The sequence below is a fragment of the Psychrobacter sp. Pi2-52 genome (assembly GCF_904846705.1).
Taxonomy (GTDB): Bacteria; Pseudomonadota; Gammaproteobacteria; order Pseudomonadales; family Moraxellaceae; genus Psychrobacter.
Window position 1 is genome coordinate 115,343 of the sequence record NZ_CAJHBS010000003.1, and the last position, 115,343, is coordinate 230,685.

Here is a 115,343-nt window from a genome sequence, read left to right on the forward strand (position 1 = left end):
CAATGCGAATAATGACGCGCGCCTAGCCATGATTGCGCTACAGCGTCTACTACGTACCGACTACCGTATTAAACCGACCACGCCATTGTTTGTCTCTAGTCGCCCTCTACCAGATGTGAGCTATTTTCAGGACTTGGCACTAAACAACCATCCCGGACTGCAAAAAGTTGCAGCCAAGCGGGCACAGGCTCAGCAGTTACATGCGCTATCAGATACGGGCTACAAACCTACGGTATTACTATACGGTTATGGTCAGGTAGAGAAAGATCCAAGCTGGGTCGCTGGTATATCTGCCAGTTGGAAACTATGGGGCGGACTCGATAAAGCCGCATCGCTAGCATCCAGTAGTGCCAAAATACGTCAGGCCGATCTCTCTGAGATTGAAGTTAGTGACAATTTATTGCTACTGGTAGAAAAAAACTGGCACGATGTCAATAATGCTCAATCACGCTATCAAGCATTACAAAGTAATGTTGATTTGGCAGCAGAAGTATTACGACTACGTCGCTTAGGATTACAAGAAGGTGTAAATACTACCGTTGACGTGGTGCAAGCACAAACGCAATCACTTAAGGCACGCACCGAGCAAGCACAGGCTGCTAATGACTATGTACAGTCACTGGCTGCCCTTATGCAAAGCTGTGGTACGCCACTTGCTTTTAATGCTTATCTCAATGCCGCTGACATTCAATTGCCTACTTTATATACTGAGCAATGATGTGATGTGAGAAGCCTTAAGTCGTGCTGTTAAACGCTTTGTATTACCATAAAGTCGACATCAAAAATACTATTACCAACCCTATTACGAACAGCTGCTTTTATGAAAGAATTGACCTCTAAATCGATAAAAAACTGGCTACAGACGTTACTAGAAACGTGGCGTATTGCCAATAATTCTAACGTTTGGGCGCATTGCGCAAGCGTAGGTTTCTTTGGATTCTTATCAATTTTTCCAGTGATGGCTGTGTTTGTACTGCTTTATGGTCTTGCGTTTTCTCCTGCCGAGATGCAAGAGCAAATCGCGCTTTTGAGTCAATTTATACCTGATACAGTATATGAAGTACTCAACTCCCGTCTGAGCGAGTTGGTTTCTACGACTACGTCTGCCCTGACTTTCAGCTTGCTTATATCGTCCTTGCTCGCACTTTATGCGGGCTCCAAAGGTATCAAATCTTTAATTATTCTTATTAATCTTGCGTTTCATATAACTCAGGAGCGTAGTTTTGTACAAAGCACGATTCGCGCAGTTGGTTTGACCTTTGCAGCAGTAGTCGTATTGATTATCGCGGTCTCCTCTATTGCCATTATTCCTTTGGGGGCGGCCTACTTCCCTTTCCCTCGAATAGCTAAGACGATTGCGCTTTGGAGCAGGTGGCCCATATTGACAGGTATCATATTCTTAAGCTTTTTGGGTCTTTATCGTCTAGCCCCAAATCGTGATGCCGTCGCCCTCAAAAAATTAGTGCCGGGCGCTGCGCTGGCAACGGTTTTATGGATTATATTGTCCATCTTATTTTCGATTTATGTGCAAAATTTTAATAACTATAGTGTTGAGTTTGGCGCGCTTTCAGCTGCTGTGGTTATTATGCTATGGCTCTATTATTCAGCATTTATCGTCGCTCTTGGTGCTATTTTTAATTCTGAAACCATAGACAACGCCAAGCCTTATGCGTTTCGAGTGTACTAGTAATAAACCCCTTAATTTCAACTTTGTTGCTTTAGGAATCTCATTGTCATGACAGAATTACCACGCGAATCAGACGACTCAAATAAATCAGCTGATGCAACCGAGTCAGTGACCTCTCAAGATACACAAAATTCAGTCGATCCTGTAGAAGACGTGTCTGATATTGAACCAGAGCAACCGACACCTGCTTATAATCGTAACGCCTCTAAAACTGACAAATCTGCGCGTATAAAAAAAGGATTACTTGCCCTATTCATACTGATTGTCCTTGGTACGATTGCGTATGGCCTATACAAAAGTAATGCGCATAGCGAGCCAGAAGTTATTACGCTACAAGGGCAAATGCAAATGCAGCAAACGTCTATCGCTGCAAAAGTGCCAGGGCGTATTGCCCAAATTATGGTAACAGAGGGTGATACGGTAACGGCAGGTCAGCAACTGGTTGAGATGGATTCGCCTGAGATTAATGCCAAGATTAATCAAGCACGTGCTGGTAAGCAAATCGCACAAAGTCAATTAGATAAAGCAGAAAACGGTGCGCGCCCGCAAGAAATCGCCCAAGCAAAAGCCGCTTGGCAAGCCAATAAAGCGGCGTCTGACTTAGCAGAAAACACCTATCAGCGTGTCAATCGCCTTTACGAAGAAGGTTTGATGGCGCGACAAAAGCGCGATGAGGCGTATGCGCAATATCTTGCTACTCAAGACCAAACCGAAGCAGCCCGCTTACAATATGATTTGGCACTAGAAGGCGCGCGTACTGAAGATAAGTCAGCGGCCACTGCACAAGTCGCACAGGTCGATGCAAAACTTGATGAGGCGTTAGTAGCAAAGGAGGAAGCGAACCTAAGAAGTCCTATCGCTGGTATCGTTGATAATGTCATCGTGAGTGCTGGAGAAGTCATCGGTCAAGGGGTTCCGCTCCTGACGTTGGTGGATACCAATGACCAATGGGTGGTACTTAACGTCACTGAGTCTTACTTAAATCAATTTGCTATTGGTCAGACATTTACGGGTACTATCCCAGCACTGTCATCAGCGGATAAGCCTTATACAAAACAGTTTAGCGTCTATGCGACATCGACCTTATCAGACTTTGCCACTTGGCGTCCGACCAACAACGATGATGGTTTTGATGTGCGTACTTTTGAGGTGAAAGCACGACCATCTAAGCCCGATGCCCGTATCCGCTCAGGTATGAGTGTGGTCGTACGTATCAATCCTACTCCTGTCAATCAGAACCAAGAGTAAGCCATGCACTTGACTAAGTTAAGTGAGGCTTTTTTACGCAGTGCAGCCTACGAGCGCCGTTTTTTGGCAAAAAATCATTGGGACTTTAGCATGGTGGTATGGATACCACTGGCAACGGTGCTGCTAATATGGTGGATATTTTCACAGACTCAAATTACCGATTTGCCTATCGGAGTCATCGATCAAGACAACAGCGCTGTTGCCAATACTGCCGTCCGTTACTTAGAGGCCAGTCCTACTTTGACAGTCAGACAGCTTTATTACTCTCAAGCGGATGCAGAGGCTGCGATTTTACAGCGCGATATTTACGCTGTCGTCATTATCCCAGAGGACTTTTCTCGTAATATATTATCGAGCCAGCCTGCTCCGTTGACTCTACAAGTTAATGCACAGTACGGTACGCACTCTGGTATTATTCAGGCAGGTGTCCAAGCGGTCGCTAGTACATTATCCGCAGGTGTAGAGATCAAACGTTTGGTCAAACAAGGCGTAGCGCCATCACAAGCGATGACGGCTTACGCGCCTATCAGTGTGCAGCGTATTAGCTTATTCAATGCTGCGACCAATTATCAGCAGTTTTTGGCTTCGACCGTCATACCTGCCTTATTGCATATATTAGCAATGGTTATTGGCGCAACCACGATTGGCCGCGAGTTACGTGATAAGAATATCGGTCGCTGGTACCGTTTTATTGATACAGGAAAGCCTAATCTAACGTTATCCAGAGCCTCAGAAACATCATCTTCGCTATCAACCAAACAAAATAGCAGCTATAACAAAGCATCATTGAATGCAAAAATGCCTAACTCGGTCAGCCTATCAGTATTGGTCTTTGGTTTATTGGGTAAATACTTTTGGCCAATACTGGCATATAGCTTGTGGTCGGCGTTGATATTGTGGCTAGCAACGTCCAATCAGAATATCAACATCATGTCTCTTCTGGCAGTCTACGCTGGGTTTTTGTGCCTAATGGCATTGTCGTTTTGGCTGGGTGCTATTTTTACTTTGAATTCTTTTTCATTACGTATGGGTCTATCGACTACGGGATTTATTTCAGCGCCTTCTTACGCCTTTGCCGGTGTTACCTTTCCATATATTGCGATTAGTGATAGTGCACAATATTGGTCAAATGCTCTGCCGCTAACGCATTATCTCAAACTCCATATTGCACAGTTACAAATGCAAGCACCGATCGCCATATCGCTACCTATCGTTTATGGCCTCATGCTTGCGGTCATAATAGCGCTAATACTTGCGGCACTATTAACCAAACGCGCATTGGCGCATCCTGAACGTTGGGGAGCACGCTAATGTCTGCACAATTAAATAATACACACTCAAAAACTACATCAACGGTCATTCCGGCTTCACAAAGTTTTTGGACCAGCTTTATTCAAACTTTCAAAGACGTCTTTGGCGATAAGGGCGTGCTTTTGATGTTGATTATCGCCCCTATCATCTATGGGTTTTTCTATCCTTGGCCTTACTCGTCTGAAGTAGTCAATCATGTGCCAGTAGGTATCATTGATCATGACAACAGCAGCTTATCGCGTACTCTCGTTCACTATGCGAGTGCTAGTCCATATCTAAATACTGAACGATTTATCAATGAGCAGGCTGCCAAAGAAGCCATATGGTCAGATCAAATTGCAGGCTATATGGTGATTCCAACTGGTCTTGAAGAACAAGTTCAGTCCGGAGAGCAAGCGCACGTCAGCGTACTGGGTAACGGCGGTTATTTTATTTTAAATAAAAACGTCCAATTAGGGTTCTCTCAAGCAGTGGGTACGGTATCGGCTGGTATCAAGGTAAAGAAAAGCATTGCGAAAGGCGCTTATGCACCTACCGCAGCACAGAACACGCAAGCTGTACCGCTACGGATTATGCCACTGTATAACCAAACCGAAGGCTATGGTGCTTATGTCGTACCTGCTGTCTCTGTTATTATCTTACAGCAGACACTTTTAATGGCGACAGCAATGCTGATTGGTACATGGTATGAGCAGCGCCGTCACAGTACCAGTGTACGTGGCTGGCTAGGACGTATTGGGGCGCTAAGCTCACTTAGCTTTATCGTTGGCTGCTTTTACTACGGGTGGGCGTTTGAGCTACATCATTATCCACGTGGACAAAACATGCTTGGCACACTGCTATTTTTGGCACTGTTTTGTCCGACAGTCGCAACGCTCGGCTGCGTGCTCGGATTATGGTTCCGGCAGCGTGAGCGCAGTATGCAGATCTTAATTTTTATCTCCTTACCGATATTTTTCTTAAGCGGCTACCCTTGGCCAGCAGACCAATTGCCTCAAGTATTGCAAGTAATACGTTGGCTGGTACCAACCACCCCTGCAATCAACACCTCTGTGCAGCTTAACCAAATGGGTGCCAGTATCTCTCAAGTCGCTATAGGGTTTTATGCGTTGGCTGGCTTGTGGTTGCTCTATTTTGTTTTATTGCTATTCTTACGCAAGCGTATTCCACAGCGAAAAGCCTACTTGTAAATCCTCAAATTAATGAAACCTATGAGCATAAAAAAAGCGCCTGCACTATTAATAATATAGTAGTAGGCGCTCTTTTTATTTATACGATATCAATAGCGGTGGTTTAAAACACCCGGTTCAAACCATTCAATGCTGCCACACGATAGGCTTCTGCCATCGTTGGATAGTTGAAAGTCGTATTTACAAAGTACTCAAGCGTATTGTTGCTCTTACACTTCATCACGGCTTGACCGATGTGAATAATCTCTGAAGCGTGGTTACCGTAGCAATGGATGCCTAGAATCTCTAACGTATCACGATGGAACAATATCTTTAATACGCCCGAACGTTCACCAATGATTTGAGCACGTGCCAGATGTTTAAAGAACGCCTGACCAACTTCATACGGGACTTTTTCATCCGTGAGCTCTTGCTCTGTCTTACCGATACAAGAGATTTCAGGAATCGTATAGATACCCGTCGGTACACTAGATACTGGCTCAGCATCACTATCACCAACCATAAAGGCAGCGGCACAGCGACCTTGGTCGTAGGCGGCAGAGGCTAGTGACGGCCAACCGATTACGTCGCCAGCAGCATAGATATTGTCGACGTCCGTACAGTAAGTATCATCTACTTTTAGCTGACCACGGCCGTTTGCTTTTAGCCCAATGGCTTCTAAATTCAGGCCTTCTGTATTACCTGAGCGACCATTTGACCAAAGAATGGCGTCAGATTTGATGCGCTTACCACTCTTTAAGTGTAAAACCACATAATCATCATGAGTCTCAAGATGATCAATCTCTTCGTTACTACGGATAAGCACACCAAACTGTCTAAAGTCATGCGCGATGGCATCACTGATTTCGCTGTCTAAGTAATTAAGCAATTGATCTTGGTTATTGATTAAATCAACTTTGTAGCCAAGACCAGTAAAGATAGACGCGTACTCACAGCCAATTACCCCTGCACCATAAATGATGATTTTTTTGACCACATAATCCATTTGCAAGATTTTGTCAGAGTCAAAAACGCGTGGATGGTTAAAGTCTAAAATCTCAGGACGGTAAGGACGGCTACCGACAGTGATGATGGCTTTATTGAAAGTGATGGTTTCGTACACATTTTCATCGACTTCAATACGTAGCGTATGAGCGTCAATGAAACTTGCCCAGCCTTGGATGACTTCGATACGGTTGCGCTCATAAAAACGTGTGTGGGTACTGACTTGACGACGAATAACTTGACGCGCTTTGGCGAGTACTTCATTTAGCGGTACTTGCTTATATTCCATCGCCTTGGTAAACATTGGATCACGGCGGAAATTAATCAAGTTAAATACAGATTGGCGCAGTGCTTTACTTGGAATCGTACCGACGTGAGTAGAGTTACCGCCTACTTGATCACGTGGATCGACGACGACAACTCTTTTACCAGACTTGGTAAATTTCATAGCAGCGGCTTCACCAGCAGGGCCCGCGCCTAAAACAACGGCATCATACTCATACTCATGATCGTCACTTTTTAGACGGCGAGAGTCTTTGGTAAAACCAGATTTAATATCGATTCGTGTATCATCAAGCGGATTCACTAAGTCAGGATGATGCATGACATCATCAGTCACTTGCTCGTGAGTCTGCTCTATCTTTTCTTTTTTGTTCTTACCTTCGGTATGTTCAGGGCTTGGCACGTGTCCGCTAGATTTATTTGATACTTCGGTATGAATATCTTTACCAGTATCGTTGGTCTCGTCGCTTGCACTTTTACTTACCATGATGTCCTCTTTATATTTATTTATCGAGTAAATGTTTGAGATATAAATGAATCAATATGTAGATGAGTTAGTATCATGTAGATAAATGAATACTGCCCTACTGAGGCATACTCACCATACGTTGTGACAATATATTTTGCAATGTCCAGTGACCAGTAGCGCTCTGTTGCCCTTCATCAATCTGCGGGCGGGCGCTAATGATGTACTCTGTACCAAGGGTTGGTTTGAAATCGTCGATCCAGTCATAAGGAATCTGGAATACGCTACCGTCTTTAGACTTAGCAAGTAGGCACTGCATTGGCAGTTCTGAGGCACAGGCCACACGGTTTGGCATGACGGTCAGTGTCTGTGCTTCTCCCAATACGATACTTGGAATATATCGCGGCTCAGGTACTGGATCCTTTGCAAATGGTGATGTTTGACAAGCACTCAGTAAAGTCGCTGCACTGATTAAACCTGCCATCAACAACGATGGCTTTATAGATTGATAGGCTGAAATCATAGTATTCTCTATATGATAATTATCTAGGATGAAATGATGTATGTTAATTAGTGTTTTTTACGCATTGATTAAAGCTGCCTGAACACTTATTGATACCGATTGAACAGAGACTGTTTAAGCTGACATTCATTATCCAATACGGCGTTTGAGACCTGTCATCTGCAAAATACGCGTGGCAATCTCTTCAACAGACATCTCTGATACATCTAAGCTCGGAATACCATGCGTGATATAGATACCCTGAATCGCGCGCTGCTCTTGCTGGCATTGCTGATAGCTTGAGTAACGACTGCCTGCACGGCGCTCTTGACGGATTTTTACTAAGCGATCAGTATCAATAAGCAAACCAAATAGTTTGTCTTTGTGCTCACGTAATGCTTTCGGCAACTGATTATCGTACAAATCATCTTCGGTCAAAGGATAGTTAGCCGCTCGAATACCGAATTGTAATGCTAAGTATAAAGAAGTCGGCGTCTTACCAGAGCGCGATACACCCACCAAAATAATATCTGCGGCATTATAGTGGCGAGTACGCGCGCCATCGTCATTGTCTAAAGCAAAGTGCACTGCATCGATACGCTCTTTATAGGTTTCAGAGTCAACATCATCATGTGCATGCCCTGAATGACCATCTGGCTCTACGCCAGTCTCTTCTGCAACACGGCCAATCAGACCTTCATACATATCTAAATTACAGCTATGTGCTGAGTTTATCTTTTCACGAATCTCAGGATTGACGATCGTATCAAACACCAATGGCAACGACCCATCGCGCTGATACGCCATATTGATTTGCTCAACCGCATCTTCCGCACGCTCTAAGCTATCGACGTATGGCAATACTCTTGTCTCAAAAGGAACTGAGGCAAACTGACTCAAAATAGCACGTCCAAGTGTCTCAGCCGTAATCGCTGTACCATCTGAGATGAAAAACGCCGTTCTAATGGCCTGTGAGCTGTCCAAGTTTAGCGCATGGCGATTTTGGATAGTGGACTTAACTTGTTCAGATGGATTACTTGAGTACATATCGTTGACACCTCGGTTGAAAACTCAATAGTGACCTTCATTTAGTTTTTGGTATAGATCTTAGTAATAATTCAGACTTAGCAAACGTTTAGCAGTTATTGACTATTAATAACGTGACTTTTACTCGGCTTTTTATAGTTGCCTTTATAACTAGTATAACTAGGTTCTATAACCGCCTTCTTAAAACAAGCATTTTTCAGCATCTTTACCGCACATTTAGTATGCAATGTGCATCAACTATCTATGCGCTACATTATACGCATATTAGCCTCTTAATAGAAATCAATGTTACAGGCGTATACTTAGCACCAACATTGTTTTTCATCTTGTCGTCACAGTTAATTCACCTATCATTGAGATATTTCTTTATGCTTCTTCTATTATGATTTGTTTATACAGATATATAAGATTGAAACATAAATTATAGAAATACTCTAAATATGGCTTATTTGAATACGTCTATTTTATGCAGTAATTGGCTTTTGAAAGCGCATAACATCGTCACTAGCAATGAGATTTTTCATCTGAGTAAATACGAAACCTGATGGGACTGGCCCTAATTTATGTAGCAAACCCCACAATTTGTATATTTTTAACAAGTTTTTTGGTTAAAACCCTCGAAATTGTCCTAATATGGCGGTATAATTCACCGTTATAATCTTTACTAAATAACCTTATTTTCTGGAGTTATCATGGCAGCGCAATCTACAGCACTTGTAATCAATCTTGATCAGCTAGGAAAAGACGACATCGAAATGGTTGGTGGTAAGAACGCTTCGCTTGGCGAAATGATCAGCCATCTTTCTGATTTAGGCGTTAGTGTTCCAGGCGGCTTTGCCACCACTTCAAATGCATTTAACCGCTTTTTGACTGAAACGGGCTTGCTTGACAAAATCAACAGCGAGCTAAAAACACTAGACGTAAATGATGTTAATAAGCTTGCGGCTACTGGTAAAAAGATTCGTACTTGGATTATTGAACAAGAACTGCCAAAAGATCTTGAGCAAGAAGTACGTCAGTCATTTGAAACCATGAGTGGCGGCGAAGACATCGCTGTTGCTGTACGTTCTTCTGCCACTGCTGAAGATTTGCCAGATGCGTCATTTGCCGGCCAACAAGAAACCTTCTTGAACATTCGCGGTATTGATAACGTCCTAATTGCTATTAAAGAAGTATTTGCTTCTCTATATAACGACCGTGCAATCTCTTACCGTGTACACAAAGGTTTTGAGCACGAAGGCGTTGCACTATCTGCTGCCGTACAGCGTATGGTACGTTCAGAGACTGGTGCTGCTGGTGTTATGTTCACGCTAGATACCGAAAGTGGCTTTGATCAAGTGGTATTCATCACCTCAAGCTATGGTCTAGGTGAAATGGTTGTACAGGGTGCAGTTAACCCAGATGAGTTCTATATCTCTAAGAAATTGCTAGCCAACGGTAAGCCATCAGTTATCCGCCGTAACCTAGGTAGCAAGCATAAGAAAATGGTTTATGGTGATGAAGGCAGCACTGCTAAATCAGTTAAAACCGTTGATGTTGAAAAACAAGATCGCATGCAGTTCTCGTTATCTACTGAAGAGCTAACCTCACTTGCCAAGCAAGCGGTAACGATCGAACAGCATTATGGCCAAGCGATGGATATCGAGTGGGCAAAAGACGGTGATACTAACGAAATCTTTATCGTTCAAGCACGTCCTGAGACTGTTAAGAGCCGTCAAGACAGCAACGTGATGGAACGTTATGTCATCGACACGACTGGCGCAAAAGTATTGTGTGAAGGTCGTTCAATCGGTCAGCGTATCGGTTCAGGTAAAGTGCGTATCGTTAGCAACCTAAACGAGATGGATAAAGTAGAAGAAGGCGACGTACTCGTATCAGACATGACTGATCCGGATTGGGAGCCAGTTATGAAGCGCGCTTCTGCTATCATCACCAACCGTGGTGGTCGTACCTGTCACGCTGCAATTATCGCGCGTGAGCTAGGTGTGCCAGCTATCGTTGGTTGTGGTAACGCAACTGAGCTATTAGTTGATGGTCAAGACGTAACTGCTTCTTGTGCTGAAGGTGATACTGGTTTCATTTATGAAAGCCAGATTGATTTTGAAGTACAGACTAACTCTGTTGAATCTATGCCAGAGCTAGCATTCAAAGTTATGATGAACGTTGGTAACCCAGATCGTGCATTCTCATTTACCCAAATGCCAAACGAAGGTATTGGTCTTGCACGTCTAGAGTTCATCATCAACCGTATGATTGGTGTGCATCCAAAAGCCTTGCTAAACATGAACAGCTTGCCACGTGAAATTGCGCAAGCAATCCAAGAGCGTATCGCAGGCTATGCGTCACCTGTTGACTTCTATGTTGATAAATTGGTTGAAGGTATCTCAACCCTAGCTGTTGCCTTTATGGATCAGCCAGTTATCGTTCGTATGTCAGATTTCAAATCAAACGAATACGCTAACCTGCTTGGTGGTAAGTTATACGAGCCATCAGAAGAGAACCCAATGCTTGGTTTCCGCGGTGCTAGCCGTTATGTGTCTGATAACTTCCGTGACTGTTTTGAGCTTGAGTGTAAAGCACTAAAACGTGTACGTGATGACATGGGCTTGACCAACGTTGAGATCATGATTCCATTCGTACGTACTGTCGGCGAAGCCAAAGAAGTCATCGAGTTACTTGAGAAAAACGGTCTAAAACGTGGCGAAAATGGTCTACGCGTCATCATGATGTGTGAGCTACCAACCAACGCCCTATTGGCAGAAGAGTTCCTAGAGCATTTCGATGGTTTCTCAATCGGTTCTAACGATTTGACTCAGTTAACGCTTGGTCTTGACCGTGACTCAGGTATCGTCTCACATCTATTTGATGAGCGTGATCCTGCTGTTAAGAAGCTATTGTCTATGGCTATCGAAGCTTGCCGCAAGCAAAATAAATACGTCGGCATCTGTGGTCAAGGTCCATCAGACCATCCAGATCTAGCATTCTGGCTAATGGAGCAAGGTATCAGCTCAGTGTCATTGAACCCTGACTCAGTACTAGATACTTGGTTCTTCTTAGCTGGTGAAGAAGCAAAGTAAACCGCTACCTTTAGTCACAGCGGTCATTCACACAGTCATTAAAGATACCGCTATTAGGGTCTATTTGATTTTTTCAAATAGACCCTAATATAATGTCTTAAGACATGACTAACTATGCAGGCAATTATGCAGATTTTCCTTGCTCGAAATAACGTACAAGCTGGCCCATATCAGTTGGAGCAGCTGAATATTATGCTGGCATCTGGTGAAGTATTGCTTGATGATTTGATGTGGCATGAAGGCTTAGCTCAGTGGCAGCGCGTAGGTGATCTTACCAATAACCAAACGGTTTATCGCCCGACCAGTGCTAACACGCCTGAAGTAAACGACTCTATCATCAATAACGTGACCGTCTTCCCTGAAGATACCAATAAAGCGAAAGATGATAAGTCAGTATCGTTAGATAGACTATATGGCAAGCCTGAACGTCCTAAAAACGTAAAAGCCGACATGACGACCAATCGTCATCAAACGCCGCACAACAATGTCTCACTGAATAAGTCTACTCTCAAAAAGGCTGTTGCAGACAATGATAAAGTCGTCGGCAACGTGGTACTTGCGCCAATCATGTCACGCGTATTGGCGACTGCATTGAATGGCCTACTTTATATATTGGCCATACTGCCGCTAGTAATGGCATTGACTAAGATGGATGTGGACTATACCAAGTTCCAAAACATTCAAGATATGGACGCCGCCTATCAATACTCAATGACGCTAATGGAAAGTCTTCCTAGTAGCACATTGATGATGTCACAGGTGATGATCTTTGGACTATTTGCCTTACAATTGGTATTTATTACCATGCGTGGTCAATCGCTAGGCAAGCTGATCACTGGTGTTCGTGTTGTGGACCAAACCACGCATCGCCTACCTTCATTTATTAAGCTTATCGGTACACGTACGTTACTGTTATTTATTATCTATAACTTACTGTTTTCGTTTACCAGCTTTTTAGGCTTTGTGATTATTGCTATTCATTATTACATGGCGTCTAAAAGCCCTGAAAACATTGGTTGGCATGACAAACTTGCCAAAACCTTAGTGGTCAAAGCAGACAGTAGCCAACTGGTAAAGAAGTCAAAATCTGAATAACAGTATTTTGGTTTGGTTATTGGTTTTATAGCTCGTTACACTCAAAAAAGCTGCGTACTATCGCGGCTTTTTTATTTAGCAAAGCTTATTTAGCCTCTTTTTATATTTTATTGGCAGTAGCTTGGTGATTAACCTTTGTGTTAGTTGCCGAGTACTGTTATAATACGGCGCTTTATAAACTAAGCTTATTCTTGATTGTTTTTATAAAATATGATTAGAATTGGGCTTACCTTATAAATCTCCTTGCTATTAACATAGGGTTAATAGCTACTAATCCGTAAGGAGTCATAATGCGACATTACGAACTGGTGTTACTTGTACACCCAGACCAAAGCGACCAAGTGGTCGGCATGGTTGAGCGCTACATCAAGTTAGTTCAAGACAACAACGGTGTTATCCATCGTCTAGAAGATTGGGGCCGTCGTCAACTGGCTTATCCAATCAACAAGATTCACAAAGCTCATTACGTTCTTTTCAACATTGAAACTGACGGTGAAACTTTAGCTGAACTTGAAGAATTATTCCGTTATAACGACGCGATCATTCGTAGTCTAGTTATGCGCCGTGACGAAGCTGTCACTGAAGAGTCGCAGTTAGCCAAGAATGCCGATGAAAAACGCGCACGCAAAGCAACTACTCGTCGTCCAGACAATCGTGAAAACGATAATGACGACAACGACAACAGTGAAGACTAATTAAAGGAGAATACTCATGGCACGTTTCTATCGCCGTCGCAAATTCTGCCGTTTCACTGCTGAAGGCATCACTCACATCGACTATAAAGATGTTGAATTGCTAAAACAGTACATTAGTGATAATGGTAAAATCGTACCAAGCCGTATTACTGGTACATCTACTAAATATCAGCGTCAATTAGCGACTGCTATCAAGCAAGCTCGTTACTTATCGCTACTTCCATACACTGATAACCATCAAGGTTAACCGCTAACTAGGAATGACTCATGCAAATTATTTTGTTACAGCGTATCGTCAACCTTGGTAAACTCGGTGAAACTGTCGATGTAAAACCAGGTTACGGACGTAACTTTCTTATCCCTCAGGGCAAAGCGCTACCTGCTACTAAAGCTAACATTGAAAAGTTCGAAGCACGTCGTGCTGAACTTGAAGCTGAAGAAGCAAAAGAGATCGCTGTTGCTCAAGAGCGTGCTGATGCATTGACTGACGTTAATGTTATCATGCGTGCTAAATCAGGTGACGAAGGCAAGCTATTCGGCTCTATCGGTACTCGCGATATCGCTGAAGCATTGACTAACTCAGGTCTAGAAGTAGACCGTGCTGAAATCAAGCTACCTGAAGGCACTCTACGTCAAGTTGGCGAATACAATGTTGATATTCAGCTACATCATGACGTTACTGCTAGCATCTTAGTTACTATTCTTTCTGAAGATGGTAACAATGAAGATTCAGCTGACGAAGAAGCTGCTGAAGAAGACTATTCTGAAGAGTAATCTTCTATATAGTTAGACTCAGTCTGTAAAAAGCCAGCAACTTAGGTTGCTGGCTTTTTTACGTGCATCATTTTTGACATTAGAGTTTATGTATTTAGATTATTTATATCACTAACTTACACTCCTTTATCTCGATAAATTAGGATTTTATATATTCCTAAACAGCTTAGGATTCTCAAAAAATCTATTGCTATGATAGCGGTGTTATCTATGCAATGTTGTAGTAACTAAATGCAACAACTACCTTAAAAATGCTATACCAAACAACAAGATACTGCCTATATAATCATCTTTATTACTATTAGCAGAATTGATAATCTACTGCTATCTAATGTACTAATAGGGCGCAAGAACATGAAAGAAAATAATAACATCCATACCAATGACAAGCTTATCTGTACCCAAGGTAATGCATACTACTCCGAAGGAGAGGTGTATACAGTTGGCAGAATAGTCAATGACAAATACTTTCAGCTACTAACCAGTGGTAACGACGATCATTGGTATGCCACGTTGGATGATCAAGGTATTTATGTCAGCTTTGATACTGCAACTACTACCAATAACAAAGCTTTTTTTGATAAGATTGCCTAGCTGTCAATAAGGGCGCTTCTTAGAATACTTACCTTAAAAATAATTATTACTCAGGTAGGTAAATATTGTTTAGACAAAAACTGGTCATTATAAATGGCCAGTTTTTTTGGTTTGAAGTATTAGCAATTGCTAGTTATAAAAGTATTTCCACACACCTCTTCGACGTTTTCTTACTAATTACCCTCATTTCAAAATTAAGTCTCTCTCAATTTTTTGTCAACAGCGCCAACTATTTAACGAATCTATTTCCTAGCGGCGTCTATTTGCTATAAAATATGCCCCTTTAAAATTTTGTATCGTTAGTGATGCAGATAGTTGGTTCGATATCGTTTAAATGTAGACATGGTAAAAGCCTGTGAAAGTACTACGCAAAGTAGACTTAGCACGCTATATACCATGTTTAATGTCGATATAATTGGCTGTATTGCATTGGTAATCAATTAAGATATAAACCATATTGAGACAGTGATGATTGTATTTTGGCTTGTGCTGACCATTCTTTTTATTATTTTCGCTACCGCAAAATTAAAGTGGCATCCTTTTTTAGTGTTGATTCTGTCCGCTTTCTTGGTCGCGCTATTTTATCAAGTACCACTTAACACGGTCGCCAAAACGATCTCTGATGGTTTCGGTGGTATCTTAGGCTATATCGGTCTTGTGATTGTATTTGGTACGATTATTGGCTTAATCCTTGAAAAAACGGGTGCGGCTATCGTAATGGCAGAGTCAGTCATCAAAGTATTGGGGCCACGCTTCCCTACTTTGACCATGTCTATCGTCGGTGCAGTCGTTTCGATCCCTGTATTTTGTGACTCTGGCTATATTATCTTGAACTCTCTAAAAGAGTCTTTGGCTGAGCGCTTACATGTATCAAGTGTCGCGATGAGTATTGCCTTGGCCACTGGTCTATACGCTACCCATACCTTTGTCCCGCCCACGCCAGGCCCAATCGCAGCGGCAGGTAACTTAGGTCTAGAGTCAAATTTAGGTTTGGTCATCATGGTCGGTGTGGTCGTAACAGCCGTTGCGGTACTGGCTGGCTGGTGGTGGTCTAATCGCTTCCTTAACGCTACTCCTGACAATATCAATGCGGCAGATGCTCCAGCAGCAATGCCTGAAGGAATGAAGACTCGTGATGATTACAGCCATTTGCCTTCAGCGACAATGGCTTTCCTACCGATTATCGTGCCTATCATATTAATCTGTCTGTCTTCTGTTGCTAACTTTCCAAGCGCACCATTTGGCAGTAGCATGGTAGCGGAAATTTTGATATTCATTGGTAATCCGCTTACTGCACTACTTATCGGTTTATTCTTATCGTTTTTCTTGATTAAATCAAGCCAAAAAACGCAAGAAATCAGCGATAGTATCTCGCAAGGTTTGGTAGTAGCAGCCCCTATCCTACTAATTACTGGAGCTGGTGGCGCGTTTGGTGCCATGCTGAAAGTGACGCCGATTGGCGATTACTTAGGTTCGACGCTATCGGCCTTGGGTTTAGGCATCTTCATGCCATTTATCGTCTCTGCAGCGCTAAAAACAGCACAAGGCTCAACCACAGTCGCATTGGTTACGACCTCTGCTATGGTTGCCCCACTATTGAGTCAGATTGGCCTAGACAGCGAACTTGGACGCGTGTTCTGCGTGATGGCAATCGGTGCCGGTGCCATGACCATTTCTCACGCCAATGACAGCTTCTTTTGGATTGTTAGCCAGTTTAGTCGCATGAGCGTGGCACAAGCGTACAAAGCCCATTCAATGGCCACTGGTATCCAAGGTGTGACTAGCATCGTATTTATCTGGTTATTGACCCTAGTGTTTATCTAGTTCATGAAGTTGGGTATTTCTACAGACGTTTATTTGATTATTACTAAGTAAACGTTTTAAAACATGACACTATCGCAATGATCGTGTCATTAAGATATTCAAAGAGAGCCGTATGAAAATTTTGATCGCCCCTGACTCGTTTAAAGAAAGTTTAGAAGCACTGGACGTGTGCCATGCCATTCAATCTGGCTTTAGCGCAGTGTTTCCAGATGCTGACTATAAGCTGTTGCCAATGGCCGATGGCGGTGAAGGTACCTCTGCGGTATTGTCTTATGTATTGGGCGGGCGCTGGAAAGAAGTCAGAGTACATGACCCATTGATGAGACCGATTACGGCAAAGTATCTGTTATTGCCTGACGCGACTGCTGTTATCGAAGTGGCTCAAGCGTGCGGATTGCACCTGCTGACAGCTGATGAGCGTAATCCCGTTATTGCGAGTAGTTATGGTGTTGGGGAGCTGATCGAAGATGCGCTAGAAGAAGGTGCTAAGCGTATCGTTATCGGTCTAGGTGGTAGCGCAACCAATGATGCAGGCCTTGGCATGTTAATGGCGCTAGGCATAACATTTCATGACATCAATGATAGCCTGCTCACTCATGGTGGTGGCGCACTTGCCAGCCTACATAAGCTCGATAATACTAGCCTGCATGCAAAGATATCAGACACGGTATTTGAGGTTGCTTGTGATGTGACCAATCCATTATGCGGTTTGCTAGGTGCAAGCGCAGTATTTGGCCCTCAAAAAGGCGCTTGCCCAGGGCAAGTCAATACCTTGGACAAGGCACTCAGTCACTTTGCGACCATATGTGGACAGCATGGCTATGAAGACTGTCAATACGTTGAAGGTGCTGGCGCTGCTGGTGGTCTTGGCTATGCGATGATGACGTTCTTCCAAGCTCAGCTAAAGTCAGGCTTTGATACGGTTGCCGAAGTGGCTCACCTGTCACAGCATATCGCAGAGGCAGATCTTGTCATCACTGGCGAAGGCAAGCTCGATGCACAAACAGCCATGGGTAAAGTGGCAGGCGGTATCAGCCAAATCGCTAACGCCAGCCGTACACCTGTTATCGCTATCTGCGGCAGCGTCGATGGGCTAAAACCTGCTCAGACCAGCCAGTTCGATGTGGTCATGCCGAGTATCCAAAAAGTAGACACGATTGATAACGTATTAGGCTCTGCTTACAACAATATTGAGACTACTGCTGCTAATATCGCTGCAAGTATCAAACTTGGGCAGACTTTAAAATAGCCGCAATCTATCAATGAACCTCTTCTGTTAAATGCACAGCTATCGAGCCTTTTATTAACTTTTTGTCAGCTGTGCATTTATCATTCTCAAAGTACCTATAGCCATTTTTTTACTTCATCAATGACCGTATGCATTCTATTAGAGAGTGCCTGCTGGCGTCTGACAGCAAGATATAGCGTTTCGCTAACGGCAACTGGTAAATGATGACTGCTAATCAGTTCAGGCTTCGGATAGGCAGCCACGGCATGTGCTGGCAAAACAGTAAAGCCGATTCCCCTGCTGACGGGCTCTAAAATTAACCCTATCTGATTCGAAAAGCCTTTTTTCTCAAAATCATTGATATGCTGAAATTGCTCATAATTGGCAGTTAGTAGCATGCCTGCGTGATGGGCGCCATCTGGATGATCGATAAATCCAAGTTCGATAAGCTGCTCCCAGCTAGGCTCTACTGTAGCCGAAGGGGTTACTAGTATTAATGCTTCTTGCGCCATAGGCTTGCAGCTAACCGTTTCATCATCTGAGATATCCGTCATAAAGCCTATATCAATCTCGTGATTTGCCAGCGCCCGCTCAATATCAGAATTGGGTGCAAAACGGTAATCAATCACTAGTTTTGAATGCTGCTGCTGTAGTGTTAAAAGTTGTGGATACAGCTTAAGTCCCACACTACCTGGTGACATCAACCGTACAAATCCTTCATAAGGCGGATCTTCACCGATGCGCTGTTCTAAATTCGATAATCGCTGCAATATCTCGCCTGCTTCTTTATAAAGCTGCTCACCTGCATTGGTCAATGAAAACTGCTTTCCTTGTCGAATCAACAAGTCCGTATCTAGTTGCTCCTCTAACTTACTTATGTGTTGGCTCACTCCAGACTGCGTCATATATAGACGTTCAGCGGTACGAGTAAAGTGCCCAACTTCAGCAAGCGTACAAAAGGTGCGTAACCATGTAATATTAATCATTACGTTTTATACTTATTTATATAATATTTGATAATTTTACATAATGACGGTGCATTTGTATACTGGTCTCACGTTAAACAAGAGTACAGCAAACAGGAGCACAAGCTATGAACAACGTTTATCCAAGAAGCTTTTCGCACATCGGTCTATCAGTCCCTGACTTAGATGCCGCCGTAAAATTTTATACTGAAGTGATGGGTTGGTATACCATCATGGAACCAACTGAGATTGTCGAAGATGATAGCCCGATTGGTGAGATGTGTACTGAAGTATTCGGTGCAGGTTGGGGCAGCTTCCGTATCGCTCACCTATCTACTGGTGACCGTATCGGTGTTGAGATTTTTGAATTCAAAAATCAAGAAAACCCTGAAAACAACTTCGAATACTGGAAAACAGGTATCTTTCACTTCTGCGTCCAAGATCCAAACGTTGAAGAACTGGCTGAGCGTATGGTTGCAGCAGGTGGTAAAAAGCGTATGGAAAAACCACGCTACTACTACCCTGGCGAAAAACCTTACCGTATGATTTATATGGAAGACCCGTTCGGTAACATCGTTGAGATATATAGCCACAGCTACGAGCTTATCTATAGTGAAGGCGCATACTAAGTTCAGTATAAATTTAGCTTAGTATAAATTTAAATTAGTATAGAGTTAGCTTATAGTCAAGTCTATATAAATCCGCTACAGCGTCATCCTCGCTAAGCATACTAATGTATAACTTGCACTCGGTTTCCTTGTATCGAAATTATATTGAACTGACTATATATCTGACTGAAAAACCAATAGCGTACTCATCATCTGAGTGCGCTATTTTTTTCGTGCGCTTTCTATGTGCTCCATCTATTGTATAGAATATGAGCCATGCTACTATTTAAAACGCTTGATATAAATTCATAGATAGCAGCATTTGCCAAACCAAACAACCCATTATCAAGGATGATAAATGACACAGTCTGACATTACTCTAGACCTAGATGACCTTCTGGTTATTAGAGAAGACAATAAAGAAAGTGGCGTTGTCACGCTCACCTTAAACCGACCAAAGCAATTCAATGCCTTATCCGTTGAGCTACTCTCTGCGCTACAAGCGGAACTGGACAGTATCGCTCAAGACGATACGATCAGAGTCATGGTTATTCAAGCGACAGGCAAGGCATTCTGTGCTGGTCACAATCTAAAACAAATGCGTGCACACTCAGATGCAGCGTTTCATCGTGCCCTATTCCAACAATGTAGTAAAATGATGCTTACCATTAACCGTATGCCGCAAGTCGTCATTGCAAAAGTACAAGGCATTGCCACAGCCGCAGGATGTCAGCTGGTCGCCGCTTGTGACTTGGCCGTTGCCGCTGATAGTGCAAGATTTGCTACTTCTGGGATAAACGTTGGACTGTTCTGCTCCACACCTGCTGTAGCCGTCAGTCGCAATTTACCCCGCAAGCAGGCATTTGAGATGCTAATTACAGGTGAGTTTATCGATCCACACACTGCCTTGCAATATGGCTTGATCAATCGAGTATCAGCAGCAGAGCAACTCGATCAAACACTACAGTCACTGATAACAGCAATCACTGCCAAATCTCCGGTAGCAGTAAGAACTGGCAAAGATATGTTTTATAAGCAGCTGAGCATGAACATCGAAGATGCGTATGATTATGCTAGTGAAGTTATGACGGGCAATATGATGGTAGACGATGTGGGTGAAGGGATTGATGCTTTTATTGAGAAGCGCCAAGCAGTATGGAAAGGGTGTTAGTACCTATGACACTAATGACTGTATCGTTTAGCTGACGTCATATAGCGTAGGCTTTATCTAGAAAGCTAGCACGCCCTTTTTCAATAATTAAATTTGCTTATTGCCAAGCATAAAAAAGGCCACGATATCATTATCATGGCCTTTTTTATTTCTATTTGATACGGATGCTATAGGTACTATGAGCAGTCTTTACTCAGCAGCGATGGCGATCATCTCAACCAATAGCTCAGGACGTGCCAAAGCTGACTCGCCACAAGCGCGAGCCGGTGGCTGAACACCTTCAAACCACTGGTCATAAACTTCATTCATAGCAGCAAAATCAGCCATGTCTTTGATCCAAACCGTGACTGATAGTAGCTTTGATTTATCACTACCTACCTCTTCTAGCAACGTTTGAATTTTTTCTAGACAAGTCAATGTTTGCGCTTTGATATCGTCTTCTGCATTACCTACCTGACCACACAAATAGATCGTCTGGTTATGGATTACGGTTTTGCTCATACGTTGATTGCTGTGTAGCTTCTTAATCATGTCTATACCTTTTATTTATTAATTTAATTCTGTGCTAACTATAGTCAATCCACTATAAAAGCGTTACAGCGTTAACCTCGCTTGAAGTATGACATATACATCTGCACTCGGTTGCCTTGTACCGCTCTTAAATTGGATCAACTATATATCAGATACGCGCTTAGTTAGAAAAACGCTGGGCACTAAATGGTGCAAGATCGACCAATGTAGGCTTATCGTGAATCATTTCTTCAACCAGACGCCCTGTCATTGGCCCTAAGGTAAAGCCTTGATGGCTGTGACCAAATGCGAACCATAGTTTGTCATGCTTGTCAGCAGGACCGATTACTGGCTTCATATCAGGCATACAAGGACGAGAGCCTGCCCATGCTTCACTCTCAACCGCATCTTCTAGTGGCAAGATTTTTTTAGCCAGCTTCAATACAGTTTTTAACTGACCAAAGTTCTTTGGCGCATTCATCGTGGTCATCTCAGCACCAGTAGTGATACGGATACCCTGCTGCATCGGCCCCATCACAAAACCTTTGTCCATATCAAACATACTGTGATTGATCGTGTTCTTTTCTGTCACTTTGAAATGCTGATGATAACCGCGCATTGGGAACAATGGCAAGTTATAGCCAAGTGGTCTGATCAAATCATTAGACCATGGGCCTGCTGCGATAACCAATTTGTCACTATAGTAGGTATCGTTATCCGTGATAACTTTCCAGCCTTCGCCATCTTGAACGATTTCTTTCACATCGCTTTCTTTAATCGTACCCTGCATATCTTGGAAGTTTTTCGCATACGCTTTGACTAGCGAACTTGGGTTCGATACTTGCCAAGAGTTTTTCCAATGAATCGCGCCAACGAAACCTTCAAAATTGGCACTCGGCTCCATGGCTTTTAGTTCTGTAAGGTTTAACACATTATGCTCAACACCTTGGTTACGTGCGTCGATGGCTGATACTTGTGCTTCTTTAAACGTCTCTTCCGAGCGATGCAATTGCAACCAACCATCACGAGTAATGAGCTCGTCAGCACCAGAAGCTTCAATCATGGTTTGGTGCTCACTGGTACAATGCTCAATCAGCGTCTGCCATTCTGATTCAATCTTTTTGACTGAAGCTGGCGTAGAGTATTTCCAGTACTGAAGCAGGGCTTGGTGATAACGCAAAATGGCCGGAATACGATAGCGAATATCGGTACCTTGGTTTGGTAACACTCTGATCATTTCTGTCAGCTGACGAGGAAAAGGATGTGTATGAATGGCTTCGCGCTGAATCAATCCTGCATTGCCATATGAGGTCTCTGACCCTGGCAATTTTTTGTCTAACAATAATACATTTGAGTTATTTTTTTGTAGATGCCACGCGATTGACGTGCCAACCATACCTGCACCGATAACGATAACTTCGTAGCGCATAACCTATCCTTTTCTTAGGGTGTTAATACAGAGTATCAAATATAAGGGTCTAACAGAATTAGGTGGTAATAGTAACGCATTAGGATAAATTTGAAACCCTTATCTGAGAAATATTTTCGCGTCACATACTTTTGGTTATGGGGTTTTTGAGAAGGTATTTTTGATAGGAATAATACTAGTTCTGAGCAATAATCTAGCAATAAATTTGATGAAAATATCGTCAAATTATCCCATTTTTTTGACCATGAAACTTTCGACTATTCGAAAGCTCATTTATCTATATTACTGCATAGCCTTATTAGCTTATGTTTAATTGATTGGATAATCAACTAAACATGGGTATTACCACCAAATGGGATCATCGTCTTCTATCATGGTCCGCCTTGTCGTCTCAACCGTTACCTCTTCCGCAGATAGCTCAGCGATAAAACGTGACGGCTTATCAAAGTATCCAGAATAACTAGAAAAGTAATTTGGCGCGGTCAAATATAACTGCGTCTTTGCACGACTACAGGCAACATAAAAAAGCTTACGTTCTTCTTCTAACGCTTCAAAGTCATCTAAAGAACGGTGATGCGGCGTGATGCCATCTACCAATGAGTTAACAAACACTACTGACCACTCAAGGCCTTTAGCGCTATGAATGGTCGAGATAGTGACTTTGTCATTGCTACTGTCTTGTCCATTATTCGAATTGCCCATGACAGCAACCGAATCATTGGGTGGGTCTAAAGCGAGATTTTCTAAAAAGCTATCAAGGCTTGTGTGCTCTGTCGCTAGGTTCTTTAGCACCCGAAAATCTTCGGTACGCTCACGCCAATTATCTTCAATCAGCTTTAACACTGGAATATAAAACTCAAGAATATGTTCAATAGCTGTCTCGACTGACTCAGCTTGCTGTGCCTTGATAAGCGCATGATATAGAGGCTCTAGCTGATCACTTTTTTTCGCAAAGGGCGCGGCCAGTAAAGATTCAAACGCATTATTGTCAGCAGTAATAGCTTGGGTTAAGCGCGTCGCCGTCACTGCACCCACCCCTTTAAACAAGGTTAAAATACGATGCCAAGCAATCGTGTCATTTGGGTTATAGAGTATTTTGACAAAGGCCAATACATCTTTGATATGACGTCTTTCAATGAACTTGATACCGCCCACCACGATAAAGGGAATATTGCGCGCCATAAACTCTAGCTGTACGTAATTGGACTGAAAAGACGTACGGCATAATACCGCAAAGTCGTTGTAGTCATACTCTGGCTTTAGCGCGACAATCTTATCAGTGATATAGCCCGCTTCTTTTGGCTCATCACTGAGTCGTCGAAATACTGGCTTGTGTCCTTCTATTGGCGCATCAGAATACAGCTGCTTTTGATAGCCTAGCGTGATTTGCGCGGATAACGCATTGATATAATTTAAAACGGATGGCGAGCTACGATAATTTTGCTCAAGCTTAATAAGTTTGGCTTGAGGATAAGTCTCACCGAACAGAAGAATGTTTTCATAATTGGCACCGCGAAACGCGTAAATACTTTGATTGTCGTCACCAACTACCATCAGCGATACCGAGTCAGGCTCACATATTAAGTCGATTAGCTGCTTTTGCGGAATATTGGTGTCTTGGTATTCATCAACCATAATGTAACGATATTGGCTTTGCAGCAGCTGTCGAAAGGTGTCATTGGTTTTTAAATGATGCACTACTTGGCTAATTATGTCATCAAAATCATATAAGTGATTGGCGCGCTTATACTCATGAAAGTCAACTGCCAGCTGCTCGATGATAGGAATATGCACGGCAATATCTGGGTAGTTACTTTCGATTAAGTCACGAATTTGTATACGTCTATTTCTAGACGTCGAGATGATATTTTGCAGCGTTTTTTTACGCGGAAAGGCTTGTGCCTTGGTTTGAGCAGGATACTTTTTTTCTTTATGCACCAAGTCGATAGCGTCCTCACTATCGCCAGTATCCAAAATGGTAAACCTTGGATTGATACCGAGTAGCCCTGAATATTGACGTAGTAACATATTACAAAACGAGTGAAAAGTACCACTAGTGATGCTATTTAATGCTTTATCAGTTGGCAGCTTATCCTCAGCCAACTCTTCATCTGATAGTTCTTGATTTGAAAGACTGCTAGCTAGCAAGGATTTAGCTCGATCTTTTATTTCATTTGCCGCTTTACGCGTAAAGGTCAGTAGCAAAATCTCTTTAGGCGACACCCCGTTTTCCAATAGATAACTGGTGCGATAGGTCAAAGTTTTGGTCTTGCCCGAACCTGCACCAGCAATGACTAATACTTTGCCTTCGATCGTAGTCGCGGCCATTAACTGATCGGGATTTAACTCTCTAGCATAATCGACTTTTAATCCCAATCCACTATCTAGCCTCTGCTTTAATAACTTGAGGTTCTTCGTCTCATCAGTATCAATTAAATTTGCCTCTAGTTTTTTAATAGCCTGTTCAAGCCGAGTCAGTTTAGGCTTCATCTCAAGGAAGTTCTGCGGGTATTTATAGTGGCGTGTGTCAAAAATCGAGGTTGTCATTGTCTAAAATTGCCTTACATTTTATTTTGGCGATATTATCAGCGTATGTCTGACTGTTTATAGCTTTAGAATAAGTATGATTTGCTAAAATTGACAGAATATATGTGCTGAATTTACGTGAAGTTCAAGCCCTTATCTATGCGTGACAGTTTAGCATATTAAAAAATAGGATTTATTAGCCCACATAAGCTATGCGTCACTCTTATTGATTCGCCTTATTCATTTTTAAGCCTCTAATATGACCTGCTTTTATCATAAAGTTGCTTATCATTATCAGGTAAAAACCTGAGCATATACCGTAACAACCTCACCCCTATTCAGGTAAATTTGCTACAATGTGCCCAATTTTGATTTATCATTTAACCAAACTTTATACCAACTGATTTTATTAATACATTGAGAGAATGTTATGGGTTTTAATTGCGGCATCGTCGGCCTACCAAACGTGGGTAAATCCACCTTGTTTAATGCGTTGACCAAAGCGGGTATCGCCGCTGAAAACTTTCCATTTTGTACCAAAGATCCCAACACGGGTATCGTGCCAGTACCAGACCCACGCCTAAAGCAACTGGCTGATATCGTCAATCCTGAACGCGTTCTACCAACGACCATGGAGTTTGTTGATATCGCAGGTTTGGTCGCAGGCGCGTCGAAAGGCGAAGGCATGGGTAACCAGTTCCTAGCCAACATCCGTGAGACCGATGCGATTGCTCATGTTGTACGCTGTTTTGATGATGACAATGTGGTGCACGTTGATGGTCGCGTTAGCCCGATTGATGATATCGAAACCATCAACACTGAACTGGCACTTGCTGATTTAGAAGCTGTTGAGCGCGCAATCCACAACCAAACCAAAAAGGCTAAAGGTGGTGATAAGGACGCGCAAGCATTGCTTGATGTGTTCAAAAAAGTTGAACCATTATTAGCAGAAGGTAAAGCGGCTCGTGCAGCTAATCTAGACGCTGATGAGAAAAAACTGATCAGAAGCTATGGTTTAATTACGCTAAAGCCGACCATGTATATCGCTAACGTCTCTGAAGATGGTTTTGAAAACAACCCATATCTTGACGCTGTTCGTGACTATGCCACTGGTGAAGATTCTATCGTCATCGCGCTATGCAATCAGATCGAATCTGAAATTGCACAGCTCGATGAAGATGATAAAAAAGACTTCCTAGCTGAAATGGATATGGAAGAAGCCGGTCTTGACCAAGTAATCCGTGGTGGCTATGACTTACTTGATATGCAGACTTACTTTACCGCTGGCGTAAAAGAAGTACGTGCTTGGACTGTCGCTATTGGTGCGACAGCGCCGCAAGCAGCTGGCGTGATTCATACTGATTTTGAGCGTGGTTTTATTCGTGCTGAAGTCATTGCGTATGATGACTTTATCGAATACAACGGTGAAAAAGGCGCTGCTGCTGCTGGTAAATCGCGTTTAGAAGGTAAAACTTACATCGTACAAGATGGCGATGTGATGCACTTTAGATTTAACGTGTAACTTTAAATAGTATAGCTTGTTTAAAGTTAATTAGCCGATGTTGGATATTCTCCATCATCGGCTTTATTTTGTCATTATATTGTTATATTATAACATATCTTTATTTTGCTTATTTGAGGAATTATATTATGGCGGCTTATTTTTCTAAACTTGCAGGTATTACTATACTAGGTAGTGTGATGGCTGGCTCTTTACTGGGCTGTCAGCCGAACAACGATACCGATGCAGTGGTATCTGAAGAAGCACCAGTAGATAATCACGTCGAGCATGAACAAGATCATGAGATGCATGATGATAAAGAGCATGAAGAGCACGACCACGAAGAACATACGCACGCAGGTCACGATCATGAAGCACACGCCAGCAACAGCACTCCTTTCTCTTGTGAGCCTACTGCTACTATCGGCGTTTCTTATCATAGCGACAGTACACCACAGACAGCGCATTTGCTCATCGATGGTATCGAATACGATTTAACAGCTGCCGCTAATAGTGAAACTGATGCTGATAAGGGCATCTATACAAGCGATATTGGATTAGACGATACCCACGGCATCATATGGCAAGTAAATGGAGACAAAGCCACATTGCTTAATAAAACACTGGACAGCGATGTCGCTATCGACAAGGAAGACGTACTTTTTAGCTGTCAAAAGTCTTAATATAGTTAATTCAATATAATTTGAATACAAGCAAGGCGAGTGAAAGCACTACCAATAGTAGGTTAAGTAAAACTGGCACCGTATCCAATTTATAGGGCATTAACTCTAGTCAAAGAAGTCAAACGGGTACAAGCCCGCCGACTGCAGATTGTACAAATAGTAGCTCTAAGGAAGGTAACGCCGTAGCCGTTTAGTAGTTCCCTGACTATATAGCTGAACCAAGGGCGCTATTTTGCTATGCTAGAGGCTCCCTTGGTTCCGGATGTTTAATATGCTAAGTACACAAACCTCTTTGCCGTCCCCTACCACACAATGGTCACATCTCCTTAATTCACAACGTCTTGGTGCTTCCAAAAAATTTAACGCCAATACCAGTACTCGCTCTCAGTTTCACAAAGACTATGACAGACTGGTATTTTCTCACTCTTTTCGCCAGTTAAATCAAAAAACCCAAGTCCATCCATTGACCAATCAGCTCGGTATTCATACGCGCCTGACTCACTCGCTAGAAGTTTCTTCTATTGGTCGCTCTTTGGGAATGATGGCTGCCGAAAAAATTCATGATGCACTACGTAGCGGCCTACCAGCAGGAGTTTCACCAGCAGACGTCGGCGTGATCGTACAAGCAGCTTGTCTCGCTCATGATATTGGCAATCCACCTTTTGGCCACGCTGGAGAGTATGCGATTCGTGATTGGTTTAGACAGCCTGAACCGCAAGCAGTTTTGGAAAATTTAAGCAGCAACGAGCGATTAGACTTACTGGCATACGAGGGTAATGCTCAAGGGTTTCGCCTATTGGCACGTAATGAGCATCATCCTGACAAGGGTGGTATGCGGCTCACCTGTGCCACGCTAGGCGCCTTTATGAAGTATCCGTGGTTGGCAACTCACAGTAACGATGTCAATGAAAACCATTATAATGTGCAGAAATTTGGCTGCTTTTATAGTGAGGCCTCTCAACTAGAAGAGTTAGCTGCGTGTTTACATTTACCACGCTCGGAGCAACACGATGGCTTTGCGCGCCATCCATTGGCTTACTTATTGGAAGCGGCAGATGATATCTGTTATGCGCTAATCGATTTAGAAGATGGCATCAATCTGAATATGCTAACCTATGGCGAAGTTGCCACGATATTTTATGAGCTGATTGGTGAACGTCCGAGCAGCGTAAACCTGCCAGCGCATATGTCTGTCAGACAAAGCCTAGCTTCCCTACGGGCACGAGCCATGATGCGTTTGGTCAATACCGTCACCGATGCTTTTGTAGCCAACAGTGATGCATTGCTAGCTGGCACGCTGCAAGGTAGCCTATTTGCCCATTGCGATACCAGTGTACAAAATGGTATCAATCAAGCTAAGCAACTAGCACGCGAAAAAATATTTAATCATCCGAGCAAAGTAAGAATGGAGCTGATGGCCAATCAGTGCTTGCATAGCCTATTGAATGCCTTTATGCCACTCGCTTGGACAGGGTCGCAATCTGCTACTATGCAGCCGCCGATGTCTTTTGAGCAGCAACGTCTGTTAAGATTGCTACAGCCTCATCTTGACGAACATCGCCGCATATTGTCTGACGATATCTATCATAATATCTTAAATATTTTGGATTTTATTACAGGTATGAATGACCATGAAGCTTATCGATTGGCGCAAGAATTGCAGGGTCATTGGGGCACAGTGGTTTAAAAGACCAGTACAGGTTTAGTAAATTAACACGAATGGCGTATTTCAGTCGTATTTATGCGTTGAAATGAGTATGATAAACACCTACCGGACAATTTTGAAATATTATGAGCAGTCGCGAACAAAAAAAACTTCAAACTCGGCACGCCTTTTTTAATGCTGTGCTCGATCTATGTATGACAGGGCAATCTTTTAGCTCTATCAGTCTCAGACAAGTAACACGCGAGGTTGGCGTTGTGCCGACTGCGTTTTATCGCCATTTTGATGATATGGAGTCACTCGGGCGCGCTTTGGTCATTGAGGAATTAGGCGGTACGTTAGCCACGTTAAGTGATAGCCTGCAGATTGGACGTAAACGTAGTTTCGATCGTCAAATCGCAAAAAGCATTCAGCTATTCTTGTACATGGTCAGCGATCAGCCTTATTACTGGCAGTTCTTGGTCAGTGAGCGTTATGGTGGGTCAGAAGCAGTACGCAAAGCCATCAATGAGTTGATTAAGATACATGCTCAAGGGTTGGCCGACGACTTAGCGTTGCAGCCAGCGTTTACCCATATCAACGCTTATGACCGTCGTCTATTGGCTGAGGCTGGTGTGAATATGTTCTTCTCTTGGATTATTGATTGGCTAGAGCTGACCTACACGGAAGATCATGATGATGAGATTGATCTAAACGAAATCGAAGAAAACAAACAGCTGATGCTGCATAACTGTACTCGTCAAGCACAGATGCTTTTTTACGGGGCTTATAATTGGAAGTCTAGCGAAGAAACACGCCTCAAAGACTAAATACGATCTCAATACCATCTGCTAAAAGCTCGGACGAAATGCCCATAGTCGCTGTGTCACTACTTTGACTTCCTTGGGCATTTTACTGTCTACCTCACTACTGTTACTCGCCTGATTATTACTAGCTGTCTGACTACTATTAACTGCTTGATTATTATCAACGACAGTTTTACTAATCAAAACAGTGGCAAAACGCTCTCTCGCCTGACCGACAGTTGCATTATCAGTCGCTGTGATAAGCGCCATAAATGCTTTGCTATCAACGGCAAGCATGGGTGTTAAGGCTTTTCGTTGCTCATCATTTAGACTGCCGAATATCGGTAATTGCCATGCTGCATCAATAGACGTCAGGGCCTGCTGTGCGCGCATATCTACCAGTGCTTGCATCTGTTGGCTGTTAGCACCATCAATTAGTGCTGCCAACAATGCAGGACTGGCAGTATTGATATTAATAGGCACATAATAAGGCACTGCTGTAAGATAAGGCCGTAATACTGCTAATGTTTCAGCGCTCACCCCTGTCACTTCTAGTAGCTGATCGATACTGACAAAAGGCTGATTTGGCAGAGCATCTGTTGCTACAGCATTTGACTGGTGCGCATATACCGTACTTTCATCACCGCCATCTTGATATACCTCACCGTCTGCATCTTGCCAATCAAGTATAGCAATAGCGATATCAGGCTCTAGATTTAGTTGCGTGAGGAGTCGTTGGAATATTTCTAAAGCAGCGGTATTGGCCGACCCATCTTGATACAAATTATTAATGTTAAAACGACCAGACTCATCGCGTAGCTCGATGCTGACACTATGATTGGCCAATGTATAAGGTGGTATAGGCTGCGCCCAGATATCTTGCGCACTATCCGTATCATTGAGGTTGCTATCAGCGCGAAGCATCGTCACTGCTAACTGCTGACCTGCATCGATATCTTGCAGCAACTGATTTTGATCGAACAACAGACCACTACGCCTAATTGCAATTTTTTGGCTAGCAAGCATCGATCCTGCAACCACAGTAATACTGACTACCAGTAATAAGATAGTCAGCAGCGCAACACCGCGTTGAGAGTTTGCAGTCATCGACATACATAGCCTTTGTTATTGAGCAATTGATGCATTTTAACTACTACCTTCTCAATTATTCGTTCCTACATTGCTATTATCCGCACTACTATTATTGTCACTACCGTCACTACCGCTGTTGTCATTATTAGCATTATCATTGCTGCTACTATCTGTGTTATTGGTCATGCTTTGACTATTGCTATGCGATATCGGTTGCGGGGCGAGTGCCCATTGCCAAGTGATTGGCATGTCTTGGTATGTAAAGCTAACCGCGACTCCTTTCGGCAATAAAACAGCTGTGGGCTTAGGGCTCGCTGTATTCGCTGATTGTCTCACCGCTGTATTCGTACTATTACTTTTAGCGTCATCGCTCGGAAACTTGGTACTTAGCTCTGGTAAATAAGCTTGCCAACTCCCTGCTGTGACACCTTCGAGCAATACGCTGTCTAGGCTGACGCTGTCACGCCCGCCTTCCATACTGGCATATTGGCGACGTATCAAACGCTCATCCGCAAAAATATATTCGATACGTTGAATGCTATTGCTACTCTGATATCGTGGATCAGGATCGGCAAAGCGTACAAAGCTAACATATTCACTATCTAAGCTCATAAAGGGCTCAGGCGCTATTTTATTTATTTGTCCGTTTATTTGCTCGCTTGATTGAGGTTTGTTGTTCGTATTACTACTATCGCTTGGACTGTTATTCGCCGCACTGACACTTTGAGTAGTCGACGCTTGATAAGGGATAATTTGACCCATGTCTTGCTGTAACTGTAAATAGGCGTACTGCAGGACAGCAAGATTGTCAGCATGAAATTGCGCGCGCTCACGAGCACGGTTGACCCCATCAAACACTTGCCAGCCTGCAACGGCTAGCATCGCAAATATTGCCATCGCAACCATTAACTCAAGCAGTGTAAAACCACGCTGATGCTTCATAGACCGCCCCCGGCCTGCTCGCTATTACCTGCTATGCTTAGACCACTTAAATCCAAACTGTTCGTATCTTGCTCAGCATTACTTAGCATCACAGTGATATCAGTGACCGATGTGCGTGTCTGTCCATCTATAATAGGCGAAACTGCGATATTTACTTCTTTTAAGGCAGGTGTGATGGCGTCACCGACTGTCATTGCTATTTGCCAATCACGTCCTTGAGCATTAACGGTTTGGGTGCGGTTGGCTGTCAGCCACGTCTCTTGAATACGTAAATCAGCGGCGGCATTTTGAGCGACGAAGTGAGCAAGCGTACGAGTACGCAATATATCAACTGAGCTCAGATATGCACTACTGGCACGGCTCGCCGCGACTGCTACCACTGCCAAAATAGCCAGAGCAACCATCACTTCGATAAGGGTAAAGCCGCTCTCACGCCTAGGCTTGAGTGATATAGATTTTGATGACATAGGCTGGCTTGTCATAGGAGGTTTATATAATTTAGTCACTCTAACCCCTGTCCGATTCGCATGCTACCATCTGGCATTATGGTAATCACCTCGCCCACTAAACGCGAATCGTGAAGTACTTCAATGGTGACAGGCGTTGCTTGTCCCGTACCAAACCACAATACCTGCGGTACATTTTGATCGCTAAACCAAGGCTGTAACGTTTGGGTTCGTCCCGTACTCTGTAAACCGCTAGAATCCAAACTTTGAACTCTAATACTCACGCCAGTGGGCAGTTCAGGCAAATTGATATCCGACTCGACTTCCCAACTTGGCGTTGGTTTTTGCTCATCAGTAGAGCCTGATAGACCAGCAACCTCTGCCGACAGCTCCATAGCATTCTTAGGCTGACTGTCGGCGCTATCTGACATCATCTCTGTTGTCTGGTACGCGACATATGGATTTGATAATGTAACGATGACCGGCTCTACCTGCCCCTGCTTATCTGCCTGCATACGCAAACCCATCGGCTGCATACGTTCAGCCGACAATAGGCGAACGTAACTCAATGAATCGGTCAGATGCTCATAAAAAGCGCGGTTTTTGCGGGATTCACTGCTACCGACAGATAAACTCATTATGCCAGCAAATATAGACAAGATAACCACTACCACCACGATTTCTACCAATGTAAAACCAGCCTGTGTCCGACTGTTTATTGATGAGAATGATGATAAGTGATGGATATCAGTTGATATGGAGAAGCAGCTTCGACAACGGTCTGTAGGTCTTGTATCTAAGCAGTTTGACTGAGACGTTTGACTAATTAAAGTGAAAGAGCAAGTAGCCGCTGAACTGGACTGAGTCTTGACAGTGACCGGCATATTGCACCTATAAGCCCAATTTTAATTGTCGCAGAATGAGAAAAAGTTTTTGAAGAATATTAAAATATATATGAATTCGTGCTGCAATAGTAAGCATTACAACACGATTTATTAAAACCAAGAAAGGTTCACAACCCAAAAATTACTTGCTAGTTTATTAATAATTACTTTACTAAGGGTTACTTTATCAATAACTACTTTAGTAGTTGGTATTGCGGTGCTCTTCTGATTCAGTATCGATTTGCTCTACCAGCTCTTGCATATCCTCATCCATGACCTCTTCATCATCAGCAGGATAATGGCTTGGCAACTCTAGCACTTGCTGAACAAAAGCATAACGCAGCGTATCACGGCGACCTAAATAGCGTTGGTAAAAGCTTGAGTTTAAGAGCCCTGCACCGCCCTGACCAATCGCCCAAATAGACGATAGATAATCACGAGTACTCAAATTACTGTGCTCATCTTTTAGGTATGCGCTAATAATATCAATCAAACGCTTCATGCGCTGGCGACGGATATCATATAACTCACCAAACAAACGATTGAGCCCAGTCACTGATGCTGCCAGACGCTCTTCAATTTGGTTCAATAGCATGGCTTTTTGCGGATTGAATAACTGCTGAAAAATCATACGGGCGACACCTGCCGACGGGCAGTCATCAATACGGTTAATCTCAAACAATTGCTCTTCGTAACGAATAATAATACGCAGATAAAGCTCATCTTTACTGGAGAAATGCTTGTACAGGGTGCCTTTAGCCAAATCGAGCTGATCTGCCAAACTGTCTAAAGTGATATCACCATCGCCTGACTCAAGTAGCAATTGTTCTGCCATCGCTAAGATGTTCTCTTCTCGTGCCTTGAACTGGTGCTGACGACTCATAATCTCTCCTAAAACATGACAAGATTAAGCATATGACCATCAATTATGTGCGTACATTTGGCAATGAGCGTATAAAACTATACAAGAACTGCTGAAATACCATAAAAGGGATATGCTTATATTTACAAATAGTCATTAATAATCAGATAGTTACATTTAGTAATTCAAATACTAAAGGGGATTGAACTATACGACTATCACATAAATGACTGACTGGTCATAGCATAACCATTTTAGCGATACTGTGCCAGTAAATTTTCAAAGTTTTTTGCGGTTAATTCTCCGACCTCGTTACTATCACAACCATACATATCTGCGATGAAGCTGGCGACATAAGGTACGTAGGCGGGCTCATTGGGACGACCACGCTTAGGTACAGGCGCCAAATATGGGCTGTCGGTCTCAATCAAGATTCTGTCTTTAGGCATGTGCCTTGCAGCATCTTGGATATTTTGGGCACTTTTAAAGCTAACAATGCCTGAGAAAGAGATATAAAATCCCAAATCTAAAGCACGTTTTGCGGTCTCCCAGTCTTCAGTGAAACAATGGATAATACCATGCTCAGCGCCTTCACTCTTTAAGACATCGATCGTATCTTCTTTTGCATCGCGCATGTGTATGACAAGCGGTTTTTTTAGTTGCTGACTGGCATGGATATGACGTGCAAGACTGGCTTGCTGCTCTTTTTTATTTTCTGTAGACCAGTAGTAATCTAGCCCTGTCTCGCCTATTGCCCATACATGCTCTTTATCAGCAGTCTCGATTAGACGCTCAACCGTCGCTGATTTCAGTATATCGATATCCTCACAAGGATGAATCCCTACACTCATCCCTAGATTTAGCGTCTCGTCACCATAGGTGCTCACAATATTGGCAATCTCGTCATACTCCGCAAAATCACACATGATTGCCATTGCACGGGTAACATTGGCAGTTTTCATGGCGTCAATCGCGCCAGATAATTTACCATCATACTTCGTCAAATCTAAACGGTTAAGGTGACAATGAGTATCTGTAAACATAAATAATCTCGTTGTTAAAAACTTTCTCAATTAAAAGTCTGGGAATTAAAAATTGGAATTTTCATTATATTGATTGCTGTGAGGTGCGCTGTTTTCAAGTGGCATCGTATTTCCTATTTTTAAAATAATATCCACTAATGCACGTCCTAATACATGAGACTAATTAAGAGGCACAACTCTCATCACCTCTTCTATGGTTGTCACGCCTTCACTAATACGTTTTGCACCTGATAAACGTAACGGCTGTAGACCTTCACGATACGCTTGTTGTTTGAGCACATCTAAGTTTGTATCAGCTGCGACCAGTTTTTTTAATTCGTTAGACAACGGCATAATCTCGTATAGGCCGACTCGTCCCTGATAACCAGTGTGTCGACAATGTTCGCAGCCTTGAGCCATATAAATTTGTGCTGGGGCAGGTGCGCGCCAAGGTTGTACCAACTCCTGCCATTGAATGGCAATCTCACTGTCTGGCACAACGTCTACTGCTTTTTTGCAATGCGGGCATAGCGTACGTAACAAGCGCTGTGCCATTACACCTAAGATAGTTGCTGATGTCAAAAATGGCTGAATCCCCAAATCATGCAAACGAGTGATTGAACTTGGCGCATCGTTAGTATGTAGTGTCGAGAGCACCAAATGCCCTGTCAATGAGGCTTGTACTGCCATATTGGCTGTTTCAGCATCACGAATCTCCCCCACCATAATGATGTCAGGATCTTGACGCATCAAAGAGCGAATGCCGTCTGCAAAGTTTAAATCAACGCCTGGATTTACTTGCATTTGGTTAAATGCAGGTTCAATCATTTCAATAGGATCTTCAATGGTACAGACATTGACTTGTTCAGTCGCTAACTGCTTGAGGGTACTATACAAGGTCGTGGTCTTACCCGAACCTGTAGGCCCAGTGACCAAAATAATCCCGTTTGGATGAGCCGTCAATTCATGCCATGTTTCAAGCTGCTTACCCGATAGACCAAGCTGAGCAAAGGAACGTACCAGTACTTCAGGATCAAATACCCGCATGACCAACTTTTCACCGAAGGCGGTTGGCATAGTCGATAAACGAAGTTCTGTCTCTAACCCCTTCGGCGTTCGCGTCTTTAAACGACCATCTTGCGGTTTACGCTTTTCTGCGACATTTAGTCGCCCTAGAATTTTAATACGTGCGGTTACCGCGACGATGATTGCCAATGGCATCTCATACACCGTATGTAGCACACCATCGATACGGAAACGAACCTTACCTGTCTCACGACGTGGCTCTAAATGGATATCACTGGCTCGTTGCTCAAAGGCATATTGCAACAGCCAATCAACGACTCTGACGATATGCTGGTCATTGGCATCAGGGTTGGTATTGTCACCCAATTGCAATAATGCTTCGACATTGGTCACATCGGCAGCTGCACGCTTATGGACACTATTTGCGCCTGCAATCGCTTGGGTGACTTGATAGAACTCCTGCCGATAGCGTTTGATCTGCTCAGGATTGATATAGACCGTACGATAGCTTTTTGATTTGATTAACTTTTCAATACTTGAGTGCCAGTCAGTATAAAAAGGCTGATCCGTTCCGATAACCACTTCGTCTACAGCGACCTCAATCGGTAGAATATGCTGTGAACGTGCATATTCAAACGACATCAATTGTGTGACTGCAGGGACATCGACTTTTAGAGGGTCAATACGAACGAGAGTCATATCTGCTTTAGCCGCCAACCACTGATTGAGCCAAGCCAAAGTTAATTTATTTTCAGCGCTATTGTCCGTCGCATGGCCATTAGGCAAACCAAATTCACTAATCGTTAGTAGAGGGTGCTGAGCTTTGTCGCGACGGCTAGTAATAACTAGGTTATAGCCGCGTTGGTCAATCACTTTATCTGCCAATAGCTCATCTAAACACCAACGCAAATCAATCACTATCGAGTACTGTTGAGCAGACATATCTCTCTTCTTCTATTGTTTTACAATGTGTTGTCAAAAACGATACCAATGCAAGCTAGCTACACCGTAACCACAGCGATTATCTGTAGCTGTCCTGATTCTATCAACTGAAAACTCACATCAACGGATTTATAACGCATAACAAATGGCGTAGCGATCTCTGTCCGTCGATAAGCTGGACGCGGGTCTTGGGCAATTAGCTCTTTAATAATGCTCATATCTGAGGCTATCAATTGATTTTGTATACGATGAATCGTAGACGCAACTGTCGCACTATTCGATCCAATGTTTGCGTCTTTGATATTTGTATCATTGTTATTAGCATCACTAGGCTCGCCTGCGCTTACTAGCATCATAAACTGTTCGTTAGCAGCATCGGTCACGGTTACATTTAATAATTCTGGAGCGGTTGGCGCAAATCCATTTTCCGTCTGTGTCAGCGCATCACTATAGGCCACATATGGCTTTATATCGATGATTGGCGTGCCATCTATCATATCAGCACCTTTGATAATCAATAATACACGACCTTGAACTATTTTGACTTGTTCGAGCTTGACGACAGACAAACCTAACCCTGAAGGACGGTACATACTGCGACTGGCAAACACCCCTATTTTTTGATTACCACCCAATCTTGGCGGGCGTACTTGAGCGCGAAAGCCACTACTGGTTTCATTGTTGTTTTTATATCGATAATTATGATGAAACTGCCAACTCACCCATATATGACTAAACTTATCCAAGCCATCAAATGCAGCTGGCGTATCATATGGCGCTAACATCTCAATGACACTAGTCAGAGCGACTAAGTTTGGCTGGCGCGGCGCACCGAATTTTTGTGACAGCGGGGCACGATGATAGCCAATAACAGGAGCTTGATGGTAGTTATCTAACAGGGGATTATCATCAAGCATAGACCAACTCCAGTAATACAAAACTACCTTGATAAAGCAGTTTTGCCAAATGATACAAAATTACTCACTAACGATATTCCATTTTATCATGCTAGACAATCACTGCTAGACGGATTTTTATTTTAAAGTTTGATATTATGAGCAAGAAATTTGATGAGAGTCATTTACATTTGGATGATATGACCAGTAATGCTGTCATCGTTGACGCAAATTCACTATGTCTAATGACGTAATAGCTGGCTATATATAAGCTGATAAACCAATTCTATTACGCTTACTCATCATTTACTCGTTCATAAAAATAGCAGTTTCGACAACGCTTAAAAGACTGATACGTTTTTATAATGTTCAATTTAACATTGAAAATTCTGATTTAATACTTATTCAAACTTAACACACAAATAACAACTTATTAACGAGGACTTTATGTCAAAACTTCGCACCGAAACGGTCACAGAGGTTCATCACTGGAATGACTCTCTATTTAGTATCAAAACCACTCGTGACGATGGCTTGCGCTTTCGTAATGGCGAATTTGCGATGATTGGACTTGTTGTTGATGGCAAGCCACTATTACGCGCTTATTCAATCGCCAGCCCTAACTATGAAGATCATTTAGAATTTTTCTCTATTAAAGTTCAAGATGGTCCATTAACTTCGCGCTTGCAACATATCAAAGTAGGCGACGAGCTGTTAGTCAGTAAAAAACCAACGGGTACACTAGTATTGGACGATCTGCTACCAGGTAAGAACCTTTACATGCTCTCTACTGGTACTGGTCTTGCTCCCTTCTTGTCACTAGCACGTGACCCTGAAGTGTATGAGCGTTTTGATAAAATTATCTTAGTACATGGCGTACGTCATGTTCATGATTTGGCTTATCGCGAGATGTTCGAAAACGAGCTACCTAATGATGAAATCTTTGGTGAATGGTATCGCGAAAAATTCATCTATTATCCAACGGTTACGCGTGAAGAATTCAGAAATCAAGGACGTGTCACTGATTTGATGAAGTCAGGCAAATTGTTCGAAGATATTGGTTTACCACCAATGAATAAAGACGACGACCGTGTCATGCTTTGTGGCAGTATGCCGTTTAATGCTGAGGTTTCTGCTATTTTAGATGACTTTGGCTTGACTGTTTCACCACGTATGGGTGTGCAGGCAGATTACGCAGTTGAGCGTGCCTTTGTCGGTTAGAATGATGCTATTTAGCATTAGTAGAATAAATGAAAATTTGTATAAAATAATGCTTGACGCATGTAAATAGGCTGCTATAATACGCAGCCTATACAGTCAACACTGTAGCCCAATTCGGTAATATTTAGTCAATAACTATTATCACCTAACATGCCAGTGTGATGGAATTGGTAGACATGACGGATTCAAAATCCGTTGCCTTTAAAAGCGTGTCGGTTCGAGTCCGACCACTGGTACCAATATCTTAAGTTAAGTGTTTGTTTGCTAAATGATTAATTAGTATTTTCTCTTTAGCGTGTACATCACAGTGTACACTTTGATAAAACCTTAACTTGATAAATCAACCTCCTTAATCGGAGGTTTTTTTATGTCCTAAGATAATTATTTTGATCACCTATTTTTCTACATAGTCAAATCTGATTGTAGTTGTTACTTTAGTTTATAATCCGATAATTATTGCAACTTTCTTGATCACCATTCTGACAAGCTTTGCCAAACCATTCTTTAGCTAGAACTTTATTTCGAAGCACGCCTATACCGTTTTTATACATCATGCCAATGTTGAATTGAGAATTAATATGTCCTTGATGAGCAGATTTTTGATACCACTCGAATGCCTTTGCATAATCCAGAGGCACTCCTTCGCCATTATTATACATTGAGCCAAGATTAAATTGAGATATCGCTTCTCCTTTATTCGCTGCTTTCTCAAACCAGTATTTCGTCTTTGCATAATCTTGACGTACACCCTCGCCCTTTCGGTACTTTGCTCCAAGATTGGTTTGAGCATTTACAAATCCTTGTGTAGCTGCTTTTCGATACCACTCAACGGCTTTAATATGATTTTGAGGCACGCCATTACCTTGATCATATATTAAGCCAAGGTTGTACTGAGATGCAGCTTCTCCCTTATTAGCTGCTTTCTCAAACCAGTATTTTGCTCGAATATAGTTCTGAAACATTCCTCCACTTTTATAGTATATTGTGCCAAGGTTAGACTGAGCTGCAGTAAAGTCTTTATTAGCGGCTATCTGATACCATTCAACGGCTTTGATATCGTTTTGATGTACGCCTTCTCCCATGTGATATAAATAACCCATGTTGTATTGAGCCTGTGTATCACCCTGATTAGCAGCTTTTTCAAACCAATATTTTGCTTTTGCATAATCTTGATTCACACCTTCACCTGTATGATACATTACACCAAGATAGGATTGTGCTTCAGCCTTACCTTGGCTTGCCGCTTTCTCAAACCAATATCTTGCTTGAATATAATCCCGATGCACACCATCGCCTGTCACATACATATATCCAAGATTGTGTTGTTCTACAGCATCACCTTGATGCGCTAAATATTGGGTATTGTTAAAATCTAATGCCATGGCTGGTAGGGATAGCATTATAGATACTAAAAAAATAATCAAATTACTTGTAGCTGGATGTTCGAAAATACTCATGAGGCATCTCTACTAGTTTATCCTAAGACTTATTATTCTATAAGCGGATTCAACCCATGCTTGCTCACTAGAATAACCGTGTAATAAGGGGTCAAAGTCCAAGCTATTATTTTCGAAAACTGTTGTCGCTAGATCATTTGCTAGTATATATTCAAGGTCTTGAACTAAGCTATTTAATATCTTTATATTTTCATTACTCGCGAAACGTACGAGTACTTCTTTATCACTAACTCTAGGGTCAGAGTACTCTGTCCACCACTCTTGATAGAAGTAGGCATTCATTAGATATGTAAATGTATTACTCATAACGTCCCATAGTCCATTATCTTTGTAATCGTCACTTTCGTCACGCTTCCATGTTTATATCGTCACTTTATGATTTTACCTAATCAGTAGTATATGCATAAGTATTTGTATTGTATGATTAAATTTTCAATAAATAGCTTTTTTATATGCGTAAAACAGGCCTCTAGGGGTGACGAAAAATGACGAAAACACCGTTATATAAGGATAAGGCACTATGAATAGTATCTATGCTATCTTTATATTGATTTGATTTTTATCAACAACACCTGCCATGTCTGTAACTCACCTTTAAATCTGATATAGTTTTCAGTATCATACTGAACATTTATTTATTCTAGCTCTTTATAGTAGCATTCAATCTTGCCCAACAAACAATAAGACAACTCCATGACCAAAAATTTCTCTCAAACAGCGGCTTTCATCTGGTCTGTCGCTGACCTATTGCGCGGTGACTTTAAGCAGTCTCAATACGGTCGCATCATTTTGCCATTCACACTATTGCGCCGTTTAGAGTGCGTATTATCAGAGACCAAAGACGCTGTGGTTGCTGAGAGCCAACGTATCGCTGATATGGGTCTGCCAGAGGAAGCGCAAGAGAAGTTCTTGATACGTGCCAGCAAGCGACCTTTTTACAATACCTCGCCGATGGATCTGAGCAAAATGGGTCAAAGCGATATCAAAGATAATCTAAATACTTACGTGCAATCCTTCTCTAAAGACGCGCGCGAGATATTTGAGCACTTTAAGTTTGAAGAGTTTGTCGGACAGCTGGCCGATGCCAATTTGCTCTATAAAGTGGTGCAGAAGTTCGCCACTACTGATCTTAGCCCTGACGCTATCTCTAACCATGAAATGGGCTTTGTGTTTGAAGAGCTGATCCGCCGCTTTGCTGAAAGCTCAAACGAGACCGCAGGGGAACATTTCACCCCGCGCGATATCGTGCGCTTGACCACGTCACTGGTATTTATGGAAGATGATGATGCGTTGACCAAAGACGGCATTATTCGCACTATTTATGACCCTACAGCGGGCACAGGTGGCTTCTTATCCTCTGGTATGGAGTACGTGCTAGAGCTGAACCCTGACGCGGTCATGCGTACCTATGGGCAAGAGCTAAACCCTGAGTCTTATGCCATCTGTAAAGCCGATATGCTGATCAAAGGGCAAGAGGTGAATAACATTAAGCTGGGCAATACTTTGTCTAGTGATCAGCTGGTCGCTGAGAAGTTTGACTACATGCTATCGAATCCACCGTTTGGGGTAGATTGGAAAAAGATATCAGGTGAGATCAAAGACGAGCACGAGCAAAAGGGCTTTGACGGTCGGTTTGGGGCTGGCTTGCCGCGCGTGTCTGATGGATCGCTATTGTTCCTGATGCATCTGATTAGCAAAATGCGTCCGATTGTCAGTAACGAGCAGGGTAGTGACCAAGAGGCTAGTAATGGTCAACATAGCAATCAAGGCAGCCGTATCGGTATTATCTTAAATGGGTCGCCGCTATTCACAGGTGGCGCAGGGAGTGGCGAGAGTGAGATTCGCCGTTATATCCTTGAGGCTGATTTACTAGAGGCCATCATCGCCCTGCCTACTGATATGTTTTACAACACGGGTATCGCTACCTATGTATGGGTATTGAGCAATAAGAAAGCGCCTGAGCGTAAAGGTCACGTGCAATTGATCGATGGCAGTAACCTATATGGCAAGATGCGTAAGTCACTTGGCTCTAAGCGTAATGAGATGAGCGATGATGATATCAAGACCATTATCCGTAGCTTTGGTGACTTTGAGGTGGTTGATGCGCGTGTGCTAGATAAGCCTGAAGAGGTGAAGTCTAACCGTGGTCGTCAGTCTGCCAATCCTAAAACTGAGCCTGCTAAGACCTTTACCAGTAAGATATTTGCCACTCATGAGTTTGGCTATCGCCGTATCACCATTGAGCGTCCGCTACGTCTATCGGCCCAATTATCTGATGATGCGATAGAAACCCTACGTTATGCACCGAAACCATTTGATATGGTCATGCCAGCGCTGTATGAGGCATTTGGTAGTGAGTGGACGACTGACAGCTACGGCGACTTGTCAGCGGTTACGACTGAGGCGCGTGCGATGATTAAGGCGGATTTTAGCGAGCTAAAAGAAAAGCAAATCAAAGATGTGCTCGACTCTACAATATGGCAGGATCAGCTTAAGATCATGAATAAAGCCAAAGCGTTGCAAGCGGCAATCGGTAAAGATCAATTCGATGACTATAACGAGTTTGAAAAAGTGTTTAAGCAAGCGTTAAAAGACGCTGAGGTTAGCTTAGACACCAAAGAGAAAAAGCAGCTGATGGATGCGATCACTTGGAAGAACCCTGAGGCAGAACCCGTCATCAAAAAAGCGGTCAAAGTTGCCAATCCGCTTTATGGTGCATTTAGCTATAAACCCACTAATTCCAACAAGCCAGCCAAAATAGTAGAGTTCCAAACAGACAGCGACCTACGCGATTATGAAAACGTACCGCTCAATCCTGACGTGACGACCACTGAGCTGATTGAAAGCTACTTCACCCGTGAAGTACAGCCGCATGTGCCTGATGCGTGGATAAATAGCGACAAGACTGATGCTATTGATGAAGAGGTTGGCATTGTGGGCTTTGAGATACCCTTTAACCGTCATTTCTATGTGTATGAGCCACCACGTTCGCTGGCTGAGATTGATGCGGACTTGGATGCGGTTAGTAGCGAGATTATGCAGTTATTGGGTGAGGTGCATTCATAATGGCGAAGTATAAGCAATATGATGAGTATAAGGATTCTGGGGTTGAGTGGTTGGGGGAAGTTCCTAGCCATTGGGAAGCTAAGAGACTGGGGCAATTCTTCAAAGAACGTCGTGAAAAAGTTAGTGATAAAGACTATGCGGCGCTGTCAGTTACTATGAAAGGAATTGTTCCTCAATTAGAAAATGCTGCAAAAAGTGATGCTGGAGATAATCGAAAATTAGTTCTAAAAAATGACTTCGTTATAAATAGTCGTTCAGATAGAAAAGGTTCGTCTGGTACATCGCCGTTCGATGGTTCTGTATCGTTAATTAGTATTGTTTTAGAGCCTAGAGATATCTCGCCTAGCTTTGTACATCATTTACTTAGGAGTTATCCATTTCAAGAAGAGTTCTATCGTTATGGAAAAGGTATCGTTGCTGATTTATGGAGTACAAATTCATCTGAAATGAAAAATATATTAATACCTAATATACCTATAGATGAACAAACCCAAATCGCCAGCTTCCTCGACTATGAAACCGCCCAAATCGATACCCTAATCGAAAAGCAACAAAATCTTATCCAACTGTTAAAAGAAAAGCGCCAAGCGGTCATCAGTCATGCGGTGACTAAAGGCTTAAACCCTGACGCATTGATGAAAGATTCTGGTGTTGAATGGTTGGGGGAAGTGCCTGAGCATTGGGATATCGTAAAGCTTAAATGGAAAGCTAGCACGACGAGTGGAGGTACTCCAACTACTTCAAAGTATGAGGATTATTATGAAGATGGTGATATACCTTGGATTCGTACTACTGACTTAAATAATGACAAGCTAAATGAAACGCCAATTATGATTACACCAAAAGCAGTTAGAGATAGCGCATGCTCTCTATTGCCTAAAGATAGTGTGTTGATAGCTATGTATGGTGGTGCTGGCTCTATTGGGAAACATTCATTATTAAATTTTGAATCTACTATTAATCAGGCTGTTTGCGGTGTGTTGCCGAGTGAAGCTTTTGTACCTGATTACTTACATCGCTTCTATGAGTTTTATCGTCCTTTTTGGATGATCGGTGCAGCGGGAACAAGAAAAGATCCCAACATCGGTCAAGATAATATTAAAGAAGCTAGAGTTCCGATACCACCATTAAGTGAACAGCACCAAATAGCTGATTACCTCGATAAGATGCAAAGTCATTTTGATGCCTTAACTGAAAGTGCAGAAAAAGGCATTCAACTGATGCAAGAACGCCGCACCGCTTTAATATCAGCCGCTGTTACGGGTAAGATTGATGTGCGGGGCTGGCGGGCGGCTGAGTAGCTGTAAATAGAGATTAAGCGCATATTGCGTTTGATAAACAAGAAAATCAATAAAAGGAGTTATATGATGAAAGCAGTTACCGTAGCAGCTCTATTGGCATCAATGGCCGTGACCACCATCGCCCAAGCACAGACCTATAAATGGCAAGATGATTTTTGCAGTATGCAGGGTGACTTTGATAGTAAAAAATATACCGCTAAGCAAATCAAGAATTCACATTTAGTATTAGAAAGCTTAACCAGATCAAATCTAGATAGCTTTTTTCCACCGATGGATATTGATGCGCTAGACAAGTTATCGATGAAAGACTTAGACAAGCTTACTGAAGAATATATAAAAGTTAAGAATAATATTGAACGACTTGATGTGGTGCCTGAAGCAAAAGGTTATAAGCAAGAGTTGGTCAAGTCTATTGACGGCGAATATAAACAAAATAAATTGACGATTTTGGGATATCTGAATCCCAGTGAGGCACTCAAGCAAAGCCCGCAAATGTGTAAAACTTATATTGAGCCGTTATTAAAGAATGAAACGGCTGTGCAAAATAGATGGAAGCAGTTTGTTGAAGAGCAAATTCAAGAACAAGCAGATATCACAGACGATGGTGGTAAGTATTACCGCAGTTTGGCTACCAAGCGCTATCAGGAAGAAAAATCCAGCAACCCTACTAAGTACGCCAAGATAAACTTGGTTACTTTTGGTTTTGGTAATTGCGTCAATGAGCAGGTCTATCATGCTGACTCTGATGAAGTGTTTAAAAATCAGCAAAAGCTCAATAAAACGTTATTTGGTAAAAGCTTTAAGCAGGTGTGTGATGAGCCTTAAAATTTGGATTACGTTTTTTAATGAAGCCTAATAAACCGCCCAACTCGTGCAAGTATGCCGCACCGCTCTAATATCTGCTGCTGTCACGGGTAAGATTGATGTGAGGGGTTGGGTTGCGCCCAAAAGCCGTTAAAATAAATACAGAAAACAATAAAAGGAATTATAGGGTGAAAAAGTTTACCGTAGCAGCTTTATTAGGCGCAATAGCGGTTACCACTAGCGCCCAAGCCGAAGTCTATCACTGGCAAGATGAGCTATGCGATAACCGAGGCGAGTTTGATAATACAAAGTATAGCGCTAAGCAAATCGAAAACTCACATTTTGTCTTCGACCATTTAAATAGCTCAAATCTAAATAGCTTTTTTCCACCGATGGATATTAATGACTTAGATACGCTATCTATGACCGACCTAGAAACACTGACTGAAGAGTATAAACAAGTTAAGCATAATGTTGAACGACTGGACGTGGTACCCGAAGCACAGCGCTACAAGCAACAGCTCATTAAGTCTATTGATGGGGAGTATAAACACAATAAGCTAACTATTTTGGCTTATTTAGAACCCATACAAGCTATGCGGCAGAGTCCATTGATGTGCAAGCAATACATCGAACCCTTTTTTCGTAACGAAACCGCCGTACAGGATAAATGGCAGCAGCTGGTTGAAAAACGCGCGTTAACAAATAGCTATGCCATGTCCCGTTATCAAGATGAGAAAGCCAGTAATCCTGCCAAGTATGCCAAAATTGACTTGATTACCTTTGGCTTTGGCAATTGCGTCAATGATCAGGTCTATCATGCCGACTCCGAAAAAACCTATATCTATCGGCAACAACTGAATAAAATAGTGTTTGGTGAGAGTTTGACCAAGGTTTGTGCTGAGCCTTAGTTTGCGTAGGCTGCGGCTTTAGCCCAGCAGTCAGGTTTTTTGCTAGGCTAAAGCCTAGTAGAGTGCATGTCATGCACCCACAAGATATAGGCTAAAAGTAAGATGAATCCTAATCAACAACTTAGTCAAAATTAAATACCGTATTGACGAGGCTTATCTAAAAGTTCGGTGCTTAAAAACCCTCTACACCAATAAACTAATAATAAGAACCATGCCATGACTCAAACTAGCACTGCTACTAACGCACACAACGTCACTTACGAATCTGTCTTCCAAGCCGATATCGTCAACCAAATGCAAGCGCAAGGCTGGCAAGTAGGTCATGCCAGCGGCTATACGGCTGAGACCGCACTATATGAGCAAGACGTGCTGGATTTTGTGCAGACAACTCAGCCGCAAGAGTGGCAGAAGTTTTGCCGTACTCATCCTATCGATTCTGAGCGTCACTTTATCGCTGCATTGGTTAAGCAGCTGAATAAAGCGGATGAGAATGCCACCGATAAAGCCTCGCGCACCTATGGCACCTTGGGCGTACTGCGTCATGATCTCAAGATCCGTAACGCGCGCTTCTCTCTGTGTCAGTTCAAGCCTGAGCACAACCTAAACCCTGAGACTATGGCACGCTACAAGGCCAATATCTGTAGAATTGTCCCTGAGGTCGTGTATAGCCCACATGCCAGCGTAAAGGGCAGTCCAAAAGGCGAAACAGATAGTAAAGTCGCCAAGCGTAACCGTATCGATATCGTGCTATTCGTCAATGGCATACCCGTTGCGACAATGGAGCTAAAGTCTGAATTTAAGCAGTCGGTTGATAATGCGATTAGCCAGTATAAGAAGACCCGCCTGCCAAAAGACCCCGATACGGGCAAGCCTGAGCCGCTACTGACGTTTAAGCGTGGCGCACTGGTTCACTTCGCGGTCAGTCAGTATGAAGTCTATATGACCACACGGCTAGCAGGAGACAGTACTTATTTCTTACCGTTTAACAAAGGCACCAGTAATGGTGGCGCAGGTAATGATATCCCTGACGATATCAGCCAATATGCCACTGACTATCTATGGAATGAAGTGCTCACGCCAGAGAACTTACTCGCCATCCTCGGCCACTTCATGCATTTGCAGATCGATGAGGAAGAGGACGCGATTGGCCGCAAGTCCAAAAAGGAGACCATGATGTTCCCGCGCTATCATCAGTGGGATGTGGTGACCAAGTTGGTTAATGCTGCTGTGTCTGAAGGCGCTGGACAAAAGTACCTCATTCAACATAGTGCAGGCTCGGGCAAGTCTAACTCTATCGCATGGACAGCGCACCAGCTCTCCACCTTATATAATGATCAAGGCGATAAGCAGTTTCACTCTGTCATTGTCATCACTGACCGTACCGTACTTGATGACCAATTGCAGGACACCATCTATCAGTTTGAACATGCTGATGGCGTGGTCGGTAAGATCAATAGAAAAGAGAGTGACGGCTCAAAGTCTGAACAGCTTGCCAGCGCACTGGTCAACTCACAGCCGATTATTATCGTCACTATTCAAACCTTCCCCTTTGTACTCAAAGCGATTGAAGATTCTAGCGTTTTAAAATCACGCCGCTATGCCATTATTGCCGATGAAGCACACTCTTCACAGACAGGCTCTACCGCACGCCAGCTCAAAGAAGTGTTGGTCTCAGGTGATACAGAGAATAATGCTGCCGAGAATGATGCACCGCTATCTAGCGAAGACATATTGGACGCCACATTAGCAGCACGCCGTAGCAGTCCTAACCTCAGCTACTATGCTTTTACCGCCACGCCTAAGCCAAAAACCATTGAGCTGTTTGGAAGGCTGCCCAATCCTGACTTGCCAGCCTCTAAAGATAATCTGCCAGCCGCTTATCATGTCTATTCTATGCGCCAAGCGATTGAAGAAGGCTTTATTCTAGATGTGCTTAAAAACTACACCAACTACAAAGTGGTCTATCAGCTCAAGCAAAAGCTGGCCGCCGCTGATGATGAAGTCGATGCTCGCCATGCCAAGATTAAGCTCAATAACTGGGTGCGACTCCATGAGCACAATATCGCCCAGAAGGTTAAGATCATCATTGAGCATTTTAATGACAATATTAAAGGCTTATTAGGTGGCCAAGCCAAAGCGATGGTCGTGACAGGCTCACGTAAAGAAGCGGTACGCTATAAGATCGCCTTTGATAACTATATCGCAGAGAATGGCTATCATCGTATCAACGCCATGGTCGCCTTCTCAGGTGAAGTTACTTTCAATGATAATGATCCTGATAGCGGCGCATTACTTGGCGAGAAGTTCACCGAGCACAATATGAATATTGGGTTAAAAGGCCGCGATCTGCGTAAAGCTTTTGACAGTGATGACTACCAAGTGATGCTGGTGGCTAACAAGTTCCAGACAGGCTTTGACCAACCCAAACTGTGCGCCATGTACGTGGATAAGAAACTGACGGGCGTGGACTGCGTACAGACCCTCTCACGGCTCAACCGTACCTATAAGGGCAAAGCAGAGAGTGGTACGTTTGTACTCGACTTCTTTAATGACCCACAAGATATCCTTGAAGCCTTCCAGCCATACTATGAGACTGCAACCTTAGCAGATGTCTCTGACCCTGATCAGGTGTTTGACCTTTACGAGAAACTGCGTGCCAGCGGTATCTTCTTATGGCATGAAGTTGAGCAATTTGTTGAAGCATTCTATAGCAAGAATAAGTCTAATGCCGCTATCAGTAATATCTGCAAGCCAGCGGTTGAGCGTTGGCAGAAACGCTATAGTCAAGCACGTGAACAAGCCAAGTACGCCAAGGACATGCTTGAGCGTACCAAAGCCACAGGCGATGTGGTCCTAATGACCAATGCTGAGAATGACTACAAAGGTTTTAAAGCCGATCAAGACGCGCTAGAAATCTTTAAAAAGGATTTAGGCACCTTTACCCGTCAATATGAGTTTATGTCACAAATCGTGGACTATGATGACAAAGAGTTAGAGAAGCTGAGCCTATACGCGCGTAACCTACAGCCGATGCTACGTGAAAGCGTGGACAACGAAGATGACGTCGATCTAAGTAACATCGTCATGAGTCATTACCGTGTCTCAAAGCTGCACCAGCAAGACCTAAAACTACAAGAAGGTAGTGGCGAGCTAGAAACTGGCGGCGGTGCTGGCACGGCCACGCCTAAGGACAAACAAGAAGCGCTACTGTCTCAGATTATTGATAGATTAAATGAAGTTTTTGCTGGTGAGGACTTTACCGATAAGGACAAAGTGAACTTTATGAATACCATTTGGGATAAAGTCACTGAGAACGAGATCGTGGTTAAGCAGTTCACCAATAACAGTGTTGATCAGATTATGCTGGGCGGTTATCCCAATGCTGCCGAGGACGCTATGTTTGATGCCAAGGGTACATTTGAAGACATGACCATGCATCTACTGTCTAACCCGAATCAGTTTAAGCAGTTTATTCGATTGATGCTTGATACGAAGTTGGGTGCTGAGGTTTCAGGATAGGTTATACAGAGAATAAAGGTACATAGTATGACAGATAAAAACATTAATCTTTGCGACACTGAGGATAAGAAGCAGCGTTATGCTTTTAACATGCTGCCGACTTATTTCATTACTCAAATGGGATTTGATTTCCAAAATATAATAAAAGATCTTACTACAAACTTGTCAAAAGACCCCAGTAAACAGCGGTTTCAGATAGCAAAGATATTTAACGACCTGATAACTACATCAGTAGACCATTATATAAATATACAAGACATTAACCTTGATAAAGAGGAAATATCAGCTGATTCTTATCAGATGCTACTACGGATTATGGGTGTAATGCCTGATAGCAAACTGTATGAACATGCAGAGATCATTGATGCTTGCTCTAGTCAAAAATTGTGTCATACAGTAATAAATCAGTTCAAAGATTATTTGTACTACGAGTTTAGTTATGAAAGTGATGATCTTCATGTAGGCATGAACGCAGAGAGTTTTTATACGCATTTATTACTGAGTTTTATAGCACATATCGACGCTTATTTTTATCATGATGAATGTTCATTATCAGTCAATCCAATTAGTTTGGGTTATCTTTTTCAAAAGAAGCCAGATCCGAGTAAATTACAGTATGACTCAGAAACTCATAAGTTTGTTTCATTCGGCAAAAAAGGTAGTCTATTTACCCGTACATCTCGTACTTTTTTACAATGGATGCAAACTTGGTTTTATTTCAAGCAACGACAAGAGATGCCAAAAAGTCTAAAAGGTATAACTAACGAGATCAAATGGCTGGCTGATGACCCAGAGGGTAAGCTTGAATACTATATTCGCCGAACCAGTGAAGGTAAATGGATTACTTTGAAGGATTTATATTGGTTATCAGGTATTAAGGATAAGGCTGATGAGGAGGTTCGTGACTCGCTTAGTACTTGGCAAAATGGTATTGTTAAATATCTCAAAAATGGTGCAGTTGATAGCTTAGCAGTATTAGACCATAACATTGTTGGGCTAGTCTGGTTAGTCTATGCTTTTTTTCAAACGCTGTATGAGAAAAGTGAAAAATCTGATAGTAATAGCTATATTTCCTATGATTGTTATTACGATTTATGGGAACCCATAACAGCTCACTACGAAAAAAATATTGACGAAAAAAAGAAAATATCGCGTGTTGAATGGCCAGACTTCATAAAGAAACAAGCCACATGTAATGAACACGTGGCCTGAATATAGCTGATAATTATGATCTAATTACCTATTTACCTGCTGGGTTATTGTCACGACCACCACCCGACGGGTTGCCTGTTGTACTCGGCCAGCCTGCACCTTGATTATTCTGACAGCAACAACGGCAGCAACAGCAGTGAAGACGATTTCTCATAATAATTACTCCATTAAATTTATAGTTTGGTTTGTATAGCCAGCTACTCACTGTCTATGATTAACATCATAATGGTTAATAACAATCAGATCTCCCACCGATCGGAGGTTTTTGGTCAAAAATCATACAGTCAGTTCGGTTATTAGTTAAAGTATTGAATACCAACAAAAAATTTACATTAGTAGGTATATCTATAGTTAAAGGAAGATGTGACTCAATAACCAATTTCTGCTTCCTCTTGATTCCTTTTTTCTTCTCTGATTCCGCTGTACCCATTATGAGTTAAGCGATAGGCTTGATCCCAATATTTAAAAAAGATCGTTTTTTAATTCCTAATTCGCTTGATTCTCTAGTTTTAATTTAACTATATCAGGTAGTATCAAACAGGAAGTACAGATATATACTTAAATGCAAATATTTTTAATACTCTAAACTTATCATTAATATAAGGACAGACATATGGAAAACTCGAAATCAGACATGCTAGAAACTGAAGTAAATACTCAGGCGCGACTGATAGACGATTCGGATATTGTGAGCCATGGTCACAACAAAGGTATGCCCCATCAAGTTGCTAATCTAATTCATAATGAATTTGTAAGAAACCCTAGCTATGACTTTTTAGATATGGAATTCCAGAATATGCCGAGAGAGAGGTCGCTAAGAACGAACAATTTTTATTTTAATGGTTATAGAGTCTCCCAAGATTACTATGGTCATGGGCCTTCTATTTATGCGGATAAAACAATATTAAGTCTGCCAGTCATGCTTCGTTTTTTTAACGTGACTCTTGATGTTGAAATTTTTGTATCATTAATGATGAATATGCTTAATCTTGAGAAATCTTTCGATGTTCCTACTATTATTAAAAATAGTGGTGACCCTATATGGTGCTTTACAGATGATGATTTTGCTAATTATGATAGAGAGATAATTAACGAGGAGGTTTTAATTCAGACTACAGCTCAATCTGAAAGTGAAATAACCGAAATGATTACAACTTATTGTCAGAACTACTCTATTGATAAGCATCACGACAACCCAGACCCAAACTATAACTGTGTAAAGCTTTTTGGAGCTGATGCTGAAGCATTTCGTTCGATACTTTCAGGCTATCTAAACTTTGAGGCTTGTCTCATTAATGGAGAAGATACGCAAAATAGATGGACTTATGAAAAGGTAGAAAATCTGGGGTATGCAATAAAACAGAAAATACTCTCTATTCATGAAAAGAACGAAGTATAAGAAGACTTGAATGTATGAAGTTAAAGGAGGTAAATAATAACTCGTTTATCTCCTTTTTACATATATTTTTATCTACCATAAAATACTTTATTAGTTATTGGTCTGTAGCCGTCCCTATTCTCTTATGCTGTTTAGGACATTTAGAACATGATAAGCAACCATTCATTCAAATTCTCGACTTGTTGAAAAACACTACGATGAGTAGGCATATTTAATACTAATTAAAATTGTAACTCAACAACCAGTTTCTGCTTCTTCTTGCTTCTATTTCCTTCCTCTGATTCCGCTGTATCTATTATCAGTTAAGCGACTGCCATGATTCATATATTATGAAAAAGACAATTTTTGCTTCCTAATTTCTTTGCTTCCATGGTTTTAATTCCAAATATACAGTGTTAAAGATAGTAAATGATGACAGTTAGAAGGGGTAATCCAAGTTTGGATTAGGGTCTGATTCTCAATAAGTTTGTATGCTGATAAATATACTGCTCTCAAGAGAAAAGGCAGACGATAAACGCCTGCCTTTTATAGTTTTCATGCATTAGATAGTAATCAGATTCGCCAGCTTTTTGAATTAACAATCAAAGATCTACTATGATACTGACAAAACTGACGATACTATAAGATCTGCATAAAAAAAAGACGCTATTTTTTAATAATGCCAGAATACAGCACTGACAAAACCGACGATACTATAAAAGCTCACTTATTCGGGGATTAATATAGTAGCGCTCTGTTGGTCGACCTCCTTTACCAGTACTTGGCACTACCTGCCAGCTTAGCCAATTATTTTCGATCAATACTTCAAGCGAATTGAGTACGTCATCAGCATCATTTAGACCTTTCCAACCTTTGCGGATTAGTTGCCTAGCCGTAAAGCCGTGACTGATCCAATCGGTTGTGTCGGTTTTGTCAGCTCCCTTTTTGACCATTTTCATTATTTTATCGGCTAAATAAGAGGCTTTGATATTAGCGCTATCGGTGACAGTGCTATATATTCTCATCATGTGACTTTCTAACACCTCACACCATGCTAGCGCTGCTCTGAGTGCGTTCATGTTGACTGCACCTGAAGACGTACCATGTTCGATACAATCGACTAGATGAAACACTAGCGCTAATGACGGCACTGTTTTAGCATATTTGATAAGATGCTCAGCTATGATGCTATGTTCAGCGTCACCAGCTCTGAGTTTAAGCGCATCATACCAACTCATAAACAATTGATAGGCATCATCAGCAAAGCGGTAATAAGGGCGCTTGTGATAGTCATCAATCGGGTTTGCACCATAGCGCATGAAGTCGCCTAGCTGCATACTGTCGATGGTTTCAAACAAATTATAGATAGCATCACGACTCTGCTTGTCAGGTGGCAAGTCACGCTCTTTACTGTTTGACAGTGGGTCAGGATAAACCATCAGCTGAAAGCGTTGAATAAGCCCATCATTGCCTAAACCTTTCATCGTTTTAGATAAATAATACTCAAGTTTATCAGGCTGAATACCGCCTATAACCGATAGACAATGAGTGTCGATAAAAACTGAGCCTCTGCCTATTCTATCGACTTGAAAACTACCTAAGCCATTAAAGCCCTCAAGATAGAATGATCGCGCTTGTTGATTGCTCTCACTCTCTAATGAAGCAAACCATGCTGTTAGCTCGTCACGCTTCACCAGCATACCGTTTTTGTGTTTGCTCTCAAGCTCTCCTATACCCTCAATCGTACCGTCATCAGTCAAGTAACGCTTAATCTCAGGTATCAGCTCATCACTTTGTTTGGCTTCTGCCAGCTCTTGCGCTTTGACCTTTAGGTCGTCTTGGCTGATTTCAGCATCGTCATCAGTTTGGTTAGCTAACTTCTTAGCAAGGTCACTGAGTTGCTTCTCAGCTGCTTTTGTCATGTGCTTGTTTAGCTCTTTTTGGGTGTCATGCTCGAGCTTGTCCTCCTTGTACTTGTCTGAAGCCAGTGCGACTAAATGCGATATAGGCTTCAATCCATCAGATAATGACGGTGATTTCTTACTTGATGGGTTACCAATGATTGCACCATAAAAGTTCGGTACTACCTCCCAGTTATCGTACATCTTAGGGTAGATGCTCAATTTTGAGCCTATCAAGCTGCCTAACGATACCATCAAAGGCATGAGTACATATTCAATCGGTACGCTCAAGCGCTCAGCACTGTTTGACGCATAATCCCATAGCAGTTTTGGCATCATGTCGCTTGTCAGCGTCTTAACTGGTGGTAAGGTTTGGCTAATCGGTTTGGGCTTTGGTTTGCCTAATGCTTGCAAGTCGATAACCTCAGCATCAGCGATCAAGTCATCATAATCAGCATCAAACTCAAGCGCGTCATAAATGAGCGTATGCTCACAAATAATGGCTTCAACATTCACGCCTTTAAGCGGTGTTATGACTTTGGCCTTGTGCTGTGAAGTGGTCATGATGGTTACTTGCTGCACCTCTGCAAAATGTTTCACCGTCTGATTAAATAAACTAGGTATAAGACAAGTGAGTACCGTCACATCAATCTCTAGCTTGCGATAAGCGTTATAACATCGCACTGCCTCAGCCAAGTCAGCTATGACTATCCATTTACTCTCTTTACTCATTGAGCCAATGACAAACGCGCTTGATGTATTGGTATCACAGATGAAAGTGCGTCCGTTGTGCTCAAGCGGTATGCTGGCAAGATTAATTTGCTCAGCTTGGTTATTGAGCATAACCAGCCCTATCGTATTGGTTGTATAGAGCTGTTTTACTCCTGCCAGCGATCCCGTAAATATGGTAATATCTCTATCTAGATAAATGACTGAGTTTAATGATCCATTGCTTAGTATGCTTTCTAATGCGTCATGACCTGCTACATCTGCAAATGTGGCGAGTCTAATATCTGCAATATATTGAGACAGGCCTGTGTTAATAGCATGGGTTTTGTTGTCTTTAAGCATCGTCATTTATATAGCCTCCTGCATCATCAAGCTCATATGCATTATCAAAGTTAAAGCTAAGCTGTATCTTCTTAAGTGTGACATCAATCTGCTTTTTTAATTCAGGCTTTATCTGCTTACCCAAAATATTCAGATATCGACCTGCATTACTTGCGCCCTCAGATGCTCTTGTAAAATCAGTACATAATTGACTGAGTTTTATATCAAGTTGACTCTGCTCAATACTCATAGAGTGAAATGCACGAATAACTATCAAAGCAAATTTTGCATTTATCCATATTGCATAACTATAAACAAGCTCAAAGCAAACATAAGTACCTTGAGTATTCATCTTATAAGCGTTGCCAGTTCGACCGCTCACCACATCTGGTGAACGCTCTATTTCTTTTATCAAAGCTTTTGTGCTTGTAAGTCGCATAAACCTAAAAGGTGAGTACTTATTCTCACCTCCGCTAGCTCTGTGTAAGTCATTTAGTGAATATAAGCTGTCTATCATACGTATTTCATTATTTAGGATAATCAACATGATTACACCTCACTATCATTGGCAGCGCTCTGAGCTTCAAGCCACAAAATCACGTCTTTGTTACGCCATGCGGTGATACCACCAGTGACACGGATGGGCTTCGGAAACTGCCCACTTTTAGCAAACTTCCATAAGCTGGCGCGTCCGAATGGTAGTAGAGGCAAAATATCTTTGGCACGTGATAAGCCTTGCGGCGGTAGGATGTGATTTTGTTCTAAATTTTTATCTTTCATGGGGTGACTCTCTTAATATAATTTAATAACTTACGTGCCAGCCACAAATAAAAAGGTATAAGAGACCTACTCCGCCTCGATATGATTGAAGCAGAATAAAGGTAAACCGATATTTTTTGTAAGCGACTGAACGCCATATTGGACGTATGATTACGTCATTAAGAGAGGGGAAATGATACCTATTAGGGATATTTAGCAGTTGCCAAAGAGAAACTGTCTTGGCATTATAGGTGTGTATTTATTATAAATAAATAATAAATACCTAAACCTACTAAAGACAAATCCCTGATATAGCTCTTCCCTCTCTTTTTTGGTGATTGGTTATGTCATGGTTTTACTCCTCTTTGTTGGTTCTCATAAAATAGGTGGGCGGTAAGTTGCTCTCTAGTCGCCAAACTTATCAAGCGACTTATCCGCTCCACTCTATTCACTTTTCAATACCTATATCTATTCATACTATGCATGAATATTCATAAGAATAGCGCCCTGTACTAATTAAGACTAATTTACATTGTTTTAGGCTAAATTTCTATTGTACTCAAGGTAGTAACTCACTCCAAATTATCGAAACTCTATATGCAGTAAGCATTAGGCAAGCAAAAAAATATGAAAAATAATTTTTTCGGTGTTTGAAAAGTAATTTTTATCATACATTTTTGATATCATTTTGCTTGAGTTTAGATATTGTTATCAGGTTATCTGCTTCACCAGTGCCAGCAGAAAGAGTATTTATATAATCTGCCCAATGCTGCATCATTGCTACTCGCTCCTCTATAAACTCCCATCTATCATAAGCAGTACCGTTTGGGTCTCTAGTGATATGTCCTAATGCCTGTTCGATTACATCTAAATTATATTTAAGCTTATGCCTAAGCATTGTTCTAGCAGATGCTCTAAAGCCATGAGCGCAATGCTTACCTTGGTAGCCCAGAGACTTTAGTGCGTCGTTAGCGGCATTCTCATTTATTATATGGTGCTTAGTTGCCGTATCGCTATAAAACACATAATCTGTATGGCCTGTGATTTTTTCTTGCTCTTTAAATATTTGCACCGCTTGACGTGACAAAGGAACTATCATATCTTTAACCATTCTTAGCTTACTAGCGCCGTGTCCTTTCATTGGTGTTAACTCTATTTGAGCAGTAATTAAGTCCACTTCACCCCATTTTAAGCGCCGCAAGTCACCGTTACGTATAAATAGCAGTGATAACAGCTTGATGGAGTTCAGAACACTGTCATGAATATTCCCCTCTAAACTATCAATATCCCGCATCAGCTGACCGAACTCTGATGGTGTGGTAATAGATGGACGGTTGCCGTATCTGTAGCTATCTAGCATCGGTTTGACTAGTCTTGCTGGATCACTAGCAGCATAACCTTGTATGATTGCGTGATTAAATATATCGCTTGCAATAACAGCACACCTATCTGCTTTGTCAGTTGGTGTGCCATCATCTTTGAGTGAGTTCGCTTGAATGTCTTTAAGTACCTCAAGCATCTGTAATGGCTCAATATCTCCGATAGGCTTATCACCCAGGTATGAGCACAACAGTTCATAGCGCCCATGCTTGCGCTTTAATGTGGTGGCTTTTTGTTTGTTTTTAAGTTGCTCGAAGTGTTGCCACGCCATTTTTCCAAAGGTACTGACTAGGCTTTTTTGTTCGTTTCTGATTTGCTGCTCACGATGGGCTTTTGGATCGATACCTTGCTGTAACAGCTGCTCATACTCTAAACGCATCGCAGTAGCTTGCGCTAAAGTGACACTTGGATAATTGCCCAAAGATAATTTGTGTTTGGTTTTAAGTATAGGATGGGTGTAGCGATACAGCCAAAGCTTTGAGCCTGCGGCGTTCACTCTCAAAAATAACTTAGGATTGCCTGCGACTTTACACAGTATTTCGCCCTTATCAGGCGCAACTATGCTTTGAATGGTTCTATTTGACTTGATAGTAACTGATGTGGTTGTCATGCTGAAATGTGCCCCCAAGCTTGTCGTGTACATCGGAGTGTACACCATGACGTTAGCTTGGGACGTATTTATTTGGACTGATTTAGACAGCAGCCAATTAAAAATAACCTTGAAAACCTTGATAATAAAGACTTCCAGTCTATATTTTAGATTGTTACAGATTGTTATGGACAATTAGTCGATATATATATGGTTCCGACCACTGGTACCATTATTTAGTACAAACTAGCCTCCTTTATCGGAGGTTTTTTTGTGCTTATTATATTCGCCCTATCAAACTCTTAATTTATTTATATCGATACTTCAAATGGCATGACAGCGCTTATCTTAATCGGTACCGCATAACTCCATGGCATGCCAGCACTACAATAAAAATATCCATCATTAAACGACACAATATAGGCTGTAAAATCATTACCACACTGATCCATCATCGCTTGTTCATCGCTTTCATCACACACTGCGCACCATATTTTTTTATCACCCCGCGCTAGCATTGCTCGTGTCAAATCGCTCCCTTTTAATTCATGACTCATCATCAGCTCCTTAATTATCTTGAACTTTCTCATTACTATTTTTTTAGAAAGTTAATTTACCAGTACTCAATTCATAAGTTTGGTATGAGCTATAAACAATGTCTTATCAGGTAAATAAAATTCCTATAAAAAACTATTTATTACTTTCATAACTATTGATTATCGTGGTTAATATATTGTAAAACGATAGCATTAGAACTGTAACATACAACTATAATATTCATGATGGAAGGCTATTATATTCAGACAGGCGGTATGGAAAATCTGAAAAACTTAAGGTATGTACCATACAGAACATCTATTAGTAAACATATGTTAACTATATTTAATTTATTAGTATTTTAACGCCATATATATCTGACTATTAACCTTACACTATATTTAATTATTGATATATAAATTATTCGCATATTGCCATATTTTTATGGTTCTATATTCGAAAAACCCCTTTACCGTTTAATAATCGATACTGAAATAAAAGTATTGAGTGATGTAAAATATTAATAATGAAAACTCTTACAGCATCCAATCCACGTAAAATCATTCATATAGATATGGATGCGTTTTATGCCAGTGTAGAACAACGTGACTTCCCAGAATTACGGGGCAAGCCACTAGTGGTTGGTGGAGATCCAAATGGTCGCGGTGTTGTAGCAGCGGCTAGCTATGAGGTACGTCAGTTTGGGGTGCGCTCAGCCATGTCTTGTTATGAGGCTCGCAAACGTTGTCCAGAAGTCATATTTGTCAGACCACGTTTTGAAGTATATCGAGCTGTTAGCAGCGATATTCGCAATATCATGTACAGCTTAACGCCTCATGTTGAGCCATTATCGCTAGATGAGGCTTATCTCGAAGTCACTGGTCTCACCGTACATAAAGGCTCAGCGACATTAATGGCCAATTGGTTAAGAGCACAAATATTGCAACATACAGGATTGACTGCTTCTGCTGGCGTGTCCTTTAACAAGATGTTGGCTAAGATTGCCTCTGATATTAATAAGCCTAACGGCACCGCTATTATCACGCCAGAAGACGCTGATGCTTTTATCAGTACGCTACCTATTGAACGATTTCATGGGATAGGTAAAGCAACGGCAAGACGATTACATGCGATGGGCGTGACTAACGGTGCTGATCTACGCCGTATGTCAGCCGAAGTCTTGATTAATGAGTTTGGTAAGCGAGGACAGTTTTATCATGATATCGCTCATGGTCGGGATGAACGCGCTGTCAAATCTGAGCGCCTGCATAAGTCTGTTGGTTCGGAGACTACTTTTAGAGAAAACCTAAACGATGACACGGCGTTACGTGTACAAATCTATGAACAAAATGCGGATGCCTTCGCGCAACTGCACAAAAAAAATCTCATCGCTCATACTATAACGCTCAAGGTTAAGTATGCCGACTTTACTCAGATTACCCGTACGTACACGCTAACCACCGCTTTTAGTAGTGCTGAATCTGCTCATTACTGGTTAGACAAGTTATTCTTAGATATTCCGCGCCAGCTTCCTATTCGATTAGTCGGGGTCACTTTTTCGTCATTGACACCTGCAACCCAATTATTGCCCCAATTAAATTTATTTGAGTAAAATAAGCAAAGACTAATGTAACAAACATTAGGACAGTTAAAAATAATTGCTTAGGCTATTTAAGTGATTCAAATAAGTTTTGTGCACGGTGACTACTTAGTAAACCAACCTTTTATAGCAGTATTTCTGCTACAATTATGCCAAAATTTCTATCCATTTAAAGACTGATTATGATCAACGCTCACACTGCATCTTCCGATTCTAATACTCCGCTTGATACCGATAACAATAGTGACGTCTTAGATTATCTAAGCGTGGAAGATTACGACTATGACCTACCAGATCGTTTGATTGCGCGATATCCATTGGCACAGCGTTCTGCTTCAAAACTTTTGTACTTACCTGCTCACACTGACACGAATGCTACGCCTGTAAAGGACTGTTTGTTTTCTGAATTGCCTGATTTATTAGACGCTGGAGACCTGATTGTCTTTAATGATACAAAGGTAATGAAGGCACGCCTATTTGGTCAAAAAGACACTGGCGGTAAACTTGAGGTTTTGATTGAGCGATTGGTTACTGTCTCAGACTTAGATGTAGCAACACTGCATTTAGAAGATTCAGATAATGAGTCAGTCAATCAAGAATATATTGCCCTTTGCCATGTTAAAGCCAGTAAAGCACTGAAACTTGGTCAACGTTTTCAACTGGCTGATGGTCATATGAGTGGCGCGATGATTGGTCGTCAGGACAACTTGTTTATTTTAGCCTTTGATGCGCCAATATTGCCTGATTTAGAACTCTACGGTGAGTTACCTATCCCGCCTTACTTTGAACGTCATGCCGATGACACTGATAATACTCGTTATCAAACGGTGTTTCATGATCCCGCTAAGCTTGCAAGTGTCGCTGCACCGACAGCAAGTTTGCATTTCGATGAATTGGTGCTCAATAAATTGGCAGAAAAAGGCATCAATACTGCTTTTGTGACATTGCATGTTGGCGCTGGTACTTTTGCGCCAGTTAAAACAGACAACTTACTCAATCATACTATGCACAGTGAGTATGCACATCTGCCACAAGCAACTGCTGAGCTGATTAATCAGACGCATGCAAACGGTAATAAGGTTATTGCTATTGGTACTACGGTGACTCGCGTCCTTGAAACGGCGTATCAAAAAACAGCTATTAATGGACAAGCACTCTCTAGCTGGTCAGGGGACACGGACATCTTTATTTATCCAGGGTTTAAATTCGGTGTCATTGATCGACTGTTAACAAACTTTCATTTACCCAAATCGACTTTGCTAATGTTGGTATCAGCTTTTTCTGGAAAAGCATCGATTGAACATGCCTATCAACATGCTATTGAAAAAGAATATCGATTCTTTAGCTATGGCGATGCGATGTTACTTGACAAGAAAACAAGCTGAACATTAAATAAACATTTATGCATTGGACGCAACAGTTGTGAAATAAACTGGTAAACTAAACCGTACTTTGTTATAACAGCAAAGATAACTTATTTTGTAAAGGACTGCTCATGTCTTGTCATTTATCTCGTCGCTTGACTCCTGTACATCGCGCGGTATCGATGGCATTACTTTATTCTGTAGGTTTGGCCGCTATTATTCCAAGCGCACAAGCGGCAACTATCGGTAAGACAGTGGTTAGCTCAGCTCAGCATGAACCGTTGAGCGCAAGTATCGTGGTCACCGACATACGAGCGGCTGATTTTTCAGCGAGCTTGGCCAATCCAGTTATCTATCAGCAGATGGGATTAACGCCGACCGATTCAATGCAAGTGCGCTTTCAAGCAACTTCAGCGACCAGTGGTCAGGTATTAATCAGCACATCGCAGCCTGTGTCCAAGCCCTTTGCTGATTTGGTGTTATCGATCAATGATAATGGGCAGCAAAATGTCGTACCAAAAACATTATTAATGCCGTTAAGCGATAGTCTACCGATTAATAAGACTCCAGAAAACATTGTCAAAGGTACAAAAAAACCTAATTTACCTAGTGTTTCTGCAAGCACAGTTAAACCGTTAACCGTAAGAAAAGGTGCACCGCCGCCGCTAATATCAGTATCTAACGCTGCTGCAAATAAACCAGCTCTAGCAAACATAGCAACAGTTGACTCTTCTATTTCTAGATCAGTGTCTAACATACAAGCTCCGACAGTGACAGCTACTTCGCAGACTAGCAACCTTACTTACGCGCCTAGTCGTCTTGATAATGGGCTCTTAAATAGCGACTCTGATATAAAAAATGCTAGCAGTAATGCAAAGAAAACTGATAACGGCCTTAGTTCAGCGAACCGTTTAGATAGCAGTTTCTTAAATGCAAATAACAACACTGAAACTACGAAAGCTGTCATCAATGACAGCGATAAGGCAAGTATTAAAAATACTCTAATCTTAGATAAAGTATTGATTGATAAACCACTCGATACTCTAAATATTCAAGTCACACGGCAGATACAGCCGAGTCGTAAAAAAACAGATGCTGACACATCACCCGTATCTACTCCGACTACTAGCATCATCGCAAGCAATACTGAGAAAAATGATACTAGCGTCTTGGCGGCTTCTATTGACAATACAACGTCGAGAACTCCTAACAGCGCTACCAATAATGTACCTTCAAATGATAGAGCAACAGATAGCTCGACAATCAATCAATACCAAGTACAACGTAACGATAGCCTATGGATTATTGCTCAGCAGATCGCGCAAGAAAACAATCTAGATACTTCCATCGTGATGAAGCAAATTCAATCACAAAACCCTGATGCTTTTATCAATAAAGACGCAGATCAATTAAAAGCAGATGCTAAGCTTATTTTGCCTAGTTATGATGTTATACCATCACAGAAAAATCTAGAAGCGGCCATCGATGCACAAAGACAGTATATTCGCAGAGCAAATACAGCGGCGGTGCAAAAAACAGCTCAAAGACCTTTTAAAAAACCTTCTATAAGTACGCAAGCGGCCAAACGCCCTGAAAAAGCCACGACAACTAAAACACAAACCTTATCAAAAGCACAATTTTCTGTGCTTGCGCCCGGGCGAGATGGCAATGCAGATGGCACTCAAGCAAAAGCGGCATCAAACACAGGGAATGGTTTGAGTACAGATATATTAGCGACACTCAAAGCATCGCGGCAACAAGCAGCATCACAGGCCCAACGTTTATCAAGTACCAGTAGCACTCTTAGTAGTTATACTAAAAAAATTCAATTACAAAACCAAAAATTGGCTGAGCTGCAGGCTCGTCTCGAAAAATTACGCAATCAATAATTGCCTAACTGATTCATACATTAGATTGTGATCACAGGCGTAGGAATAACTATGGACAATATGCTATATATCATCGCCGGATTGGCGCTTATTCTGTTAGTGGCTGCTTTATTCTTGCGCAAAAATAAGGCGCAGAAATCGTCATCACCTTCGCCTATTAATGCAAGAAAAGATACGCCTACTCCATCACCAAAAGTAGATTATGGTACTCCTACCCACACTAATATCAGCAATAGCCATAAATTTGACCATATCACTATTGCTCAGCGTTTTATGGATCAGCAGCGCTATGACAAGGCGATCGAAACCATTAAACGTGGTCTAAGTGAAAAACCTCATAACAGTGCATTGTCTCTTAAACTACTCAGCATATACGCGACGATAAATCAGCCAGAAGATTTTAATAATATTTATGAGTCTATAAGAAATCATAACGACAGTCAGACTATCGCTCAAGCAGACGAGATAAGAAATCTATCGTTTGATGAATTAGAACCTGCCGCTGCGCAAACACTGGCAACGGACAATGCCAAAGATGATTTTGACGCTATCGACTTCGATTTGCCTATTAGTCAGAATGATAGTACTAATACAGTAGATCACCAGTCAATTGAAGAAAGTAATAACGATACTGCAATAAATGAACCTATCGACAGCTTAGAGTTATCAGACAAAGTCGATAATGTTAGTTCTATTACCGAAAATCCGAATGATAGCTTTGATCTGACTCTCAGCGATTTAGAGAACGATTTCGCTGCGCCTAATATGACAAGTGAAACGCCTGTCATACCGTTAGACAATGTAGATAACGACGTTTTAGAGAGCTCTGCTAACGATAATGTTAGTAATAACGAAGATAACGATCTTAGTGACTTTGAGTTTGATTCATTTGATGATACTTCGAATGAATCATCTATAGACACTAACCTCTCACATGATGACCATGAGAAAGCAGTACCAGAAGAAGATTTTATCTTAGATTTCGATGATTTAGCAGCCGATACAGACAAAGACAACGTCGTCACTAATGACATATCTATGAATTCAGAACCACACTCTATTGATACTATTCAAAACAGTGAAGATGACTTTACTTTATCTTTGGGCAGTCTAGATACATCAGATGACATCGATAATGTTTCTAATGATGACCTATCTACGACTGAAAACGACAATGATTTCGACAATTTTATTCTGGAAAATGCTGATTTTGGAAACAATACTCCTGAGAGCATGACCCTTGAAGAAGGCAACTTTGCAAATATTAATCTCGAGGAACCATTACTCAATGATGATATCGAGGTTAAGGATGTTAGCGTTGTTGAAGAATCGAATATCGCACCTGCTGCACCATTGAGATTTGACGACAATACACTGATAGACGATGATTTTAATATTGACGATGCTGATTCTCTATTTGACACTCCGTCGACCACTACCCCAGTCTCTACAGCTGCACCAGTTGAGAGTGACACTCCTATTACGCCTCAAGAGACTGAGTCAGCAGAAGATTTCTCATCACGTTTCGCAGCAGATTTTGATTTCGTAAAGTCATTAGACAGTAATCAAGTGACGTTAGACTTGGCAGATCAATATCTGCAACTGGGTGAATATGACAGTGCAAAGCGTCTACTCAATGAGGTGATAGCTCAAGGTAATAGTGAACAGAAACAGCAAGCACAGTTACTACTTGAACGTACTGCGTAGTTAATAGTCTAGTCTCTTATCAGCAAGTACTTCCTAATCACGGGATGCTTGCTGATTTTTTTGCATTTAACTCTAATACTATCTATTATTGAACCCTTTAGCCATCGTTGCTCCATCCTCTAGCACCTCTTTTCTTCCATACTTGTTTACTGTGTTGATACTATGCCATCTTCTGTTATGCTCAAAAATCTATCCGATCCTATTCAACTGATTTATGCTGGTGGTACCTTTGGTAGCTACGGCAGACCTTTAGCGCCATTATCAGCAGAAGTGTTTTTGCCTACTCTACAGAATCTTTTGTCTGCACAAGACAGTACGAATAACTTACCGACAGTCTCATGGTTAGAAAACACCCTGATCAAAGACAGCAGCCAACTTACTCCTAGCGACTTTACCCATTTCTATCAACTACTACTGAATGCTTATACCAAAGGTGATAGAAGGTTTTTACTCATCACTGGCACGGATACGTTGAGTTACTTAGGCGCATTTTTAGCAGAAGCGTTTGCAGGTAGTGATATTTGTATTGTTCTGACCGCAAGTATGCGTCCATTATTAGACAGTGAGATATTGCATTCCTATAACGTCGACGAACATAGCGATGCTTGGGGCAATCTAAACGACTCGTTAAAACTAGCCGCTGCTGGTGAATCAGGCGTGAAGGTTAGTTTTGGCGGGGAAGCATGGCCTGCTCAAACGGTACAAAAAATTCACAGCCATGATCTGATGGCATTTACTGGTCATTTTCGCGCCGCTTATCCAGCCAATAGCTATATAAAAAACCTACCTGACACGCGTAGGCAACATTGGCTTGATGATCAACAAGACTTGCTATCCAGTATTCAAACACGCGCTGAAAACGCGAGTGTTCATGCGCTGTATTGCCTACCTAACGATGTTTCAATAATAAACGACCAGCTACAAGCTTTATTGTCGCAGCCACCATGTGGCATTATTCTATTAGGGTTTGGCGCCGGTAACATCCCTTATTCAGCTGTACTAGTAGAGACACTGACCCTTGCACATGAGCGTGGACATATGGTGATATCAGCCAGTCAATGCCCGTTTGGCGGCGTCAGCGATAGTTATGCGGCAGGTAGTTGGCAGTACGCGCATCATGTCATTGCTGGTGGACGTTTGACCATACCTGCTATTTATGCCCGGTTACTATGGTTGCTACTTCGCTATGATAGTCCTGCCAGACGCAGACAGCGTTGGTTGAATAATGTCAATCAAACTGGTACTAGCATCAAAAAGCGATAAGCGGCTTTTAATTAATCCCCATTTTATAAGTTTAGAAACCCTAATGTCTGAGACTGAAATTATCGAAACTGAACCAACCTACACTTTAGCGATTGCTATTGAGTTCTTAGGAACTCATTATCATGGCTGGCAACGGCAACGAGAGGTTTTGGGTGTACAAGAAGCCTTAGAGACAGCTATCGGCAAAGTTGCCAATGAGCCTGTAGAGGTCATCGCAGCTGGGCGTACTGATGCTAGCGTCCATGCAAGCAATATGATTGCCCATTTTACGACTCATGCGTATCGCCCAACTCATAACTGGTTACGCGGTGTAAATAGCCTACTTCCCGATGATATTGCTCTACGCTGGATACAACCCATGCCAGCTGACTTTCATGCGCGTTTTGGTGCTATTGCTCGTCGCTATCGTTATATTACGCTCAACCAAGCACAGCGCCCCGCCATACTAAATCATCAAGTAACTCATATCTATGAGCCGCTTGATTTGAAAGCCATGCAGCAAGCAGCAGCTGATATCGTCGGTACACACGATTTTAGCAGTTATCGTGCTGCGGCCTGTCAATCTAATCAGCCAGTGCGCACGATTAGCCATGCTAACCTTTTTGCTCATGGTCAATTTATCGTTTTTGATATACAAGCAGATGGGTTTTTACATCATATGGTTCGCAATTTGATGGGCACATTGTATGCCATTGGTAGACACGAGCTAGAGCCAGCAGATTTCTTAAATATTCTACATAAAAAAGATCGAACGATTGCACCGCCCACCGCTTCAGGTGATGGATTGTATTTTATCAATGCCTATTATCCTGAACGTTTTCAAAGCTTATTACCAGATGCACCATTAACGCCTGTCTGGTTAAATCTACCTGATTAAATCAATATCATTTGGCATACATATCACTTACATGCTGTCAAGTCAAAAGCAGGTTCGTATTGCTTTAATCCGCTAACTTACGTATAATATGGGCTTATTTTTTAATTGATTGATACAAATTATGGCAAAAGACGATATTATTGAATTTGAAGGCGAAGTCATTGATACCCTTCCTAATACTTTGTTCAAAGTTCGTTTAGAAAACGGGCACGAAATCATCGCGCATATCTCTGGTAAGATGCGTAAGCATTATATTCGTATCTTGACAGGTGATAAGGTTAAAGTTGAAATGACACCTTATGACTTATCTAAAGGCCGTATTACCTACCGTGGTAAAAACTAAATACTGACTGACCAATATGGTTATGAAAGTATTAGCATTGGTAAAATACAGTCAATAACTGAATAGCTACGTTATCGCTGATAGCTGATATGACGCTTGGGTAGTGAAACTGATAATAATAATGAAAATGCTAATCTGCTCATTATTGCCTATCAATATTTTAGTTATTTAGTATTGACTGTTTCTAATTACCACAAAAAATACCGCTAGATTTTAGCGGTATTTTTTTGTCCGTTTTTTATGACTTAAAACTATCGCATTTAACTAAATTCGACAGTTGCGCCGTTTTTTATAACTCCGAGCAAACTAAGCGCATCCCAATTGGTCAAACGCACACAACCTGCTGATGCCTGACGACTGATACGAGCAGGATCTGGCGATCCGTGAATGCCATAAGTTGGTTTGCTAAGTCCGATCCATACTGAGCCTACTGGATTGTTAGGACCTGGTGGAATGATAGACTTGCTACCGTCATTGGCCGTGTAAGTATAGTTGGGCTCGTGCACCTTTACCTTGACAGTATGCGTACCTGTTGGTGATGGTGTCGCTGTACTACCCACTGTCGTCGGATAGCTAGCAATCAAGTTATTGTTCTCATCATATGCGTAGAGTGTTTCAGTGGCTTTATCAGCGACAACGCGATGCACAGGCTTGGTATTAGGATTACCAGGGTTATATACCGTGATAATTTCACCTGCAGTAAAACTGGTATCAGGATTAAGCGATTTTAAATATTTTTCACTAATATGAAACTTCTCTGCCAACGCCTCAGTAAGACTTTCGTAGTACATTCCCTCAAGCTTGGATTTGGCAACAGAATCAGCAGGTATGGTTGTGGTTTTGACATTCACGTCTGCTTCAGTGAGCTGATAACTGACTAGTACTGGTTGAGTCGTGAGCTTCTCATTCTTGGTCAGCGCTTGCCACGTTTCAGCATTTAGCGTATCGGTTATATCTAAACCATTTGCTCTTTGAAACGCCTGCATGGCTTTGCGAGTATTCTTGCCCCAGTACCCATCAACAGGCCCTACTCCGTTATGATGCCAGTTTAATAGAGCCTGCAGCTTTGTTCCTATATTACGATCAATATCTGCATCTGCCGTCCAAGTGACATTGTTTATCTTTTTTGCATTGTCAGATAGGTTCTCAGTTGTGTATTTAATCGTAGGCAATAGCTTATTCAATGAAGTCGCAGCTTTACTATCTCCTGTTAACTTTTGACTTACGCCATTAGTCACTGGACTCACTTCAGCCGGAGACTTGATGCTATTACTTGCGTTCACACTATCCGTCGTTCCTGCTGCGATGCTTTGTCCCATGAGTAATAAGCTAGAGAGACTAACCACTTTCAATGCCTTACTGATTTTTGTTAGTTGATACATATAACACTCCTCATTTAAAGAATTCTATTATTATTTTCAATTTTCAAATACTACAGTTTTTTAGATTTTAGAACTTGCCTTTGGCATCTAGATTTTGGATATTTTACTTTTGCTAAAAGCGAAATATTTTAGCTCCTTTATAAGCTACTAATATTGTCATATTACCTTGTGAGCATATAACAGCTTTGTGTTAAAAGGAGCTTTGTTGTACAGCGTCTCTGTTAATAAGGCGCTTATAAATAAGCTTTGCTAACAGATAAACGATAAAAAACCCATAAGCCATTTAGGAGCTTATGGGTATATAACACGCAAAATGAGACTGTAGAAAATGCTATATAGGAATAGCCTTTAAACGCAAATTAACTTATATCAGTTTGGCCAAGACCGCCTGACCCATTTCCTTACAGCCTACCTGCTTAAGTCCAGCTTCGCTGCTATCTAAAATATCTAGCGTACGTAGACCATCATCAAGCACATCACTGACTGCTTGCTCAATTGCTTGTGCCGCTTCTTCTTGCTTAAAGGTATAACGCAGCATCATAGCAACAGATAAGATAGTCGCTAACGGGTTGGCTTTATCTTGTCCTGCGATGTCAGGCGCTGAACCATGACACGGCTCGTACATACCCTTACCTGACTCATCTAAACTCGCTGATGGCAACATACCGATAGAGCCTGTCAACATCGCAGCTTCATCAGATAGGATATCGCCAAACATATTACCTGTCACCATAACATCGAACTGCTTAGGATCTTTAATCAACTGCATGCAAGCGTTGTCAGCATACATATGTGATAACGCCACATCGCTATAGTCAGCCTGCTGCATCTCGATCATCGTCTGTTTCCACAGCTCGGTGACTTCTAATACATTGGCTTTATCAACTGAACATACCTTAGCTGCTGTACCTGCTGCTTGCGCACGCGTTTTTGCCAATTCAAAGGCAACTTTACCAATACGCTGAATCTCACTTGTGCTATACACCATCGTGTTATAGCCCTGCTGCTCACCGTTTTCTAGTGTACGAATACCACGAGGCTCGCCAAAATAGATACCGCCTGTCAGCTCACGAACGATCAATAGATCTAAGCCTGAGATAATTTCAGGTTTAATACTTGAGGCATTAGCCAACTGTGGATAGAGCTTGGCTACGCGTAGATTAGCAAATAAACCAAGCTCACCGCGTATCTTAAGTAGACCGCGCTCAGGGCGTTTACTACGCTCGATCGCATCCCATTTAGGACCACCAACTGCACCTAGCAATACGGCATCTGCGGCGCGAGCACGAGCCAATGTCTCATCTGGTAAAGGTTCACCAGTTGCATCAATAGCTACACCGCCAATCAATCCAGACTCAAGCGTTAAATCAAGTGAAAACTTATCATTGACAGCCTTAAGCACGTCAATGGCTTGGGTCATGATTTCAGGGCCAATACCATCACCCGCTAATGTTAAAATCGTTGCCATACTGATCCTTTTGGAAATATTTTTATTGGTTGATTATATTTTCGAGCTTTTTATACTCATATTTTATACTGCCATTTTTTTGGCGTTAGGTGCTGATGTTACTGCTTTGGCCATACCAGTCTCTACAAACTCGCCTTGATGTTCAGCGTCTAGTTGCTTACAGAATCGGCGCTGTACTTGAGTGCCTTGCAATAGCTCAATACATAAGGGCTCAGGTGATGCTGTGTCTAATAGACTGCCTGATTTTTCGCTGTTCTTCTTTTGATAAGCACGTAACTGATAGGTACCTGCTTCAGTAAAGTCATGAATCATCGCAAAACGCTCAACATAGCCCATGTTATTTTCTGGATAAAAATTCACATGGACCTCGTGTTTGGCAGGCATGACCCGTGCATAGTAGTTGGTCAATCCTAGCATACTCGAAGGCGCTAACGGCACAACTTTTATGGCATTTTTATTGACGAGTGGTGTCATATCCATATTCATTGATGTTTTCGCTATACCTTCTTGACGTGGTAAGGTTGTCATAATCTGAGGATTGATTGGCTCGTGACTGTTGGGCGCAATAATGAGCGTTTTATCTATCTGCACAATTTCGCAATGATATGTACCCACACATGCAATATTTACTTCACCAGCGATAGGTTTAATTTTACCTACCCATGCCTCGGCACTCTCTGCTTCATTTATTTTTTGATAGCCCGTCAATAGCTGACAGCCTGACAATAATAAGCTTGCAGCAACAATTGTACTTGTCCATAGAGCATAACGTTTTGTATTCATAATGGCGGCTACTATTCAAGAGAGATAATAAAATGTAGTGAAAAACTATTCTTCATTTTAGACAGTTCACCGCCATAACTCAACGCTGCGTTGCGACTACTCATATTTTATTAGCAGTAGATTATAGAATGACCTTCTACGCTCGTACGTCGTTAAATATCCACGGTGTTTTTTGCATCATTTGTTGCTCATAATCTTTGATAGCATCACTTTGCTGCAAGGTTAGACCAATATCATCCAGTCCGTTTAATAGGCAATGTTTGCGAAAAGCATCTACTTCAAAGGCATACTCTTCACCTGTTGGTGTGATAACGACCTGACGTTCAAGATCCGCGGTCAACTCATAGCCTTCGTTTTCAAAAGTCGCCTTCATTAACGTATCTACAATCGCTTCATCCAACACAATCGGCAACATGCCATTTTTGAAACAGTTATTGTAAAATATATCTGCAAAACTAGGCGCAATTACCGTACGGAAACCATACTCTGATAACGCCCAAGGCGCATGCTCACGACTAGAGCCACAACCAAAGTTTCTACGTGCTAGTAAGATAGTAGCACCTTGATAACGCGGTTTATTCAATACAAAGTCTGGATTGATAACTCGTGTGCTGTTGTCTTGACCAGGATAGCCTTCATCAAGATAGCGCCAATCGTCAAATAGATTCACGCCAAAACCTGTACGTTTAATAGACTTTAAAAACTGTTTTGCGATAATTTGGTCGGTATCGACGTTTGCGCGATCTAACGGGCAAACGATACCTGTTTGGGTGTTATAAGCTTGCATAAAATTTCCTATCAATTATATTTTTGCTGGCTGATGATCTTGATAAGCGTATTAAATAGTAAATAAGTTTTTACCATCTTTGACAGCATGCTCATATATTTATCGTTAATACAAGCATGATATCAGCTACTTATTATCAGTCTTAAAACGTACGAACGTCTACAAAATGACCTGCCAACGCGGCGGCAGCTGCCATTGCTGGGCTTACCAAATGCGTACGACCACCATTGCCCTGACGACCCTCGAAATTACGATTAGACGTTGAAGCACAATGCTCTTGCGGCTCAAGTTTGTCTGCATTCATCGCAAGACACATTGAGCAGCCCGGCTCACGCCATTCAAAACCAGCTTCAGTAAACAACGTATCCAAGCCTTCAGCCTCTGCTTGCAGTTTCACTTGTCCAGAACCTGCAACAACGATCGCTTCTTTTACGTTATCAGCAACTTTGCGACCTTTGATTACCGCTGCCGCATCACGTAAATCTTCGATACGTGAATTGGTACATGAACCGATAAATATACGGTCAAGTTGGATATCCGTAATTTTCTGACCAGCTTCTAGCCCCATATAAGTATAAGCACGTAACCAGCCTTCTTCTTGAGCTTCATCAATGGCTTGATCTGGTGTCGGTACAGATTGCGTGATATCTACAACCATCTCAGGCGATGTACCCCAAGATACTTGCGGTGCGATCTGACTACCATCGATTTCTACCACAGTATCAAATACCGCGTCATCGTCTGAATATAATGTACGCCAATAGGCTTCCGCTTGTTCCCATTGTGCTTCGCTTGGCGCATATGGACGACCTTTGACATAATCAATTGTCGTGTCATCGACCGCAACCATACCAACACGTGCACCTGCTTCAATCGCCATGTTACAGACGGTCATACGGCCTTCCATACTCATGTCTTCGAACACTTGACCTGCAAATTCAATCGCGTGTCCTGTTCCACCTGCTGTACCAATCTTCGCAATAATAGCTAACACCACATCTTTTGAAGTGACGCCAGCACCAAGTTGACCAGTGACGCGAATCTGCATATTTTTTGATTTCTTTTGGATCAAACACTGCGTTGCCAGTACATGCTCAACTTCAGAAGTTCCGATACCATGAGCCAAGCAACCAAGTGCTCCGTGGGTCGCTGTATGCGAGTCGCCACAAACAACCGTCATACCTGGCAAGACCAAACCTTGCTCAGGACCGACCACGTGCAAAATACCTTGACGCGCATCATTGATAGTAAATTCAGCAATATCAAACTTAGTGCAATTATCGTCCAACGTGACAACCTGCAAGCGTGACACCTTGTCTTTAATCCCAGGCACTCCTTCTAGGCGCTCTTTAGTGACGGTCGGCACATTGTGATCTGGACTGGCAATGTTGGCCGATAGACGCCATGGCGCTCTGTTTGCCAACTCCAATCCTTCAAATGCTTGTGGACTCGTCACTTCATGCAACAGGTGGCGGTCGATATAAATCAGGCTCGAACCATCGTCGCGCTTAGTGACTTCGTGAGCATTCCAAAGTTTGTCATATAACGTTTGACCAGCCATGTTGCTATCCTTTATAGGTTACTAATTACTTAATTTTTTACTTACTTGCAAATTGCCAAGCTAAGACTCTATGTAAATGCTATGTCTATCTATAATGTTTAATAATTACGGTCGTATCTAAAATTTAAATACTATTTCTTTATGAGACCCAACATATGACTAAAATTAACGCTTAAAATACGTTTTAAATGGCAAATAGCCAATTTTTTAGAATAAATATGTCACAATACGCCTCGATGTCTTGTGATTATAGCAGGCAAATCCTATAATAATAATTGATGATTTTTAACCAGACGCAAACTTTTATTTCTAATACGTTGTGATTGGGTCAGCCAACTTTTATTTATAGCTCGTAAAGTAGCTAAGGACATTCGTTTGAACACCACAAACTTGACGACATTCGTTACCGTTATGCACACTGGCAGTATCTCAGGCGCCGCAGAAAAGCTGTTTATCACGCAGCCTGCTGTCAGTAAACGTATCAAAAACTTAGAAGACGAGTTTAACATTACCTTGTTTGATACGGTAGGACGTGGAATTGTACCTACTCAAGCTGCCAGTGAAATGCTACCTCATGCCAAGCGTTGGCTGGAAGACTATGAGAACTTTAAAATCAACTTGCAGCATTCTCAGCATATCGTTTCTGGCAAATTAGTCATTGGTACTAGCCATCATATTGGCCTACATCATTTAGCACCTGTCCTTAAACACTTTATTCAAGCTTATCCAGCTGTTCAGTTAGAAGTACACTTCGTAGATTCTGAAAAAGCTCATAAAGCAGTACTAGATGGTGATTTGTCTTTAGCCTTTGTTACGCTTCCACCTGTCTACGATAAGCGGCTAACCTATCACACGCTCTGGTCAGACCCTCTTTATTTTATGACGGGTACGCTATCACCTTTGGCTACTAAATCTAATGTGACGTTGGAGCAGTTAGCGCGCTATCCTGCCATTTTGCCTTCTGCCAATACCTTTACCAGTCAGATTACCTTGGCTGAGTTTGCCAAGCACAATCTGAAGCCTTATGCCACGATGAGCACCAACCCTCTTGAGTCTATCCGTATGCTGGTATCTGTTGGTCTTGGTTGGTCAGTACTACCACAAACGATGGTCAGTCAAGACTTGGAACGTATCGATATGGCTGACAATATTGAATTACAACGCTATTTAGGTGTGGTCATCAATCCAAAATTAACTCAATCTAGCAGCGTGACCGCCCTACTAGACTTACTTGCGCCTATTGAATAAAAAGAGCTCGCTATAACAGTCTAACTATTAAGCTATTCGCATTTGTGACTCTCATGCGTTATAATACGCTTGACGTTGTTTTTATAACAAAAATTTACCACAAGGACACTGATAGTCATATATTGAATACTTCTAGTAAGATATGATGGTTAACAGTAGGTTTAATGGTTTAGATTGATGATGTAGGTTGCTAATACTCATATACAAATAGCAGATGCGAGCAATAACAATAGATAAGTGGAATGCGAAATTCCCATTGTTCTCTATCTCTATATGAGTGCTAGCCATAGAACGACATCAATCATATATAACTACAGAAGATACTGAAAAAAGCCATTATGTCTCAATTAATGGCTTTTTTTGTCTTTAAATATTGTTTTGGACATCGCCTTGTAGGACCGAACTTTTATAGTTAAAAAATAATTACAGCCAACGATGTTGGTTAAGGACAATTTATATGAACGGAGTTTCTAGTGGCGTGCTGATATCACTCGGCGCCTATTTCTTAGTGATGATTGGGATTGGTGTTTACGCTTATTTTAAGCAAGCCAATGATACTGAAGGCTATATGTTAGGGGGTCGTAACTTAGGCCCAGCAGTAACCGCACTTTCTGCAGGTGCATCAGATATGTCAGGTTGGTTACTACTTGGCTTACCTGGTTATATGTTTGCCGATGGTGTGGTCAGTATTTGGATTGCGCTAGGTTTGACATTAGGTGCATTATTAAACTATCTCATCGTAGCACCTCGCCTTCGTGTTTATACCGAAGTGGCTGACAACGCTATCACCCTACCTGATTATTTCGCCAACCGTTTTGAAGACAAGTCGCACATGCTACGCGTCATCTCAGCCGTGGTCATCATTCTATTCTTTACCGTCTATACCGCTGCAAGTCTTGTAGGTGGTGGTAAACTCTTCGAAAGCTCACTTAACCTATCGTATAGCACTGGCCTATGGGTTACTGCTGGTGTGGTTGTGGCTTATACGCTATTCGGTGGTTTCTTAGCAGTATCTATGACCGATTTCGTACAGGGCGTCATCATGCTGTTTGCCATGGTAATCGTACCTGTCGTTGCCTTTACTGATCTTGGTGGTATTTCAGCCACTACAGAAGCGGTTAGAAACATCGACCCTACCCTTTTAGACGTTACTAGCGGTATGAGTGTCATCGGTATTATCTCACTCATGGCATGGGGCTTAGGTTACTTTGGCCAACCGCATATTATCGTACGTTTTATGGCGATTCGTTCAGTGAGAGATGTACCGACTGCACGTAATATCGGTATGAGCTGGATGGTTGTGAGCCTTGTTGGTTCACTAATGACTGGTTTTGCTGGTCGTGCTTATGTACAAAAAACTGCGATGACGCTAGACGATCCTGAAACTATCTTCTTAGTATTCACTCAGTTCTTGTTCCATCCATTGGTTTCAGGTTTCCTATTAGCAGCTATTTTAGCAGCAATTATGAGTACTATCTCATCGCAGCTATTGGTTGTATCAAGCTCTCTAACCAAAGATGTATACAAACTATTCTTTGATAAAGACGCACCAGAAGCTCGCCAGGTATTGGTTGGTCGTATCTCAGTTATCATTGTCGCTATTGTTGCCATTATGCTAGCGTCTAACCCAGATAGCTCAGTATTGAACCTAGTTTCTAATGCATGGGCAGGATTCGGTGCAGCGTTTGGTCCATTGGTTATCTTCAGCCTTACATGGCGTGGTATGAACCGTAATGGTGCTGTTGCTGGTATGGTTGTTGGTGCGTTGACTGTTATCCTATGGATCTATGGTCCTTTCCAAGTAGATGGTATGGCACTAAATAGCTGGTTATATGCTATCGTTCCAGGCTTTATCTTAAGTACTATCGCTATCTTTGCCGTTAGTATCATGACTGGTGGCCCAAGACCTTCAGTTTCTGCTAAGTACAAAGAGATGGAGCTAAACTTAAACAAATAAGTTTACGTAAAATCTTAAGATTATTGTTATAAAAAAACCTCGTCATTATTGGCGAGGTTTTTTTTATGAGTAACGATTTAGTATATGCAATCTACTACAGTATCAAACCATGAGAACTTATGACAAATGAGACAGTTGTATGGACAAAGATAGTAGTATCTGATAACTCTGTGATGGATGTACTACGCTAGATTGTCCTAGCCTATTTGGCAGTCCAACTGCTGCTCACTTCTACGAAGTAGACCTTATTAATGCAACTACTTCTCTTTAGCATTGTATTTTACTATCTTCTCATACGTATACATCGTTGTATACCTTGAGTATATTATGCTGTTATTAACAGCTTACTTACTAAATATTCGATAAGATATAAGTACGTATCTGCTCTTGATCCAAAGGATATGCGTTATACATGGATACGGAGCTAAACTAAGCAAATGAAATATAGCTATGCTATATGAATTAGTACTATAAAGATTATCTTTGCTGTTCTACTTAGATATAAATATGAATAATCAAATATTTTTTAGAAGTTGCATAAAAAAGCGACCCATCATAGGTCGCTTTTTTATTATTTAACAATTATATAAGAAGATTATTTCGCTTGATAAGAAAGCTTCACACCAGCGATATAGCCATCATTGTCTTGGAAATCGCCAACGATTTTTCCTGTTGGCAGTTGCCCTTTAGCATCACCGAACCACAAGTATTTACCACCGGCTGATACTGCCCAGTTCTCAGTCACGTTGTACTTGGCACCAAGACCGACACTATAGTAGCCATCAATAGGACCTAATGATGTTGTTGGATCACCAGCACCACTGTCCCAACCAACCGTACCGCTGATCGCAAGTGCTGGTGCGACACGCTTGGCCAGACCAAGCTCTACTTGCCACTGGTCATCATCATACTCAACCAAGTTTAGACCATTAGGAGGATAACGTCCTTGACTGGCTTCGTTATATAAAGGCGGAGTCAAGACGAAATCACTCCACGGTACCCAGCGTACTTTTGCGGTTGCTAATGTTGTGGGGTTAATACCGGTTTGAAAATCAAAGTTGACTGACTTAGGTGTGGTGACTTCAATTTTCCCAGTTCGAGACGCCGGAAGAGTACCAGCACTTAGAACTGGTGCTGCAGGATATGACTCGAATGTGTCAGCATCGTGATCGATCTCAGAACGATAAGTCAACGCAGCTTTCAATGCAATTTCAGGCTTACTATATGCGATACCTGCGATATAACCATAGTCCATATCAGGGCTCATATGCGAGGTATAGCCAGTAGCAGGTCCATATGCTGTACCACGTAATGCTGTATCAGCTTGAATACGTTGTGCTACTGGACCACCATATACTTGGAAGTTTTTATTAGCACCAAACTTCATACCAAGAATAGCCGTTAAACTTTCACTACGCACTTCTACTTTAGTATTTTCACCAGCAGTATCGAATTCTGCTTGTGCAATTGCGACTGCTGGAGCTAATGCTGTTAATGTACCTTGTTGTGTAGGTGTTAATGTACCGCCGTTTGCAACTAAAGTCTGAAGGTTATTTACTGTCGTTGCTGCTGATGCAAAATCTTCAGCGGCAGTCCCAAATGGTCCGCCTGGTCCAATAGCTCCACCTGAAATAGCTGAGATCGTGGCATCACGGTCATTCTGCGCTACGAAATTGCTTTGAGTATACTCAGCAGAAGCGCCAAAAGGCTCATCATATAGGACACCAATACTAAATGTGTCATTGATATCAGTTTTTACGCCATAACGGAAAAAATCATAGGATTCAGCGATATCACCTGTTTTCTCGCCACGCACATAGGTATTGCTAGTCGGAACATCATTAGCACTATCGTAGCCACTTACATCGGCATCGATATAGGTATAAACGGCTTCAGCATAGGTTCCATCTTGGAAAAAAGCGGTGACATCCTGACCTGAACGATCAAGACCAGCAGCATTAGTCATGCTAGCGACAGAGAGAGTAGCGATTGCTACTGCAAGGGTTTTCAAGTGAAAGGTAGTGCGCATTATGTATCTCCAACGGTCCTTGTTGTATTACTACTTTAATAATCAGTATTTAGCATTAATTTACCAAACATTGGAACTATTAAAGTCGTGTCCTAAGTTGAATACTAATGCCTTTTTGACACTAAAACAACAATTAAAGTGCTTTATTTCTCAATTATGACTGAACAGTACAAATAAGATATAAATCAAACAATGTCGTTTACTTCTACTTTTAAATGTGAATTTTCTGAAATATATATTTATAGGAGAATTTTTCTTTGAGATAAAACGGGTTCACTATGACTGTAATACTGCCTATAAAAAAAGCGACCCATAAAGGATCGCTCTTTTATCAATAACATCTAAAAAATTTGCTGTATAGCTAAGTTGTGAATTACTGAGCTTGGTAAGAAACCTTTACACCAAGTACAAAGCCATCGTTGCTGTCAAAGTCACTCACAACTGTTTTGCTTGGGATTTGTCCTTCTGCATCACCAAGCCATAGATACTTACCACCAGCTGATATCGCCCAGTTTTCAGTGACATTATATTTAGCACCTAGACCCGCGCTATAGTAACCTTCAGTAGGACCTAATGATGTCACAGGGTTGCCAGCACCACTATCCCAACCGACAGTACCACTTACTGCTAGTGCTGGCGCTAGGCGTTTAGCAAGCCCTAGCTCTACTTGCCACTGATCATCGTCATAGCTGACTAAATCCAAACCTTCAGCAGGAATGCCAGCACCTAAAGGTGAAGCTGCTAGTGCTTGGCTAACACCATTATATGACGATGGAGTAATAGCAAAATCGCTCCATGGTACCCAGCGTACTTTAGCAGTCGCTAAAGTTGTAGCATTAATACCAGTTTGGAAGTCAAAGTTTACTGATTCAGGTGTAGTAATCTCAATACTATCAACACTATTTGTTGGAAGACTAAAAATATCAGCATTTGGATAACTTTCAGAAGCTTGAGCATTATGTTCAATCTCAGAACGATACGTTAACGCCGCTTTTAATGCAATTTCAGGCTTACTATAAGCAACACCAGCTAACCAGCCATAATCTTGGTCAGCATTGATATGTGTACTATAACCATCTGCTATAGAATAAGCTTGTCCACGTAGTTTTACATCAGCTTGGACGCGTTGAGCAACGGGGCCACCATATACTTGGAAGTTCTTATTTTCACCGAATTTTGCACCTATGATACCCGTAATACTTTCAGTTCTTACTTCTACGTTAGTACCTTCACCGTTTGCATCTACAAAGTTATTGTTACCAGTATAATCAGCGGCAGCACCAAAAGGCTCATCATATAAGATACCAACACTAAATGTATCGTTGATATCTGTTTTTACACCATAACGGAAAAAGTCATAAGACTCTGCAATATCATTAATCTTATTTCTGTCAACTGATGTATCCTCACCAGTCACATCAGCATCGATATAGGTATAAACAGCTTCTGCATAGGTACCATCTTGTAGGAATGCGGTGATATCTTGACCTGAGCGATCAAGGCCAGCAGCACTAGCGACGCTAGCAACAGAAAAAGTAGCAACAGCTACTGCAAGAGTTTTTAAATGAAAGGTGTGGCGCATTTTATATCTCCAAACATCCGCATTGTTTTACTGTTTTACCTAGTTTTAATAGGCAATCAGCATCCGAGGTGGAAGATAGTAAAGACTTTTTAATACTAAAACAACTACAAAAACACATTATTTCTATGTTATGACCACATAGTCATCAGACAGTATCTATATATAAAAATACGTATATATCTTCCGCTATTAGATGCTTTCTTTCCAAATTCTACTCATTAATAATGTGGCGGTCTGTCTGCCATTACATCAAATGGTGCAATACCGCTTTCCGTATCTTGACCTTCAATCTGTTTATAAATCAGCTGTAGTTGACGTTGCAGCGTATGAATATCTCTGTCTTGTCGCGTGATTACGTCATCCAGTCGTTCGACGGTCACTTCAAGATGCGCGAGGCTCATTTGCAAATCGATTACTTGGGCTTGCAGATCATCTTGCACTGTAGAAGTATCGGTTGTAGTTTTAGATTGGTTCATATTTTTCTCTAGATCATAGTAAGTATTAAAGTGAAAGAATGGATTATTAAGGGGTTCAAGGAGTACTGTAGATTAGAGATAAATCTATAATAATAGTCGTTAAATAGCATCCATTAGTAAAAGCAATAAATAGTACTGATAAAACTATTTACTCCCACTACAGTGATGCGGTGGCATGTTATACTGCAGGCAATTTTGCAACAACCCCTACCTCACTATTATATAAGCTTAAGATACTCTATGGCACTGATTCATTTAAAAGACATTCACTTAGCCTTTGGCGTCGCGCCTGTTCTTGATGGTATTGATTTTTCTATCAATACAGGCGAGCGTGTGTGCTTGATTGGCCGCAACGGCGAAGGTAAATCCACTTTGTTTAAACTGATCAATGGCTCATTGCAGCCTGACAGTGGCGAGATTATTACCAACAGTAGCATGCGTGTAGCGATGCTAGAGCAAGACGTTCCCGAGACCAGCGGTCGCATATTAGACATCGTTATGGGCGGTAGTCGTCGTACGGCTGATTTGCTCATTAACTATAATAAGCAAGTCGATATGTGCGCGAATGGCGATATGGATGCCTGTGAGCACATGGCGACCCTACAGCATGATATCGATGCGGTGCATGGTTGGGACTTGGAGCGCGATGCCATGCGTCTGATTACGACCATGGGCCTTAATCCAGAAGATGACTTATCATCTCTATCTGGTGGTCGTAAACGCCGCGTGTTACTTGCTCGGGCGCTAGTTACTAAGCCTGATGTGCTACTACTAGATGAGCCAACCAACCATTTGGATGTTGAAAGTATCGAATGGTTAGAGCGCTTTTTGCTTGACTGGCAAGGCCTGACGTTGTTGTTCGTGACTCATGATAGAGCATTCGTCAATAAACTATCGACTCGCATTATTGAGCTTGACCGTGGCCAATTGACCAGCTATGACGTGACACAAGGCGAAGGTGGCTACGCGCGCTATCAAGAGCTAAAAGAGCTACAGTTACAAGCTGAAGAAAAGAACAATGCCAACTTTGATAAAAAACTGGCACAAGAAGAAGTTTGGATTCGTCAAGGTATCAAAGCCCGTCGTACCCGTAACGAAGGCCGTGTACGTGAACTAAAGGCCTTACGTGAAGAGCGCAGCGATCGCCGTGAGCAAGTGGGCAATGTAAACATCACCATGGGCCAAGGCGAGAAAAGCGGCAAGCTTGTCTGTAAAGTCAAAAACTTACATCTTGAATATGACGGCAACGTCTTGGTAGATGATTTTACGACTACTATTATGCGTGGCGATAAGATTGGTATTGTCGGCCCTAACGGTGCCGGCAAAACTACGCTTATTAAAGCCCTACTCGACATGTCTGATGACGAAGTCACTAAGTCTGGTAGTGTCGAATTAGGTACTAATCTGAAAATTGCATTCTTCGATCAGTTGCGTGATCAATTGGATCTTGAAGCGAGCGTTGCGCAAAACGTTTCGGAAGGCTCTGACTTTGTCGAAGTTGGTGGCCGTAAGACGCACATCATGAGCTACTTGCAAGATTTCTTATTTGCACCAGAGCGTGCACGTACACCTGTCAAAGCACTGTCTGGTGGTGAGCGTAACCGAGTACTACTTGCCAAGCAGTTATTAAAACCTGCCAATATTTTGGTACTCGATGAGCCAACCAACGATTTGGATATGGCAACACTTGAGCTATTAGAAGAGTCAGTCGCCAGCTTTGGTGGTACGATTTTGCTGATCAGTCATGATCGCTCATTCATGGACAACGTCGTTACCTCTACGTGGGTGTTTGGCGAAGATGAAGATGGCAAAGGCACTGTTAGTGAGTATGTAGGTGGTTATCAAGAGTACCTCGTACAAAAGAACCGCGAAGAAGCATCCCGTGCCGCCAAAGCACCTGCCAACAATGCAGCTAGTAATAAAGCGACAAACAAGTCTGGCGCAGCAGCGAAGCCAAATAAGGCAGCCAAAAAGCTAAATTATAATGATCAACGCGAACTGGATAACTTGCCAAAAGAAATCGCTGCACTCGAAGCAGAACAAGCTCAATTGCAAGAAAAGCTGGCCGATGGCTCTTGGTTCAATACTGACTTTGATGCGGCGACAGCTGCTAGTGAGCGTCTCCTAACCATTGAAGATGAGATGATGCACAAGCTTGAACGTTGGAGTGAGCTTGAAGGCTAATAATGGCAGTTCTCTAGCCACATTTATTAGAATATCGCATATGTACTTTGCATTGCGTATTTCGATAAACTAGTTTCTGATAGTCTGACAAAACATTATTAATTATTATGAAGACATCACCACTTTATTATATAGAGTGGTGATATTTGTTTTACAGCAACTTACAAAGTAGTTAGATGGTGAAAGTTAGTGAACATTACCTTAATTTCAAGTATCATTCGCTATTGCTGAAAATCCTTATTATTTATAAGGTCATCACATCATAATCCTTGTTAAAGCAAAGTTAGCGTTAAACGTTGATAATCCAACTGTTTTGGTTTGATTATCATATTCAACCTTCTAATATGTCCTATTGAGGTTGCTTTATTTTTAACACAATAATTTATTTTATCACCGAAATAGCTTAGAATAGCAACAATTAGCAAAATTAGGCACAGCTAAAGTGGCTTGATATTGTATATTTTCTAAGCCACAAACCCAGTGTGGGATAATCCCATTTCATTCACCTGGAGGAAGTATTAATGAGCCAAGCCGAAGGCGTTAATGTACAACGCCGTAGAGTTCTTATTGCCTCAACTGCCGCGATTGGTGCAGCTGGGGTAGCTGCCGTGGCGACACCTTTTGTCCGTTCTTGGTACCCAAGCGCTAAAGCTGAGGCTGCAGGGGCTGCAGTGACCCAAGATATTGGTTCTATCGAAGATGGACAAATGATCGTCGTCAAATACCGTGGTAAACCTATTTATGTGGTTAAGCGCACCGAAGACATGGTTGCAGGACTAGAGTCAGTTAAACCTCTATTATCTGATCCTGAGTCTGATGCGTCTCTACAACCTGAATATTGCAAAAATCCTACTCGCTCTTTAGATCCAACCGTATTGGTTGTCGAAGGCGTTTGCACACATTTGGGCTGTGCACCAAACTACCGTCCTGATGTGGGCGCGGTGGATTTAGGTGGTAATGATTGGTACGGCGGATTTTTCTGTCCGTGTCACGGGTCAAAATATGACTTAGCAGGTCGCGTGTATAGCGGCGTCCCTGCACCACTTAATTTACCCGTTCCAGAATATGGTATGGATGGTACCATCTTGACGGTTGGGGAGGCTTAATATGAGTATGGGTAAAAAGTTAATGCATTGGGTGGACGCGCGTTTTCCAGCGACCGAAACCTATGAATACCATATGTCAAAGTACTACGCACCAAAGAACTTTAACTTTTGGTACTTCTTTGGCGTGCTATCAATGATTGTACTGGTTAACCAATTGGTGACTGGTATATGGCTTACGATGATGTACAACCCAAGTGCCGAAGGGGCATTTGCGTCTGTTGAATACATCATGCGTGACGTAAAAGGTGGTTGGCTCATTCGCTATATGCACTCAACCGGCGCATCTGCGTTTTTCGTCGTTGTATACCTGCATATGTTCCGCGCCTTGCTATACGGTTCATACCAAAAACCTCGTGAGCTTATCTGGCTCATCGGTATGGGTATCTACCTAGCACTTATGGCAGAAGGTTTCTTCGGTTACCTACTACCTTGGGGCAACATGTCATTCTGGGGTGCACAGGTTATCTTGAACTTACCTGCAGCGCTACCTGTTATTGGTGATGGCCTTGCTGAATGGGTACGTGGTGACTATATCATCTCTGGTATTACTCTAAACCGTTTCTTTGCTCTACACGTTGTTGCTATTCCATTAGTACTCGTGGGCCTAGTATTTATGCATATTGTGGCGTTGCACCATGTGGGTTCGAACAACCCTGATGGCATCGACATCAAAAAGCTAAAAGACAAAAATGGTGTGCCTTTAGACGGTATCGAATTCCATCCGTACTACACCGTGCATGACATGGTTGGTATCGTAGTATTCTTTATCTGTTTCTTTGCAGTGGTATTCTTCTTCCCAGAAGGCGGCGGTTTCTTCCTTGAGCCACCAAACTTTGAGACAGCGAACTCACTGAAAACACCAGCGCATATTGCACCAGTATGGTACTACACGCCTTTCTACGCTATCTTGCGTGCTGTTCCTGATAAGCTTGGTGGTGTTATCGCAATGGGTGCTGCAATTGCTGTATTGTTCTTGATTCCATGGCTTGATAGATCGCCTGTACGCTCTATGCGTTACAAAGGTATCTTGTCTAAAATCGCGCTTACTGTATTTGCTATTAGCTTTGTTGTATTGGGCTACTTGGGTGCGACACCTGCTACCCCAACGGCAACTATCATGGCTCGTGTATTCACGATTCTATATTTCTTGTTTTTCTTACTGATGCCGTTCTACACTGCCATTGAGAAGTGTAAACAGCCACCAGAACGCGTTACCGGAGGTCACTAATGAGCACGCTAATTAAATCCCTAGCTGGTCTAGGCTTAGGCGCGGCATTGACGTTGACTGCTGGTACGGCAATGGCAGCTGGTGGTGGTGGATGTGGTACGTTTACCAACGCTGAAGGTGTTGACGAGCATTTGGCTTGTAGTACTGCCCCTATTGATTTTACCAATAAGGGCTCGCTACAAAACGGTGCAAAAATCTTTATGAACTACTGTGCTGGATGTCACTCAGCTAAGTATGTTCGTCACTCACGCATTGCGAAAGATTTAGAGATACCGCCTGAGTTGGTTGAAAAGTATTTGATGGTTACTACCGATCAAATCGGTGACCACATTACTGCTGAAATCGATCCTGAGATTCAAGCGTCTTGGTTTGGCGCAGCGCCTCCTGATCTATCACTTGAGACACGTCTACGTGGCGATGATTGGGTATATACTTACCTACTATCGTTCTATGAAGATCCAAGCCGTCCTTGGGGTGCAAACAACTTAGTACTGGCCAATGCAGCGATGCCTCACGTATTGCATAATATGCAAGAAGAGTTGAGCCAAGAAGAGTTTGAATCTGAAGTTGGTGACTTGGTTAACTTCATGGCGTGGATGGGTGAACCTGCTCGTCATGACCGTCAAGTAATTGGTTTCTTTGTAATTCTATTCTTATTAGTACTGCTCATCCCAGTTTACTTATTGAATAAAGAATTCTGGAAAGATGTCAAATAAGTCATAGTCAGCAGTTAGTTTTTAGAAATAAAAAAGGCACTACTTCGGTAGTGCTTTTTTATTGCCTTAAGCATTTGATTTAAATAGATTTAAAAATAATACGAATTGATTTGGTAGCCGTTTTGGTAGCCAATAGTTTTAATTTTTGGGTATTGGTAGCCGCTAATTATTTTATTTCATGTACGGTTTTGTCAGGTTTTAACATGTCCAAAAACTAACACACCCTGTCAGGCTTGCGAGCGTCAACCGTTTGAATAATAATTTTAACTGGCTGCACATCATTACCAGTATCATTATTGCCTTTATCTAGCCCCAGCAATTTAGCTTTGCTCATTGTCGCTGTTACCATAGCAGACGCTTGCCCATTGGCTTTGGCGGTCAATCTAGCATCATCTAATTCTGTCATCAGGTCGTCAATACTCATTCTCTACCCCATAATATTTTTATAGGTTATTGCTGCTTGCTCAGATGACAAATCATTCATCAGGTCGCTAATTGACTGCACGTCATCAGCATTAACGTCTTTAATCACTGGCTTATCGAGTCCTAGTAGCTTTGCTGTCGTAACAGTGGCTTGTATCATGGCGGTGGGCTTGCGTTCCTCTATCGCCATTTGCCGTGCCTGTTCTAACTGTTCGAGTAAGTCATCAAGTGTTAAATCAATCATAATCTATAACCTTTTGCGCTTTGATCGTGATTGCTTGTAGCTGTCGCAATTCATCATCACTCAGTTTTGAATAATCCATTATTGGCTCAGGTTCTCTATTATAAAAATGTCCTAAGCCTGACTTAACCTCATGGTTTGGCGTAACGTCTTTGATCGGCTTATCGAGTCCTAGTAACTTAGCTTGTGCGATTGTGGCAATAACTAAAGCGTTTGGGTTTTGGTCATTGATTGCCATTTGTTTAGCGAGCTGTAAATCTTGCATTAAGTCGTTTAAGTCAGGTAATCGCATTTACTCACCTCTTATCTTGTGCAATTTAGTTTATCAAGGGTTGATTGCCATACCTCAGCACTAAGTCGGTCATGCTCATTTACCAACCTATCAAACGTCTTTAAGTGCATGTAGCGAGGCTTTACACCTATGCCATGAATAACGCCTTGCTGCCACCCTAAACGTGCTCTAATCGCTGCTATGCGACTGAATACACGGTCAATGGGTTGCTGCAACTGACTGCCATAATTCGCCCCTATGCAATGTCTGCAGACGTAAGCACCAGCGCAATATAATACTGATACTCGCTTGCTGCATGATGGAAAACTGAACCAATAACGTGAGCCACCGTAATGGGTCGCTGTAGTGGTTAGCTGCACAGTGTAGCGGTATGACTTGCCACGATATGAATATGCAAGGTCAATCTTGTTTGCTTTCTCTGTCTGCCTCAACTGTTCACGATAGCTAGTTATACTCAGTCTAGGATAGTTATTTAAGCTGTGAGTTGTAGCAAGTGCTGGCATGTTTAATCTCTAACTGTTATCTAAATCATTAGCTAAATTCATCTTTATGATAATAGCATGAATAAATATAATCTTATGCTTTGTTAGTTTTGACTGCAGTAGTAGATTAAATAATTATGAGAATGGCATGAGTGGGGAAAATGGGGAAAGTAGGAAAGTAGATTGTTAAAGCCTTGGTATGTATGGCTTATAGTGTTTTCCCCTTATAAAGTTAAAAAGGCAAATAAGGAAAGTTAGCAGCTGGTTAGCCGTTCACTTTCCCCACTTGCCTAGTGAGTTGATAATTAGGAAAGCTGGCTAGTGCATGCATGGTAAGCGTTCTAGCTGTCGTTTTCCTATTTTCCTAGCTTTCCCTTATCTAGCCTCTAATAACTCAGGTCTTACCTGTATGGTTCTAGCCCTGCCATTGGCTATGATCTTGATATAACCCTCGCTTTCTAATACCTCAGCTATCAACTCAAAGTTATGCTTTTGCCGTAAGTGCTTAGGGGTAACCTTGCTTTGAGCCGTTGAATAAGCCAGACATTTAACAGACTGCCTATTGCAGTAATTCACCAGCCAGCTGATTAGCTTTTGAGTGTCATTATCACCAGCTTGGGGCTTGTCAGTGTATCGCATACGCTCGCTTATAGAATAGTCAGTCAATTTTGATGCTCTATGTATGTCATCAGCTGATATAAAGCGTCTGCCATTAAAGTAAGCGAGTATTGAGGCGATACGGCTGGTGTTCTCATGCAAGCGTCTGGCATAACTGGCATATTTCTCTAACTTACCGCCTTTGCATAACTGGCTTTCTTTATCGGTTTGATAGTTGGCTAGTGCTTGCCTTGCCTGCCTATCCTTAAAGGGCATATTAAAGCGGATAATATTACCCTCGCTATCTCTATCTATACTATCAGCAATAGGGTCTAGCAGTGTTCGGCATCGTTGCCAGTAAGCCTGCAATCTTGGGTCATTGTCTGGCTTAGCATCTAACCTTTCATCAGTGTTATAAACGATTTGACCGTTCATATTGTCAGGAAAGGCAAACAGAAAACGAGGTAGTAAGCCTTGACCATTCATAGCCTCATCATTTAACGCTGGTGCGATAACTGGTGGCTGCCCTTGCAAGTCTAAAGTGAACCTAACCCCATTCATGCTGTTTTGCTCTATGGTGTCATATCGAGGTGATAGCAGTCTATCAAATGAGCCGTCACTCCATATATCACATAGCTGGCTAATGTTACTTTTAGCGGTGTCACTGGTTAAGCTATGACCGCTTAAAAATAGGGCTGCCTCAGCTGTTGACCATGCTATATCAGTGGTATTACCGATCAGCATATTGTCTAAAAAGCCTTGGATCGTGCCAGACTTAACCAAAAGTATCGTTTGCTTAGGCTTGGGGTTTTCCAGTAACCATAGCTCTAAATCTTTTTTTGGCATGCTGGCTTTTTGTGCAAGCCATTCATCTAGCAAGGTTCTGTATTCTTTGCGCTTGTCGTTTTGATAAGTAAATAGCTCTTTATGAGTAAAGCCTACCGTCCGACTTTTACCGCTGCCACTGTCGCCCTCAGTGAGTAAAAATAGCGATACTGGCATAAACTTATCACCTAAAGCATAAGGGGCGTTTATATATTGCTGAATAATAGTACCTAAAGCCCCTAGCATGCATTGACCTGCCATTGCTGGCTGCACTTGTGCATGATAGGTGATAGCCGTTAAAGCCTCTCTTAGTATTTGCCCCTCGTTTCCCCATGCCTCTACTGGGTAGGGGGTTGCTTTACTGGATTGGTCTGCAATATCGCCTAATTGCCCCCATGCCTCAGCTAGTAAGTCTATGATGATCGTGTCAGGCTCGCTCAAAACATCATTAAGCGTCTGGTGATTATCAAACGATAGCAGCAAGTCAAAAGTAGTAATAATAGCTTTGACGTTTACCCCTAGCAGTGGCTTTGTGATCTCATCTTTTTTATCTATGGTAGCAGTAACGATAACTTGCTTAACCTCAGCAAAATGCTTGACCATATTATTAAAATGAAAAGGGTTAATACTCACTAGGATAGTGACGTTTAGCCCTTGGCTGCCTAGCTGCCTATATAGTTCTATCCCCTCAGTAAGGCTCTTTACTGCATACCAGTCGCTATCTAGGTTAAGACTGCCAATAATAAAAGCACTGGGCTGGTTTGGGTCTGTTACCTCTATAGGTTTATCACTGTTAGGCGTGTAAATGCCTATGTTGGCTGGCTGGTGCATATTGTCACTTAGTATCATAGCCACCTTGCCAGCGGTGTTAATAAATTCACCTGCTACACTAAAAGTATCATCAAACTGTCTTATTCTATCGCCTTGACCTAGTGCTATAAGACTGGTTAATACCTCATCATTTGCTATAATCTTATCTGTAGTTTGCTTTGTACTGCCTAGTAAAGTGTGAAGCCCCTTGTCATCAGCTTGGGGCTTTTCTTTGTCTGTGTTACTCATCATTGCCCCCTTGCTGCTCTTTAATATCATCAATTATTTGTACAGTGCAAGCCAGCGGTGATAGTAATAAACCGATGACTATAACCCATGATATAAACTTCATAAATCTAAATAGTAAGCTAAGTTTGTGGGGCTGGCTGTCGCTGTGCTGCCCGTGGTTGGCTCTTAGGTTGGCTTTGTTATCTTTGCTCATCTCTTACCCCCTCAACGTTAAAAGCTATTTCTGCTATACGTGTGGATAGCCCTTTCAGTGAGTCCACTTGTCGGCTGCCTGTCGGTATTGCACAGCGTAAAGCTAGTAGTTTATTTTCTACTTCTACTATCTCAATCAGGCTATTAATGGCTGTCACATTGGCGTGTAAGGTAATGATTAAATGGTCTATAAAGTCATCAGTTATCATTAAATAACCTTGCTCTTTTAGACTGTTCATTACTTCATTTATAAGATCGTCTTTACTCATGGCTGGTCACCTCATTGTCAATATCAATCCAATAGACGTTCCAGTGTTTGCCGTCTTTATCTACTCGCTTGCGCTGTATGGTTAGGCCTTTATTTTCTAACTGATTTATTCGAGTGGGTAGCGTGGCTATTCTATAAAGTTCGATAGCTTGCCAGCGTGTGATTGATTGACCAGTCAAAAGATGATCTTTGATTATTTGGTTTTGGCTGCGTTTTAGCTTATCCATGATTAAGCCCCCTCATTAGTAGCGTTTAGATAGTCCACAATGTCGCTACCTTTGAAGTAGTAAACGCCATTGATAGATAACGGCTTTGTTATCGTGCCAGCTTTGATCCAGCGTCTAATCGTTTCGGGGTGTTTTTGGAATACATCGGCTATTTGCTTAACCTGATAAAGCTCTTTTGGGTTCGCTAATAGATAAGCTAGATTTAGCTTGTTGGTGGGTGCTGCGTGGGTAGTGTTAGGCATTGCCTTAACTCCTTAACGGTTATGGATTGAAGTCGTTAAGGACATGCTATTGTAGGTAGGCGTTGTAAGGAATATTTATGCGTGTATAGCGCATGGTATGCCTGCATAGCGTGTTGTATGCCTGCATACCACAGTATGATAGGTTATGAAAAATCGCCTTTGCTGGCTTGGCTTAACCATCGTTTGATAGTGTCATAAGATGGGGTTTTTTCTGTTTCAATGTTCTGTTTTATATATTCGGCTGTGTCTGCAAAAGTAGTGAAGTTCTGTTCGTCCATGATCTGTAGATATCGTTTCTTTTTTTCAGGTCTAGTTTGATTGTGCTTTGACCAGCGGTTATTGGCTTTCTCTTTATTCTGTATAGATATTTTAGACTCTATAAGCCAGTCAAAATCTGCATCTCCAATATAAAGTAATTTGTTATACCCTTTTGAAAATATATTTAATGCTGCAGAGCCAGTAGGAATTAATACATCGTTTTTAAAGCATAAAAGACCGAATAGTAAAATAATCATATCTTGAACCATGTATTTCAACGCATAAGGTTCAGGTATGTTTTTCTCTAATTCATCAAAAGCGTATATTACTGAATTAGAAGTAATGTCATGAAGTAAATTTGCTATATCTTGACCGGTAGTTGTGCCAGATTTCATAAGGTCTATAAGAGCATTGTTAATCTCAGTATCTAAATCATCATCTAAACCGTCATAAAAATCATTGATTAACATATTTAAAGATTTAGTAAAAATAATCTCAACGTTTTCTTTATGCTTTTTTTCTAATCTGTCAATCGTACCTAGATAAAGCTTATGGTATTGAAACGAGTCTGATACATAACTTATGACTAATGACCATGCATTAAAACCAATACTCATTTCAGGAATATTATCTTTAATAATTTTGTAATACCCATCTATATTTACTCTACTACGATATTTCATCGTCATGCCTTACCTGTCATTCATACCTTAATAAAAATAGGTGCAAGGCATGCCAGCCTAAGGCATGAAATGGCTGGCGTTCGGGTAATTAGTCCTAGCCTTGCATGGTCATTGTAGCAGCGTCTTAGCCCTGCTTTTGTGCTTGTTGTTTAAAATCAGCATGAATAACATTATCAAACTTGCCAGCTTTTATGTCGTCTAGGTAGTTTGCCCAGTCGTCCATCATTGCAGCTCTTTGATCTAGTCCAGTCATACGATTGTATGCAGTGCCATAAGCGTTAAGCATGCGGTGACCTAGTGCCAGTTCGGTGATTAGTTCGTCATAGCCTAGCCGTTCCATTAGCATAGTTTTTGCTGTACTTCTAAAACCGTGGGGGCTATGAATGCCTTTATAGCCTTGTCCGTCATTCATCAAGTCACTGTTTAATACTTTGTTGATTGCTTGCGTATGATGGTAAGGCTCTTTTTTGCGTCTTGGGTTATGAAATACATAATCGCTATCACCTGTTAAAGGTTGCATCTGCTCTAATATGGCTATGGCTTGCGGTGCTAGTGGTATTACTAGACTTGCTACCATGTCGCCCCTATTGCCTGCCTTTTGTGGCTTAAACTGCCATTGCTTTTTGAGCCAATTAATATCAGTCCATCGCATCGCGCATAGATCGCCTACTCGAGTAAAGGTTAAAGCCAATAGCTGTAAGACACGCTTGTTAAATAACTGGGTTGCATCGTCTAACTGGTCAATATCGTTTAGCAGTTTGGCAAAAGCGGTGACATCATTACTGAGCGCTGGGCGATGTTTAGCCTTATGTGCTTTGAGCGTTCCAACTAGATCACTTGCTGGGTTATATTCGATCACCATATGAGCCTTAGCAATCTGTAAGATACTCTTTAATAACGTTCTTACCCTCAATCCTTTATAGGTGTTGGTTTTTTGAATGTTATTAATAAACTTGATGACTAGACTGGGGGTTATGTCTGTTACTTTCATCTGCCCTAATTGGCTTTCAATCGGTCTTACTAACTCCTCAAGATTTTTGATAGTACGTTTATTTAGGTTTTTGCTGGCTTGAATATCGCGCCATTCGTTGATGAAATAGTTTAAGGTGTTTTGGCGGTCGGTTATCTGCTTTTGTTTTTCACTTTCTCTATGCTCTATTGGGTCTATATCTTTAGCTAGCAATTGCATGTTGTCGCTGTGATATTGTCTAGCATCAGCAAGGCTTAACGCTGGGTATTGTCCTAGCGTCATGTAAGGGCGTTTGCTGGTGATAGGGTGAGTGTAACGGTGTCTAAAATCGGCGGTAGCGTCTGCACCTTCTTTATGCGGTCTTATGCGTATCTCTAAGCCTTTATAGCCAGCTATAGGGTAACTAACTGCTTTGTCAGCTTGCACGGCTTCTTTGATTGCCCGTTTGATCTGGGTATCGGTGCTAACCTCCTTTCTAACCATTTTCCTATCCCTTAATCTGGTAGCCACCTTGGTAGCCATTTGGAATGTTTTATATTATAGAATAATGTTGTACGTTGTAGTACATCATATATCTAAAATCGCTATACATCAATAAAATAAAGGGTTTTAGGGATAATTTTGTTGTCTATCGTTTTATCAAGTTAAACCATGCATTATGAAAATAGCATTACTTCGGTAGTGCTTTTTTGTGCCTTGATATAGAGTGTAAATACTAGATAATCCGGAAAATAAGTCGCTCAGCGCTAATGTTTACGTACTCTACCTTGATAAACGTTGCGAGTTTGTTTACGATGACAACCTTCACTATTAACATTAGGCTTTCATGATTGATGCGAATGACATTCCAAGTAGTCAGCTAATTTTGTATGCTGATGACGGCTACGACAGTCATGTGGTACGCCTATTACTTGAAGAAAAAAAGCTCGCTTACTATTTGTCTCGCTTACATTCTGAGCGCCCTGAAGATTTGACTGAGCTAAACCCTTATCACACCTTGCCTGTATTACAACAGCGTGAGATTGCGCTTTATGAGATTAACGTCATTTTTGAGTATCTTGAAGAGCGCTATCATACAAATAAACTGCTCCCTGAGACACCGCAAGAGCGTGCACAGTTTCGCCAACTGGCTTGGCGCATTCAGCGTGATTGGTTAGTACTTGGCAAGCGCTTGCTGACGCATCCAGACAGCTTTAACAAAGCACAGGCTGCCGTTGCCAAAAAACAGCTTAGTGATTCGTTGATTACTCTATCACCGCTGTTCGCTCATAAGCCTTATTTTATGGCTGATGAGTTTGGCTGGTGTGACGTGTTATTAGCGCCACTATTATGGCGATTAGACGAGATGGGGATTGAGCTGCCGCGTGCCATTAGCCGTCCATTGTTTGAATACCAAACGAGAGTGTTTGAGCGTAGTAGCTTCCAAAAAAGCGTGCGTTGATTAGACAAGTATCAAAAGCTGTCCTAAAATAAAGTATAAATAAGATAGACGTTAATTAGCATCTGTCATTTGATAAATTGCTAAACGAGATATTTTTCATTATTAAAAATTATTAGTATAGGAAATCATTAGATGAGCGAAACCACCTCTATTACACCTACCCGTCCTTATATGGTACGCGCACTATATCAATGGATAGAAGACAACGCTCTAACACCATACTTGATGGTCGATGCTACCGCTGACAATGTGCAAATACCAACCGAGCATGTGCAAGACGGTCGTATCGTATTAAATATCGCCAGCCGTGCTACTGGTAACATGAGTATGGAAAATGACTATATTCATTTTAGTGCGCGCTTCGGTGGTGTATCACAAGAAATCTGGGTACCACTTACTGCGGTGATGGGGATTTATGCTAAAGAGAACTCGCAAGGGATGTTCTTTGATCCAAAAGAGTATGACAACTATCAGCCAGAAGACGACTCAGCACCAATGTCTAACAACAGTCCTGCTAAAGCACCTAAACCAAAGCGCGATAATAAAGCGGGTTTAAAGGTCCTAAAATAAAAATTCTGGAAGTAAATAGAACCTTAGACCAGTTCTCTTTAACACAATAAAAAAGCTAGCCATATTTAATATGACTAGCTTTTTTTATTGTCTGTCTAAGGGCTTATCAGCTTTAGATGACTTATAAGCTCTTTCCAAGCCCTTACTGATTAGGTTCTTGGCAGTGTCACACCGCGTTGACCTTGGTATTTGCCACCGCGGTCTTTATAACTGGTTTCACAGACATCATCAGCATCACTTTGGAAGAACAGCATTTGTGCCACACCTTCGCCAGCATAAATACGAGCTGGCAGATTGGTGGTATTACTAAATTCTAAAGTGACGTGCCCTTCCCACTCAGGCTCAAGCGGTGTCACGTTGACAATAATACCGCAGCGCGCGTAAGTCGATTTACCTAGGCAAATAGTCAATACATCACGCGGAATACGGAAGTACTCCATAGTACGAGCTAAAGCAAACGAGTTCGGTGGAATAATGCACTCATCACCAACGATATCAATAAAACTTTTATCATCGAAGTTTTTAGGATCAACGACCACTGAATGTACGTTGGTAAAAACTTTAAATTCAGGAGCACAGCGCACATCATAACCGTAGCTTGAGGTGCCGTAGCTAACCAAACGCTCGCCTGCATCATTAAAGCGTACTTGACCTGGCTCATACGGTTCAATCATGCCGTGCTCTTCGGCCATTTTACGAATCCAGCGGTCAGACTTAATAGACATTGTTGTTCCTTAGCAAATATTTAATAGCGACGATTATACGGAATTGATGGCTAGATTTATAGAGGAGCGGCTACTTAAAACTGAATACAGCCATTAATCTCATTTATTCCCATGTTATGTCTTAGAAGCTACCATTTGGCAAAATGATCTTCTGCGAGCCCCATGACATTATCAAGCCTAATAACTTCATCTCTTATTCGAATTTCACCACTATAAAAACCTATCCACTGCTCAAAGATACTGGCTATCACACCAAAATTATCGGTCTTTTTATAGACGATAATCGGTGTAAAGCTCAAATCAATATCGACATTGCTCCAACCAAGATTTTGATGATAGATACGCCATGGCTCTGAAATGCTAGCGTCAGTTTCTACGCCTTCTATACTTGGCTTAAGACTATTTGGCTGATTTGATCGAATACTTGAACCCTCACGAGCAAACATAACGGGTGGTAAATAGAATATCTGCCCGTCAAGCCAGCAAGCATTTTCACTGACTCCTGTCTCATTGACACCCATAGACAGATTGAGCAAAAAGTGACGACCATCTGACAAATAGCTAGTGATACAGCTCCAAAACCAATTGGTCTCATGACGCATATAGCCGAGCGTCCAATCTAGATTGGCAATAGTAGCATCGGTGAAAGTTATTTTTTGAGGTTGAGCATCAGGAGCATCAGTATGAAATTTCGACTTGGCTTTAATGAGCAAATGCCCAGATAGTGCGGTCAACGGCTCTTTTTGCGTAAACGTCCAGCCACGCCTACCAGTCGGCGTACATATGGCTAACGGTTGTGCGCTTCGTGCTAACGCTGCCGTTATTGCAACATACTGACTGTCGAGCGCAATATTTATCTGAGCAGGACTAAAATCCAAGGTGACGCTGAGCTTTGTATGTGTAAATGCCATCTGCCCTTGATAACCATCACCGTCTAAGTGCGTATGATGCGTCAAAGGCTGTAGCGCCTCACAGACTTCCAGCTGCTGAGTATCCTCATTATAAATGTAAACGAAAGCACTAGTCGCAAGCTTAATCGTTGCGAGCGCGAGGCACACTCGATACGGGGGTTGGAGTATCTGAATGAAGCAGAATTGGTTGGCTTTTAGTTCTTTACGCCAGTTAGGTAAGGATTTTTGTGAAATGAGATGGCTGTGATAGTCCAAATAATTGATATTTTTGACGTGAGCAAAGATGCCAAAAATAGGCTGACCATATTGGATAAGATATTCGAGATTTGCCAGTTTTAAGTTGGCGGCAGTATACGGTTTATCGTGGCTTTTATTCATGATATCGGCATCCTAGCCAAATTTTTCTAAAGGTACTATCTGTCCTTGATAGCTCACGGTGCTATGTGAAATCCTTCTTCTTGCCTGTACAGCACCCACAAAAAATGCTTCAGTTATCACCTTAACTTCAATATTGGTTAATCCATCTGCTAGTGTTTCTGTAACATTGATTGATGCAAGCGCACTCACCCATAAAAAGTGTCTTGGACACTTTTTTAACAGCTCAGCGAGAGCTTTTGTGAATTTGTTAAAATCGGCAATTACCATTCGGCGATTGCTAAAGTCAGCATTAATCTGATAGCGTTTGCTACTGCCATCTTTATAGTAGCAAACGGCAATCAACTGATTGTTTGAGAGTTCAATGATGTATATCGGTGGGCGAAATAATCGTAAGACTCTATACTGCTTGGGAGTATTGTCTAAATGGCTTTGATAAATAGATAAGTTCAAGATATCCTCTTTTTAGACAATACATTCACTTTAAAAGTCGCCAGCTTAGGCTACTTCTCCATCATCAAAAAATCCGCTTATCATCGACAGGCTTTGCAAATTTATTGATATTGGTTTCGATGTTTTTGGCAATATCTAGATAATACTGTGCAAACTCATCATCAGCTAAGACGCTTGGCACACCTTTATCAACTTGTGCACGAATGCCACTGGCAAGTGGTAGCTGACCCAATAGCGGTACCTGATACTGCTCAGCGATAAACTCACCGCCACCCGTACCAAAGATTGCTTCGGTATGATTACAGTTGCTACACGTATGTAGCGCCATGTTTTCAACCACGCCAAGCACAGGAATATTGGTCTTGTTAAACATCTCAACGCCTTTTTGCGCATCGAGTAAGGCAACATGCTGCGGTGTCGTGACAATGACAGCACCTGTGACTGGAATACGCTGCGCCAATGTCAGCTGTATATCACCCGTACCTGGTGGCATATCAATCACTAGATAGTCTAGCTGCGGCCAGTTGGTTTGATTGTATAGCTGCATCAATGCACCTGTGGCTTTTGGTCCACGCCATGCAACCGGCGTATTATCTCCATCAAGTAAGCTACCGATAGAAAGCATTGCCATACCATGAGCATCAACTGGCACGAACTGCTCGTTTTCTAGTTGCGGCTTCACATCAGCAACGCCTAGCATCGTTGGCATACTAGGACCATAGATATCGGCATCCAGCACACCAACTCGGTTGCCAAGCTTTTGTAGTGCTAAAGCGATATTGACCGTCGTTGTCGATTTACCAACACCGCCTTTACCTGATGCCACGACAATAATATGACGAATACGAGGATGCGCTGCTAGCGATGCTTGTGTCGGTGCCGCTTTAGTAATCGGTGGCTCAACGTTAGTGCTACTAGCGTTGTTATTAGCGCCAGATGAAGGTTGGGAGTCCATCGCATTGGTTGTCTTTGGCATCTGCTTTGGTAAGCTTGAGCCTGAACCCTTTTCTGGCGCAGGCAGACGCACGTTCATATGAATCGTGGTAATACCGTGTGGATGTAGCAACTGTCCAAGCTCCTGCTGGATAACTTCAGGATTGCTATCTTTTGGCAAACGCAGGTCTAACGTAAGTGCTTCGCCATCACGCTCAAGCCCTGTGACCATCGTGGCAATACTGACGGCACCTATCTCATATCCAAGTAAGACTTTGTCGACGGCACTATCACGCTCTGCCTGCTGCTGAGGCGTTTCGGTTTTTGTGGTTTTTTTCTTCATAAAGTTAAACATAGCTACTATTATGGCCTATACAAGTGGGTAGATCTGGCAAATCGCTCAAGTCGTCTCATTGCGTATCTTACAGCTGATAGCGTTAATGAGTATATTAGCCAAACCTTCTATCGTGACAGTGTAGCTGAATTGGACGCATAAAAAAACCACAACGCCAGTAGGTCTGACGCTGTGGTATATGCAAATGGCATATATATTAATTCATAAACCAACCATGACTGGCAACGATAGATTGTCCAGTGAATACATTGGTTGGGAAAGCCGCTAAAAATAGCGCCAATTGGGCAATATCTTCTACTGTCGTAAACTCTTTATCTACGGTATTGACCAGCATAATATCGTTAATAACCGACTCTTCACTGATGCCCTTTTCAGCTGCTTGCTCTGGGATTTGTTTTTCTACCAATGGCGTTTTGACAAATCCTGGGCAAATCACATGCGAACGTACCTTGTGCGCTGCACCTTCTTTGGCTAACACACGGCACAGTCCTAGTAGTCCATGCTTAGCAGTCACGTAAGGGGCTTTGTATAATGAGGCCTCATGCGAGTGCGCAGAGCCCATATAAATAACTGTGCCGCCCTTATCGCCTTTATACATGTGCTTAATCGCTGCTTTAGTGGTCAAAAAAGCGCCATCTAAGTGGATATTAAGCATTTTTTTCCAATCGCTAAACGCCATTTTATCAATAGGGTCGATGATCTGAATACCAGCATTAGAAACCAAAATATCAATACTGCCAAAAGTATCAACTAGCTGTTGTACACCATCGTTTACCGCATCTTCTGAGGTAACATCCATAGCAATCGCCAGAGCACGCCCACCAGCAGCTTCAATAGCATCAACCGTCTTTTGTGCTACTTCGAGATTAATATCAGCAATACCAACCGCTGCGCCTGCTTTTGCATAAGTTTCAGCGATGTCACGTCCGATACCACTTGCAGAGCCAGTGACCAATGCTACTTTGCCTGTCAAATCCTGCTGTAATTGGGTGGCCATATAGGTTCCTTATTATGATCTATAAATATCAGAAGATAAATCCTATTGAGCAATACTGACTGGCGTTTTTTCTTGTAACTCGTCAAAGCTAACACCATCTGCTAATTCAACCAATTTTAGGCCACTGTCAGTAACATCTAATACGGCAAGCTCAGTAATGATACGATCAACCACGCCTTTGCCCGTCAATGGTAGCTCACAGTTGGCTAAGATTTTTGGATCGCCATGCTTATTGACCTGTTCCATCAATACAATCACGCGCTGTACGCCTGCGACCAAATCCATCGCACCGCCCATACCTTTGACCATTTTTTTGGGAATCATCCAGTTAGCAAGGTCACCTTTTTCTGAGACTTCCATCGCGCCCAATATCGCCAAGTTGACATGACCGCCGCGAATCATCGAAAAGGACTCTGAACTACTAAAATAACTGGCCCCTGCTTCTGCAGTCACGGTTTGCTTGCCCGCATTAATCAAGTCTGCATCGACGGCATCTGCTGTAGGGAACTCACCAATACCCAACAAGCCATTCTCTGATTGTAGCCATACGTCTACGCCTTCAGGAATATAGTTAGCGACTAGCGTTGGTAGACCAATGCCCAAGTTGACGTAATAGCCGTCTTGTAGCTCTTTTGCCGCGCGCTGCGCCATTTGTTCTCTTGTCCATGCCATGCTGATTTCCTTATTTTTTGCGATATTCTATTTTTATTCGTTTAGACAGCCAGTTATCGAATCAATTGACTGTCTAAACTATTATCCATCTAAAATTAACTATTGATTTCACGTACGATTAAGCGTCAACCACGTTTTTATTTACGCGCCTTCTACAGCTTTAGTCGTGGTCTTTTCGATACGTTTCTCAGGGCTAGCATTCAATACAATACGCTGAACGAAGATACCCGGTAAATGCACTTCATCTGGATCAAATGTACCCGTCTCTACAATCTCTTCGACTTCAACGATCGTGATTTTACCGGCCATCGCGCAGTCTGGGTTGAAGTTGCGAGCGGTCTTATTAAATATCAAGTTACCGGCTTTATCAGCCTTCTGTGCTTTGATGAGTGCCACATCCGCACGCAGTGAATGCTCTAATACATAAGTACGACCATCAAAATCACGCGTTTCTTTACCTTCGGCAACTAATGTGCCCACACCAGTCGCTGTATAGAATGCAGGAATACCCGCACCACCTGAGCGTAGCTTTTCGGCCAATGTACCTTGCGGGGTTAGCTCAACTTCTAACTCGCCTGCCAAGTACTGGCGTTCGAACTCTTTGTTTTCGCCCACATACGATGAAATCATTTTTTTGATTTGGCGGGTCTGTAGTAGCAGACCAAGGCCGAAGTCATCGACACCAGCGTTATTACTGATACAAGTCAGCTCTTTAACTTTGCTATCACGCAGGGCTTCGATTAATGCTTCTGGAATACCGCATAGACCGAAGCCACCGATTGCGAGCGTTTGCCCATCACTAACGACGCCTTTTAGCGCTTCTTCGGCACTGCTATATACTTTTGATTGACTCATGCTTGTCTCCTATGACTGTTATTTATATTTTTAATCCGTGCATAACCTAATGCTGAATTAAGTGTCTCAATTATCCGTTTGATTGTTGCTTTTAATAAAACTCAACAGCAAAAACTCATTATGCTTGTTTTTCTTTTGCGCGTTATAACCTTGTATAGTCAATTCAATTTAAAAATAGTACAAGGCAACTGAGTGTAGATGTATATTAAATTCTTCAAGCGAGGTTAACGCAGTAATACTTTTATAGTGGAATGACTATACCAATAGCCAAAACACGCTCATGATAATGGCACCAGATACAGCTAACACTATCAGACAGTAACCCATAATGGCTCGCGCATCCAAACCTGCGATACCTAACAATGGCAGAGCCCAAAATGGTTGAATCATGTTGGTCCATGCGTCACCCCACGCAATCGCCATCGCAGTAATGGCTGGACTGACACCTAGCTCAATACCAGCAGGAATCATAACAGGGCCCTGTACTGCAAACTGTCCACCGCCCGACGGCACAAAGACGTTGACCAAGCCAGCACTTAAAAATGCAAAGATCGGAAAGCTGTCTGCGGAAGCGGAATTGACAAAAAATTCGGTCACTTGGGTACTGATAGAGATGCCATCCGCATTTGCTCCCGTCATGATGCCCATGATGCCGCCGTAGAACGGGAACAATAACACAATACCTGTGATGCCACCGATACCTGAGTGTACAGCACGATAATAACGCTCTAGCGTGCCATGCGATAGCAAACCTATGAACAAGAATAGCCCAATGACAATATTCAGCCCTAAGTTAAAACCGTTACTACCAAACTCGCTGATATAGTACATCAGTGCTAAGGCCAATAAGATGACAGCGATAATACGGCTATCATCTAGCTTTTGTGCAGGCGTATCTCTTTGGGGCGCGACGTAAATCTCTTCTTTGATCAATTTAGGATCAATAACTGTAGGGTTTTTAGGATGCATAAAGCGATTGACGAGTGGCAAAATAACGATAAGCAAACCTACTAGCAGCATGTTGTAGCCTGCAAATACCGTCTGTGATAAAGGCACCGCTTCGGTCATAGTGTTGCCTGACAGTGTCAGTAGCGTATCACCGCCAGAGCTGAGCGTCAGTGGTATCGAACCTGAAAAACCGCCATGCCAAATCACAAAGCCTGAATACGCGGCAGCGACCAATAGCGGATAGTCGACGTTGGCCACTTTTTTTGCCAGTGCCTTTGCAAAGATAGCCCCGATGATCAGACCGAAACCCCAGTTTATCCATGAACCAACCAATCCCACCAATGTTGATACGATAATGGCGGTCGTAGGAGAGTGAACACGACTAGCCAGATTGTCCAATAAGCGTTGAATGAATGGCGCACTGGCAAAGGCATAGCCTGTCACTAGGACCAACGCCATTTGCATGGCAAAGCTATGCAGTGACCACAGTCCATTGCCCCAATGCCCTGCCATCGCAATCATATCTTGGCCAGTAATAGCCAGTCCCACCGCAAACGCGATAAGGGTTAAAACGATCGAAAATACGAATGGGGATGGTAGATAGCGGTTAACTAACTGCACGCTTATATTGGTGATGGCACTAAACATATTCACATTCCTTGTAAATTTAATGTTTGGTTTTAAAAATTATAGTTAGAGCTATGTTGAACGATTATCATATTTGAGAGCAATTACTGTTTACTGCACCTAATAAATGGAAAACATTGTATTTTATATTGTCACCCATAACAATACATTTTATATCGCTATATCATGCATGAAACACTTGTGCTAACTTAACATATTATTTTCGTAGCGACTAGAAAATAACCATCAGCGCATGTGAGTCAACGCTGTGCAGTATATAGATCGGTAAGATATTAATGATGGATAGCGCATGAGTCTAGATTTATGTTTGATAAAACAGACGAAATAGACCTGTTTTGATTAATTTTATTGACCTATATGGATAAGCACGGCATACTCGCTGCCTTATTTTTTTTGCCAAGGAGGGCTATCATGTTTAGTACATTTGCGATTGTCATCACCCTATTATTACTCATGTTTTTTGCTTATCGCGGTTACTCTGTGCTGATTTTAGCACCGATTATGGCGACGCTAGCAGTCTTACTATCAGGTGACTTCTTAAATACCATCCCCGCTTATACCGATGTCTTTATGGGCGCGTTAAGTGGATTCTTACTCAAGTTTTTTCCTATATTCTTGCTAGGGGCATTGTTTGGGCGTTTGATGGCTGACTCTGGCGCAGCAACTGCCATTGCCAATACCGTCGTCGAAAAGCTCGGTGCCAGCAAAGCCATACTTGCGGTGATTTTAGTCTGTGCCATTTTGACTTATGGTGGCGTCTCGTTGTTCGTTGTGGCTTTTGCTATTTATCCAATCGCCAAAGACTTGTTTAGAGCAGCCGATATCCCAAAACGTTTGATTCCAGCAGCGATTGCCCTAGGGTCATTTACGTTTACGATGACTGCATTACCGGGCACGCCAGCCATTCAGAACGCTATTCCCATTCCTTACTACAACACCAACGTATTTGCCGCGCCTATTTTGGGTATCATTGGCGGTACGATCATGTTTATCTGTGGTTGGTTGTGGCTTCAGTCACGTGCGAGGAAAGCAAATGCAGCGGGCGAAGGCTATGGTCAGCATGATGAAGAGGATGTAGGCGGCGTTGGAGCGGCTGCAAAAGACGTTGAGGTATTAAGCACGCATCAAACTTCCTTTACCGTTGCGATGATTCCGCTGGTATTGGTCATTGGTTTGAACGCTATATTGACCTATGTGGTATTCCCGTCGATAGATTTCAGCAGTCTACAAACTCAGTTCCCAGAATTGAATATCGCAGGCTCACTTGGGTTATGGTCAATTATTATCTCGTTGGTCGTGGCTTGTGTGGTGTTAATTCTGCTGCGTATCGGACATTGGAATAATCTACAAAAAACCATTAACCGTGGTACTTATGATTCGATGTTGCCTATTTTTAACACGGCATCAGAAGTGGGTTACGGTGCAGTTATCGCGTCGCTCGCAGGCTTCCTTATCATTCGTGATAGCATTTTAAACCTTACCCCTGACAACCCTCTGATCTCAGAAGCCGTCGCGATGACCACGCTTGCTGGTATCACAGGCTCATCGTCTGGCGGTTTGAGTATTGCGCTGTCGACATTAGGTGAAGACTATCTGCGCATGGCCGTCAATGCGGGTATCGACCCTGAGCTGATGCACCGCGTAGCCGTTATGGCGGCAGGTGGTCTTGATACGCTTCCGCACAGTGGCGCGGTCATCACCTTGCTAGCGATTTGTGGTCTGACCCATAAGCAATCTTATTTAAATTTGGCGATGGTTACGATGGTCATTCCATTGGTCGCTGTAGTCGCTGTGATTATTTTAGGTACGATGTTCGGTTCATTCTAAGCTAGCTTAGCCATTTAGCCATTTATTGTGACTAACCACTGGTATCTAAGCGAATAATAGATAAATAAAAAACCCACTTAGCATACTGCTCGGTGGGTTTTTTCATGGCTGATTGATAACTAATCTATAATGACCAGATTCAATGCAAGGCTATTGTTTGTGGTTAATTAGTGCTTGCCAAATGAGAAGTAATTACCAAGGAATATCACAAATTTATTTGATTTACGGTATCATAGGCACACTTTTTGAATTTTTATTATTTTTAGAAGTTTTTAGCATTAACGATGTCGCATCGATGAGCGATGAACCGCTTGAGATGTTCGATAACTAACCCGTTTATATAAAAATATAGGTGATTTTGTGCGTGAGATTCTAGTAACCAGTGCGCTGCCCTACGCCAATGGCTATATCCATTTGGGGCATCTTGTAGAATATATTCAGACTGACATTTGGGTACGTGCGATGAAAGCGCAAGGCCATCAGGTCACCTATGTCTGCGCGGATGATGCACACGGTACGGCAATCATGCTCAAAGCAGAGGCCAATGGCGTAACGCCAGAAGAGCAAATTGCCTCAGTTAAAGCCTCACATGAAGCGGATTTTTCAAAGTTCCTTATCAACTTTGATAACTACCACAGCACCCATTCAGAAGAAAACAAACAGTTCTCTGAGCTGATTTATCGTCGTTTAAATGATGCTGGTCATATCAGCACAAAAGATGTCGAGCAGCTGTTTGATCCTGAAAAGCAATTGTTTCTAGCCGATCGATTTGTCAAAGGTACTTGTCCAGAGTGTGATTCACCAGACCAGTACGGCGATAACTGTGAAGTATGTGGCACCACTTACGATGCAACGGATCTAAAAGACCCGCATTCGACACTGTCTAATGCAACGCCTGTACTCAAAACCTCTAAGCACTATTTCTTTGATTTGCCAGAGTTTGAACAGTTCCTAAAAGACTGGACGCGCAGTGACAACCGTTTGCAAACGTCAGTGGCTAATAAATTGCAAGAATGGTTTGAGGCAGGACTTGCCAGCTGGGATATCTCACGCGATGCGCCCTACTTCGGCTTTCAAATTCCAGATACCCCAAGCGATGAGCCAGACAAATACTTTTATGTGTGGCTCGATGCGCCAGTTGGCTACATGGCAAGCTTTAAAAACCTCTGTGATAAGCGTGCAGGAACAGACCAAGCGCTTGATTTTGACCGCTACTGGGCACAAGAAAACGAGCACAAAACTGAAGTTTATCACTTTATCGGCAAAGACATCGTTTACTTCCATGCCTTGTTTTGGCCAGCCATGTTAGCTGGTAGTGAGTTACGCACGCCAACTGGCGTCTTTGCCCATGGTTTCTTGATGGTCAATGGCGAAAAAATGAGTAAGTCACGCGGTACTTTTATCAAAGCCGAGACGTATGCTGAGCACTTACATCCTGAATATCTGCGTTATTACTTTGCCAGCAAACTGTCTGATAAAGTTGAAGACATTAACTTAGACTTAGAAGACTTTATGCAAAAGGTCAACTCTGACTTGGTTGGTAAAGTCGTCAATATCGCCAGTCGTAGTGCAGGGTTCTTGGTTAAGAAGTACGACGGCATGCTGTCAGAAATTTGCGTCGAGTCAGAGCTATTAGAAGACATTACCAAAACGGGCGATGAGATTGCTGCTGCCTATGAGAATCGTGAATTCTCGCGTGCTATGCGTTTAATCATGCAATGTGCGGACAAAGCCAACGAATATATCGATGCCAAAAAACCATGGTCACTAGCGAAGTTGGAGGGTACTGAGCAAGAGGTTCAAGACGTCTGCTCGGTCGCTATCAATATCTTCCGTCAATTGATGGTCTATCTAGCACCAGTATTGCCTGAGCTAACTAATAATGCTAAAGCGTTCTTAAATCTTGATGATTTAAGCTTTGCCAGTCGTAATGAGTGGTTACTAGGTCATAAAATCAATAAATTCAAACCACTAATGCAACGTATCGAAGAAAAAGATATTGAAGCGATGGTAGAAGATTCTAAAGCATCATTAACTCAAGCAGATGCTCCTGCTGCGACTGAAAGTAGCAAGCCTGCCGCAAAAGACAAAACACCTGCAACAGACGCTAATACTGATGCCGAGCAAATTGACTATATTGGTATCGAAGACTTTGCCAAAGTTGAGATGAAAGTCGCACACGTCTTAGAGTGTAACCATGTAGAAGGTGCTGATAAGCTACTACAGTTCACGCTCGATGTTGGTGAAGATAAGCCACGTAACGTATTTAGCGGAATTCGTAAGTTCTATGAGCCTGAGCAATTGATTAATAAGAAAGTCATTTGCGTGACCAACCTTGCTCCGCGTAAGATGAAATTTGGCGTATCAGAAGGCATGGTATTGTCAACTGGCGAGCCAAAGACAGGCTTAACAGTCGTTACCTTGCCAGATGCTTGTGTTGTTGGCGACGTACTCGCCTAATACTAGAAGGATGTAAACTTGTCAAAGTTCTATACAGTTGATCGCTCAAATAATATAGATCAAAATATGGTCTTTTCGCTTCAAAAAAACTATTCTGACCATAAAATATGGACTGTTCAAGATATATATGATGAAGAAGATGCAATCGCTAGAATAGAACAGCTTTACCCTGAAGGTTTATCATTTCATGGTATACAATATTTAATCAAAGAGTGTCTAGTTATTTTTAAAAATATGACAAGGGAACCTTTACCATTAGCTCCCACAACACCAATGATTGAAGCCGTATTTGAGCTTGTCCGTCGAAATGAGTTTCCTCAACTTCCTTCTCGCCTGCAGTCAATGTTTGCATGGTGTAACTTAGATGATGCAAGAGAATTTAATTCGTTTTTAGGCGATAAACATTCTATATTCGAGGTAGAAATCGAAAATGCTTTTATAGCAGATCAAAAACTACTTTACTTAGGCGGCTCTGTTATTGGTACGTATGAAATGGCTCGTAAATATTGGTCAGGTGACAAAAGCAATAACTGTAAACTAGAAGCTGTTATACCTTTGCCTGCAGTTATTGGTAACAAAGTCTAGATATTATCATTAACATCATTTCAAAAAAGATGCCCTAAGTGGCATCTTTTTTTATGACTGATTTAGCAAATGGCTAAAAACCAAGCCTGATACTTATCTACTCAAAATATCGATAATCTGCAATGTATCATTAATCACCGTCACAATGTTATTTTCTGGCGTACGAATACGAACGTAACGGTCATCATAACGATCTAAAACGATAGAGCGGTCATAATCCCTTCTATCAATCTTGCCGACTACTCTATAACCGTATCTATCAAGATCACGCTTAAACGAAGCATTCGGGCTGGCATTGCGATAAGCGTTAATACTTGGGTAGGCGTTGCCACTATGCTTATAGTTTTTACTAACATGGGCAGAGTTACCTTTGCTATTACCGTGCCCGTTTCCATGACCATCTTTTGCCATAGCAGGCAATCCAATCAAAGAAGTAGCAGTGATACCGGCGATGGTTAATAATTTAAGATTAGCAGTGTTCATAATATTATCCTCAAAATAGTCATTCGAAAAATGGTCATTTGAAAAAGTTAGATAAATGATAGAGTCTATTTCATATCCACTATTCAGCACAATGTCATCCAAATGACTGGATTATCTCTAGAATTATCATGTTTCTCGTATGAAAATTAGCTTACGTTAATTATGAAGTGAGTACGTAATAGGTGCGTTGCTAGGATGTAAGCCTTTTGCATATGGTTTGAGCAAACAAAAGTACCCTAGCGGCTTCTGTTATATTAGATATACATAAGAGCTTCAATACATCACGCGTCTTAATAAGATAAAAAGAAGTGATGATTTTTTTATTATCCATCACCATGACCGCCACAAAACAATTTTTTATTGCGATAACTTACATTACTGTCATAATATGAACATAATAATCGATGGAACGATTACTTTATTTAACTGTTAGCCTGCTATCTCAGCATCAATATAGCATTGACTTGGCTAATCTGCATTCTTCAATATCATGGCAAAAAACCAAAGTACACCAAACAGATGAGCAAAATGACTACTATATAAGTTAGTAGGCTCAGTCAGTCTGGCGATATCCATTTGGTTTTCGCGATTGATATAACCTATGAGTTAACCTAATAATGACTATCGCTTCTACTCTACGCTTAAGCCTATATGGCGTTGCTCTTAGTGCCATTAGCACACTTGGACTAATCGGCTGCTCAAACTCCTCTACCGAGACCGCAGCGACTGCTGAAAATAGCACGGCTACAGACAAACCTGCCAAATCAATTGCCATTACTCAAATCGTTGAGCATCCATCATTAGATGATATGCGCCGCGGTATTATTGATGAATTGGCAGATAATGGTTATGTCGAAGGTCAAAATCTAACTGTTAACTTTCAAAGTGCGCAAGGTAACACAGCGACTGCTGGACAGATTGCCAAGCAATTTGCAGGAGACAACCCTGATGCGATCGTAGCAATCTCAACGCCTTCTGCGCAGTCAGTAGTAGCCGCGACCACCACTATCCCTATTATCTACACCGCTGTATCAGATCCATTGGGTGCCAAGCTCATTACGGCAGATAGCAAGCCTTTTCAAAGCAACTTGACTGGACTATCAAGCCAATTACCACTAGAGCCGCAGTTGGATTTGTTGCAGCAGATAAAACCTGACTTAAAGACCATCGGTTATGTCTATAGCCCAGGGGAAGCAAACTCAGTGTCATTGCGTGAGAACCTAAAACAAGCGCTGCCAGCACGAGGTCTGTCACTATTAGACATTCCTGCCAATCGTCCAACGGATATCGGTATGGCGACACGCAGCTTGCAAGGACGCGCAGATATTATTTATACCTCATTTGACAATAATGTTGCGTCTGCCTTTGAGGCCATGACTCAAGCAGCAAATGAGCTCAAGTTACCAATTATCGCGTCTGACGAATTCAGTGTAAAACGCGGCGCGACTGCTGCGCTTGGTGTTAATGACTATGACTTTGGTCGTACCACTGGCAAGATGGTATATCGCGTATTAAACGGCGAAGCGGTCAACACCATCAAACCTGAAGTCATGAATGATCTGACCCTATATGTCAGTCCTAAGCATGCCAAAACACAAGGTGTCAGCTTGCCAGCAGAGTTACTAAAAAACGCCATCAATGTTGATATTGATGCCGAAACCAAATAAAAAGTAGTAAGCTATCTATTAGCTCGTCAATTATTTATATAGTGTACGGACACACTATTATTTTAGGAGTAAGACCCATGTTGTCTCAAAATCGTTTTGGTCGTTTTAATTTTGGTAAGGCTTTATTATTAGGCGGTGTATGTACTGCTATCTTGACTGGTTGTAACCAATCAGCGCAAGATGATGGCTCCACGGATGCTGCCGCTAGTGGTGACGCAGCGACAGCTATGAAGACCGTTGCTATTACCGCTATCGTCGAACATCCGGCGCTTGATGATGTACGTAAAGGTGTTATCGACGAGCTAAACGAAGCAGGCTTCAAGGACGGTGAAAACTTAACGGTTAACTTCCAAAGCGCGCAAGGAAACACTGCTACTGCTGGTCAGATTGCTAAGCAATTTGTCGCTGATGCACCAGACGTTATCGTCGCTATTGCAACACCATCTGCGCAGTCTGTTGCCGCTTCTACTAGCAGCATTCCGTTGGTATTCTCAGCAGTTACTGATCCAGTAGCCGCAAAACTGGTACCTAAGCTAGATGGCTCTGGCACCAACGTCACAGGCGCATCAGATGCCCTACCGTATGAGCCACAGATTGATTTGATGCGTCAAATCATTCCATCATTAAAGAACGTCGGTTATGTCTATAGCCCAGGTGAAGTCAACTCAACGATTATCTTAAAAAATCTAAAAGAGAAGCTAACACCACTCGGTATCAATGTATTAGAAGCGCCTGCACAGCGTAGTAACGACATCGCGATGGCAGCCCGTAGTCTCGAAGGTAAGGTCGATATGATCTATACTTCAACTGACAACAACGTGGTATCAGCGTACGAGTCACTTTATCAAATCGCCAAACAAAGTAAGATTCCTCTCATTGCCTCAGACACTAGCTCAGTTGAGCGCGGTGCTGTTGCTGCTCTAGGCGTGAACTACTATGAGCTTGGCCGTGAAACTGGTAAAATTGTCGTACGTATCTTAAACGGTGAAAAAGCAGGTGCTATCCCTGTTTACACTCCACAAGCGCTTGATCTATACGTCAGTCCAAAACACGCTAAAGAAGAAGGCATCACGTTGCCACAAGCGGTTATCGATAAAGCTAAAGAAGTGGTAGAATAACGCACCTTTGTATTTGGCTCACAATAGCAGGTATAAATAGGAAAGCGACACTACTTGATACTGTGTTGTATACCTTAAATATACAGCTAATGATTAAATAAGAAACCCAGCTATGAGTCATTAGGCTGGGCTTCTTGTCTAAACAGAGTCTTTTTTTTGCAAGCGTGCTTAATAGTACTGTATTTGTCTGGCCATTTATCTGATACTTGTTGAGTAGAGGATAGGTCTATTGATTACATTGCAGTGCCTTGAACCATCGCTTCAAACCAAGGTAGCTTATGATCGCTGTTAATCGTGATATGTTTTGGTTTACCCTAACCGCAGATTGCTTAATCTGTTAAATTCACCGCTTAGCTGTTTAGCAGGTAGATGATTTTGGCAATTGCCATTTAATTATCTTGGTACCATACGCTAGACACTTGGTTATGACTTACTGATCTCTTATGTCTTTAATTGCTTTTTTTGGTGCGCTTGAAAGTGGTCTGATTTATGGCCTAGTAGCACTCGGTGTGCTTATCTCATTTCGTACGCTCGACTTCCCTGATTTGACCGCTGACGGTAGTTTTCCGTTAGGGGGCGCAGTCGCTGGTATTTCTATCATCGCTGGTATCAACCCATGGTTGGCCTGTGCTTTTGGGATGTTAGCAGGTTCAGTCGCTGGTATCGTCACGGCATGGTTGCATGTCAAACTTGGCATTTTGCAGCTGCTTGCCAGTATCTTGGTCATGGTTGCCTTATATTCTGTCAACCTACGCATCATGGGCGCGCCAAACCTACCCCTGCTTGGTGAAACCACAGTGTTTAGCACCTTGGTGACTGATGGTAATGGTTATTGGATGCGTTGCTTGATTATCGGTGTCGTTGTCGCAGCTGCTATGTTATTTTTGAACTGGTTCTATAGCACTGAGACAGGTCTGTCGATGCGCGCTACTGGCTCAAACCTAAGAATGGCACAGGCGCAAGGTATCAATACTTCGTGGATGACCATCATCGGTATGGCGATTTCCAACGGTTTGATTGCCCTAGCAGGTGCGCTGTTCGTCCAGACTCAGGGCGGCGCGGACATCTCGATTGGTATCGGTACGATCGTCATTGGTCTAGCAGCAGTCATCATCGGTGAGACGATCATTCCTGCCAAGCGTATTTGGCTGATCACCTTTGCCGTTGTTGTCGGCGCGGTATTGTACAAACTGTTTATTCAGGTCGCACTATCAAGCGATACGCTACGTAGTATCGGCTTTGGTCCACAGGATTTGAACTTGATTACTGCACTGCTCGTGGTACTAGCCTTGGTATTGCCAAAAGCGAAAACCAAGTTTTTATCACGCAAAGTTCGCGCCTAATGACAGTCAAAGCAGGTGTTTATAACACTTGCTTCGCTTGAAGAGATAATAAGGAATAACGATTATGATGCAAGCCACCGATTTACGGCTGACCTTTAACCCAGGCACGCCTATCGAAAACCCTGCCCTACGTGGTATCAGCTTAAACATTGCTGATGGTGAATTTGTCACTGTCATCGGTACCAATGGCGCAGGTAAATCTACTTTTTTGAACGCCGTAAGCGGTACGACGCGCGTCGATAGTGGCTCAATCTTGCTAAATGGCATTGATGTAACTAAGAAATCTGCTCATCAACGCGCGCATTGGGTTGCTCGTGTCTTTCAGGATCCGATGGCGGGGACTTGTGAAGCGCTCACGATTGAAGAAAATATGGCTTTGGCCTACAAACGCGGCGGTAATCGCGGTCTGAAGTTTGCATTGAACCAGAATAACCGTGATTTGTTCCGAGAAAAACTATCCGTTTTAAAGTTAGGTTTAGAAAATCGTCTAACCGATCGTATGGGTCTACTCTCTGGTGGTCAACGTCAGGCAGTAAGTCTGCTAATGGCATCATTGCAGCCTTCTAAAATCTTGCTACTTGATGAGCATACTGCAGCTCTCGATCCAAAGACTGCGGCGTTTGTCTTAGAATTGACTGATAAGATTGTCACGGACAATAAGCTGACTACGATGATGGTCACCCACTCAATGCAACAAGCATTGGCACATGGTACACGCACCGTTATGCTGCATCAGGGTCAAGTCGTGTTAGATGTGGCTGGTGACATTCGCAAAGGCATGACTGTACATGACCTACTTGATATGTTCGAGCAAACACGTGGCGAAAAAGTTGAGGATGACAGTTTGATTTTAAGCTAAGTTTTGAGCTAATACTGCTAATGACTTACGACTTATAAATTTGTACCTGTCGGATACAACCATTTTCGACAACCTCAAAAACCTTCAAGAAAATTGATTTTTCTTGGAGGTTTTTTGTTATCTATAGTTAATGATCATATGAACTTTTTACTGACCATTATATAGTTGTCGTCTATCAAAGCTTCGCTGTTGTCACTTACTATATGAGGTCTGTCATGCGCAAAATTCCTATCTACTCCCACCCTGCTGCTGGTTGGCCTGCGCTGATCTCCTCTACCCAAAAGCTAATGGACTATAAGACATTTTTGCGCGGCGGTATAAGTGTATTTAAAAGTAATCAGCCCCAAGGCGGATTTGACTGCCCAGGCTGTGCTTGGCCTGACCATAAGTCACACAAAGCCATCGATGTCTGTGAAAACGGCATTAAAGTCATTGCCAGTGAGACCATGACCCACAAAGCAGATGCCGAGTTTTTTGCGAGACATACCGTCACTGAGCTACAGGGCTGGACTGGTTACGAGCTGGAGCATAGTGGTCGTTTATCAGAGCCGATGTATTACGATGCGGCGCAAGATCGCTATGTTCCTATCCCTTGGGAAGCTGCTTACAGCATAATCGCTGAACAGTTAGGACAGCTAGATTCACCGGATGAGGCATTATTTTATACATCAGGCCGTGTGACCAATGAGCCCGCCTTCTTATTTCAGTTATTCGTACGCTGCTTTGGTACCAATAATTTGCCTGATTGCTCAAACATGTGTCACGAGCCAACCTCAGTAATGCTAAGCAGACAGCTAGGTATTGGTAAAGCGACTGTGATGCTAGAAGACTTTGAGCAGGCCAAGTTGATATTAATGTTTGGGCAAAACCCAGCGACTAACCATCCACGTATGCTAGAGATGCTCGCCCATGCGCATGAGCAAGGCTGTCGAATCATCTCAATCAACCCGATGCGTGAGCAAGGCCTGAGTAAGTTTAGAAATCCGCAAAAACCAACTCACATGGCAGCTGGTCAAAGCGCTGACATGGTCGATGATGTTGTTCAAATTCAAATCGGCGGTGATGCAGCGCTATTGACTGGCATTGCCAAGTGGTTAATCGAAAACGATAAAATAAATCATGAGTTTATTACCACTCATACTTCAGGCTTTGAACCTCTAAAACAGTGGCTAACAGAGCAATCATGGTCAGATATCACACTTGGCTGCGGTATTTCTCAGACAGATATTATCAATCTCGCTGAGCTGGTAGCTGATAGTCCAGCAACGATTTGCACTTGGGGCATGGGCATTACTCAGCATGTACAGGGTGATGACAATGTGGCGATGATTACCAACTTGCTCCTGCTGATGGGTATGATTGGTATCGACGGCGCTGGTGCATCCCCAGTACGTGGGCACTCCAACGTACAGGGCGATCGCACTATGGGTATCCATGAGCGTCCTAGCAAAAGCTTACTAGACAGTTTAGAGCGTGTGTTTAAGCACCCTATGCCACAAGAACATGGCTACGATGTCGTCACAGGTGCCAAGGCTCTTATCGCAGGTAAATTGAAAGTCTTTATGGGCATGGGTGGTAACTACGCAGTGGCTGCCCCTGATACCAGCGCTATTGAGCAAGCCTTAACCACTACTCAGCTTAATATATTTGTCGGTACTAAGCTCAATGAGACCATGCTATACCCCGGTGCTAATAATTTGATCCTACCTTGCTTAGGCCGTACCGAGCGTATTGTCACAACAAAGGGTGAGCAATTTGCCACTATCG

At 42.2% G+C, this 115,343-nt stretch carries 99 protein-coding genes and 1 tRNA gene (2 of these 100 running past the window's edge); 51 read left to right on the plus strand and 49 right to left on the minus strand.

Annotated features, from left to right (window positions below; genetic code table 11):
* The 5 genes from JMY00_RS02800 to JMY00_RS02820 all read left to right on the plus strand — a co-directional run.
* On the plus strand, positions 1-718 hold the 3' portion of the coding sequence (locus JMY00_RS02800; RefSeq protein ID WP_201579054.1) for a TolC family protein. 941 nt of this gene lie to the left of the window's left edge; the window shows 718 of its 1,659 coding nt (coding positions 942-1,659); the start codon falls outside the window, past its left edge; its stop codon occupies positions 716-718.
* A 102-nt stretch (positions 719-820) separates the two neighbouring features.
* Positions 821-1,687 carry a YihY/virulence factor BrkB family protein gene (locus tag JMY00_RS02805; RefSeq protein ID WP_201579055.1) on the plus strand — a complete coding sequence of 289 codons (867 nt, stop codon included), beginning with the start codon at positions 821-823 and terminating at the stop codon, positions 1,685-1,687.
* A 48-nt stretch (positions 1,688-1,735) separates the two neighbouring features.
* A complete protein-coding gene (locus JMY00_RS02810) occupies positions 1,736-2,935 on the plus strand; it encodes an efflux RND transporter periplasmic adaptor subunit (RefSeq protein WP_201579056.1) in 1,200 nt (399 codons plus the stop codon).
* Between the two features lie 3 nt (positions 2,936-2,938).
* Positions 2,939-4,246, plus strand: a complete 1,308-nt coding sequence (locus JMY00_RS02815; RefSeq protein WP_201579057.1) for an ABC transporter permease — start codon at positions 2,939-2,941, stop codon at positions 4,244-4,246.
* Positions 4,246-5,436: an ABC transporter permease gene (locus tag JMY00_RS02820; protein ID WP_201579058.1), complete on the plus strand. Its 1,191-nt coding sequence runs from the start codon at positions 4,246-4,248 to the stop codon at positions 5,434-5,436. Before JMY00_RS02815 ends, JMY00_RS02820 begins: the two co-directional genes overlap by 1 nt.
* 103 nt (positions 5,437-5,539) lie before the next feature.
* Here JMY00_RS02820 and sthA read toward each other — a convergent pair whose 3' ends face one another.
* The 3 genes from sthA to JMY00_RS02835 form a co-directional block, all read right to left on the minus strand.
* Positions 5,540-7,189: a Si-specific NAD(P)(+) transhydrogenase gene (gene sthA / locus JMY00_RS02825; protein ID WP_240990630.1), complete on the minus strand. Its 1,650-nt coding sequence runs from the start codon at positions 7,187-7,189 to the stop codon at positions 5,540-5,542.
* Positions 7,190-7,286: 97 nt separating this feature from the next.
* Positions 7,287-7,691: a DUF4377 domain-containing protein gene (locus JMY00_RS02830; RefSeq protein WP_201579059.1), complete on the minus strand. Its 405-nt coding sequence runs from the start codon at positions 7,689-7,691 to the stop codon at positions 7,287-7,289.
* A gap of 129 nt (positions 7,692-7,820) precedes the next feature.
* The gene (locus JMY00_RS02835; RefSeq protein WP_180952637.1) at positions 7,821-8,654 is read right to left on the minus strand and encodes a pyruvate, water dikinase regulatory protein; all 834 of its coding nucleotides are present in this window, start codon (positions 8,652-8,654) and stop codon (positions 7,821-7,823) included.
* A gap of 755 nt (positions 8,655-9,409) precedes the next feature.
* On the opposite strand from JMY00_RS02835, the gene ppsA reads away from it, so the two are divergent.
* From ppsA to JMY00_RS02875, 8 genes are all read left to right on the plus strand, one after another.
* Entirely contained in the window at positions 9,410-11,794 is a 2,385-nt protein-coding gene (gene ppsA, locus JMY00_RS02840) for a phosphoenolpyruvate synthase (protein ID WP_102091300.1), read from the plus strand.
* Between the two features lie 126 nt (positions 11,795-11,920).
* Positions 11,921-12,889 (plus strand): RDD family protein, encoded by a 969-nt coding sequence (locus JMY00_RS02845; protein WP_240990631.1) that lies wholly within the window; start codon positions 11,921-11,923, stop codon positions 12,887-12,889.
* Positions 12,890-13,179: 290 nt separating this feature from the next.
* Positions 13,180-13,584, plus strand: a complete 405-nt coding sequence (gene rpsF / locus JMY00_RS02850; protein WP_101205443.1) for a 30S ribosomal protein S6 — start codon at positions 13,180-13,182, stop codon at positions 13,582-13,584.
* Positions 13,585-13,600: 16 nt separating this feature from the next.
* Positions 13,601-13,831 carry a 30S ribosomal protein S18 gene (rpsR, locus tag JMY00_RS02855; RefSeq protein WP_010198808.1) on the plus strand — a complete coding sequence of 77 codons (231 nt, stop codon included), beginning with the start codon at positions 13,601-13,603 and terminating at the stop codon, positions 13,829-13,831.
* A gap of 20 nt (positions 13,832-13,851) precedes the next feature.
* On the plus strand, positions 13,852-14,358 hold the full coding sequence (gene rplI, locus JMY00_RS02860; RefSeq protein WP_057759378.1) for a 50S ribosomal protein L9: 507 nt from the start codon (positions 13,852-13,854) through the stop codon (positions 14,356-14,358).
* Positions 14,359-14,712: 354 nt separating this feature from the next.
* Entirely contained in the window at positions 14,713-14,952 is a 240-nt protein-coding gene (locus tag JMY00_RS02865; RefSeq protein WP_201579061.1) for a hypothetical protein, read from the plus strand.
* A 468-nt stretch (positions 14,953-15,420) separates the two neighbouring features.
* Positions 15,421-16,776 carry a GntP family permease gene (locus tag JMY00_RS02870; RefSeq protein WP_134292465.1) on the plus strand — a complete coding sequence of 452 codons (1,356 nt, stop codon included), beginning with the start codon at positions 15,421-15,423 and terminating at the stop codon, positions 16,774-16,776.
* Between the two features lie 112 nt (positions 16,777-16,888).
* Entirely contained in the window at positions 16,889-18,025 is a 1,137-nt protein-coding gene (locus JMY00_RS02875; RefSeq protein WP_201579062.1) for a glycerate kinase, read from the plus strand.
* Positions 18,026-18,120: 95 nt separating this feature from the next.
* Here the strand turns inward: JMY00_RS02875 and JMY00_RS02880 are convergent, their stop codons facing one another.
* The gene (locus JMY00_RS02880) at positions 18,121-18,990 is read right to left on the minus strand and encodes a LysR family transcriptional regulator (protein WP_201579063.1); all 870 of its coding nucleotides are present in this window, start codon (positions 18,988-18,990) and stop codon (positions 18,121-18,123) included.
* Positions 18,991-19,097: 107 nt separating this feature from the next.
* Between JMY00_RS02880 and JMY00_RS02885 the strand changes: the two genes are divergently transcribed.
* Positions 19,098-19,598, plus strand: coding sequence for a lactoylglutathione lyase family protein (locus tag JMY00_RS02885; protein ID WP_101205448.1), 501 nt, complete (start codon positions 19,098-19,100; stop codon positions 19,596-19,598).
* Positions 19,599-19,935: 337 nt separating this feature from the next.
* Complete coding sequence (locus tag JMY00_RS02890) at positions 19,936-20,748, plus strand: enoyl-CoA hydratase (RefSeq protein ID WP_201579064.1); 813 nt, start codon at positions 19,936-19,938, stop codon at positions 20,746-20,748.
* A gap of 189 nt (positions 20,749-20,937) precedes the next feature.
* Here JMY00_RS02890 and JMY00_RS02895 read toward each other — a convergent pair whose 3' ends face one another.
* From JMY00_RS02895 to JMY00_RS02905, 3 genes are all read right to left on the minus strand, one after another.
* Entirely contained in the window at positions 20,938-21,276 is a 339-nt protein-coding gene (locus JMY00_RS02895) for a RidA family protein (RefSeq protein WP_102091315.1), read from the minus strand.
* 163 nt (positions 21,277-21,439) lie between these two features.
* Positions 21,440-22,687 carry an FAD-binding oxidoreductase gene (locus tag JMY00_RS02900; protein WP_201579065.1) on the minus strand — a complete coding sequence of 416 codons (1,248 nt, stop codon included), beginning with the start codon at positions 22,685-22,687 and terminating at the stop codon, positions 21,440-21,442.
* Between the two features lie 342 nt (positions 22,688-23,029).
* Positions 23,030-25,234, minus strand: a complete 2,205-nt coding sequence (locus JMY00_RS02905; protein WP_201579066.1) for an ATP-dependent helicase — start codon at positions 25,232-25,234, stop codon at positions 23,030-23,032.
* A gap of 409 nt (positions 25,235-25,643) precedes the next feature.
* On the opposite strand from JMY00_RS02905, the gene ychF reads away from it, so the two are divergent.
* The 4 genes from ychF to JMY00_RS02925 all read left to right on the plus strand — a co-directional run bounded on the left by ychF (position 25,644) and on the right by JMY00_RS02925 (position 29,869).
* Positions 25,644-26,735 (plus strand): redox-regulated ATPase YchF, encoded by a 1,092-nt coding sequence (gene ychF, locus JMY00_RS02910; protein WP_201547425.1) that lies wholly within the window; start codon positions 25,644-25,646, stop codon positions 26,733-26,735.
* A 128-nt stretch (positions 26,736-26,863) separates the two neighbouring features.
* Positions 26,864-27,397, plus strand: coding sequence for a hypothetical protein (locus JMY00_RS02915; RefSeq protein WP_201579067.1), 534 nt, complete (start codon positions 26,864-26,866; stop codon positions 27,395-27,397).
* 271 nt (positions 27,398-27,668) lie between these two features.
* The gene (locus JMY00_RS02920; RefSeq protein ID WP_201579068.1) at positions 27,669-29,084 is read left to right on the plus strand and encodes a deoxyguanosinetriphosphate triphosphohydrolase; all 1,416 of its coding nucleotides are present in this window, start codon (positions 27,669-27,671) and stop codon (positions 29,082-29,084) included.
* Positions 29,085-29,188: 104 nt separating this feature from the next.
* Positions 29,189-29,869: a TetR family transcriptional regulator gene (locus JMY00_RS02925; protein WP_057759356.1), complete on the plus strand. Its 681-nt coding sequence runs from the start codon at positions 29,189-29,191 to the stop codon at positions 29,867-29,869.
* Between the two features lie 21 nt (positions 29,870-29,890).
* Here the strand turns inward: JMY00_RS02925 and gspK are convergent, their stop codons facing one another.
* The 8 genes from gspK to tsaA all read right to left on the minus strand — a co-directional run bounded on the left by gspK (position 29,891) and on the right by tsaA (position 37,978).
* Positions 29,891-30,958 (minus strand): type II secretion system minor pseudopilin GspK, encoded by a 1,068-nt coding sequence (gene gspK / locus JMY00_RS02930; RefSeq protein ID WP_240990632.1) that lies wholly within the window; start codon positions 30,956-30,958, stop codon positions 29,891-29,893.
* A gap of 48 nt (positions 30,959-31,006) precedes the next feature.
* The gene (locus JMY00_RS02935) at positions 31,007-31,879 is read right to left on the minus strand and encodes a type II secretion system protein GspJ (RefSeq protein ID WP_201579069.1); all 873 of its coding nucleotides are present in this window, start codon (positions 31,877-31,879) and stop codon (positions 31,007-31,009) included.
* Complete coding sequence (gene gspI / locus JMY00_RS02940) at positions 31,876-32,346, minus strand: type II secretion system minor pseudopilin GspI (RefSeq protein WP_240990633.1); 471 nt, start codon at positions 32,344-32,346, stop codon at positions 31,876-31,878. The genes JMY00_RS02935 and gspI overlap by 4 nt, the downstream gene beginning before the upstream one ends.
* A gap of 35 nt (positions 32,347-32,381) precedes the next feature.
* Complete coding sequence (locus tag JMY00_RS02945) at positions 32,382-33,083, minus strand: prepilin-type N-terminal cleavage/methylation domain-containing protein (protein WP_346764997.1); 702 nt, start codon at positions 33,081-33,083, stop codon at positions 32,382-32,384.
* Between the two features lie 325 nt (positions 33,084-33,408).
* Complete coding sequence (locus JMY00_RS02950; protein ID WP_057759351.1) at positions 33,409-34,092, minus strand: TetR/AcrR family transcriptional regulator; 684 nt, start codon at positions 34,090-34,092, stop codon at positions 33,409-33,411.
* Positions 34,093-34,325: 233 nt separating this feature from the next.
* Entirely contained in the window at positions 34,326-35,114 is a 789-nt protein-coding gene (locus tag JMY00_RS02955; RefSeq protein ID WP_201579072.1) for a TatD family hydrolase, read from the minus strand.
* 159 nt (positions 35,115-35,273) lie between these two features.
* Positions 35,274-37,061, minus strand: coding sequence for a GspE/PulE family protein (locus JMY00_RS02960; protein ID WP_201579073.1), 1,788 nt, complete (start codon positions 37,059-37,061; stop codon positions 35,274-35,276).
* Positions 37,062-37,120: 59 nt separating this feature from the next.
* Positions 37,121-37,978, minus strand: coding sequence for a tRNA (N6-threonylcarbamoyladenosine(37)-N6)-methyltransferase TrmO (tsaA, locus tag JMY00_RS02965; RefSeq protein WP_201579074.1), 858 nt, complete (start codon positions 37,976-37,978; stop codon positions 37,121-37,123).
* A 426-nt stretch (positions 37,979-38,404) separates the two neighbouring features.
* Between tsaA and JMY00_RS02970 the strand changes: the two genes are divergently transcribed.
* A complete protein-coding gene (locus JMY00_RS02970) occupies positions 38,405-39,178 on the plus strand; it encodes a ferredoxin--NADP reductase (RefSeq protein WP_101205461.1) in 774 nt (257 codons plus the stop codon).
* A 152-nt stretch (positions 39,179-39,330) separates the two neighbouring features.
* Positions 39,331-39,417: transfer RNA gene (locus JMY00_RS02975), tRNA-Leu, on the plus strand.
* A 195-nt stretch (positions 39,418-39,612) separates the two neighbouring features.
* Here JMY00_RS02975 and JMY00_RS02980 read toward each other — a convergent pair.
* Positions 39,613-40,635, minus strand: a complete 1,023-nt coding sequence (locus tag JMY00_RS02980) for a tetratricopeptide repeat protein (RefSeq protein ID WP_201556015.1) — start codon at positions 40,633-40,635, stop codon at positions 39,613-39,615.
* Between the two features lie 693 nt (positions 40,636-41,328).
* Between JMY00_RS02980 and JMY00_RS02990 the strand changes: the two genes are divergently transcribed.
* From JMY00_RS02990 to JMY00_RS03015, 6 genes are all read left to right on the plus strand, one after another.
* The gene (locus JMY00_RS02990) at positions 41,329-43,701 is read left to right on the plus strand and encodes a class I SAM-dependent DNA methyltransferase (RefSeq protein ID WP_201579076.1); all 2,373 of its coding nucleotides are present in this window, start codon (positions 41,329-41,331) and stop codon (positions 43,699-43,701) included.
* Positions 43,701-45,002, plus strand: coding sequence for a restriction endonuclease subunit S (locus JMY00_RS02995; RefSeq protein WP_201579077.1), 1,302 nt, complete (start codon positions 43,701-43,703; stop codon positions 45,000-45,002). Before JMY00_RS02990 ends, JMY00_RS02995 begins: the two co-directional genes overlap by 1 nt.
* A gap of 66 nt (positions 45,003-45,068) precedes the next feature.
* Positions 45,069-45,827, plus strand: a complete 759-nt coding sequence (locus tag JMY00_RS03000; RefSeq protein ID WP_201579078.1) for a hypothetical protein — start codon at positions 45,069-45,071, stop codon at positions 45,825-45,827.
* Between the two features lie 167 nt (positions 45,828-45,994).
* Positions 45,995-46,717 (plus strand): hypothetical protein, encoded by a 723-nt coding sequence (locus JMY00_RS03005; protein ID WP_201579079.1) that lies wholly within the window; start codon positions 45,995-45,997, stop codon positions 46,715-46,717.
* 216 nt (positions 46,718-46,933) lie between these two features.
* A complete protein-coding gene (locus JMY00_RS03010) occupies positions 46,934-50,236 on the plus strand; it encodes a type I restriction endonuclease (RefSeq protein ID WP_201579080.1) in 3,303 nt (1,100 codons plus the stop codon).
* A 27-nt stretch (positions 50,237-50,263) separates the two neighbouring features.
* A complete protein-coding gene (locus tag JMY00_RS03015; RefSeq protein ID WP_201579081.1) occupies positions 50,264-51,448 on the plus strand; it encodes a hypothetical protein in 1,185 nt (394 codons plus the stop codon).
* Between the two features lie 28 nt (positions 51,449-51,476).
* On the opposite strand, the gene JMY00_RS13665 is transcribed toward JMY00_RS03015, so the two are convergent.
* Complete coding sequence (locus tag JMY00_RS13665; RefSeq protein WP_265088204.1) at positions 51,477-51,602, minus strand: hypothetical protein; 126 nt, start codon at positions 51,600-51,602, stop codon at positions 51,477-51,479.
* Between the two features lie 459 nt (positions 51,603-52,061).
* On the opposite strand from JMY00_RS13665, the gene JMY00_RS03020 reads away from it, so the two are divergent.
* Positions 52,062-52,847: a hypothetical protein gene (locus JMY00_RS03020; RefSeq protein ID WP_201556008.1), complete on the plus strand. Its 786-nt coding sequence runs from the start codon at positions 52,062-52,064 to the stop codon at positions 52,845-52,847.
* A gap of 692 nt (positions 52,848-53,539) precedes the next feature.
* Here the strand turns inward: JMY00_RS03020 and JMY00_RS03025 are convergent.
* The 5 genes from JMY00_RS03025 to JMY00_RS03045 form a co-directional block, all read right to left on the minus strand.
* Positions 53,540-55,804 (minus strand): YfjI family protein, encoded by a 2,265-nt coding sequence (locus JMY00_RS03025; RefSeq protein WP_201579082.1) that lies wholly within the window; start codon positions 55,802-55,804, stop codon positions 53,540-53,542.
* Positions 55,791-56,324, minus strand: a complete 534-nt coding sequence (locus JMY00_RS03030) for a KilA-N domain-containing protein (protein WP_201556004.1) — start codon at positions 56,322-56,324, stop codon at positions 55,791-55,793. Before JMY00_RS03030 ends, JMY00_RS03025 begins: the two co-directional genes overlap by 14 nt.
* Before the next feature lie 2 nt (positions 56,325-56,326).
* Positions 56,327-56,557 carry an AlpA family phage regulatory protein gene (locus JMY00_RS03035; protein ID WP_201556002.1) on the minus strand — a complete coding sequence of 77 codons (231 nt, stop codon included), beginning with the start codon at positions 56,555-56,557 and terminating at the stop codon, positions 56,327-56,329.
* Between the two features lie 646 nt (positions 56,558-57,203).
* Positions 57,204-58,526 carry an integrase arm-type DNA-binding domain-containing protein gene (locus JMY00_RS03040; protein WP_201556000.1) on the minus strand — a complete coding sequence of 441 codons (1,323 nt, stop codon included), beginning with the start codon at positions 58,524-58,526 and terminating at the stop codon, positions 57,204-57,206.
* A gap of 290 nt (positions 58,527-58,816) precedes the next feature.
* Positions 58,817-59,062 (minus strand): hypothetical protein, encoded by a 246-nt coding sequence (locus JMY00_RS03045; protein WP_201572470.1) that lies wholly within the window; start codon positions 59,060-59,062, stop codon positions 58,817-58,819.
* A 506-nt stretch (positions 59,063-59,568) separates the two neighbouring features.
* Here JMY00_RS03045 and dinB point away from each other — a divergent pair.
* The 7 genes from dinB (at position 59,569) to infA (ending at position 68,085) form a co-directional block, all read left to right on the plus strand.
* Positions 59,569-60,654, plus strand: coding sequence for a DNA polymerase IV (gene dinB / locus JMY00_RS03050; protein ID WP_201579083.1), 1,086 nt, complete (start codon positions 59,569-59,571; stop codon positions 60,652-60,654).
* A gap of 170 nt (positions 60,655-60,824) precedes the next feature.
* Positions 60,825-62,027: a tRNA preQ1(34) S-adenosylmethionine ribosyltransferase-isomerase QueA gene (queA, locus tag JMY00_RS03055; RefSeq protein ID WP_201579084.1), complete on the plus strand. Its 1,203-nt coding sequence runs from the start codon at positions 60,825-60,827 to the stop codon at positions 62,025-62,027.
* Positions 62,028-62,137: 110 nt separating this feature from the next.
* Positions 62,138-63,895 carry a peptigoglycan-binding protein LysM gene (locus JMY00_RS03060; protein WP_201579085.1) on the plus strand — a complete coding sequence of 586 codons (1,758 nt, stop codon included), beginning with the start codon at positions 62,138-62,140 and terminating at the stop codon, positions 63,893-63,895.
* A 51-nt stretch (positions 63,896-63,946) separates the two neighbouring features.
* Positions 63,947-65,602: a FimV/HubP family polar landmark protein gene (locus tag JMY00_RS03065; RefSeq protein ID WP_201579086.1), complete on the plus strand. Its 1,656-nt coding sequence runs from the start codon at positions 63,947-63,949 to the stop codon at positions 65,600-65,602.
* A 162-nt stretch (positions 65,603-65,764) separates the two neighbouring features.
* Complete coding sequence (locus JMY00_RS03070; RefSeq protein ID WP_201579087.1) at positions 65,765-66,865, plus strand: asparaginase; 1,101 nt, start codon at positions 65,765-65,767, stop codon at positions 66,863-66,865.
* Positions 66,866-66,908: 43 nt separating this feature from the next.
* Entirely contained in the window at positions 66,909-67,742 is an 834-nt protein-coding gene (gene truA, locus JMY00_RS03075; protein ID WP_191115040.1) for a tRNA pseudouridine(38-40) synthase TruA, read from the plus strand.
* Between the two features lie 121 nt (positions 67,743-67,863).
* The gene (gene infA / locus JMY00_RS03080; RefSeq protein ID WP_021814850.1) at positions 67,864-68,085 is read left to right on the plus strand and encodes a translation initiation factor IF-1; all 222 of its coding nucleotides are present in this window, start codon (positions 67,864-67,866) and stop codon (positions 68,083-68,085) included.
* A gap of 260 nt (positions 68,086-68,345) precedes the next feature.
* Here the strand turns inward: infA and JMY00_RS03085 are convergent, their stop codons facing one another.
* The 5 genes from JMY00_RS03085 to leuC all read right to left on the minus strand — a co-directional run bounded on the left by JMY00_RS03085 (position 68,346) and on the right by leuC (position 74,066).
* Positions 68,346-69,467, minus strand: coding sequence for a L,D-transpeptidase family protein (locus JMY00_RS03085; RefSeq protein ID WP_201579088.1), 1,122 nt, complete (start codon positions 69,465-69,467; stop codon positions 68,346-68,348).
* Between the two features lie 364 nt (positions 69,468-69,831).
* Positions 69,832-70,935, minus strand: coding sequence for a 3-isopropylmalate dehydrogenase (gene leuB, locus JMY00_RS03090; RefSeq protein ID WP_201572482.1), 1,104 nt, complete (start codon positions 70,933-70,935; stop codon positions 69,832-69,834).
* Positions 70,936-70,998: 63 nt separating this feature from the next.
* On the minus strand, positions 70,999-71,718 hold the full coding sequence (locus JMY00_RS03095) for a hypothetical protein (RefSeq protein WP_201579089.1): 720 nt from the start codon (positions 71,716-71,718) through the stop codon (positions 70,999-71,001).
* Between the two features lie 136 nt (positions 71,719-71,854).
* Positions 71,855-72,505, minus strand: coding sequence for a 3-isopropylmalate dehydratase small subunit (gene leuD, locus JMY00_RS03100; protein ID WP_102094926.1), 651 nt, complete (start codon positions 72,503-72,505; stop codon positions 71,855-71,857).
* Between the two features lie 142 nt (positions 72,506-72,647).
* Positions 72,648-74,066 carry a 3-isopropylmalate dehydratase large subunit gene (gene leuC, locus JMY00_RS03105; protein WP_057759320.1) on the minus strand — a complete coding sequence of 473 codons (1,419 nt, stop codon included), beginning with the start codon at positions 74,064-74,066 and terminating at the stop codon, positions 72,648-72,650.
* A 375-nt stretch (positions 74,067-74,441) separates the two neighbouring features.
* Between leuC and JMY00_RS03110 the strand changes: the two genes are divergently transcribed.
* Both JMY00_RS03110 and putP read left to right on the plus strand, forming a co-directional pair.
* Positions 74,442-75,314, plus strand: coding sequence for a LysR family transcriptional regulator (locus tag JMY00_RS03110; protein WP_101205469.1), 873 nt, complete (start codon positions 74,442-74,444; stop codon positions 75,312-75,314).
* 457 nt (positions 75,315-75,771) lie between these two features.
* Positions 75,772-77,271, plus strand: a complete 1,500-nt coding sequence (gene putP / locus JMY00_RS03115; RefSeq protein ID WP_101205470.1) for a sodium/proline symporter PutP — start codon at positions 75,772-75,774, stop codon at positions 77,269-77,271.
* A gap of 595 nt (positions 77,272-77,866) precedes the next feature.
* Here putP and JMY00_RS03120 read toward each other — a convergent pair.
* The 3 genes from JMY00_RS03120 to JMY00_RS03130 all read right to left on the minus strand — a co-directional run bounded on the left by JMY00_RS03120 (position 77,867) and on the right by JMY00_RS03130 (position 81,358).
* The gene (locus JMY00_RS03120) at positions 77,867-79,300 is read right to left on the minus strand and encodes an outer membrane protein transport protein (protein WP_201579090.1); all 1,434 of its coding nucleotides are present in this window, start codon (positions 79,298-79,300) and stop codon (positions 77,867-77,869) included.
* A gap of 373 nt (positions 79,301-79,673) precedes the next feature.
* Positions 79,674-80,882 carry an outer membrane protein transport protein gene (locus JMY00_RS03125; RefSeq protein ID WP_201579091.1) on the minus strand — a complete coding sequence of 403 codons (1,209 nt, stop codon included), beginning with the start codon at positions 80,880-80,882 and terminating at the stop codon, positions 79,674-79,676.
* Between the two features lie 218 nt (positions 80,883-81,100).
* Positions 81,101-81,358: a SlyX family protein gene (locus JMY00_RS03130; protein WP_201579092.1), complete on the minus strand. Its 258-nt coding sequence runs from the start codon at positions 81,356-81,358 to the stop codon at positions 81,101-81,103.
* A 240-nt stretch (positions 81,359-81,598) separates the two neighbouring features.
* Here JMY00_RS03130 and JMY00_RS03135 point away from each other — a divergent pair, with 240 nt between their 5' ends.
* The 4 genes from JMY00_RS03135 (at position 81,599) to JMY00_RS03150 (ending at position 86,592) form a co-directional block, all read left to right on the plus strand.
* The gene (locus tag JMY00_RS03135) at positions 81,599-83,542 is read left to right on the plus strand and encodes an ATP-binding cassette domain-containing protein (protein WP_201579093.1); all 1,944 of its coding nucleotides are present in this window, start codon (positions 81,599-81,601) and stop codon (positions 83,540-83,542) included.
* 521 nt (positions 83,543-84,063) lie between these two features.
* Complete coding sequence (petA, locus tag JMY00_RS03140; protein ID WP_057759305.1) at positions 84,064-84,648, plus strand: ubiquinol-cytochrome c reductase iron-sulfur subunit; 585 nt, start codon at positions 84,064-84,066, stop codon at positions 84,646-84,648.
* 22 nt (positions 84,649-84,670) lie between these two features.
* Positions 84,671-85,876, plus strand: a complete 1,206-nt coding sequence (locus tag JMY00_RS03145; RefSeq protein WP_178379291.1) for a cytochrome bc complex cytochrome b subunit — start codon at positions 84,671-84,673, stop codon at positions 85,874-85,876.
* A complete protein-coding gene (locus JMY00_RS03150) occupies positions 85,876-86,592 on the plus strand; it encodes a cytochrome c1 (RefSeq protein WP_201579094.1) in 717 nt (238 codons plus the stop codon). Before JMY00_RS03145 ends, JMY00_RS03150 begins: the two co-directional genes overlap by 1 nt.
* 214 nt (positions 86,593-86,806) lie before the next feature.
* On the opposite strand, the gene JMY00_RS03155 is transcribed toward JMY00_RS03150, so the two are convergent.
* The 10 genes from JMY00_RS03155 to JMY00_RS03200 form a co-directional block, all read right to left on the minus strand.
* Complete coding sequence (locus JMY00_RS03155; RefSeq protein ID WP_201579095.1) at positions 86,807-87,016, minus strand: hypothetical protein; 210 nt, start codon at positions 87,014-87,016, stop codon at positions 86,807-86,809.
* A gap of 3 nt (positions 87,017-87,019) precedes the next feature.
* Positions 87,020-87,259 (minus strand): hypothetical protein, encoded by a 240-nt coding sequence (locus JMY00_RS03160; protein ID WP_201579096.1) that lies wholly within the window; start codon positions 87,257-87,259, stop codon positions 87,020-87,022.
* Positions 87,252-87,548: a hypothetical protein gene (locus JMY00_RS03165; protein ID WP_201579097.1), complete on the minus strand. Its 297-nt coding sequence runs from the start codon at positions 87,546-87,548 to the stop codon at positions 87,252-87,254. Before JMY00_RS03165 ends, JMY00_RS03160 begins: the two co-directional genes overlap by 8 nt.
* A gap of 857 nt (positions 87,549-88,405) precedes the next feature.
* The gene (locus JMY00_RS03170; RefSeq protein WP_201579098.1) at positions 88,406-90,511 is read right to left on the minus strand and encodes a DUF3987 domain-containing protein; all 2,106 of its coding nucleotides are present in this window, start codon (positions 90,509-90,511) and stop codon (positions 88,406-88,408) included.
* The gene (locus JMY00_RS03175) at positions 90,504-90,704 is read right to left on the minus strand and encodes a hypothetical protein (RefSeq protein ID WP_201579099.1); all 201 of its coding nucleotides are present in this window, start codon (positions 90,702-90,704) and stop codon (positions 90,504-90,506) included. Before JMY00_RS03175 ends, JMY00_RS03170 begins: the two co-directional genes overlap by 8 nt.
* Positions 90,691-90,972, minus strand: a complete 282-nt coding sequence (locus JMY00_RS03180) for a hypothetical protein (protein ID WP_201579100.1) — start codon at positions 90,970-90,972, stop codon at positions 90,691-90,693. Before JMY00_RS03180 ends, JMY00_RS03175 begins: the two co-directional genes overlap by 14 nt.
* The gene (locus JMY00_RS03185) at positions 90,965-91,198 is read right to left on the minus strand and encodes a helix-turn-helix domain-containing protein (protein WP_201579101.1); all 234 of its coding nucleotides are present in this window, start codon (positions 91,196-91,198) and stop codon (positions 90,965-90,967) included. The genes JMY00_RS03180 and JMY00_RS03185 overlap by 8 nt, the downstream gene beginning before the upstream one ends.
* 2 nt (positions 91,199-91,200) lie before the next feature.
* Positions 91,201-91,440: a helix-turn-helix domain-containing protein gene (locus tag JMY00_RS03190; protein WP_201569317.1), complete on the minus strand. Its 240-nt coding sequence runs from the start codon at positions 91,438-91,440 to the stop codon at positions 91,201-91,203.
* 143 nt (positions 91,441-91,583) lie between these two features.
* On the minus strand, positions 91,584-92,381 hold the full coding sequence (locus tag JMY00_RS03195) for a hypothetical protein (RefSeq protein ID WP_201579102.1): 798 nt from the start codon (positions 92,379-92,381) through the stop codon (positions 91,584-91,586).
* Between the two features lie 124 nt (positions 92,382-92,505).
* On the minus strand, positions 92,506-93,834 hold the full coding sequence (locus tag JMY00_RS03200) for an integrase arm-type DNA-binding domain-containing protein (protein ID WP_201579103.1): 1,329 nt from the start codon (positions 93,832-93,834) through the stop codon (positions 92,506-92,508).
* A 343-nt stretch (positions 93,835-94,177) separates the two neighbouring features.
* On the opposite strand from JMY00_RS03200, the gene JMY00_RS03205 reads away from it, so the two are divergent.
* Positions 94,178-94,792, plus strand: coding sequence for a glutathione S-transferase N-terminal domain-containing protein (locus tag JMY00_RS03205; protein WP_058024136.1), 615 nt, complete (start codon positions 94,178-94,180; stop codon positions 94,790-94,792).
* A gap of 132 nt (positions 94,793-94,924) precedes the next feature.
* Positions 94,925-95,362, plus strand: a complete 438-nt coding sequence (locus tag JMY00_RS03210) for a ClpXP protease specificity-enhancing factor (RefSeq protein WP_102078541.1) — start codon at positions 94,925-94,927, stop codon at positions 95,360-95,362.
* Between the two features lie 149 nt (positions 95,363-95,511).
* On the opposite strand, the gene dcd is transcribed toward JMY00_RS03210, so the two are convergent.
* The 8 genes from dcd to JMY00_RS03250 form a co-directional block, all read right to left on the minus strand.
* Positions 95,512-96,087, minus strand: coding sequence for a dCTP deaminase (dcd, locus tag JMY00_RS03215; protein WP_058024138.1), 576 nt, complete (start codon positions 96,085-96,087; stop codon positions 95,512-95,514).
* A 128-nt stretch (positions 96,088-96,215) separates the two neighbouring features.
* A complete protein-coding gene (locus JMY00_RS03220) occupies positions 96,216-97,376 on the minus strand; it encodes a DUF2804 domain-containing protein (RefSeq protein WP_201579104.1) in 1,161 nt (386 codons plus the stop codon).
* A 12-nt stretch (positions 97,377-97,388) separates the two neighbouring features.
* Entirely contained in the window at positions 97,389-97,826 is a 438-nt protein-coding gene (locus tag JMY00_RS03225; RefSeq protein WP_201579105.1) for a hypothetical protein, read from the minus strand.
* A gap of 64 nt (positions 97,827-97,890) precedes the next feature.
* The gene (gene apbC / locus JMY00_RS03230) at positions 97,891-99,114 is read right to left on the minus strand and encodes an iron-sulfur cluster carrier protein ApbC (protein WP_201579106.1); all 1,224 of its coding nucleotides are present in this window, start codon (positions 99,112-99,114) and stop codon (positions 97,891-97,893) included.
* 196 nt (positions 99,115-99,310) lie between these two features.
* Positions 99,311-100,111: a 3-hydroxybutyrate dehydrogenase gene (locus JMY00_RS03235; protein ID WP_201579107.1), complete on the minus strand. Its 801-nt coding sequence runs from the start codon at positions 100,109-100,111 to the stop codon at positions 99,311-99,313.
* A 42-nt stretch (positions 100,112-100,153) separates the two neighbouring features.
* Positions 100,154-100,783, minus strand: a complete 630-nt coding sequence (locus JMY00_RS03240) for a 3-oxoacid CoA-transferase subunit B (RefSeq protein WP_179798779.1) — start codon at positions 100,781-100,783, stop codon at positions 100,154-100,156.
* A 141-nt stretch (positions 100,784-100,924) separates the two neighbouring features.
* On the minus strand, positions 100,925-101,638 hold the full coding sequence (locus JMY00_RS03245) for a CoA transferase subunit A (RefSeq protein ID WP_201579108.1): 714 nt from the start codon (positions 101,636-101,638) through the stop codon (positions 100,925-100,927).
* Between the two features lie 255 nt (positions 101,639-101,893).
* Positions 101,894-103,234 (minus strand): TIGR00366 family protein, encoded by a 1,341-nt coding sequence (locus tag JMY00_RS03250; protein ID WP_201579109.1) that lies wholly within the window; start codon positions 103,232-103,234, stop codon positions 101,894-101,896.
* A 411-nt stretch (positions 103,235-103,645) separates the two neighbouring features.
* On the opposite strand from JMY00_RS03250, the gene JMY00_RS03255 reads away from it, so the two are divergent.
* The 3 genes from JMY00_RS03255 (at position 103,646) to JMY00_RS03265 (ending at position 108,106) form a co-directional block, all read left to right on the plus strand.
* A complete protein-coding gene (locus JMY00_RS03255) occupies positions 103,646-105,061 on the plus strand; it encodes a GntP family permease (protein ID WP_201579110.1) in 1,416 nt (471 codons plus the stop codon).
* Between the two features lie 360 nt (positions 105,062-105,421).
* Entirely contained in the window at positions 105,422-107,521 is a 2,100-nt protein-coding gene (metG, locus tag JMY00_RS03260; protein ID WP_201579111.1) for a methionine--tRNA ligase, read from the plus strand.
* Between the two features lie 18 nt (positions 107,522-107,539).
* The gene (locus tag JMY00_RS03265) at positions 107,540-108,106 is read left to right on the plus strand and encodes a DUF2441 domain-containing protein (protein ID WP_201579112.1); all 567 of its coding nucleotides are present in this window, start codon (positions 107,540-107,542) and stop codon (positions 108,104-108,106) included.
* A 93-nt stretch (positions 108,107-108,199) separates the two neighbouring features.
* On the opposite strand, the gene JMY00_RS03270 is transcribed toward JMY00_RS03265, so the two are convergent.
* Positions 108,200-108,589, minus strand: coding sequence for a hypothetical protein (locus tag JMY00_RS03270; RefSeq protein ID WP_201579113.1), 390 nt, complete (start codon positions 108,587-108,589; stop codon positions 108,200-108,202).
* 617 nt (positions 108,590-109,206) lie between these two features.
* Between JMY00_RS03270 and JMY00_RS03275 the strand changes: the two genes are divergently transcribed.
* The 5 genes from JMY00_RS03275 to JMY00_RS03295 all read left to right on the plus strand — a co-directional run.
* Positions 109,207-110,256: an ABC transporter substrate-binding protein gene (locus JMY00_RS03275; protein ID WP_201579114.1), complete on the plus strand. Its 1,050-nt coding sequence runs from the start codon at positions 109,207-109,209 to the stop codon at positions 110,254-110,256.
* A 77-nt stretch (positions 110,257-110,333) separates the two neighbouring features.
* On the plus strand, positions 110,334-111,374 hold the full coding sequence (locus tag JMY00_RS03280) for an ABC transporter substrate-binding protein (protein WP_160020900.1): 1,041 nt from the start codon (positions 110,334-110,336) through the stop codon (positions 111,372-111,374).
* A gap of 443 nt (positions 111,375-111,817) precedes the next feature.
* Complete coding sequence (locus JMY00_RS03285) at positions 111,818-112,717, plus strand: ABC transporter permease (protein ID WP_101204314.1); 900 nt, start codon at positions 111,818-111,820, stop codon at positions 112,715-112,717.
* A 64-nt stretch (positions 112,718-112,781) separates the two neighbouring features.
* Positions 112,782-113,576 (plus strand): ABC transporter ATP-binding protein, encoded by a 795-nt coding sequence (locus tag JMY00_RS03290; RefSeq protein ID WP_057759272.1) that lies wholly within the window; start codon positions 112,782-112,784, stop codon positions 113,574-113,576.
* Positions 113,577-113,791: 215 nt separating this feature from the next.
* Positions 113,792-115,343, plus strand: partial view of an FdhF/YdeP family oxidoreductase gene (locus JMY00_RS03295; protein ID WP_201579115.1) — the 5' portion only. Its footprint extends 770 nt past the window's final position; 1,552 of the gene's 2,322 nt are visible here — the first part of the coding sequence; the start codon lies at positions 113,792-113,794; the stop codon falls past the right edge of the window.

What these genes read in the sequence shown, in the direction of transcription:
- JMY00_RS03275 (WP_201579114.1), top strand. Translation starts at nt 109,207, where the DNA reads ATGACTATCGCTTCTACTCTACGCTTAAGCCTATATGGCGTTGCTCTT.
- JMY00_RS03165 (WP_201579097.1), bottom strand. Translation starts at nt 87,548, where the DNA reads ATGCGATTACCTGACTTAAACGACTTAATGCAAGATTTACAGCTCGCT.
- JMY00_RS03255 (WP_201579110.1), top strand. Translation starts at nt 103,646, where the DNA reads ATGTTTAGTACATTTGCGATTGTCATCACCCTATTATTACTCATGTTT.
- dcd (WP_058024138.1), bottom strand. Translation starts at nt 96,087, where the DNA reads ATGTCTATTAAGTCTGACCGCTGGATTCGTAAAATGGCCGAAGAGCAC.
- JMY00_RS02830 (WP_201579059.1), bottom strand. Translation starts at nt 7,691, where the DNA reads ATGATTTCAGCCTATCAATCTATAAAGCCATCGTTGTTGATGGCAGGT.
- JMY00_RS03280 (WP_160020900.1), top strand. Translation starts at nt 110,334, where the DNA reads ATGTTGTCTCAAAATCGTTTTGGTCGTTTTAATTTTGGTAAGGCTTTA.
- JMY00_RS03125 (WP_201579091.1), bottom strand. Translation starts at nt 80,882, where the DNA reads ATGCGCCACACCTTTCATTTAAAAACTCTTGCAGTAGCTGTTGCTACT.
- leuD (WP_102094926.1), bottom strand. Translation starts at nt 72,505, where the DNA reads ATGCAAGCTTATAACACCCAAACAGGTATCGTTTGCCCGTTAGATCGC.
- JMY00_RS02990 (WP_201579076.1), top strand. Translation starts at nt 41,329, where the DNA reads ATGACCAAAAATTTCTCTCAAACAGCGGCTTTCATCTGGTCTGTCGCT.
- gspI (WP_240990633.1), bottom strand. Translation starts at nt 32,346, where the DNA reads ATGTCATCAAAATCTATATCACTCAAGCCTAGGCGTGAGAGCGGCTTT.
- JMY00_RS03185 (WP_201579101.1), bottom strand. Translation starts at nt 91,198, where the DNA reads ATGGATAAGCTAAAACGCAGCCAAAACCAAATAATCAAAGATCATCTT.
- JMY00_RS02820 (WP_201579058.1), top strand. Translation starts at nt 4,246, where the DNA reads ATGTCTGCACAATTAAATAATACACACTCAAAAACTACATCAACGGTC.
- JMY00_RS03155 (WP_201579095.1), bottom strand. Translation starts at nt 87,016, where the DNA reads ATGAGTATTGACGACCTGATGACAGAATTAGATGATGCTAGATTGACC.
- JMY00_RS02960 (WP_201579073.1), bottom strand. Translation starts at nt 37,061, where the DNA reads ATGTCTGCTCAACAGTACTCGATAGTGATTGATTTGCGTTGGTGTTTA.
- JMY00_RS03060 (WP_201579085.1), top strand. Translation starts at nt 62,138, where the DNA reads ATGTCTTGTCATTTATCTCGTCGCTTGACTCCTGTACATCGCGCGGTA.
- infA (WP_021814850.1), top strand. Translation starts at nt 67,864, where the DNA reads ATGGCAAAAGACGATATTATTGAATTTGAAGGCGAAGTCATTGATACC.
- rpsR (WP_010198808.1), top strand. Translation starts at nt 13,601, where the DNA reads ATGGCACGTTTCTATCGCCGTCGCAAATTCTGCCGTTTCACTGCTGAA.
- JMY00_RS03045 (WP_201572470.1), bottom strand. Translation starts at nt 59,062, where the DNA reads ATGAGTCATGAATTAAAAGGGAGCGATTTGACACGAGCAATGCTAGCG.
- JMY00_RS03035 (WP_201556002.1), bottom strand. Translation starts at nt 56,557, where the DNA reads ATGAAAGATAAAAATTTAGAACAAAATCACATCCTACCGCCGCAAGGC.
- JMY00_RS02950 (WP_057759351.1), bottom strand. Translation starts at nt 34,092, where the DNA reads ATGAGTCGTCAGCACCAGTTCAAGGCACGAGAAGAGAACATCTTAGCG.
- JMY00_RS03015 (WP_201579081.1), top strand. Translation starts at nt 50,264, where the DNA reads ATGACAGATAAAAACATTAATCTTTGCGACACTGAGGATAAGAAGCAG.
- JMY00_RS03070 (WP_201579087.1), top strand. Translation starts at nt 65,765, where the DNA reads ATGCCATCTTCTGTTATGCTCAAAAATCTATCCGATCCTATTCAACTG.
- JMY00_RS02880 (WP_201579063.1), bottom strand. Translation starts at nt 18,990, where the DNA reads ATGATTAATATTACATGGTTACGCACCTTTTGTACGCTTGCTGAAGTT.
- JMY00_RS03040 (WP_201556000.1), bottom strand. Translation starts at nt 58,526, where the DNA reads ATGACAACCACATCAGTTACTATCAAGTCAAATAGAACCATTCAAAGC.
- JMY00_RS02935 (WP_201579069.1), bottom strand. Translation starts at nt 31,879, where the DNA reads ATGAAGCATCAGCGTGGTTTTACACTGCTTGAGTTAATGGTTGCGATG.
- JMY00_RS03190 (WP_201569317.1), bottom strand. Translation starts at nt 91,440, where the DNA reads ATGCCTAACACTACCCACGCAGCACCCACCAACAAGCTAAATCTAGCT.
- JMY00_RS02805 (WP_201579055.1), top strand. Translation starts at nt 821, where the DNA reads ATGAAAGAATTGACCTCTAAATCGATAAAAAACTGGCTACAGACGTTA.
- JMY00_RS03150 (WP_201579094.1), top strand. Translation starts at nt 85,876, where the DNA reads ATGAGCACGCTAATTAAATCCCTAGCTGGTCTAGGCTTAGGCGCGGCA.
- JMY00_RS02885 (WP_101205448.1), top strand. Translation starts at nt 19,098, where the DNA reads ATGAACAACGTTTATCCAAGAAGCTTTTCGCACATCGGTCTATCAGTC.
- JMY00_RS03085 (WP_201579088.1), bottom strand. Translation starts at nt 69,467, where the DNA reads ATGTATCAACTAACAAAAATCAGTAAGGCATTGAAAGTGGTTAGTCTC.
- JMY00_RS03020 (WP_201556008.1), top strand. Translation starts at nt 52,062, where the DNA reads ATGGAAAACTCGAAATCAGACATGCTAGAAACTGAAGTAAATACTCAG.
- JMY00_RS02905 (WP_201579066.1), bottom strand. Translation starts at nt 25,234, where the DNA reads ATGACAACCTCGATTTTTGACACACGCCACTATAAATACCCGCAGAAC.
- JMY00_RS02845 (WP_240990631.1), top strand. Translation starts at nt 11,921, where the DNA reads ATGCAGATTTTCCTTGCTCGAAATAACGTACAAGCTGGCCCATATCAG.
- petA (WP_057759305.1), top strand. Translation starts at nt 84,064, where the DNA reads ATGAGCCAAGCCGAAGGCGTTAATGTACAACGCCGTAGAGTTCTTATT.
- JMY00_RS03235 (WP_201579107.1), bottom strand. Translation starts at nt 100,111, where the DNA reads ATGGCCACCCAATTACAGCAGGATTTGACAGGCAAAGTAGCATTGGTC.
- dinB (WP_201579083.1), top strand. Translation starts at nt 59,569, where the DNA reads ATGAAAACTCTTACAGCATCCAATCCACGTAAAATCATTCATATAGAT.
- JMY00_RS02875 (WP_201579062.1), top strand. Translation starts at nt 16,889, where the DNA reads ATGAAAATTTTGATCGCCCCTGACTCGTTTAAAGAAAGTTTAGAAGCA.
- truA (WP_191115040.1), top strand. Translation starts at nt 66,909, where the DNA reads ATGTCTGAGACTGAAATTATCGAAACTGAACCAACCTACACTTTAGCG.
- JMY00_RS03170 (WP_201579098.1), bottom strand. Translation starts at nt 90,511, where the DNA reads ATGAGTAACACAGACAAAGAAAAGCCCCAAGCTGATGACAAGGGGCTT.
- JMY00_RS03200 (WP_201579103.1), bottom strand. Translation starts at nt 93,834, where the DNA reads ATGGTTAGAAAGGAGGTTAGCACCGATACCCAGATCAAACGGGCAATC.
- JMY00_RS03285 (WP_101204314.1), top strand. Translation starts at nt 111,818, where the DNA reads ATGTCTTTAATTGCTTTTTTTGGTGCGCTTGAAAGTGGTCTGATTTAT.
- JMY00_RS03000 (WP_201579078.1), top strand. Translation starts at nt 45,069, where the DNA reads ATGAAAGCAGTTACCGTAGCAGCTCTATTGGCATCAATGGCCGTGACC.
- tsaA (WP_201579074.1), bottom strand. Translation starts at nt 37,978, where the DNA reads ATGCTTGATGATAATCCCCTGTTAGATAACTACCATCAAGCTCCTGTT.
- JMY00_RS03010 (WP_201579080.1), top strand. Translation starts at nt 46,934, where the DNA reads ATGACTCAAACTAGCACTGCTACTAACGCACACAACGTCACTTACGAA.
- JMY00_RS03270 (WP_201579113.1), bottom strand. Translation starts at nt 108,589, where the DNA reads ATGAACACTGCTAATCTTAAATTATTAACCATCGCCGGTATCACTGCT.
- sthA (WP_240990630.1), bottom strand. Translation starts at nt 7,189, where the DNA reads ATGGTAAGTAAAAGTGCAAGCGACGAGACCAACGATACTGGTAAAGAT.
- queA (WP_201579084.1), top strand. Translation starts at nt 60,825, where the DNA reads ATGATCAACGCTCACACTGCATCTTCCGATTCTAATACTCCGCTTGAT.
- JMY00_RS03250 (WP_201579109.1), bottom strand. Translation starts at nt 103,234, where the DNA reads ATGTTTAGTGCCATCACCAATATAAGCGTGCAGTTAGTTAACCGCTAT.
- putP (WP_101205470.1), top strand. Translation starts at nt 75,772, where the DNA reads ATGAACGGAGTTTCTAGTGGCGTGCTGATATCACTCGGCGCCTATTTC.
- JMY00_RS02890 (WP_201579064.1), top strand. Translation starts at nt 19,936, where the DNA reads ATGACACAGTCTGACATTACTCTAGACCTAGATGACCTTCTGGTTATT.
- JMY00_RS03145 (WP_178379291.1), top strand. Translation starts at nt 84,671, where the DNA reads ATGCATTGGGTGGACGCGCGTTTTCCAGCGACCGAAACCTATGAATAC.
- JMY00_RS02865 (WP_201579061.1), top strand. Translation starts at nt 14,713, where the DNA reads ATGAAAGAAAATAATAACATCCATACCAATGACAAGCTTATCTGTACC.
- ppsA (WP_102091300.1), top strand. Translation starts at nt 9,410, where the DNA reads ATGGCAGCGCAATCTACAGCACTTGTAATCAATCTTGATCAGCTAGGA.
- JMY00_RS03160 (WP_201579096.1), bottom strand. Translation starts at nt 87,259, where the DNA reads ATGATTGATTTAACACTTGATGACTTACTCGAACAGTTAGAACAGGCA.
- JMY00_RS02955 (WP_201579072.1), bottom strand. Translation starts at nt 35,114, where the DNA reads ATGTTTACAGATACTCATTGTCACCTTAACCGTTTAGATTTGACGAAG.
- JMY00_RS03180 (WP_201579100.1), bottom strand. Translation starts at nt 90,972, where the DNA reads ATGAGTAAAGACGATCTTATAAATGAAGTAATGAACAGTCTAAAAGAG.
- JMY00_RS03120 (WP_201579090.1), bottom strand. Translation starts at nt 79,300, where the DNA reads ATGCGCACTACCTTTCACTTGAAAACCCTTGCAGTAGCAATCGCTACT.
- JMY00_RS03025 (WP_201579082.1), bottom strand. Translation starts at nt 55,804, where the DNA reads ATGACGATGCTTAAAGACAACAAAACCCATGCTATTAACACAGGCCTG.
- JMY00_RS02815 (WP_201579057.1), top strand. Translation starts at nt 2,939, where the DNA reads ATGCACTTGACTAAGTTAAGTGAGGCTTTTTTACGCAGTGCAGCCTAC.
- JMY00_RS02925 (WP_057759356.1), top strand. Translation starts at nt 29,189, where the DNA reads ATGAGCAGTCGCGAACAAAAAAAACTTCAAACTCGGCACGCCTTTTTT.
- apbC (WP_201579106.1), bottom strand. Translation starts at nt 99,114, where the DNA reads ATGTTTAACTTTATGAAGAAAAAAACCACAAAAACCGAAACGCCTCAG.
- JMY00_RS03210 (WP_102078541.1), top strand. Translation starts at nt 94,925, where the DNA reads ATGAGCGAAACCACCTCTATTACACCTACCCGTCCTTATATGGTACGC.
- JMY00_RS02920 (WP_201579068.1), top strand. Translation starts at nt 27,669, where the DNA reads ATGCTAAGTACACAAACCTCTTTGCCGTCCCCTACCACACAATGGTCA.
- JMY00_RS03220 (WP_201579104.1), bottom strand. Translation starts at nt 97,376, where the DNA reads ATGAATAAAAGCCACGATAAACCGTATACTGCCGCCAACTTAAAACTG.
- gspK (WP_240990632.1), bottom strand. Translation starts at nt 30,958, where the DNA reads ATGTCGATGACTGCAAACTCTCAACGCGGTGTTGCGCTGCTGACTATC.
- JMY00_RS02900 (WP_201579065.1), bottom strand. Translation starts at nt 22,687, where the DNA reads ATGCGCTACGAAGTTATCGTTATCGGTGCAGGTATGGTTGGCACGTCA.
- JMY00_RS03175 (WP_201579099.1), bottom strand. Translation starts at nt 90,704, where the DNA reads ATGAGCAAAGATAACAAAGCCAACCTAAGAGCCAACCACGGGCAGCAC.
- JMY00_RS02970 (WP_101205461.1), top strand. Translation starts at nt 38,405, where the DNA reads ATGTCAAAACTTCGCACCGAAACGGTCACAGAGGTTCATCACTGGAAT.
- JMY00_RS03205 (WP_058024136.1), top strand. Translation starts at nt 94,178, where the DNA reads ATGATTGATGCGAATGACATTCCAAGTAGTCAGCTAATTTTGTATGCT.
- JMY00_RS02995 (WP_201579077.1), top strand. Translation starts at nt 43,701, where the DNA reads ATGGCGAAGTATAAGCAATATGATGAGTATAAGGATTCTGGGGTTGAG.
- rpsF (WP_101205443.1), top strand. Translation starts at nt 13,180, where the DNA reads ATGCGACATTACGAACTGGTGTTACTTGTACACCCAGACCAAAGCGAC.
- JMY00_RS02980 (WP_201556015.1), bottom strand. Translation starts at nt 40,635, where the DNA reads ATGAGTATTTTCGAACATCCAGCTACAAGTAATTTGATTATTTTTTTA.
- leuC (WP_057759320.1), bottom strand. Translation starts at nt 74,066, where the DNA reads ATGGCTGGTCAAACGTTATATGACAAACTTTGGAATGCTCACGAAGTC.
- JMY00_RS03245 (WP_201579108.1), bottom strand. Translation starts at nt 101,638, where the DNA reads ATGAGTCAATCAAAAGTATATAGCAGTGCCGAAGAAGCGCTAAAAGGC.
- JMY00_RS03195 (WP_201579102.1), bottom strand. Translation starts at nt 92,381, where the DNA reads ATGAAATATCGTAGTAGAGTAAATATAGATGGGTATTACAAAATTATT.
- JMY00_RS03290 (WP_057759272.1), top strand. Translation starts at nt 112,782, where the DNA reads ATGATGCAAGCCACCGATTTACGGCTGACCTTTAACCCAGGCACGCCT.
- JMY00_RS02915 (WP_201579067.1), top strand. Translation starts at nt 26,864, where the DNA reads ATGGCGGCTTATTTTTCTAAACTTGCAGGTATTACTATACTAGGTAGT.
- JMY00_RS03065 (WP_201579086.1), top strand. Translation starts at nt 63,947, where the DNA reads ATGGACAATATGCTATATATCATCGCCGGATTGGCGCTTATTCTGTTA.
- JMY00_RS03135 (WP_201579093.1), top strand. Translation starts at nt 81,599, where the DNA reads ATGGCACTGATTCATTTAAAAGACATTCACTTAGCCTTTGGCGTCGCG.
- JMY00_RS02870 (WP_134292465.1), top strand. Translation starts at nt 15,421, where the DNA reads ATGATTGTATTTTGGCTTGTGCTGACCATTCTTTTTATTATTTTCGCT.
- JMY00_RS03095 (WP_201579089.1), bottom strand. Translation starts at nt 71,718, where the DNA reads ATGAATACAAAACGTTATGCTCTATGGACAAGTACAATTGTTGCTGCA.
- JMY00_RS03130 (WP_201579092.1), bottom strand. Translation starts at nt 81,358, where the DNA reads ATGAACCAATCTAAAACTACAACCGATACTTCTACAGTGCAAGATGAT.
- JMY00_RS13665 (WP_265088204.1), bottom strand. Translation starts at nt 51,602, where the DNA reads ATGAGAAATCGTCTTCACTGCTGTTGCTGCCGTTGTTGCTGTCAGAAT.
- ychF (WP_201547425.1), top strand. Translation starts at nt 25,644, where the DNA reads ATGGGTTTTAATTGCGGCATCGTCGGCCTACCAAACGTGGGTAAATCC.
- rplI (WP_057759378.1), top strand. Translation starts at nt 13,852, where the DNA reads ATGCAAATTATTTTGTTACAGCGTATCGTCAACCTTGGTAAACTCGGT.
- leuB (WP_201572482.1), bottom strand. Translation starts at nt 70,935, where the DNA reads ATGGCAACGATTTTAACATTAGCGGGTGATGGTATTGGCCCTGAAATC.
- JMY00_RS03240 (WP_179798779.1), bottom strand. Translation starts at nt 100,783, where the DNA reads ATGGCATGGACAAGAGAACAAATGGCGCAGCGCGCGGCAAAAGAGCTA.
- JMY00_RS03030 (WP_201556004.1), bottom strand. Translation starts at nt 56,324, where the DNA reads ATGTTGATTATCCTAAATAATGAAATACGTATGATAGACAGCTTATAT.
- JMY00_RS02810 (WP_201579056.1), top strand. Translation starts at nt 1,736, where the DNA reads ATGACAGAATTACCACGCGAATCAGACGACTCAAATAAATCAGCTGAT.